Source organism: Microbacterium gilvum (assembly GCF_039543865.1).
Lineage (GTDB): Bacteria > Actinomycetota > Actinomycetes > Actinomycetales > Microbacteriaceae > Microbacterium > Microbacterium gilvum.
Map to the genome: position 1 here is coordinate 314,057 of NZ_BAABKO010000005.1, position 92,439 is coordinate 406,495.

Sequence of the window (92,439 nt, forward strand, 5' to 3'; positions counted from 1 at the left end):
CGTGCCGCCGTCGGACTTGCCGAAGACGATCGTGTCGCTGCGGTCTCCCGTCGTCGACGAGGGGGTCGGCGTGCAGGACGCGAGGGCGAGCGCCGCGGCCGCCGCGAGAGCGGCGACCGCGACCGGGTGGGAGCGAGGGCGCATTTCGGTCTCCTTCGACGGACGCGCGATTCGGGATCGGGTTCGGTGCTCATTCGTATGAGCACCGACGCGTAGAAGAAAATTGAGCTGCTTCTACGTATGACCGGAACGCTATCCCCTCGTCGGCGGGTTGTCAACGACGGTCTCGTCCGCGCCGTCCTCGCCCGCTCGTCCCGCACATGGCACGCGGACGCGGCATGGGCCATGATGTTCACCATGCGCATCGAAGAAGCTGTGCCCGCCATCCCCGGCGTCCCTCTCTACGACCTCCTGTTCGGCGACCTCTCCGTCGACGAGCGGGATCTCCCCGCCTTCGTCGACGGCCCGACGGGCGCCGTCACGACCTACGGGCAGCTCGTCGACGCGATCGACGCGTTCGCGGGCGCCCTGTCCGTTCGCGGCATCGGCGTCGGCGACGTCGTCGCCCTGCACGCCGTCAACTCGGCCGGGTTCGCGATCGCGTTCCACGGCATCCTCCGCGCCGGGGCGACGGCCACGACCGTCAACGCGCTGTTCACCCCGCGCGAGATCGAGAAGCAGCTGCGGATGTCGAGGGCCGTCGCGCACGTCACGGTCTCGCCGCTGGCACCCGGCTCCGTCCCGGCGGCGCAGGCCGCGGGGATCGCGGACGACCGCATCGTCGTGCTGGACGGGTGGAACGGCTTCCTCTCTCTCGCCCAGTTGCTCGCCGAGGGGAGTCCCGCCCTCGAGATCGCGGTGGACTCGGCCAGCGGCGTCGCCGTGATCCCGTTCTCGTCCGGCACGACGGGGGTGCCCAAGGGCGTCATGCTCTCGCACCGCAACCTCGTCGCGAACGTGCAGCAGTGCGTCGAACGCATCCACGTGGAACCGGGGGAGCGCGTGCTCGCCGTGCTCCCGTTCTTCCACATCTACGGGATGACGGTGCTGCTCGACCTCGCCGTCCGCGTCCGGGCGACGCTCGTGACGATGCCGAGGTTCGATCTCACGGAGTTCCTCAGGGTGATCCAGGACGAGAAGGTCTCGTACGCGTTCATCGCGCCGCCCATCGCGGTCGCGCTCGCGAAGCATCCGCTCGTCGACGAGTACGACCTCTCCTCGCTGCGCACGGTCTTCTCGGGTGCGGCGCCGCTCGACGAGCGCCTGGGGCACGCGGTCGCCGACCGGCTCGGCGTCGAGGTGCTGCAGGGCTACGGGATGACTGAGCTGAGCCCGGTCTCGCACGCCATGGAGCGGGGGAGGAGCTCCAGCGTGCCGCTGTCGTCGATCGGCCCGGCCGTGCCGGGGACCGAGGTGCGCATCGTCGACATCGACACGCTCGACGACATCGAGGCACCGTCGGAGGGACGGTCGGCGTCCGGGGAGCTCTGGGTGCGTGGACCGCAGGTGATGCTCGGCTATCTGGACAACCCTGAGGCGACCGCCGGTTGCGTGACCGACGATGGATGGCTGCGCACCGGGGACATCGCGGCCTACGACGCGGACGGGTTCGTCTTCATCGTCGACCGGCTGAAGGAGCTCATCAAGCACAAGGGATACCAGGTCGCCCCCGCCGAGCTCGAGGCGCTGCTGCTCGCGAGCGACCGCGTCGCCGACGCCGCCGTCGTGGGCGAGACGCTCGAGGACGGCGACGAGGCGCCCGTGGCGTTCATCGTGCCCGTCGGCGACGCCGACGAGGAGGCCATCCTGACTGAGCTCAACGGCCAGGTGGCGCCCTACAAGAAGGTCCGGCGGGCGGTCTTCGTCGACGCGATCCCAAAGTCGGCCTCGGGCAAGATCCTACGGAAAGACCTCAAGGCGACGCTCGTCGGCGGGGAGTGAGTCCGCTCACAGGTCGTCGAGCAGGCGGCGCTGCTCGTCGGTGAGGCCGTCCTTCAGCTCGCGGCGGCCGGGCTGCTCGGCGGCAGCCGGCGGCACGGTCGGCTTCTCCTTCCCCGAGCTCCGCCCGGCGATCCGCGCCCGGGTGCCGTCGTAGAGCCGCGTCGCGCGACGCTCGAGACGGTCGTCGACGAGGTCGTAGACGACCCATGCGACGAGCAGGTACAGCGGGGGCAGCACGTATCCCCAGAACCATCCGCGGACGGAGACGTCGGAGAGCCAGACGACGAGCAGCCAGATGACGAGCTGGACGGCGAACGACGCGAGGTACTGCACGAGCTTCTCGCCGATCTGCGCGCGTCGGGCGACCGACGACGCGGCACCGCGGAAGAGCCGCGCGAGCAGCGGCTTCAGCCAGATCGTGGCGAGGGCGAGCACGAGAGCCGCCCACCAGGCGGCCCAGCCGACGCGCACGGAGCCGACGAACCACCCGACGAGGGAGAGCACGAGCACGTCGAAGAGGTAGAGGCATGCGAACCGGATGAGCCACGTCTTCATGTGCTCAGCCTGTCACCCCCGGTCGGCCTCCGCGAGGTGCAGAGTGCTGATCGAGACGGTCGACTCCGTGCCGAGGAAGACGAGCGACCCGGCGGCGATCCGCAGCGCCGTGTAGGCGGGATCGGCGACGGCGGTGCGGCGATGCGACGGGCGCGGCGCGTCGGCGGGGACGGGCGTGGCGGGCATGGCTTCCTCCTGCGGTTCGGCGAGGCGATGACCTCACTCTCCGCCACGGGACGCCCTTCGCGCATCGGCCTCGGGGATGAACCAGGGAAGGGTCAGGGTCCCCCTCGGGGATGAGGTCCCCTTGAACCGCGGAATGTATGCGCATACACTCGCGGGAGTCGAACAAGGAGGTTCACGATGACCCGCAGGACACCGATCGGCCGACGGCGGCCGTGGAGACGCCCCGTCCTCGCGGCCGCGACGGCGGCCGCCCTCGTGCTGGCGGGCTCCGCGGCGGCGGCCGCAGAACCGCACGGGGAGTCCCCCGACGACACCCTGCTGCGCTACGCCGAGGACACCTGGACGTCGATGGCGGCGATGGCCGACGAACGCACGGGACTCGTCGCCGACCACATCGACGGCGACCTCAAGACGGCGAGCGGATATACCTCGCCGACGAACATCGGCGGCTACCTGTGGTCGGCCGTCGTCGCCGAGGAACTCGATCTCATGTCGCACCGCGAGGCCCGCGACCGGATCGCGACCACGCTCGACACGCTCGAGGAGCTCGAGCGGCACGAGCCGAGCGGCATGTTCTACAACTGGTACGCGCCGCAGACGGGTGAGAAGCTGACGACGTGGCCCGACAGCGGCGACGTCGTCCACCCGTTCCTCTCCACGGTCGACAACGGATGGCTCGCGGCCGCCCTGCGCGTCGTCGCCGATGCCGAGCCGTCGGTGCGGAAGCAGGCGCAGGCGCTCTACGACTCCATGGACTTCGGATGGTTCCACGACACCGAGGCTGCGGGCGGCGCCGGTCTCAACCGCGGCGGATTCTGGGTCGACCAGCCCGGCGACACCTGCACCGTCCCCGGCAACTACGCCGGCGAAGGCGCCGACGTGCTCTACACGTGCCACTGGTACGACACGTCGGTCAGCGAGGCGCGCATCGCGACGTACCTCGGCATCGCCAACGGGCAGATCCCGCCCGAGGCGTATTACGGAACGCTCCGCACGATGCCCGATCAGGGCTGCGACTACTCGTGGCAGGAGCAGAAGCCGGAGGGTGTCGTCCGCGAGTACGCGGGCGTGGAGGTGTTCGAGGGCACCTACGCGTACGCCGGCATGCGCATCGTGCCCGCGTGGGGCGGCAGCATGTTCGAGGCGCTCATGCCCGATCTCTTCGTCCCGGAGGCCGAATGGGGGCCGCGGTCGTGGGGGCTCAACCATCCCGCCACCGTCGCCGCCCAGGAGCATCACGGACTCGAGGAGGCCGGATTCGGGTACTGGGGGTTCAGCCCCGCGAGCGACCCATTCGGCGGCTACCGGGAGTACGGCGTCGAGGAGCTCGGCATGAGCGCCGACGGCTATGCGAGCGACGAGCCGGCGACCGACGTCGACCGCGGCTATGAAGGGTGCCGCGAGGGCGGGAACACCGATCCGGTCTTCGGCGAAGGCGTCGTGACGCCGCATGCCGCGTTCCTCGCGCTGCCGTACGACCGCGACGGCGTGCTCGAGAACCTCGCGGGCATCGAGCACGACCTCGGCGCCTACGGTCCCGGAGGCTTCTACGACGCCGTCGCGACGACATCGGGCACGGCAGCGGAGCGGTACCTCAGCCTCGACCAGTCGATGATCCTGGCGGCCATCGGCAACGAGCTGGCCGACGACGTGCTCAAGGAGCATTTCGTCGACGGCCGTTTCGAGCGCGTCGTGCGCCCCCTCGTCGCCGCGCAGGTGTTCGGGACCGACCTCGGCTGACCGCGGCGCCGTCTGAGCCGCGACGGCCGAGGCCGTCGCGGCTCAGCTGTCGGCGTGCCGCTCCAGGAACTCGAAGACCTCCAGGTCGTCGACGCCGGGGAACGCACCGCGGGGGAGGGGAGAGAAGATGTGCGTGTGCACGCGCGCGCTCGGCCACGCCTTGCCGCGCCACCGCGAGTCGGCCGCACCGGGGGGTCGCCGGCAGCACGACTCGTCGGGGCACGTGGACACCGCGCGCGCCGAGGTCTCCCGCCCTCGCCACCACTTCGCGTCGTCGAAGGGCACGCCCACCGTGATCGAGAACTCGCCCGTCGACCGCGAGCCGGTCTGCGTCGAGCACCAGAACGTCCCCGCGGGGGTGTCGGTGTACTGGTAGTGCTCTGTCGTGCGGTTCTGCTGCTCGAACGCGCTGCGCGCCGAGAACCGCCGGCACACGATCTGGCCCTCGATGGCTCCTGTGACGTCCTCCGGGAGCGGCAGCCCGTCGTTCTCGTAGACGCGCTCGACCTGGCCCTCGCCGCCCACCCGGAGGAAGTGCAGCCGCATGCCGAGATGCGCCGTGAGGAGGTTCGTCATCCGCATGCCTGCCGCCTCGTGCGTGACGCCGAACGCGTCGCGGAAGTCCTCGACCGCGAGGTTGCGGTCCTTGCGCGCCTGCTCGAGGAAGGCGACGGCGGCGGTCTGCGGGATGAGGCAGCACGCCGCGTAGTAGTTGATCTCGAGCCGCTGCTGCAGGAAGTCGGCGTAGTCGGTCGGCCGCTCGTGCCCGAGCAGCCGATGCGCCATGGCCTGTAGCGCCATCGACCGGAGGCCGTGACCCCCGGGGATGGACGCGGGCGGCAGGTAGATGCGCCCGTTCTCGATGTCGGTGATCGATCGCGTCGACGCGGGCAGGTCGTTGACGTACAGCAGCTCGAAGCCGAGCTGCTCGGCCATGATGCTCACCGTGCGGTGGGTGAGGGCACCCGACGTGTGGCCGGCCGCCTTCAGCTGCCTCTCGGCGAGCTCCTCGATCGCGGGGAGGTGGTTGTCGGCCGCACGCTGCCGCAGCCGCAGCTCGGTGTTGGCCCTCCGGGCCTCCTCCGGCGTCGCGATCGCCTCGCTCTCGCGCCGCTGCAGCTCGCGGTGCAGGCCGATGATCGACGCGATGGTCTCGTCGCTGAGGCCCTTCGACACCTTGACGGGGGCGATCCCGAGCTGGCGGAACAGCTGGCTCGACTGTGCGCGCTCGAGCTCGATCTCGAGCGCGGCCCGCTGGTTCGGGGGCTCGCCGGAGATGAGGTCGGTGACGTTCGTGCCGACGGCGTCGGCGATCGCCTGCAGCAGCGACAGCTTCGGCTCGCGCTTGCCGTTCTCGATGAGGCTCAGCTGGCTGCCGGCGACGCCCACGAGCGCGCCCAGCTCGTCGAGCGTGAGGTCCTTCTGGATCCGGTGGTGGCGGATGCGATGGCCGAGCGTCTTCAGCTCGAGCCCCGTCTTCTGATCGCTGGCGGGCGGCATTCCTTGATGATAGCGAAAGATCCGTCCTTCTTTCGAGGGTGGATGGCCGAAAGGTCGCCCGAAACCGCGTGAACCTGGTGAGACCACCCCCGACACCGAGGAGCTCTGATGGCGATCGCCGAACCTCTCGCACCCCGACGCGACGACCTCGCCGAGATCGGCGCCCGACCCGCCTACGACGGGGAGGGCATGACCGCGCTCGCCGCCTGGGTCGACGAGGTCGCGCGTCTCACCCGACCCGATCGCGTGCACTGGGTCTCCGGCTCGTCCGAGGAGAACGCCGCACTGACAGCGCAGATGGTCGCCGACGGCACGCTCATCCCGCTCGATCCGGAGAAGCGCCCGAACTCCTACCTCACGCGCTCGCACCCGGGCGACGTCGCGCGCCTCGAATCGCGCACCTACATCTGCTCGGAGCGCGAGGAGGACGCGGGCCCCACGAACAACTGGGCGGCGCCGGACGACATGCGCGCGACCATCCGCCCGCTGTTCGAGGGGTCGATGCGCGGCCGCACGATGTACGTCGTGCCGTTCTCGATGGGGAAGGTCGGCGGCCCGCTGTCGCAGCTGGGCGTGCAGCTCACAGACAGCCCGTACGCCGTCGTGTCGATCGAGATCATGACGCGCGTCGGCGACGACGTCACGCGCCTCATCGCCGATGGCGCGCCCTGGGTCCGCACGGTGCACTCCGTCGGCGCCCCTCTCGAGCCGGGGCAGGCCGACGCTGCCTGGCCGTGCAACGACGAGAAGTACATCGTCCACTTCCCCGACGACCTGGAGGTGTGGTCGTTCGGCTCCGGCTACGGCGGCAACGCGATCCTCGCGAAGAAGTGCTACGCCCTCCGCATCGCCTCCGTCCTGGGGCGCGACCAGGGCTGGATGGCCGAGCACATGCTGCTCATCCGCGTCATCGACCCGCAGGGCCGGGCGTACCACGTCGCGGCCGCGTTCCCCTCGGCGTGCGGCAAGACGAACCTCGCCATGCTGCGCCCGACCATCCCGGGATGGCGCGTGGAGACGCTGGGCGACGACATCACGTGGATCCGGCCAGGCGCCGACGGGCGGTTCCACGCCATCAACCCCGAGGCGGGCTTCTTCGGCGTCGCACCCGGAACGGGGGCCTCCACGAACGTCACGGCGGTCGAGACGCTGTGGGGCAACGTCCTCTTCACGAACGTCGCGCTCACGGACGACGGCGACGTGTGGTGGGAGGGGCTGACGGACGACCCGCCCGCGCACCTCGTCGACTGGCAGGGTGAGGACTGGACGCCGGATGCGGGGCGCCCCGCCGCCCACCCGAACTCGCGGTTCACGGTGAGCGCCGCGCAGGCGCCCTCCATCGCCGCCGACTGGGAGGAGGCGGTGCCGCTGGACGCCATCCTGTTCGGCGGGCGCCGCGCGACGAACGTGCCGCTCGTCGTCGAGGCGCTCGACTGGGAGCACGGCGTCTTCCTCGGGTCGACGATCTCGTCGGAGCGCACGGCGGCCGCCGAGGGTGTCGTCGGCGAGCTGCGGCGCGATCCCTTCGCGATGATGCCGTTCTGCGGCTACAACATGGCCGACTACTTCGGCCACTGGCTCGCGATGGGACGGCGGGCCCCGCAGCTGCCCCGTGTGTTCCAGGTGAACTGGTTCCGCAAGGGCGCCGACGGTCGCTTCCTGTGGCCGGGCTTCGGCGAGAACTCGCGCGTCATCGACTGGATCATCCGGCGCCTGCAGGGCGAGGCGGAGGCCGTGCCCTCGCCGATCGGCCTGCTGCCGCTCGTCGCCGATCTCGATCTCGACGGCATCGACGTGCCGCAGGCCGACCTCGACGAGCTCTTCGCCGTCGACCCGGCGTCGTGGCTCGCGGAGGCCGACCTCACCGAGAAGTTCTACGACACGTTCGGCGACCGCGTGCCGGCCGAGCTGCGCGCGCAGCTCGACGCGCTGCGCGAGCGCCTCCAGACCGCGGAGGCCTGACCCGCACAAGACGGCCCCGCCGCGTCGCCCGGACCGCACGCCGGACGCACGCACCCCAGCGGCCCGCCCCGTTCCGATCCGGGGCGGGCCGCTTCATCGTCAGGATCGCAGGATGTGCAGGGCGCGGTCGACCGCGCCCTGCACATCCTCCGGGGAGCCGTCCGCGCCCTCGAGGAGCTCGAAGGACGCCTCTCCCGTCGCACGCACGGCCATGGCGGGCGGCCGCCACAGGCCGACGATCTCGCCGTCGTGCACGATCACGGGGCGCACCATGCCGTTGGCGCCCGGCCCTGCGGCCGCGAGCACCTCCGACGTGCAGACGCGGCCCCGGTCGGCGTACGCGATGTAGTACTCCTCGAACGTCGGGAGCGCGATCGTGCGCGGGGCGTCCGCGCTCGCCCGGGGCGGCGACGCAGACGCGTACAGGGGATCGCCGCCCTCGTCCGCCACGGTGCGCACGCGGTCGGCCGCGCGCTCCGCAGCGGCGCGCGCGGGCGTGAGGGCGAGCCCCGCCCACCACGCGTAGTCGCGCACGGTGGCCGGCCCGTGGCCCGCGATGTAGCGGACGAAGAGCTCGGCCTCGGGGTCGGCGGGAGCCGTCGACGCGGTGATCCAGTCCTCCGCCAGCACGAGGTGCTGCTCGCGCGGCTCGACGCCCGCCCGATGCACGACGGGACCCCACACGAGGACGCCGACGACGGCGAGCGCCGCGATGAGGTGGTAGGTCCGCTGCCCCGCCGTCGCGACACCGCCGCTCTCCCACACCGCGGCGATCTCGGCGCGGGTGAGGCGTCCACCGCCGCGCAGCGCTCCGCGCGCGACCGCCTCGGCGCGGGCGACGTCGTCGCGCGAGAGGCCGAGGTCCGCCATCCGCCGCTCCTCGAGCACGAGCATGCGCGGCCCCGTGACCGACAGGATCCAGGCGAGGTCGTCCGCGGCCACGGTGTGCAGGGTGCCGCGCTGCGTCCACGCGCGCACGATCGCGCCGCGGTCGTAGGCGCGGTCGACGTGAGAGACGGCCGCGCCGCGGGTGCGGCTCGCGAGCGCGAGCCGGCCGCCCCAGAGGTCCTGCGACTGGGTCGCCGTCAGATGGCGGGCGGCATCCGCCACGGAGCTCGCCCGAGCGTTCAGCCGATGATGGCGCAGGCGCGCCCGCCGGAGTGCGAGGGGATCCATGCGGCCATCCTGCCCTCGACCGCCGACGACCGCATCAGACGAGCAGCTGGTGCTTCGCGAGATCGCGGTAGAGCGGCACGTCGCGGACGAGCTCGGAGTGCGTGCCGATGCCGATCACGCGCCCGCGCTCCAGGACGACGATGGCGTCGCTGTCGACGACGGTCGAGAGGCGGTGCGCGATCACGATGAGCGTGCGGCCGGCGGCGACGGCGTCGATCGCCTCCCGCATCCGCTGCTCGTTGGCGCCGTCGAGCGACGACGTCGACTCGTCGAGCAGGAGGATGGGCGCGGCGGCGAGGAGCGCACGGGCGATCGCGAGGCGCTGCCGCTCGCCGCCCGACAGCATGACGCCGTCCTCTCCGACCGGCGTGTCGATGCCGAGCGGGCCGCGGTCGACGACGTCCCCGAGGTTGACGGCCCGCAGGACGCGGTCGCAGTCGGCGTCGGAGGCGTCGGGCGACGCGAGGCGGAGGTTGTCGGCGAGGGTGCCCGCGAGCGTGGGCGCATCCTGCTCGACGTAGCCGAATGACGCGCGCAGCCGCTCGCGCGCGACATCGCGGATGTCCACGCCGTCGAGCAGGATGGCCCCTCCCGTCGGGTCGTAGAAGCGCTCGACGAGAGAGAGGATGGTCGACTTGCCCGCCCCCGAGGGGCCCACGAGGGCGATGCGGGCTCCGCGCGGCACGTCGAAGGAGACGCCGCGGAGCACCTCTCCGTCGCCCGCGGGCGCATCGGCGAGCTCGAGGTGCGCGACCTGGGCCCGCTGCGCGGCCTCCTCCCGGGCGGCGACCGCGGCCGCGGGATAGGAGAAGCGCACGTCGCGGAACGCGATCGCGGGGGCGCCCTCGACGGGCGACGCATCCGCCGCGACGCGGTCGTCGGCGTCCTCCGTCGGGAGGTCGAGCACCTCCTGGATGCGGCCGAGCGCGCCGAGCGCCTGTCCCACGCTCGCGATCGCGCCGAACGCCGAGGCGAGCGGCATGACGAGGAGGAAGAGGAACATGACGAACGTCACGAGGCTCGCGATCGAAAGGGCGCCCGAGGCGACGCGCATGCCGCCGACGCCCAGCACGACGAGGATCGACGCCTGCAGCGCGATGCCCGCCACGGGCACGACGAGCGCCGAGGCCTTCGCGACGCGGATGCCCGCGCGGTAGGCGTCGGTCGCCATGGCCCCCACCGCCTCCTCCTCACGGTCGGTCGCGCCCGCCGCGCGCACGGTGCGGATGGACCCGATCGCGCGCTCGACGCCGCTCGCGAGCGCGCCCACCGCCTCCTGCTGCGCCGCCGACGCCGCCCGGATGCGGCCGGAGAGGAGCCCCACCGACGCGGCCGAGACCGCGAGGACGCCGACGATCGCGAGCAGCAGCACGGGGTCGATGAACGCCATCGCGATGAGCGCGCCGACGAAGAGCAGGGCGTTGCCGACGCTGTCGGCGAGACCCTGCGTGAGCACGGCGTAGAGGAGCGTTGTGTCGGAGCCGACGCGTGAGACGAGGTCGCCCGTGCGCCGGGCGTCGAACTCGCGCACGGGCAGGTGGAGGATGCGCGAGATGAGGCGACGACGACTCGAGTAGACGACCGCGGTGCCCGTCTTCTGCAGGAGGAAGTGCTGGTACGCCCCGACGGCGCTCGAGAACAGGACGAACCCGACGAGACCCCACAGGAGCCATCCGAGGGCCGCGCCGGTCTCGACGCGGCCGATCACCTCGCCGATGAGGAGCGGCTGCACGAGCGTCGCGACCGCCTCGACGACGCTCAGCACCGCCACGGCGACGAGCACGCCGCGGTGCTCGAGGAGGAACGGGAGCAGCTGGCGGAACGACGCACGAGGCCCGTCCTCCGTGCGAGGGCGGGCGAACGGGGATCTGCGGGTGTCGCTCACGATGACTCTGCTTTCCTGCCGGCGGCGCGAACCAGCCTACTGTCAAGGTCTCCGCGTCCGGCGGGGCCGCGGGTACCGTCGGAGCATGACAGTGCGCGAGACGGATGTGGTGGTGATCGGCGCCGGCCCCGTGGGCGAGAACGTCGCCGATCGCGTGGTGCGAGGCGGCCTCGAGGCGGTGCTCGTCGAGTCGGAGCTCGTCGGCGGCGAGTGCTCCTACTGGGCGTGCATGCCCTCGAAGGCCCTGCTGCGCACCGGCGCGGCCCTCCGCGCTGCGCGGGCCGCCGGCGTCGAGGGCGGCGCGCTCGACCCCGCGGCGGTGCTGCGTCGCCGCGACGGCTTCACGAGCGGCTGGGACGACTCCGGCCAGGTCCGCTGGGTCGAGGGCGCGGGCATCGGCCTCGTCCGCGGCCATGGCCGGCTCGCGGGCGAGCGGCGCATCGTCGTGTCGGGCGCGGATGGCGACACCACGCTGATCGCTCGCCGCGCCGTCGTCGTCGCGACGGGATCGGCCGCGCTGCTGCCCGACATCGCAGGGCTCGCCGACGCCCGGCCGTGGACGAGCCGCGAGGCGACCTCGCTGCAGGAGGTTCCCGGTCGCGTCGCGATCATCGGCGGCGGCGTCGTCGCCGCGGAGGCCGCGACGTTCCTCTCCGACCTCGGGGCACGCGTCACGCTGCTCGCCCGATCGGGGCTGCTGTCCGCCTTCGAGCCGGTCGCGGGGGAGCGGGTGGCGCAGGCGCTGCGCGACCGCGGCGTCGAGGTGCGCCTCGGTGCGCATCCGTCGCGCGTGGACAGGGAGGGCGGCGCCGTGCGCATCGAGCTCGCGGGCGGCGAGGCCGTGGAAGTCGACGAGGTCGTCGTCGCGACGGGACGCGTGCCCCGCACGGCCGATCTCGGCCTCGACACGGTCGGCCTCGAGCCCGGCTCCTGGCTCGCGGTCGACGACACGCTCCGCGTCGCAGGCACCGACTGGCTCTACGCGACGGGCGATGTGAACCACCGCGCGCTCCTCACCCACCAGGGCAAGTACCAGGCGCGCGCGGCGGGCGACGTCATCGTCGCCCGCGCCCGCGGCGAGGAGGTGAGCGACCGCCCGTGGCAGGCGCACGCCGCGACCGCCGATCACGCGGCCGTGCCGCAGGTCGTCTTCACGGACCCCGAGGTCGCGTCGGTGGGGCTCACCGCGGCGCAGGCGGAGGATCAGGGCATCCCCATCCGCGTGGTCGACTACGATCTGGGATCGGTGGCGGGAGCGTCCCTCACGGCGGACGGCTACGCGGGGGCCGCGCGCGCCGTCGTCGACGAGGAGCGCGGCGTGCTCGTCGGCGTCACGTTCGTCGGGCCCGGTGTCGCCGAGCTGCTGCACGCCGCGACCGTGGCCGTCGTCGGCGAGGTCCCGCTCGAGCGGCTCTGGCACGCGGTGCCGTCGTATCCGACCATGAGCGAGGTGTGGCTGCGCCTTCTGGAGGCCTACGGGCTGTGAACGGCAGTGGCACCCCGTCCGGGAGGACGGGGTGCCACTGCCGTTCACATCGGGGTCAGCGGCGCGCCGTCGCGGCGACGGCCGCGTCGTCGTCGAGCTCGACGTCCTTCGTCTCCTTGCCGAGGAGGAGCGCGACGAGGGTGAGCACGCCGGCTGCGGCGAGGTACACGCCGACGAGCCACGGGTTGCCGTCGCCGAGGGCCCACAGGCCGAGGGCGATCGACGGCGCGACGGCGGCGCCCAGGATGGACGCGACGTTGTACGAGATCGCGGAGCCGGTATAGCGCACGTTCGTCGGGAACAGCTCGGGGAGCAGCGCGCCCATGGGCCCGAACGTCATGCCCATGAGCAGGAAGCCGAAGATGAGGAACGCCTGCACGAGCGCGCCCGTGAACTTCGCGTCGCCCTGCGGCAGGAGGAAGATCACGAACAGCAGGCCGAACGCGATGATCGCGGAGGTGACCCAGATGAGGAGCTTGCGGCGGCCGATGGAGTCGGCGAGCGGCCCGGACAGCAGCGTGCAGAGCCCGAAGAACACGACGCCGATGATCTGCATGAGCACGAAGTCGACGTAGGTGAATCCGAGGCCCGGCACGAACGCGGCCGCGTCGGTGCCCTCGGGTGCCGCCGTGGGCCGCGTGCCGTACGCGAGCGTGAAGCTCGTCATGAGGTAGAAGAGCACGTACGTCGCGAGCATGTAGAACGTGCCGAGGATGAGCGGTCGCCAGTGGCTGCGGACCGTCGCGCCGAGCGGGAACTTCTGGATGGCCCCGCGCTTCTCGGCCTTCACGAACGAGTCGGACTCGACGAGCTTCAGGCGCACCCACAGGCCGATGATGACCATGACGGCGGAGAACAGGAACGGGATCCGCCATCCCCAGGCGAGGAACGCCTCGGAGGCCGCGCCGCCCTCGGCGGGCATGAGGAAGTTGATGACGAGGAAGAGGCTGTTCGCGATGATGAAGCCGATGGGAGCGCCCAGCTGCGGGAACGTGCCGTAGAGGGCGCGCTTGCCGGCCGGGGCGTTCTCGGTCGCGACGAGCGCGGCGCCCGACCACTCGCCGCCGAGCGCGAAGCCCTGGGCGAGTCGGAGGATGAGCAGCAGGAGCGCCGCCCACGCGCCGATCTGGGCGTGCGTGGGGAGGACGCCGATGAGGAACGTCGCGATGCCCATGGTGAGGAGCGATGCGACGAGCGTCGCCTTGCGGCCGAGCTTGTCGCCGAAGTGGCCGAACACGATGGCGCCGACGGGGCGGGCGAGCATGGCGGCGCCGAAGGTCGCGAACGACGCCAGCAGCGCCGTGGTCTCGTTGCCCGTCGGGAAGAACAGCGCGGGGAAGACGAGCACGGCGGCGGTCGCGTACGCGTAGAAGTCGTAGAACTCGATCGTCGTGCCGACGAGGCTCGCCGTGATGACACGGCTGCGGGAGTTCGCGGGCTTCGAGGCGGGAGAGGCGGATGCGGTTTTCATGACGATCGTCCATCCTATGCCCGCATCACGCAGGAAGACGCGGACGGCCGCCCGTCGCGCACGCAGTGCGCAGCGGGCGGCCCGTTGCGATCGGAGGACTGAGCGGAGTGCTCAGTCCTCGCGTCTCACCAGATCGCCGCGATCGAGGCGTTCGCGAGGGTCAGGATGCCCACGGCCCAGAAGAGCGGAGCGGCGATCTGCGCACCGCGCTTCTGCCGCGCGGCGAGGATGCCGAGGAGGGCGCCGATCGCGAGGAGGATCGCGAACTTCACGCCGATCTTCGCGTAGTTCAGCGGATGGTCGATGCCCCACGGTGCGGCGAGGGCGAGGCCGGCGACGCCCGCGATCGCGAGGCCCCAGTGCATGAGGCGCGTCACCTGCGTGCGCTTGTTCACCGCCTCGACGAGCCAGGCCCCGAAGAGGGTGGCGAAGCCGACGAGGTGGACGACGAGGACGATGCTGCGCAGGATCTCCATGGCGCCACCCTAGGGGTTTTCTACGTGATGTAGAAGCAAGGCGAGCCTTAGTCTGTCAGCCTCGGCCGCGCAGCTCCCGCAGGGTCAGCGCGGTGCGGATGGCGGCATCCGCGGCCTCCGCGCCCTTGTCCTCCTTCGAGCCGGGGAGGCCGGCGCGGTCGATGCCCTGCTGCTCGTCGTCCAGGGTGAGCACGCCGAAGCCGACGGGCTTGCCGGTGTCGAGGGCGACGCGCGTGAGGCCGTCCGTCGCCGCGTTGGAGACGAAGTCGAAGTGCGGAGTGCCGCCGCGGATGATGACGCCGAGGGCGACGACGGCGTCGGCACCCCCGTCGAGCGCGGCCTTCGCGACGACGGGGAGCTCGAACGATCCCGGTACCCGCACGAGCGACCAGTCCGCTCCGGCCTCCTCGAGGATGCGGCGCGCTCCGGCGATGAGCCCGTCCGTGATCTGCTCGTGCCAGGTCCCGGCCACGACCGTGACCGTCAGGCCGTCTCCTGCGATGCCGCCCTGCTCGGGCGCTCCCTTGCCGCTCACTGCTGTGCTCCTTCGTGCATCCGGGCGACCGCCTGCGCGAGCGCCTCTTCCCCGATGATGTGACCCATGCGGTCGCGCTTCGTCTCGAGGTACTGGTGGTTGTTCGGTCCGACGCCGACGATGAGCGGCACCTGCTCGGCGACGTCGAGGCCGAGCGCGCGCAACTGGTCCACCTTGTCGGTGTTGTTCGTGAGCAGGCGGATGCGCTCGACGCCGAGGTCGGCGAGGATCCCGGCGGCCGCCGCGTAGTCGCGCGCGTCGGCGGGCAGGCCGAGCGCCGTGTTGGCGTCGACCGTGTCGTAGCCGCGCTCCTGCAGCGCGTAGGCGCGCAGCTTGTTGATGAGGCCGATGCCGCGGCCCTCGTGGCCGCGCATGTAGATGACGACTCCGCCGTCCTGCTCGATGGCGTCGAGCGCGGCGTCGAGCTGCGGGCCGCACTCGCACTTGAGCGAGCCGAACGCCTCGCCCGTGAGGCACTCCGAGTGCACGCGGACGAGCGGGGCGCCATCCTTCAGGTCGCCCTTGACGACCGCGAGGTGGTCGGTGCCCGTGACGCGGTCCTTGTACGCGAGGAAGCGGAAGACGCCGTGGGAGGTGGGCACCGTGGAGTCGGCGCGCAGGCTCACCTGGCGGCGGAACGGCACCGCGGGCGCCTCCGTCGGCTCGTTCTCGTGCAGATGCGCGATGAGCTGCTCGATCGTGATGACGGGGATGCCTTCGCGCGCACCCAGCTCGAGGAGCCCGGGGAGGCGCATCATGTCGCCGTCCTCCGCGACGATCTCGCCGATGACGCCGACGGGCTGCAGACCCGCGAGCTTCATGAGGTCGACCGCGGCCTCGGTGTGGCCGGCGCGCTCGCGCACGCCGCCGTCGACTGCCCGCAGCGGCAGGATGTGCCCGGGCCGGATGATGCTCGTCGGCGTCGACGAGGGATCGGCGAGCACGTTCACCGTGCGGGCGCGGTCGTGCGCGCTGATGCCGGTCGTCACGCCGTCGGCCGCGTCGACGCTCACGGTGTAGGCCGTGGAGCGGGCGTCCTCGTTGACCGCCACCATGGGCGGCAGGTCGAGCCGGTCGGCCCACTCCCGCGGCATGGGGGCGCAGAGGAATCCGGAGGAGTATCGAACGGCCCACGCGATCGCCTCGGGCGTCGCGAGCTGGGCCGAGAGGATGACGTCGCCCTCGTTCTCGCGGTTCTCATCGTCCGCGACGATGACGGGGCGCCCGGCGCGCAGCGCCTCGATCGCGTCGGAGAGGGGGGAGAGCTGACTCGCGAGGCTCATCGCGTGGGTCCTTCCGCGGGGGTCCGCAGCACGACGAAGTCGGCCGCGGGGACGTCGTAGGTGGCGAAGGAGGTCTCCTCGCCCGTCCCGGCCGCGCGCTGGGCGCGGAGGGCGCCCCGGCCGGGGCCCGGCTGCGGCGCCCCCGCTGAGGTCGCCGCGACCGGGGTACCGGCACCGGCCGCCGTCGTGCCCTGCGCCGCCGCTCCGAAGGAGAGCAGACGCTGCACGTGACGCGCGAGGATGTCGGTCTCGAGGTTCACGGCATCGCCGACGCGGCGGTCGCCGAGCGTCGTCGCGGCGAGGGTCTCGGGGATGAGCGACACCTCGAACCACGGAGACGGCTCGTAGGCGGGGCTGACGGCGCTCACCGTGAGCGAGACGCCGTCGACCGCGATCGAGCCCTTGTCGACGACGAGGGGCGCGAGATGCGCAGGGAGCGCGACGCGCACGACGCGCCACTGCTCGCCGGGTCGCACGTCGACGACCGCGCCGGTGCCGTCGATGTGCCCCTGCACGATGTGGCCGCCGAGCCGTCCGCCCGACGCCGTCGCGCGCTCGAGGTTGACCGAGGTTCCGACGACGGCCCCGTCGAGGGTCGACATGTCGAGCGTCTGCCGCATGACGTCCGCCGTGAAGCCGTCGGCGTCCCAGTCGACGACCGTGAGGCACACGCCGCTCACGGCGATGGAGTCGCCGTGATGGGCGTCGACCACGACGGCGGGAGCATGCAGGCTCAGCCGCACGCCGTCGCCGGACGGTTCGATCGCCGTGATTCGGCCGATCTCCTCGATGATGCCGGTGAACATGTCAGTGGCCTCCTTCTGGCCGTGCGCCGGGGCGCGCGATGATGAGCAGGTCTTCGCCGAGGCGTTCCACGGCGTCGATCGAGAGGCGCCGCTGGGCGTCGATCGAGTCGACCCCCAGATCGCCGATGGCGAGCCGCGGCCCGCCGATGAGGGTGGGGGCGAGGTAGACGAGGACCTCGTCGCCGAGGTCGGCGGCGAGGAAGGCGCTCGCGAGCGTGGGCCCGCCCTCGACGAACACGCGGTGCACGCCCCGGTCGAGCAGGTCGTCGAGCACGGCTCCGAGGTCGCGGGTCGCGTAGTGCAGCGGCTCGTGCGGATGACGGGTCACGGCGGCGCCGTTCGGGATGGCCGCCGACCCGATGACCACCGGAACGGGCTGGTGCGCGTGGAGCGCGTCGCCGTCGCGCGCCGTGAGCGCAGGGTCGTCGGCGAGCAGCGTCCCCGTCCCGACGACGATGGCGTCTGCCGCGGCTCGGCGCACGTGCACGTCGGCTCTCGCCTCGGGCCCCGTGATCCAGCGGCTCGTGCCGTCGGCGGCGGCGGCGCGGCCATCCAGGCTCTGCGCCCACTTCACGGTGACGCGGGGGCGGCCGAGCGCGCGCACGTCGAGCCACGAGGAGAGCAGCGCACGCGCGTCGTCCGCCTGCAGGCCGCTCTCGACCGACACTCCCGCGGCGCGCAGCCTGTCGGCGCCCCCGCTCTCGACGTCGCCCGGGTCGTCGAGGGCGTAGACGACGCGTGCGACGCCGGCCTCGATGAGCGCCTCGGCGCACGGCCCCGTGCGGCCGGTGTGATTGCACGGCTCCAGCGTGACGACGGCGGTCGCGCCGCGCGCGGCCCCCGGCGCCAGCTGCGACAGCGCGTCGACCTCGGCGTGCGGCGTCCCCGCCCCGTGGTGCCAGCCCTCCGCGAGCGTCTCGCCCTCCGGCGACAGCAGGACGGCGCCCACCTGTGGGTTGCGGCTGCGCGGCCCCCGCAGGGCGAGCTCGAGCGCGCGGGACATCGCCCGTCGCTCCGTCTCGCTGATCGCCATCCGAACCTCCGTCTCGACGCGTCGGGGTTCGCGAACGGCGCCCTCGCAAGGACGTCATCGCGTGCTTCCTTCCATCCGGACTCGCAGGCTGCGCCTGCATCACCGTCGGTTCCGGAATCCCACCGGATCGGCCCCTCCCGAGGAAGGGGTTCGCGGACTGTCACCGCCGGTTCGGATTCTCACCGACCCCGGAGCACGTATCTCTGCACTCAGCATAGCCAACCGCGGTCGGGGGTCGTTATTCCCCGGCGCGCATGAGTCGCCTCATTTCAGCAGCCGCGACAGCCGCCGGTCGGCGAGCACCTTCCCGCCCGTCTGGCAGGTGGGGCAGTACTGGAAGTCTGTGTCGGCGAAGTAGACGCTGCGGATGGTGTCGCCGCAGACGGGGCAGGCCTCTCCCGACCGGGCGTGCACCGCCATCCCGCGTCGCTTGGCGTCCTTCAGCTCGGCCGGAGGCTTGCCCGACGCCGTCTCGACCGCATCCGCGAGCGTCGTGCGCAGCGCGTCGAAGAGCCTGTCGACGTCGTCGTCGCCGAGGGTCGCGGCGAGCGCGTAGGGCGACATCCGGGCGGCGTGGAGGATCTCGTCGGAGTAGGCGTTGCCGATGCCCGCCACGATCGTCTGGTCGCGGAGCAGGCCCTTGACCTGCGTGCGGCGACCGCGGAGGAGAGCGGCGAGCGCGTCGCGGTCGAAGCCGGCGCCGAGCGGGTCGGGGCCGAGGCGCGCGATGCCGGGCACGTCGGCGGGGTCGCGCACGACGTACACCGCGAGCGACTTCTTCGTGCCGGCCTCCGTGAGGTCGAACCCCGAGCCGTCGTCGAACCCGACGCGCAGCGCGATCGGCGAGCGGCCCGGCTTCACGACCGTCGCGGGGAGCACGTCGCTCCAGCGCAGCCATCCGGCTCTCGCCAGATGGAAGACGAGATGGGCGCCGTCATCCAGGCGCAGGCCGACGAACTTGCCGTGCCGCTCCGCGCCGTCGACGCGCATGCCGACGAGGGCGTCGACGGGAGGGTCGTAGGTCTTCAGCGCGGCGATCGCGGCGACCTGCACGCGCGTGATCGCGAGCCCCGTCGCGCGTGCCCGCAGGAAGCGGACGAGTCCTTCCACCTCGGGCATCTCGGGCATGCCCCCATCCTCCGCGGCGCCGCCGGCATCCGCAACGGCTGGCAGACTGGCGGGATGATCGCCGATCTCGTCCTCCCGGTCGAACTCGAGGCGCGCATCGGCGCCGTCACGGTCCGCCCGGCGGATCCGTCCGACCTCGACGCGCTCATGGAGCTGCTCGCCGACGACCCCGTGAGCGCGGCGCGCGGCGACGTGGCAGCCCCCGGCGACCGCGCCCGCTACGCGGATGCGCTCGCGGCCATCCAGGCGGAGCCATCGAACGCGCTCCTCGTCGCGGTCGACGGCGAGGGGGCGCTCGTCGCGACGCTGCAGCTCACACGCATCCCCGGCATGGCCCGGCGCGGCGCGTCGCGTCTGCTCGTGGAGGCGGTGCGGGTGCGGAGCGATCTGCGTTCCACCGGCATCGGCACGGCGCTCATGCGGTGGGTCATGGAGGATGTGGCGCGCGTCCTCGACTGCGCGCTCGTGCAGCTCACGTCGGACGCCGCGCGCGTCGACGCCCACCGCTTCTACGAGCGCCTCGGCTTCACCGGCTCGCACCTCGGCTTCAAGTACGCCGTGCGGTGAGCCGCGTCGACGGCCTGCGGACACGACGCAGGAGATCCGGGGCGGACGACCGGTCGATCGCCGCGAATCGCGGCGATGCGCCGCGCGCAGCGGCAGGATCTCCTGCGGTGTGTTCGCCGAAACGGCCTGCACTCCGCGGATGGCAGAGGCCGACGCCCCGTGCACAGCCGCCCGACCGCGGGTGGAGCGTCCCCAGATGCCGCGGATGGCGATGCCGCATGTCCTCGACCCGAGACGATGCGGTCATGGTCACGAGCACGGAGCGCCGGGCGAAGGCGCGTCGCGTGCCGCGCGCCGAATCGTATGCCGATCTGCGGGCGCGGGGACTCGGGCGGCGCGGCATCCGGCGTGCCCTCGAGCACGGACTGCTCGTGCGCGCTCGCCGCGACGTCTACCTGTCGGGCGGCGAGTCGACCGCCGTCCAGCAGGCCGGGCGCATCGGAGGCCGCCTCGACTGCATCTCGGCGATGGTGGAGCGCGGCGTGTTCGTCCGCTGCGCCGGCCACCTCCACATCCAGGTGCCCGCGAACGGTGGCCGACTCGGCTCCCCCGACGAGCGTCGGCGTCCGCTCGCGTCAGACGGCGCCGTCGTCGTCCATTGGCGAGACGACGGCGCCGACGCCGCGGCGATGCTCTCCGATCCCGTCGCCGGCCTCGCGCAGGCGGTGCGGTGCCAGTCGCCGCGAGACGCCGTCGCGACGATCGACAGCGCGCTCTTCCTCGGCGTCGTCGACGAGTGCGACCTCGACGCCGTCTTCGCGCTCCTGCCCGATCGCTACGCCGTTCTCCGGCCCCTCGTCGACGGCCGCGCCGAGTCGGGGCCCGAGACCCTGGCGCGGCTCGCGCTGCGGGTGCTCGGCAGGCCGGTGGACGTGCAGGTCCGCATCTCCGGCGTGGGGCGCGTCGATCTCGTCGTGGACGGCTGGATCGTCGTGGAGTGCGACAGCCGCGAGTTCCACACCCGCTGGGAGGCGCAGGTCGAGGATCGCCGGCGCGATCTCGCCCTCGCCCGCTGCGGATACGCCTGCGTGCGCGTGACGGCTCGCATGCTCTTCGACGAGCCGTGGCGGCTCGTCGAAGCCGTCCGCGGGCTGCTCGAGTGCGGCGCGCTTCGCCAGGGCTGAGCGACGGCCCGGTTCGCGGCGCAGCCGGACATCCCTCCACCGGCGTCGGCGGACACAGCGCAGGAACTCCGGGGCTCGTCCCCGCCGCGTCGCCGCGAATCGCGGCGACCGTCCCGGCCCAGCGGTCGGATCTCCTGCGGTGTGTCCCGAGGCGGCGCTACCCCTGCAGCGCGATGGAGGCGGCGGTGCGCGGCGCGGAGGTCCGGGCGGGCCGGGGGCGACGGCGGCGCACCCGCAGCGGGGCCGTGCGCGGGGCGAGCACGGGCCACTCCACGGGCGAGCGGTCGTCCGTCGAGACGAGCCCGGCGATCCAGGCGTCCTCGCGGCGTCCGTCGGTGCGGAGGCCTTCGCGCCGCGTGCCCTCGAAGCGGAAGCCGAGCGACTGCGCGAGCCGCGCCGACGCCTCGTTGCCCGCGACGGCGTGCCACTCGATGCGCTCGAGTCGCATCGGGCCGAGCGCGAAGTCGACCACGGCGCACCCCGCCTCCGCGCCGTATCCGCGTCCGCGCGCCCCCGCGGACATCCAGTAGCCGATCTCGGCCGCACCGTCGGCGATGCGGTGGAGGCCGATCATCCCGACGAGCCCTTCCGCATCGTGCACGGCCCACGTGCACTCCTCGCCCGTCCGGCTCCGCTCGATCGAGCGGGCGACGAACGCCGCCGCGTCGTCGCGCGTGTACGGGGAGGGGATGGCCGTCCAGCGCTGCACGGCGGGGTCCTGGCAGGCGAGGTGGATGGCGTCGATGTCGTCGGCGATGGGCGGCGCGAGCTCGAGGCGCGCGGTGCGCAGAGCCAGCGTCTCACGCACGGCGCAGCAGCCCGACGCGATCGTAGACGTCCTGCAGCGTCGCGTCCGCGACGGACTCCGCCTTGCCCGCGTTGACGGCCAGCAGACGGTCGAGCTCCGCAGGGTCGTCCAGCAGCTCGAGCGCGCGCGTGCGCACCGGCTCGAACTCGGCCACGACGACGTCGCGGAGGCCCTTCTTGAAGTCGCCGTAGCCGCGGCCGGCGTACTCGTCCTCGATCGACGGGATCTGCCGCCCTGTGAGCGCCGCGTAGATCGTGAGGAGGTTCGACACCCCCGGCTTCGTCTCGCGGTCGTAGGCGACGACGCCCTCGTTGTCGGTGACGGCGCGCATGATCTTCTTCGCCGTCACGTCGACGTCGTCGAGCAGCCACAGCACGCCTGCGTGCGACTCGGCCGACTTCGACATCTTCGCGGTCGGGTTCTGCAGGTCGTAGATGCGCGCCGTCTCGCTCTGGATGACCGGCTGCGGCACGCGGAACGTCTCGCCGTAGCGGGCGTTGAAGCGCTCGGCGAGGTCGCGCGTGAGCTCGACGTGCTGCTTCTGGTCGTCGCCGACGGGCACGACGTGCGTCTGGTAGAGCAGGATGTCCGCTGCCATGAGGATCGGGTACGTGAACAGCCCGACGTTCGTCTGGTCGCTGCCGTACCGCTGCGACTTGTCCTTGAACTGCGTCATGCGCCCGGCCTCGCCGAAGCCCGTGATCGTGGAGAGGATCCAGGCGAGCTCGGCGTGGGCCCGGACGTGCGACTGCACGTAGAGGGTCGACTTCGAGGGCTCGATGCCCGCGGCGATGTACTGCGCGGCCGTGCGGCGGGTCTTCTCGCGGAGCTCGGCCGGGTCGTTCGGCTGCGTGAGGGCGTGCAGGTCGACGACGGAGAAGAACGCGTCGTACGTGTCCTGCATGTCGCGCCACTGCAGGAGGGCCCCGATGTAGTTTCCGATCTGGAGCGAATCGGCGGAGGGCTGCATTCCCGAGTAGAGGCGCGCTTTCTGAGTCACCCGTCGATTCTAGGCGCGGGCGCCGCGCCTCAGATCCCGGGGGAGTGGGTCTCGAACGCCACGATTCCCGAGCCCGGGTGCGATGCGGAGATGTGGGCGACGGAGAACGATCCCGGTTCGAGCGTCGACGCGGCGTCGAGGTGGCGGCCGCCGACCGTGCCCGTGGCGAGCGCGAGCTCGCGAGCGATCGTCGGCAGCACCGGCCGGTGGCTGCACAGCACCGCGGGCTTGCCCGACCGCACGCGGCGCCCGACGACGTCGCGCACGTCGGCGGTGCCCGCGGCGAACGCCTCCTCTCCCAGGGCGTCGGTCTCCACGATGCGGCGCCCGAGCGCCTTCGACAGCGGCGTCACCGTCTTCACGCAGCGCTCCGCCGAGCTCGAGACGATCTTCCGCACGCCGAACGCCGCGAGCGCCCCGACGACGGCCTTCGCCTGCTCACGGCCGCGCTCCTGGAGCGGGCGGTCGGCGTCGGCGCCGTCCCAGTCGTCCCGTGCGAGCGCCTTGCCGTGCCGCAGCAGGACGACGGGGAACGTGCGCAGACCGTCCGCGCGCCGCAGCCGGTCGAAGCCGTCGAGGATCTCCCGGTCGACCGGGTAGCTGAGGCGCTCCCGTGCCGCGGGCACCGTGACCCACTCGATGCCCGCGATCTCCTTGTTGGGAACGAACGTCGATGCCCGGATGGCCTCGGCGGTCGCCTCCGCCGCCCAGTACTGCACGATCTTCTCCCGCCCCGAGGGCTGGATGTACACGGAGCGGCCCACGGCCGGCCCGAGCGAGACGCGCAGGCCGGTCTCCTCGTGGATCTCGCGGACAGCGGTCTGCGCGAGCATCTCGCCGGGGTCGAGCTTGCCCTTGGGGAGGGAGATGTCGCGGTACTTGCCGCGGTGCACGAGCAGCACGAGCAGCTCGCCGTCGAGCTCGCGCCACACGACGCAGCCCGCGGCGTACACGGGGCGGGGGCGTGCGCTCATCGGGTCGCGCGCGGGCGCCGCCGTCGCTGGATCGTCGCCATCGTCCGATCCTGCACGTCGGCGAGGGCCCGACCCTCCGCGTCGACATGGTGGCGCGTCCACACGCCCTCCGCACCGAGGTGCCACGTCGCGGAGGAGTCGTCCATCGCGAGGTCGAAGAAGGCGCCCAGCTCGGCGATGTGCGCGGGCTTCACGACGCGGATGAGCGCCTCGACGCGGCGGTCCAGGTTGCGGTGCATCATGTCTGCGCTGCCGATGTACACCTCCTCGTCTCCGCCGTTGGCGAAGGCGAAGATGCGGGCGTGCTCGAGATAGCGGCCGAGCACGCTGCGCACGCGGATGTTGTCGCTCACGCCGGGCAGGTCGACGCGCAGGCTGCAGATGCCGCGCACCCACACGTCCACGTGCACGCCCGCGATGGACGCCCGGTAGAGCGCGTCGATGATCTGCTCGTCGACCATCGAGTTCACCTTGATGCGCACGCGTGCCGGCTTGCCGGCGAGCGCGTTGCGGCGTTCGCGCTCGATGAGCCGCAGCAGGCCCTTGCGCAGGTGGAGGGGCGCGACGAGCAGGCGCTTGAACTTCTTCTCGATCGCGTAGCCGCTCAGCTCGTTGAACAGGCGCGTGACGTCGCGGCCGACCTCGGGGTCGCACGTGAACAGGCCGAAGTCCTCGTAGATGCGGCTCGTCTTCGGGTTGTAGTTGCCCGTGCCGACGTGCGTGTAGTGCCGGAGCAGGCCCTTCTCCTCGCGGATGACGAGCGCCAGCTTGCAGTGGGTCTTGAGGCCGACGAGGCCGTAGACGACGTGCACGCCGGCCTTCTCGAGCTTGCGGGCCCACTCGATGTTGTTGGCCTCGTCGAAGCGCGCCTTCACCTCGACGAGGGCGAGCACCTGCTTGCCCGCTTCCGCGGCGTCGATGAGCGCCTGCACGATGGGGCTGTCTCCCGAGGTGCGGTAGAGCGTCTGCTTGATGGCGAGCACGTGGGGGTCGCGCGCCGCCTGTTCGAGGAACGCCTGCACGCTCGTCGCGAACGACTCGTACGGGTGGTGCACGAGCACGTCGCCCTTGCGGATGGCCGCGAACACGTCGGCGCGCGCGTGCTTCGAGTCGGCGTCAGCCGGCTGGAAGGCCAGCGGGGTGACGGGGAGGTGCGGGGTGTACTTCAGCTCGGGGCGGTCGATCCGCCCCATCCCGAACAGCGAGCGCAGGTCGAGCGGAGACGGGAGGCGGTAGACCTCCTGCTCGGAGATGTCGAGCTCGCGGACGAGGAGGTCGAGCGTGACGTCGTCCATGTCCTCGGTGATCTCGAGGCGGATGGGCGGGCCGAACCGTCGCCGCAGCAGCTCGGCTTCGAGCGCCTGGATGAGGTTCTCGGACTCGTCCTCCTCGATCGTCACGTCCTCGTTGCGGGTGAGGCGGAACGCGTGGTGGTCGAGGATCTCCATGCCGGGGAACAGGTCGTCCAGGTTCTCGGCGATGAGGTCCTCGAGGGCGAGGAAGCGGATGCTCTCGGGGGCGTCGGGCTTCGCCGGCACCGGAACGAGGCGCGGCAGCATGGGCGGCACCTTGAGGCGGGCGAACTCCTCGCGGCCCGTGCGGGCGTTCCGGATGCGGATGGCGAGGTTGAGCGAGAGCCCCGAGATGTAGGGGAAGGGGTGGGCCGGGTCCACGGCGAGGGGCATAAGGACGGGGAAGACCTGCGACTGAAAGTAGTCGTAGAAGTAGGCGCGCTCGCCGTCGTCCAGCTCGTCCCAGCGCACGAAGTCGATGCCCTCGGCCGAGAGCGCCGGCTTGACGTCCTCGTTCCAGACCTCGGCGTGGCGCGCCTGGAGGGTGTGGGCGAGGTCGGAGATGTTCGAGAGCACCTTCATGGGCGCCGTGCCGATGTTGGTCGGCAGGGCGAGGCCCGTCGCGATGCGGCGCTTGAGGCCCGCCACGCGCACCATGAAGAACTCGTCGAGGTTGCTCGCGAAGATGGCGAGGAAGTTCGCGCGCTCGAGGAGCGGCAGCGACGGATCCTCGGCGAGCTCGAGCACGCGGTTGTTGAACGCGAGCCAGCTGAGCTCCCGGTCCATGTAGCGGTGCTCTGGCAGCTCGGCGTCGGGCTTCTCGACGATCTCGTCGAAGTCGTCGTCCTCGGTGTCGAAGCCGGGATCGACCAGGGGCGCGTCCGTCATGCGCCTATCCTGGCACCGCTCGGTGACGGATGCGTGAACGCGCCGCGCGTCGGGTCAGTCGACCTCGGCGCGCGCCTTGGGCGCCGGGACCTGGTCGTCCTCGTAGACGTTGAATCGGTAGCCCACGTTGCGCACGGTGCCGATGAGCTGCTCGAGATCGCCGAGCTTCGCGCGCAGGCGCCGCACGTGCACGTCGACCGTGCGCGTGCCGCCGAAGTAGTCGTAGCCCCACACCTCGCTGAGCAGCTGCTCGCGGGTGAACACGCGGGAAGGATGCGTGGCGAAGAAGTGCAGGAGCTGGAACTCCTTGTACGTGAGGTCGAGGGGCTTCCCGTGCACCTTGGCCGAGTAGGAGGACTCGTCGATCGTGATGCCCGACGTCTGGATGCGGCTGGACACCTGCTCGGTCGTCTGGCGCCCGATCACGAGCCGGATGCGCGCGTCGACCTCCGCAGGCCCCGCCGTCGCGAGGATGACGTCGTCGACGCCCCAGTCGGGGGAGACCGCCGTGAGGCCGCCCTCCGTGATGATGAGGACGAGGGGCGCGTCCATGCCGGTCGTCGTGAGGATCTTGCACAGCGACTTCGCGCCGACGAGGTCGAAGCGCGCATCGATGAAGATCGCGTCGGCGTTGGGCGCGTTCACGAGCTGAGCGGGCTCCGCCGGGATCTGCCGCACGCGATGGCTGAGCAGCTCGAGCGCGGGCAGGGCGGGGCCTCCGCCGGGGGCGGAGCTGAGCACGAGGAGCTGAGCCAAGCGACATCCTTTCGGGCGGCGGGGGTCCGCACCGTGGTTCCGATGATAGGGCTTCCTGGGCGCGGGCTGAGACGCAGCGGGTCCGGCTCGTGCGACGCGCGCGTCCCGCTGCCCGGATGGGCGGGGTGTCGGGCGACAATGGACGCGTGACCGAACCCGTGCTCGTGCCGCGCCGCTCGCCGGCGCCGATCGTCGTCTCATGGCTGTTCGGCGCCATCGCCGCGATCGGCATCGGGCTGTTCGCGCCGTCGCCGGAGCGGGCAGGATGGCTCGGTGCCGGCGCGGGGCTCGCCCTGCTCGTCGCGTTCGCCGTCAACCTCGCGATGGGCGAGGCGCGCGGCTTCATCGTGCGCGTCGCGGCGTCGGCGGTCGGCGCGGTCGTCGTCATGGGGGCCGTCTCCCTCGTCTTCGCGCTCGCCGCGATCGCGCCCGCCTGACACTGCTCCGCGAGGGGCTAGAGTGGGGTCATGGACCTCGTCGCCCTCGAACTGTTCTTCGTCGGCCTGCTCGGCCTCGCGAGCCTCGCGATCGCCTTCTGCTCCGGCGCCGTCATCGTCAACCTCTTCCGCGGCCAGCGCTGAGCCCGGTCGGATCCTCGTGATCGAGATCCCGACGGACCTGCCAGCCGATCTCGTGCCGCTGTCGTGGCTCATCGGCGTCTGGGAGGGCACCGGCGTCGTCGACTACCGGGTCGGCGACGTGCACTACGAGGCGGAGTTCACGCACCGCGTGAGCTTCAGCCACGACGGAGGGTCCTTCCTCAACTACGCCGCGACGGCGCGGACGCTCCCCGGCGAGGGGCGCGACGCGCAGCAGCTCGTCGCGGAGACGGGTTTCTGGCGGCTCGCGCGGCCCGCCGACGACGCGTCTCCTGGCCCCGGCCTGCTCCCCGCTCTCGGAACGGCTCCCGCGCGCACGGCCGACGACGTCGAGCGTCTCCGCACGGCCGACGGCTTCGAGATCGAGGTCGGACTCGTGCACTCCGACGGGGTGAGCGAGCTCTACCTCGGTCGGGTGGCGGGCCCGCGCATCGACCTCGCGACGGACGCCGTGGTGCGCACGGCCTCGGCGAAGCCGTATGCCGCCGCCACCCGCCTGTACGGGCTCGTCGAGGACCACCTGCTGTGGGCGTGGGACATCGCGGCGCTCGGGCGCGAGCTCGGCTCGCACGCCTCAGCGCGCCTCGCCCGCGTCGCCTGACGCGCCCACCCCGCCCGTCGGGGCGGAGAATGGGTGCATGACCGACGTCTTCTCCTCGCTCCCCGGTGCCGTCGCCTCGGACGACGGGATCGCCCACTTCGGCGACCCCGTCCGCGAGCAGCGGCTGCTCGCCGGCGGCACGGCGGTCGTCCCGCGTGACGACCGTGCTGTCGTCTCCGTCTCGGGACCGGACCGTCTCACCTGGCTCGACTCGATCACGTCGCAGGCGCTCACGGGGCTCGCGCCCGGTGAGAGCACGGAGCTGCTCGTCCTGGACCCGCAGGGGCGCGTCGAGCATGCCGCAGCCGTCGTCGACGACGGTGCGACGACGTGGCTCGTGGTCGACAGGGGTGATGCGCCCGGCCTTGCGAAGTGGCTCGGGATGATGCGCTTCCGCGCGCAGGTGGAGGTCGCCGCGCGCCCCGAGCTGCGGGTCGCGGGCTTCGTCGCGGGAGGCGATGCGGCCGCGGCGGCCGTCGCGGCGGCCATCCGCCCCGCGGGTGCCGCCGTCGTCTGGGAGGACCCGTGGACGGGGGTCGCGCCGGGCGGATGGCAGTACGCCGACACGGCGGCGCATCCCGGCGCCGAGCTGGCGTGGGCGGAGGCCGTCGTCGACGAGGACGGATGGCGGCGCCTGGCCGAGCTGCCGCCCGCTGGCCTCCTCGCGGAGGAGGCGCTCCGCATCGCGGCGTGGCGGCCGAGATGGGCTGCCGAGGTCGACGAGCGCTCGATCCCGCACGAGACCGACTGGCTGAGGAGCGCCGTGCATCTCGCGAAGGGGTGCTACCGCGGTCAGGAGACGGTCGCCAAGGTGCACAACCTCGGCCATCCGCCGCGGCGGCTCGTGCTGCTGCACCTCGACGGCAGCGATTCCGTGCTGCCCGGGCACGGCGACGCCGTGCTCGCGGGCGAGGTCGAGGTGGGGCGCGTCACGTCCGCGGCGCGTCACCACGAGCTCGGGCCCATCGCGCTCGCCGTCGTGGCACGCCGTGTCGCGGCCGATGAGACGCTCGTCGTCGCGGTCGGCGAAGCCCGTGTCGCGGCCGCCCAGGAGGTCGTCGTCCCCGCCGACGCGGGGGCGACGGCCGAGGTGCCGCGGCTCACGCGCCTGTCGCGCCGCCCCGTGGCGCACGGGCGGGCGTAGCGTCGGCACGGTGACCGATCCCCGCGGCGAGACCTCGCCCCTCACGGCCGCCGTCCCCGTCACATGGCGCAAGCGGGTCTCACCGCGCCCCGGCCTGGAGCGCGTACGGGGCTCGGCCATCGCCATCGCCCAGATCGTCATCGCGGCGACGGGCGCGTTCCTTCTCGCGCACCTCGTCCTCGGTCACGAGTCGCCGCTCCTGGCGGCGACGGTCTCGATCTCGAGCCTCGGTCTCGCGCGCGACGCGCGACCGCGGAAGGTGCTCGAGACGGTGCTGGGGATGCTCACCGGCATCCTCATCGCCGAGGTGCTGAGGCTCCTCGTCGGCACGGGCCCGTGGCAGCTCGCCCTGACACTCGCCGTCACGATGGTCGTCGCGCGGTTCCTCATGCCGTCGCCGCAGTTCGCCGTGGCGGCCGCCATCCAGTCGGCGATCGCCCTCGTGCTGCCCCTCGGCCCGTTGCCCTTCATGCGGCTCGCCGACGGAGCGATCGGCGGCGCCCTCGCCGTCGCGGTGACGGCGCTGCTCCCTCGCAACCCCATGAGCGCCGAACTGCGCGACGCGCGCATCGTGCTCGCGGGGTTCGACGCGGCGGCCGAGCGCATCGTGCAGGGACTCCGCCGCGGCGATGCGCTGCGCGCCGACCGCGGGCTCGAGAAGGCCCGCGCGCTGCAGGCGCCCGTGGATGCGTGGCGCACCTCGCTGGAGTCCGCTCAGGCGGTCTCGGCGCTCTCGCCGTTCCTGCGCTCGCGTCGGATGGAGCTCGCGCGGCACGCGCGGGTCCTCCAGAACATGGACCTCGCGGCGCGCAACCTCCGCGTCGTCGCGCGGCGCGCCGCCTACGTCGTGCGAGACGGAGTCGCACGCGAGATCCCCGCCGACCTCCTCGCCGAGGTGCGTCGCGCGGCAGCGCTCGTGGGCGACGCCCTCGACGACGTCGCGGCGGAGCCGCCCGCACGCGAGGCGCTGCGGGCGATCGCGGCCCGCCTCGACCCTGCGGACGTCCTCCCGGACGCCCCGCAGGGCGACCTCGCGCTCGTCGCGTCGCTGCGGCCGCTCGTCGTCGACCTGCTCATCGCGGCGGGGATGCCGCGCGAGGACGCGTCCCGCGCCATCCCCCGCATCTGACCGACCCCGCATCCGCGCCGGACCTGGGTCCGCGGCCGTCACGCGGGTGCGACGGCCTCCCAGGGGACGGCGACCTCGCCGAGCCGCCAGCGGCCCCGCCGGCCGGCGACGGGCCATCCCGCCGCGCGGAGCGCGTCGACCGCCGCGATCCAGCGCTGCACGGGGCCGAAGGGGGAGAGCGCGGCCGCGCGCTCCCACTCCGCGTCGAGGGCGCGCAGGTAGGCGTGCACGCGCTCGCCAGGGACATTGCGGTGGATGAGCGCCTTCGGCAGCCGCTCCGCGACGACGCCGGGATGCTCGAGGCCCTCGAGCCGCAGCGAGATCGTGAGATGACGGGGAGCGCCCGAGGGATCGACGTCGACCCACGCGCACACGCGCCCGAGCTCGTCGCACGTGCCCTCGACGAGCACGCCGTCCGGCGCGAGCCGCGCGGCCATCCGCCGCCACGCCGCCGCCACCTCGTGCTCGTCGTACTGCCGCAGCACGTTGAACGCGCGGATGACGGCCGGACGCCTGCCACCGGGGAGCGGCACCTCGAAGCCGCCGCGTGCGAACGACACGTCGAGGTCGGCGGGGAACGGCGTCCCGCCCGCGCGCACCGAGACGAGCTGCGCCGTCGCGCGCGCGACGCGCTCTGGGTCGATCTCGAGCCCCCGCACCGCGACGTCCGGGCGCGAGCGACGCAGGCGGGCGGCGAGCTCGAACGCCGTCACGCCGCTCGCGCCGAAGCCCAGGTCGACCACGAGCGGATCGTCCGCGCTGGCCACGGCGGGATGCCGGGCGATCCAGCGGTCCACGCGCCGCAGGCGGTTGGTTCCGGTCGTGCCGCGGGTGGGGCGTCCCTCGGTCGTCGGCATGCCGTCCATTGTCGCGCGCCGGCGTCGCGCAGCGGCATCGCGGCGGTCGCGGGCGCGCCGCCTCGCTAGGCTGGGAGCATGACGCACACCCTGATCCTGCTCCGCCACGGGCAGAGCGAGTGGAACGAGAAGAACCTCTTCACCGGCTGGGTCGACGTGCGGCTCACCGAGCAGGGGAAGGCCGAGGCGCATCGCGGTGGCGAGCTGCTCGCCGAGCAGGGCGTGCTGCCCGACGTGCTGCACTCCTCCGTGCTGAGCCGCGCCATCCAGACCGCGAACATCGCGCTCGACGCCGCCGACCGCCTGTGGATCCCCGTGAAGCGCTCGTGGCGCCTCAACGAGCGCCACTACGGCGCGCTGCAGGGCAAGGACAAGGCGCAGACGCTCGCCGAGTTCGGCGAGGAGAAGTTCATGGAGTGGCGCCGCTCCTTCGACGTGCCGCCGCCCGTCATCGACCCCGAGGACGAGTTCGCGCAGACGCACGATCCGCGCTACGCCGGCATCGACGGCGAGATCCCCGGCACGGAGTCGCTCGCCATCGTCATCGACCGCCTGCTGCCCTACTGGGAAGCGGAGATCGTCCCCGACCTCACGGCCGGCAAGACGGTGCTCGTCGCGGCGCACGGTAACTCGCTGCGCGCCCTCGTGAAGCACCTCGACGGCATCGGCGACGACGAGATCGCGGGCCTCAACATCCCGACCGGCATCCCGCTCGTGTACGAGCTCGACGACGACCTGCGTCCCACGGGCCCCGGCCGCTACCTCGACCCGGAGGCCGCGGCCGCCGGCGCCGCCGCCGTCGCGGCGCAGGGCAAGAAGTAGCCCGGTACGACGAAGCGCCCCGCCGTCCGGCGGGGCGCTTCGTCGTACCGGGGCTCAGACCCCGGGGATGACGGTGCGGTCGACGACCTCGACCTCGGGCTCGCCGTCGGCGCGCCCCGTCCAGTCTCCCGTCGCGAGGTAGACGATCTTCTTGGCGATGGACACGGCGTGGTCGCCGAAGCGCTCGTGGTAGCGGCTCGCGAGGGCGGCGTCGATGACGTGCCCGACGTCGCCCGAGAAGGCCTCGCTGAGCACCTTCTCGTACACGCTCGCGTGCAGCTCGTCGATCTCGTCGTCGGAGTCGCGGATGGAGGCGGCGTAGGCGAGGTCCTGCGTGCGGAGCAGTTCGACGAGCGTGCGCGCGACCTCGACGTCGAGCTTGCCCATCTTCACGAACGTGCCCTTGAGCCCCTTCGGGATGGCGCGCTCGGGGAAGCGGGACCGCGCGAGCTGCGCGATGTGCTCCGCGAGGTCGCCCATCCGCTCGAGCGACGCGCTCGTTCGCAGGGCGCTGACGATGATGCGCAGGTCGCGCGCGACCGGCTGCTGCATCGCGAGGGTGTCGATCGCGAGCTCGTCGACCGAGAGGGCGAGCTCGTCGATGCGGGCGTCGTCCGCGATGACCTCCTCGGCCAGCGAGACGTCGCCGCTCTCGAAGGCCGTGGTGGCCTTGTCGATGGCGACGGTGACGAGCTCGGCGATCTCGACCAGGCGGTTCTGGATGTCCTCGAGTGCCTGGTGGAAGACTTCGCGCATCGTGCGGAACCTTTCGTCGGTTTCGGGTCGCGCCGCAAAGCGGCGCTCTCACACTGGCGTGCGGGCCCCGCGATTGTCGATCGCGAAGGTGAACAGCCGGTGCCGAGACGGTGAACAGTGGCCTGGGGGCGTCCCGGCGGGAGCTCTTTCGTCGGGAAGGCCTCCCGGCTGCACTCTACTCTGGAGCCATGGACTCCACGCAGCTCGGGCTGCTCGCCCTCGGCCTGGGGATCATCCTCGGCGGCGGGCTCGTGCTGATCGTGGCGCTGGCCGTGCGCGCCAGGGGCATGGCGGCGCGCGCGCAGAGCAGGGAGCTGCCGCCCGCGCTCACGGCGGCGCTCGACGCGATGGACGACGCCACCGCCGTGATCGACGCCTCGGGAGCCGTCGTGTCCGTGTCCGCATCCGGTGCATGGCTCGCCCTCACCCCCGGCCAGGGGCTGGACCAGCCGGAGCTGCACGCGCTGGTCAAGGCGGCCAGGCTGGGCGGCTCCACCGAGTCGCAGACGATGCGGATCCGGCGCGGCCGGATCTCCGACGAGACGCGGCTCATCGTCGCCCGGGCGACGGGCATCGCCGAGCGGCTCACGCTCCTCATCGTGCGCGACATCTCCGAGCAGGAGCGGCTGCAGCAGATGCGACAGGACTTCATCGCCAACACCAGTCACGAGCTGAAGACGCCCGTGGGAGCCATCGCGCTGCTCGCCGAGGCGATGGAGTCGGCATCGGACGATCCGGATCAGGTGCGCCGCTTCGCGTCGCGCATGTCGGCGGAGGCGCAGCGCCTGGGCGAGCTCACAGGCCGCATCATGAACCTGTCGAAGCTGCAGGCGGCGGACGAGCTCACCGAGTTCGGCGATGTCGCCGTCGACGAGGTCGTGGCCCACGCCCTCGAGCAGTACCAGGTGCAGGCCGAGTCGGCTGACGTGTCGCTCGTCCGCGGCGGAGACCGCGGCGTGCACGTGCGGGGCTCGGCGAACATCCTCATCGAGGCGCTCGGCAACCTCATCGCCAACGCGATCGCCTACTCGCCCCACGGGTCGCGCGTCGGCGTGGGGGTGCGGGCGACGGCCGACGCCGTCGAGATCGCCGTGACCGACCAGGGCATCGGCATCGCCGAGGCCGACCAGCAGCGCGTGTTCGAGCGCTTCTACCGCGCCGATCAGGCGCGGTCGCGGCGCACGGGCGGAACGGGCCTCGGGCTCTCGATCGTGAAGCACGCCGTCAGCCGCCATGGCGGCGAGGTGCGCCTGTGGTCGCAGCCCGACCGGGGCTCGACGTTCACCATCCGGCTCCCGCGCAGCGAGGCTCCGGACGCGGGCGCGACGCCCGCTCGACGCAAGAGGAAGGGCGCCGCCGCGGCCGACGCGGCGTGAGGGCGCCCCGGAAGGGAAGAAGGACGAATGACGCGTGTACTGCTCGTGGAGGACGAGCCCGACCTCTCGGAGCCGCTCGCCTATCTGCTGCGCCGCGAGGGGTACGAGGTCGAGATCGCCGAGGACGGCGACGCCGCGCTCGCCGCATTCCGCGGTCAGGAGCCCGACGTCGTGCTGCTCGACCTCATGCTGCCGGGGATGCCGGGCACGGAGGTGTGCCGGCAGATCCGCACGACGTCGACGACGCCCATCATCATGCTCACCGCGAAGGACTCCGAGGTCGACATCGTCGTCGGGCTCGAGCTCGGCGCGGACGACTACGTGACGAAGCCCTACTCGGCGCGCGAGCTGCTCGCGCGCATGCGCGCCGTCATGCGCCGCTCCGCCCCCGCGGACGCCGACCTCGACGAGCGCGTGCTGGAGGGCGGGCGCGTGACGCTCGACATCGACCGGCACACGGTCGCCGTCGACGGGGACCAGATCAACATGCCGCTCAAGGAGTTCGAGCTCCTCGAGGTCCTCATGCGCAACGCCGGGCGCGTGCTCACGCGCGGCCAGCTCATCGACCGGGTGTGGGGGAGCGACTACTTCGGCGACACCAAGACGCTCGACGTGCACATCAAGCGCATCCGCTCGCGGATCGAGCGCGTGCCGTCCGAGCCCGTCATGCTCGTCACCGTGCGCGGGCTGGGCTACCGCTTCGAGGGCTGAGGCCGCACGCGCAGAGGGGGCCGAGCGGGATCATCCGCTCGGCCCCCTCTACACAGGCGGGGAAGGGTCAGTGGCCCTCTTCCTCACCGCCTCCGGTCTCGGGCTTCTCGCAGTCGCTCGCCGCGCCGCCCGGCACGAGGTCGGCGAACTGCTCCAGGCACCCGTCGAGCACGGGCACCTCGCTCAGCACGCCCTCGGCGTCGCCGGACTGGAAGTAGATCGGGAGCGTGGAGCCGGCGGGCGAGTCGATGGCCTCCAGGAGCAGGGGGTCCTCGTCTGCCGTGCCGAGGCTCACGACGGCACCGGCGGGGACGCGCACGGTCGCCGACTCGTCGCCCCACTCGAGCGTGAGCGTCTCGGCGCTGTCGCTCGTGTTGACGACCGCCGCGGCGAGGTTGCCGTCGATGCCCTCGGCGTCGGCGATGACGACGGCGTTGCGGATCTGGAGAGGCGCGCCGTCGCTGTCGGGGATGTTGACGCCGTCGGAGGCGGAGTACTCGATGGTGGTCGCCTGCGGGGTGATGGCGCCGCAGCCGGCGGTCCCCAGGATGACGAGGCCGGCAAGGGCGGCGGACGCGAGTGCGCGCGAGTTCACGGATCCTCCAGATGGTGCGGCGCCGCCCTCCGGCGGAGCTTCCCGCCCATTCTAGAGGGATGCACAACGGGCCCCGGGTTAGGCCGACCTTGCCCGCGAGCGGCGGGTGCGCCGCGAACCTTACTGCATGTCGGGCTGTGATATCATAGAGATCGCCGAAAGGACACATTTCTATGCTTTTTGAGGTTGGCGAGACCGTCGTCTATCCGCACCACGGGGCTGCGACGATCACCGAAGTCAAGACTCGCGTCATCAAGGGCGAGGAGAAGATCTACCTCAAGCTGAACGTGACGCAGGGCGATCTCGTCATCGAGGTCCCCGCCGAGAACGTCGACCTCGTCGGCGTTCGCGACGTCATCGGCCAGGAGGGACTCGACAAGGTGTTCGAGGTGCTGCGCGCCCCGTTCACGGAGGAGCCGACGAACTGGTCGCGCCGGTACAAGGCGAACCTGGAGAAGCTCGCGTCGGGCGACGTCATCAAGGTCAGCGAGGTCGTGCGCGACCTGTGGCGCCGCGATCAGGACCGCGGCCTCTCCGCGGGGGAGAAGCGGATGCTCGCCAAGGCCCGCCAGATCCTCGTCTCCGAGCTCGCGCTCGCGGAGAAGGTCGAGGAGGAGAAGGCGGCCGAGATGCTCGACGAGGTGCTCGCGAGCTGACGCCGTCGCGTCGTCGAGGAAGGCCCGGCTCGGATGAGCCGGGCCCTCCTCCGTGCCGACGGTAGCGTGGGAGGGTGAGCACCCTCCTGCCGTCGCCCCATGTCGCCGTCGTCGTCGTCGCCGCGGGATCGGGAACGCGGCTGGGTGCCGGGGGACCGAAGGCCTTCGTCGGGATCGACGACCGCACGATCCTGCGCCACTGCCTCGACGGCGTGTTCGCCGCGCGCCCCGCGCAGGTCGTCGTCGTGGCGCCGGCCGATCGCGTCGGCGAGGCGCTCGTGGACGCGCACGAGGCGGCGGGGGAGCGCGCGCCGCTCACCAGCGTCGTGGCGGGCGGCGCCACCCGGCAGGCGTCGGTCGCCGCGGGGCTCGCCGCGCTGTGGCCCGGCATCCGGACCGTGCTCGTGCACGACGCGGCCAGGGCGCTCGCGCCGGGCGACCTCGTCGACCGCGTCGTCGACGCCGTCGAGCGAACGGGATGGGGAGTCGTCCCCGTCCTCCCCGTCGTCGACACGATCAAGCGTGTGGAGGGGGAGCGCATCACGGGAGTCGTCGACCGTGCGGAACTCGCCGCCGCGCAGACGCCGCAGGGCTTCCGCCGCGATGTCCTCGACGCCGCCTACCGTGTCGCGCAGGCGGAGTACACCGACGACTCCGCGCTCGTGGCGGCCGCCGGCCATCCGCTCGCGTCGGTGGAGGGGTCGCCGCTCGCCTTCAAGATCACCACCCCCGCCGATCTCGAGCGTGCGCGCTCCCTGATCTCCCGGGCTCCCGCCGGTGCGCCCGCCGGCGCGCTCCCGGTCGGTGCGCCCGCGGCCGTCGTGCTCTCGGGCATGCCCCGTGTGGGCATCGGCACGGACGTCCACGCGTTCGGCGGGGAGGGGCCGCTCTGGCTCGCCGGGCTGGAGTGGCCGGGGGAGCCCGCGCTCTCCGGGCATTCGGACGGCGACGCCGTGGCGCACGCCGTCGTCGACGCGCTCCTCTCCGCGGCCGGTCTCGGCGATATCGGCGGCCGCTTCGGCGTCGACCGGCCGGAGTTCGCCGGTGCGCATGCGGGGGCGTTCCTCGCCGACACCCTCGCGCATCTCGCCGAGAACGGGTGGGCGGTGGCGAGCGTCGCGGTCCAGGTGCAGTCGGTCCGCCCCAAGCTCGCGCCGCGGCGGCGCGAGGCCGAGACCGTGCTCTCGGAGGCGCTGGGCGGGGCGCCCGTGAGCGTGTCTGCGACGACGACCGACGGCCTCGGGTTCACGGGCGCCGGCGAGGGCGTGCAGGCCTTCGCCGTCGCGGTCGTGCACAGGGCCTGACCTCAGCGGCCCCCGCGCAGGTCGAGCGTCATGAACGTCGACAGCGGGTCGGGGCGGTACGAGCCGAACGGCTCGCACTCGACGAAGCCCGCCCCCGCGTAGAGGCGCCGGGCCGGGAGGAAGTCCTGCGAGCTGCCGGTCTCGAGCCACACGGCGTCGAGGCCGCGTCTGCGGGCCTCCGCGAGGACCGCCGCGAGGACGGCGCGCGCGACGCCCCTCCCGAGGTGCGCGTCCGCCGTCCGGAACGACTTCAGCTCGGCATTGCGGTCGTCGAGCGGCGCGAGCGCTCCGATGCCGGCGACGTCGCCGTCGATCCACGCCGACCACACCGTGACGGCGGGGTCGGAGAGGGCGCCGAGGTCGAGCGCGTGCACGCTCTCGGGCGGCGAGCCCGCGCGCATCCCGGCGAGGTGCGCGGCCGCGAGAGCGCGAGTGGCGGGATGGGCGAGGTCGTCGATGCGGACGTCGATCGTCATGCGTCAGCCTTCCAGGGCGTAGGGGCGGGGTGCGCGCGGTCGGCGCGACCCCGCGGCGAGGAGGAGGAGCCCGGCGGCGAGCACGGCGATGCCCGCGATGCCGAGGGGCGAGAGGCGTTCGCCGAGGACCGCGATGCCGAGCACGGCCGCGGTGAGCGGCTCTGCGAGCGTCAGCGTCGCGGCCGTCCCCGCGGTGAGACCGCCGAGACCCCACGTGAACGCCGTGTACGCGAGGGCCGTCGCGCCGAGCCCGAGCCACAGGGCGAGGCCGATGCCGTCGGGCCGGGCGAGCCAGTCGAGCTCCTGGGTGGGCAGCAGCGCGAGGGCGGGGACCGCCGAGACGAGGCCCGCTCCGCCCATGACCACGAGCGGGGGCCATCCGCCGTCGAGGAGCCGTCGCTGGACGACGGCGAAGACCGCGAACGACGCGCCGGCGCCGACAGACGCCGCGATCCCGACCGCGTCGGGTGCGGCGTCCGCGCCGCCGCCCGCGGCGAGGAGGGCGACGCCCGTCGTCGCGAGCGCCGTCGCCGCGAGCCACAGCGCCCCCGGGGGGCGCCGCGTGAGACCCCACTCCAGCAGTCCCGCGATGACGGGCGACGAGCCCAGCGCGATCACGGTGCCGACCGCGACGCCGTTCACGGCGGCGCCGAGGAAGAACAGCGGCTGGTAGGCGAACAGGCAGAGCCCTGCGACGACCATGAGGAGGACGGCGCGTCTCGACCACGGCGGCACGCCGGACCGGCGCGCACGCATCGCCGCGAGCGCGACGAGGGCGAGCGCGACGCCTCCCACGACGAGGCGCACCGCTCCCACGCCGAGCGGCGTGGTGTCGTCCGGTCCGAGCGCCTGGGTCGTCCCCGTCGTGCCGAAGAGCACCGCCGCGGCGAGCACGGCGAGCACGGGGAGCATCCTGCCTTTCTACCCGGTCGGATGTGTCGTGCGCATGTCGTCGTGCGCGGCTGCGGGGGAGACGGCGGCGGCACCGGGGCGGACGGGTCCGGGCCAGTAGTCTGGGACCGTGACCCTCCGGCTGTACGACACCCGCGCGCAGGCGCTGCGCGACTTCGCGCCTCTCGACCCGGAGAACGTGACGATGTACGTGTGCGGGCCGACCGTGCAGTCGGGCCCCCACATCGGGCACCTGCGCGGAGCGCTCGCGTTCGACGTGCTGCGGCGGTGGCTGGCGCATCGCCACGGGCGGGTGACGTTCGTCCGCAACGTGACGGACATCGACGACAAGGTGATCGCGAACGCGACGGCGGATGAGCCGTGGTGGGCGCTCGCGTACCGCATGGAGCAGGAGTTCACGGCGGCGTATGCCGCGATCGGCATCCTCCCGCCCACGTACGAGCCGCGCGCGACGGCGTCCATCCCGCAGATGCAGGAGATCATCTCCGAGCTCATCGAGCGCGGGCATGCGTACGCCGCGGAGGGCGACGTCTACTTCGACGTGCGCTCGTGGGAGGCGTACGGCGCCCTCACCCGCCAGTCCGTGGACGCCATGGAGGACGCCGCCGACGCCGACCCGCGCGGCAAGCGCGACCCGCACGACTTCGCCCTGTGGAAGGGCGCGAAGCCGGGCGAGCCCGCGGACGCCGTGTGGGCGTCGCCGTGGGGGGCGGGGCGCCCCGGATGGCACATCGAGTGCTCCGCGATGTCGCGGCGCTACCTCGGCGCCGAGTTCGACATCCACGGCGGCGGGCTCGACCTGCGGTTCCCGCATCACGAGAACGAGCTCGCCCAGTCGACGGCGGCAGGCGACGCCTTCGCCCGCTACTGGGTGCACAACGGCCTCGTCACGGTCGACGGGCAGAAGATGTCGAAGTCGCTCGGGAACTTCACGCTCGCCGCCGACTTCCTGGCTCGGTGGCCGGCGCAGACGGCGCGGTACGGGCTGCTCGCCGCGCACTACCGCTCCAGCCTCGACATCTCCGATCGGGCGATGGAGGAGGCGGGGGCGGCGCTCGACCGCATCCGCGGATTCCTCGTGCGCGCTCTCCGGGTCGCAGGCGGCGAGCGGACGACGGCGCCCCTGCCGGAGGCCTTCGTGCGCGCCATGGACGACGACCTCGGCGTCCCGCAGGCCCTCGCGGCGGTGCACGAGGCCGTGCGCGCCGGCAACACCGCGCTCGACGCGGGCGACGAGGCGGCGGTGCGGGGCGCGTTCACAGCCGTGTCCGCCATGATGGATGTGCTGGGGCTCGATCCGCTGGGCGCGGCCATCCCCGCAGGCGGCGCCGCGAGCGCCGCGCAGACCACCCTCGACACGCTCGTCGAGCAGCTTCTCGAGCAGCGCGCGGATGCGCGAGCCGCGAAGGACTGGGCGAGCGCCGACCGCATCCGCGACCTGTTCGCGCGCGCGGGAGTCGTGCTCGAGGACACCGCACACGGAACCACTTGGAGCATCGATGGTTAAGCCAGGACGACCCGGCGCCGCGAAGGGCAAGAAGGGCCCCACGAAGGGCACAGGCGGCAAGAACCGCCGTTCGCTCGAGGGGAAGGGCCCGACGCCGAAGGCGGAGGACCGCCCGTACCACGTCGCGCACAAGCGCAAGCAGGCGGCCGACCGCCTCGCCGCGAAGCGCGGAGGCGGCCAGAAGCCCGCGCAGCAGCGCTCGTCGCGCCCGAAGGACGACACCGAGAACGTCACCGGCCGCAACAGCGTGCTCGAGGCGCTGCGGGCGAAGATCCCCGCGACGGCGCTGTACGTCGCGCAGCGCGTCGAGATGGACGACCGCGTCAAGGAGATGCTCGCGATCGCCCGCAACCGGGAGATCCCCGTGCTCGAGGTGACGCGTCCCGAGCTCGACCGGATGGCCGGCTTCGACGGCGTCCACCAGGGCGTCGCCCTGAAGGTGCCCCCGTACGAGTACGCGCACCCGCAGGACCTCCTCGAGGAGGTCGTGGACCGCGGCGAGACCCCGCTGTTCGTGGCGCTCGACGGCATCACGGACCCCCGCAACCTGGGCGCGATCATCCGCTCGACGGGCGCGTTCGGCGGACACGGCGTCATCGTGCCGCAGCGCCGATCGGCCGGCGTGAACTCCGCGGCCTGGAAGACGAGCGCGGGCGCCGCGGCGCGCATCCCCGTCGCGATCGCCCCGAACCTCACGACGACGCTCAAGGAGTTCAAGAAGCAGGGCCTCTTCGTGCTCGGGCTCGACGGCGACGGCGACGTGTCGCTCCCCGCCATCGAGCTCGCCGACCGTCCCGTCGTGATCGTCGTCGGCAGCGAGGGGAAGGGCCTGTCGCGCCTCGTGACGGAGAACTGCGACCAGGTCGTGTCGATCCCGATCTCCGACGTGACCGAGTCGCTCAACGCCGGCATCGCCGCGTCGGTCGCGCTGTACCAGGTCGCGACGATCCGCGGCGCCTGAGCCGCGCCGCCCGGAGCGGACCGCTCCGGGCGGGCGCCGCCTCAGACGAGATCGCGCCAGTCGCGGCCCTCGGACGCGGTCTGGACGGGCACCGTCATCGTCTCGGTGAGCGGGCCCATGATCGTCGCCTCGTCGCGGCGATGGCGCAGCACGTCGCGGATGTAGCCAGACAGCGTCTCCGCGAGCGGCACCGAGCCGCCGCGCGCTCGGGAGAGGTGCCAGCGGTGCTCGAGCACCTGGTGGAACACCTCGGCCGGCTCGAGCTTCGCACGCAGCTCGTAGGGAATGGCCCGCACGACGGGCTCGAACACGCGCGTCACCCACTCGTGCGCGGCGACCTCCTCATCGCGCGAGCGCGCGATGCGCGAGCGGTACTCGTCGAGGTCGTTGAGGAGGCGGCGCGCCTGGTTCTCCTCGGCGTCGAGGCCCGTGAGGCGCAGCAGCCGACGGCGGTGGTGACCCGCGTCGACGACCTTCGGCTGGATCGACACCCGCGTTCCATCGGGATCGGTCTGGATGGTCATCTCGTCGATGTCGAACCCGAGGTCGTTGAGCCGGCGCACCCGCTCCGTGATGCGCCAGGTCTCGTCGAGCGCGAACGTCTCGGATGCGGTGAGCGCCGACCACAGCTCTCCGTAGGTCGCGACGAGCTGATCGGCGACCTCGACGGCGTCGACGCCGATCTCGACGCGCCCTCCCGCCTCCAGGTCCATGATCTCGCCGGCGATGTTCGTGCGCGCGATGTCGATGTCGTGCGCACGCTGGCCGTCCGTGAGGCCGCCCTCGTAGAGATCGCCCGTCTCGGCGTCCACGAGGTAGGCGGCGAACGCTCCGGCGTCCCTGCGGAAGAGCGTGTTGGAGAGCGAGACGTCGCCCCAGCGGAATCCGACCTTGTGGACGCGGACGAGGAGCAGGGCGAGCGCGTCGACGAGCCGCGTCGCGGTGTCGGGGCGCAGCGTCTGGGTGAACAGCGCCCGATACGGCATGGAGAACTTCAGGTGCGCCGTGACGAGCGCGGCGGGGAGGGGGGCGCCGGACGCGTCCGTCCGCCCGTCGATCACCGCGACCCGCCGCACGCACGGCACCTCGAGGCGCTGCAGGGCGCCGAGCAGCTCGTACTCGCGGTGCGCCATCTGCGCCGTCGTCTCCTTGACGGCGATGACCATCCCCGACAGCTCGCTGAAGCGGACGATGTGCCGCGAGATGCCCTTCGGGAGCTTCACGATCGCGCTGCTCGGCCAGTCGGCGAGCTTCGTGCGCCACGGCAGCGTGAGGAGCTGCGGATCGATCTCGGCGGCGGTGATGCGGAGCGAATCGGCCATGCGACGATCTTCCCTCGAAACGGCAGCGGCGCGGACGAGCCGGGTGGCTCGTCCGCGCCGCGGCCGGCAGACGATGCTTACGCCGAGGCGATCGCCTTGTCGAGGAGGCGGTCGCCGGTCTCGATGTCGAACACGTGGATGTGGTCGGGCGTCGGGACGAGCGACACCGTGTCGCCCGCGAAGGGGTGCACGCGGCCGTCGACGCGCGCGACGATCTGCGCGTCGGATCCCTCCACGTGGCCGTAGAGGTAGCCGTCGGCGCCGAGCTCCTCGACGAGGTCCACCTTGACCGCGAGACCGTCGCCGCCCGCAGGGCCGACGATGAAGTCCTCGGGGCGGACGCCCGCGGTGACCTTGGAGCCGTGCGCCTTGTTGAGCGCCGCGGCCTCGACGGGGATGACCTTGGTGCCGAAGCGCACGCCGCCCTCGACGATGTCGGCCGGGAACAGGTTCATGGCCGGCGAGCCGATGAAGCCGGCGACGAACACGTTGCGCGGCTTCTCGTACAGGTCGCGAGGCGTGCCGACCTGCTGGAGGAGGCCGTCCTTGAGGACCGCGATGCGGTCGCCCATCGTGAGCGCCTCGGTCTGGTCGTGCGTGACGTAGACCGTCGTGACGCCGAGGCGGCGCTGCAGCGACGCGATCTGCGTGCGGGTCTGCACGCGGAGCTTGGCGTCGAGGTTCGACAGCGGCTCGTCCATGAGGAACACCTGCGGCTCGCGGACGATCGCGCGGCCCATCGCGACGCGCTGGCGCTGACCGCCCGAGAGGGCCTTCGGCTTGCGGTTGAGGTACTGCTCGAGGTCGAGGAGCTTCGCCGCCTCGAGCACGCGCTTGGCGCGCTCGTCCTTGCTGACGCCGGCGATCTTGAGCGCGAAGCCCATGTTCTCGGCGACCGTCATGTGGGGGTAGAGGGCGTAGTTCTGGAACACCATCGCGATGTCGCGGTCCTTCGGCGGGACGTCCGTGACGTCGCGGTCGCCGATGAGGATGCGGCCGTCGTTGACCTCTTCCAGGCCCGCGAGCATGCGCAGCGAGGTCGACTTTCCGCAGCCGGAGGGGCCGACGAGGACGAGGAACTCGCCATCCGCGATCTCGAGGTTGAGCTTGTCGACCGCGGGACGCGTGCCGCCCGGGTAGAGGCGCGTCGCGTCGTCGAAAGTGACAGTAGCCATCTTCTGTTCTCCTTCACCGGCAGGTACGTGCCGGACGATCCGTTGTGAGGGAGCGACGGGGTGAGCCGCCGCTGAGCCCGTCATTGGGCCTCGGGCCAGTATGCCATCGAATCGGCCCGCGCGGGGAAATCGCTTGCTGATCCCGGTCGCCGGGTGCCAGCGGCGCGGTCCGGGTGGGTATTTCCCAGAGACGCGCTCTACCATCGACGGGTCGACCGCCGCGACACCATGGCGGCGAAGGGGAGTGCAGGCATTCGATGACGGACGAGAATCCGATCGTTCCCGCGGGCAGCGAGCGACGAGACGCGGTGCGCGAGAAGGCGCAGCAGGTGAAGGCGAAGCAGACGCGGGCGAAGGTGCTGCGGCGGGGGGCGGTGGTGCTCGCGATCGTCGCGGGCGTCGCGGCGATCGCGTTCGCCGTGACGAGCGTCGTCGTGCCCGCCGTCAACAGGCCCACGCTCAGCCCCGAGAACCTCGACGACGGCGGCATCGCCGTCGGCGACGGCGACGACCTGTCCTCGATGGCGGCCGGTGCGCTCGGGACGATGAGCGCGACGCCGACCTCCGCGCCGGAGGAGGAGACCTCGTCGGCCTCCGCCGTGAGCATCCGGATCTACGTCGACTACCTGTCGGAGGGTTCCGGCCAGTTCGAGGAGACGAACGCGGCGCAGCTCGCCGAGTGGGTCTCCGAGGGCGCCGCCGACCTGGCGTACCACCCGGTCGCGCTCCTCACCTCCAAGTCGAACGGCACGAAGTACTCGATCCGCGCCGCGGCCGCCGTCGCGTGCGTCCGCACGTACGCGCCCGAGGCCGCCGTCGCCTACAACCACGCGCTGCTCGTGGACCAGCCGGCCGCCGACGGCGACGGCTACACCGACGAGGAGCTCGCCGCGCGCGCGGCGGAGGCGGGAGCGGGCTCGGACGAGGTCGCCGACTGCATCGCGGAGGAGGACTTCGTCGCGTGGGCGAGCGACACGACGCAGCTCGCGCTCGAGGAGCCGCTCCCCGACACGGACGGCGTCGAGCTGTCAGGCGCCCCCATGGTGCTCGTCAACGGCCGCCTCTACGCGGGCGCCCTCGACGACCCCGCCGAGTTCGCGCAGTTCGTGCTCACGGTCTCGAGCGAGGCCTACTATTCGACGTCGACACCGACGCCCGAGGCCACGGACGCTCCCGCGGAGACCGAGGCTCCTGCCGAGACCGAGGCTCCTGCCGAGACCGAGGCTCCTGCGGAGACCGAGGCTCCTGCCGAGTAGCCGGACGGCCGCACGCCCGACGGTATGCTTTTCACGGCCCTGCGGGGTCACGCCGGCTTAGCTCAGTTGGTAGAGCACCTGTCTTGTAAACAGGGGGTCGTGGGTTCGAGCCCCGCAGCCGGCACCTTCGGACGTCAGCACATCCGTCCGCGAGTGTCAACGGATGGCGCAGCCCGCCTCGGCCGCGTGGGATGGAACCTCCCCGATCTGAGGAGGACCATGTCCGCGAACCCGTCCGAGCTCGACAAGCTCAACGAGCTCCTGAAGCGATTCCGCTTCGCCATGATCACGACGAGGAACGATGTCGGCTCCCTCGTCGCCCATCCGCTCACCGTGCAGGAGCACGAATCGGACGGCGACCTGTGGTTCATCGTCGGCGCGCACGCATCGGTCGTGGATCACGTCCGCCACGATCCCACGGTGGGGGTGTCGTTCAGCTCCGACGACGCATGGCTGTCGCTGTCGGGCGAGGCCGAGGTCGTCGACGACGTCGAACGGCTCCGAGACCTGTGGTCGCCCTCTGTCGACGCCTGGTTCCCCGACGGGCCGGAGGCGTCGGACGCGACGATCATCCGCGTGACCGCGTTCAGCGGCGAGTACTGGGACAGCCCGGGAGGCCGCATCGCCACCGCCATCGCGTTCCTCACCGCGAAGGTCACGGGCGAGCACCCGGGCGGCGGCAGCGAGAACGAGAAGTTCGACCTGTGAGGCACCGCCGCGGCGGTGCCTACGCCGCCGCGGCGACCGCCTCCGCGCACGCGCCCCACACGACGTAGGCGCCGAGCGCGACGAACACGGCCTGCTCGCGCCACGATCCGGTGTCGCCGACGAGCGGCACGGCGACGGCGCCGGAGCGCAGCCAGATGCGCCGGAGGACCGGCGCGCGCCGCGCCCACCGGGGAGCCCGCACGCGGACGGGCCAGAGCAGCGGCACGCCGCCCGTCGTGAGGAGGTCGCCGACGAGGTGCGCGAGGTAGCCGGCGCCGACGCACCACGGCAGCCAGGCCATCCGCTCGGGGGCGAGCACGCCGAGGACGATCCCGAAGGCCGCACCCGACGCCCACGCGGCGGGCCAGCGGCGCGCGATGCGCAGCACCTTGAGGCCGTACGCCGTGCACGCCGTCACGACGAGGGCGACGCCGAGGTGGAAGGAGCCGGCGTCGACCTGGGCGAGGGCCCGCGTCCCGAGCAGCACCGCGACGACCGCGAGGAGCGAGTGCATCCCCTTCCGGTGCCCGCCCGACACGGCGCCGAGCACGCCCGCGGCGACGCGCCCGGCGACGGGCACCGAGTGGGCGATCGTGGCGCTCGGATGGTCGGCGTCGGGGAGGAGCGCGGCTCCCGCGGCGACGGGGAGCCCGAGGAGGACGGCCTCGGGCGGGAGCGGATGGACGCCGAGCGACGGCAGGGCGGTCGCCGTGAGCGCCAGCCAGGCGGCGGCGCCGCCGACGGCGTGGGAGGTTCCCATCATGATGCGGTGGTCCTCGGGTGGTGCGGATGGTCGTCGCGGCGTCGGGACGGGGGAACCTCCACCGTACGGCGACCCTCCGACAGCGCCCCGTCCGGTCGGACCAGGTAGACTCGGGGAGCACTCGCGACGCGCGCCGCTCACGGCGCCGCCGAGAGCACCGCTCGGGGCCCGTTGCCGGCCCGGTCGCGCAGACGCGCCCGGATGCCGCCCCGAGCGCCGATCGCGGTCGATCCGCCGCGTCCTGAGACGAGAAGAGACACCCGTGCACACCGCACCCCTGGAAGACCATCACCATACCGGCGAGCCGCTCGCGTGGAAGCAGGCGGCAGACGACGTCTTCGTCGCGACGCACGGCGGCGAGTACGCGGGGTTCGTCGAGGTCGACGGCCGCCGTCACATCGCCCACGACCGCAGAGGGCGCCGCGTCGGCGATTTCGCGTCGCTCGCCTCGGCGCTCGCCGCGCTCGAGTCCCCCGGCTCGCGCCGACCTGCCCGCCGCGCCATCCGCCGCACCCGCGCCTGACGGCGTCGTCCCCGATCCGCGTCGCCCGGCGGCGCCCCGGCGCGACCGCGGGGCCCCGGCAGACGGCTCCCGCGTCGCGCAGACCGCCCCCGCATAGGATGGCGGAGGGCGAGCGGAGGGAGCGCATGGTGGGCTCCTCGGCGCGCACGACCCTGGGAGCCGCGGGCGCCGTCGCCGGCGCCGTCGCGGTGGGCGCGCTCACTGCGATCCAGGCGCGCGTCAACGGCCAGCTCGGTGCCGCCCTCGACGCGGGCCTCGTCGCGGCGTTCGTGTCGTTCGGCTCGGGGTTCGCGATCCTCCTCGTCCTCTCGCTCGCGCTGCCCGCCGGCCGGGCGGGGCTCCGCGCCCTGCGCACCGCGGTCTCCGAGGGGCGGCTGCCGTGGTGGCTCCTTGCGGGTGGCGCCGCCGGCGCCTTCAGCGTCGCGACGCAGAGCCTCACGGTCGCCGTCATCGGCGTCGCGATGTTCTCGGTGGGGATGATCGCGGGTCAGACGGTGCACGGGCTCGTCCTCGACCGGATCGGCTACAGCCCCGCGGGCGCGGCACCCGTCACGCTGCCGCGCGTGGGCGGGGCCGTCCTCGTGCTCGCGGCCGTCGCCGTGTCGCTCACGGGAGATGCTGTCGCGCGCACGCCCCTGTGGATGCTCGTCCTGCCGTTCCTGGTCGGCGCGGGCGTCGCGTGGCAGACCGCGACGAACGGTCGCCTGCGGCAGCGGATCGGGTCGGCGCTCACCGCGACGCTCGTCAACTTCGCGGGCGGCACCCTCCTGCTGGGCATCGCCGCGCTGGGCCACGTCATCCTCGTCGGGCCGCCCGCTCCGGCCCCCGCCGAGCCGTGGATCTACCTGGGCGGGGCGCTGGGCGTGTCGTACATCTTCATCTCGGCGGCGCTCACCCCGCGCACGGGCGTCCTGCTGATGACCCTGGGGTCGGTGCTCGGCCTGCTCTCGGCATCCGTGGTTCTCGACCTCGTGTGGCCGCCGGCAGCGCCGCCCGCCCTGTGGCAGCGCGGTCTGACCGTGCTGCTCGCGGCCGCGGGCGTGGTCGTCGCGGCGCTGCGCGTCCGTCGGCGCTAGCCCGCGGCGGGCATCTGCCCGAGCATGCGCTCGGGATCCACGCCGGCCCGGAAGCCGTCTCGGTCGCGCGGAGGGCGCCCGCCCACGTACAGCCAGCCGAGGAGCTTCTCCCGCCGCGTGAGCCCGTGCGCCCGCGCGACCTCGGGTGCGCGCACGAATGCGCCCGTGCGCCACATCACGCCCCAGCCCGCCTCGTCCAGGAGGAGGCTCAGGACGTGGGCCACGCCCGAGGCGACGGCCTCCTGCTCCCACTCGGGCACCTTGTCGGAAGGCCGGGGGCTCGACACGACGGCGATGAGCAGCGGCGCGCGCAGCGGCTTCGCGGAGGGACCATCGCCCGTCGCCGCGCCGATCGCGGCGCCGAGCGCCATCCGGTCCTCCCCGCGCAGCTCGATGAGGCGCCATGGCGTGAGGTTCGAATGGTCGGCGACGCGCCCCGCAGCGGCGACGAGCGGGAGCAGCTGCTCGCGTGTGGGGGCGGTGTCCGTCACCTTCGACCAGGAGCGCCGCGCCCGAGCGGCCTCGAGAGCGGAGCCCACGGGATCAGGCCTCGGGGGTGAAGTCCAGCGAGAGCGAGTTCATGCAGTAGCGGTCGCCCGTGGGGGTGCCGAAGCCGTCGGGGAAGACGTGGCCCAGGTGCGAGCCGCAGTTGGCGCAGCGCACCTCGGTGCGCACCATTCCGTGGCTCGTGTCGTCGAGCAGCTGCACGGCCTCGGGCCGGATCGACTCGTAGAAGCTCGGCCAGCCGCAGTGCGAGTCGAACTTGGTGCCGCTCCGGAAGAGCTCCGATCCGCACGCGGCGCACGTGTAGAGGCCCGCGCGCTCCTCGTCGAGCAGCTCGCCCGTCCACGGCCGCTCCGTGCCGGCCTCGCGCAGCACCGCGTACTGCTCCGGCGACAGCTGCTCACGCCATTCGGCCTCGGACTTCTCCACCTCGTACGACATGCCTCCAGGATAGTGCCGTGCGCGCACGCCGGCTCCGCTCCGGCCGCGCTGCGCGGGAGACGATACGCAGGAGACAATGGGCGGATGGACGATGTCGCGCGGGTGGTCGAGCGGTACGCCCGATTCGCCGCGGAGGAGGCGCCGGGCCGATCCGACGTGTACGGCGCCTGGGCTCGGGCGGTCGCCTCCGATCCAGAGCTCGCCGCCGTCGTCGCGCGCATCCCCGCACCGCACCGGCAGCCGCCGCTCGTCTTCGCCGTGACGCGGCTGCTGGGCGCGCGCCCCGGTCCCGCCGCGGACTGGGCGTCGTTCGTGCGCACCCGCGCCGACGAGGTGGTGGCCGAGTGCGGCCGGCGCAGCCTGCAGACCAACGAGCCGCTGCGATGTGCGGCGCTGCTGCCCGCCCTCTCGCGCATCGAGGGGCCGATCGCCCTCCTGGAGCTCGGGGCGTCGGCCGGCCTGTGCCTGTATCCCGACCGCTACGCGTACCGGTACGAGACGGCGGCGGGTCCGATCGAGTGCGGCGACAGCCCGGTCGTGCTGGAGGCGCGGCTCGACGGCGCCCCCGCGCTGCGGCTCCCCGACGTCGTCTGGCGCGCGGGGATCGACCTCGCCCCCCGCGACGCCCGCGACGCGTCGGACAGGGCGTGGCTGACGGGTCTCGTGTGGCCGGGCGAGCAGGGGAGGGCGGCGCGCATCGCGGCGGCCCTCGACATCGTGGCCGACGATCCGCCGCTTCTCATCGCGGGCGACGCGGGCGACGCCGATCTCCTGGCCGAGGTCGCGGACGGCGCTCCGCGCGACGCGACGCTCGTCGTGTCGACGCCCGGCGTCCTGCCGTATCTCCCGCGTGCGCGACGCTCCGCCCTCATCGCCGCCATCCGCTCGCTCGACGCCAGGTGGCTCACGATGGACCAGCCGGGCCTCCACGACGGATGGGATCGCCCCATCGACGAGGACGCGTGGCCGGGGGGCTTCGCGGTCGCGCTCGACGGCGAGGTGCTCGCCGCGGCGGATCCGCTCGGGGCGTGGGTGAGCTGGCGCGCCTGAACGGCGCGACCGCGCACGGGACGTACGCTCGATCCATGCCCGTCCCGGTCCTCACCGCCCGCGAGAGCGCGATCCTCGCGTTCGAGGCCGAGTGGCCCTGGCACGGCGGCGCCAAGGAGGAGGCGATCCGGTCGCGGCTCGGCCTCAGCCCTGCGCGCTACTACCAGCTGCTCGGCCGGATCATCGACACGGAGGCCGCGCTCGCCGCCGACCCGCTCCTCGTCCGCCGCCTCCGGCGCCTGCGCGACGAGCGGACGGCGCGGCGCCTGGGCGCCACCAGCTGATCCCGAAGTCCGCCGGATAGCATCGGGGGATGCCCACGACCCATCCTCGCGACCGCTTCGACGAGATCGCGCACGAGAGCGGCCGCGTCGGCGCGCACCGGGCCGAGCACCCCGGCATGCGGGCGGGAGTGGTGGTCGGATGGGCGGCCGTCGCGACGGCCGTGCTCGTCATCGCCGGCATACTCGGGTTCCTCGTGCTCTCGCAGCAGGGCGCCATCACCGTGCCCGAGAACACCGCGGCCGAGCCCGTGCCGACGGCCGATGCCGCGCTCGACACCTCGTACAGCGTGCTCGTCCTGAACGGGACGGCGACGGAGGGACTGGAGAACGAGGTCGCGCAGCAGATCGTCGACGCCGGCTTCGCCGAGGGCTCCGTGTCGGCGTCGGCGTCGTCGGCCACCGACTTCGAGACGACGACCGTCTACTACGCGTCCGACGACGACGAGGCGGCTGCGCGCGGCCTCGCCGACGCGATCGGCCAGGCCGAGGTCGTGCAGAGCACCGAGTACCAGGCTGAGGGCTCCAAGGAGCTCACCGTGGTCATCGGCCTCGACCGTGTTACCGCCGGGTAAACGTCCCGCGTCGCCCGTGTCAAAGGTGCCGGGATCCGCATCCTGACGCGGAATCGCGCGGATACGATCGCTCCAGTTCCATCCCCGCTACAGGAGTGATCGCCATGACCCAGGGCACCGTCAAGTGGTTCAACGCCGAGAAGGGCTACGGCTTCATCACCGTCGCCGACGGCAGCCAGGACGTGTTCGTGCACTACTCGAACATCGAGATGAGCGGCTTCCGAGTGCTCGAGGAGGGCCAGTCCGTCGAGTTCACCGTCGGCGCCGGCCAGAAGGGCCCCCAGGCCGAGACCGTGCGCCCCGTCTGAGCCGCGCGCACCCGTCGTCCCGAAGCGCCCCGCGACCCGATCGCGGGGCGCTTCGGCGTGTGTCGGCCGGTGACGCCGACCGGCTTGCACTCGATGGGGTCGAGTGCCAAAATGCTTGTTAGCACTCCCGTATGGCGAGTGCTAACCCCATACGCCTACGCCCGGGAGGGACGAGAAACCCATGGCAAAGATCATCGCTTTCGACGAGGAGGCCCGCCGCGGCCTCGAGCGCGGCCTCAACACGCTGGCCGACGCCGTCAAGGTGACGCTCGGCCCGCGCGGTCGCAACGTCGTGCTCGAGAAGAAGTGGGGCGCTCCCACGATCACGAACGACGGCGTCTCGATCGCGAAGGAGATCGAGCTCGACGACCCGTACGAGAAGATCGGCGCGGAGCTCGTCAAGGAGGTCGCGAAGAAGACCGACGACGTCGCCGGCGACGGCACGACGACGGCCACCGTGCTCGCGCAGGCCCTGGTCCGCGAGGGCCTCCGCAATGTCGCAGCCGGTGCCGACCCGATCAGCCTCAAGCGCGGCATCGAGAAGGCCGTCAAGGCCGTCACCGACCAGCTGCTCGCTTCGGCGAAGGAGATCGAGTCGAAGGAGCAGATCGCTGCGACGGCATCGATCTCCGCCGCCGACACGTCGATCGGCGAGCTCATCGCCGAGGCCATCGACAAGGTCGGCAAGGAGGGCGTCGTCACGGTCGAGGAGGCCCAGGCCTTCGGCACCGAGCTCGAGCTCACGGAGGGCATGCGCTTCGACAAGGGCTACCTCAACCCCTACTTCGTCACGGACCCGGAGCGCCAGGAGGCGGTCTTCGAGGACCCGTACATCCTCATCGCGAACCAGAAGATCTCGAACATCAAGGACCTTCTGCCCGTCGTCGACAAGGTGATCCAGTCGGGCAAGGAGCTCGTCATCATCGCCGAGGACGTCGAGGGCGAGGCGCTCGCGACGCTCGTGCTCAACAAGATCCGCGGCATCTTCAAGTCGGTCGCCGTCAAGGCCCCCGGCTTCGGCGACCGCCGCAAGGCGCAGCTCCAGGACATCGCCATCCTCACGGGCGGCCAGGTCATCACGGAGGAGGTCGGCCTCAAGCTCGAGAACACCGACCTCGACCTGCTCGGCCGTGCGCGCAAGGTCATCATCACCAAGGACGAGACCACCATCGTCGAGGGTGCGGGCGACGCCGCGCAGATCGAGGGTCGCGTCACGCAGATCCGTCGCGAGATCGAGAACACCGACAGCGACTACGACCGCGAGAAGCTCCAGGAGCGCCTCGCCAAGCTCGCCGGCGGCGTCGCCGTCATCAAGGCGGGCGCGGCCACCGAGGTCGAGCTGAAGGAGCGCAAGCACCGCATCGAGGACGCCGTCCGCAACGCGAAGGCGGCCGTCGAGGAGGGCGTCGTCCCCGGTGGCGGCGTCGCGCTCATCCAGGCCGGCAAGGTCGCGTTCGAGACCCTCGAGGTCTCGGGCGACGAGGCCACCGGTGCGAACATCGTCAAGGTCGCGATCGAGGCTCCGCTGAAGCAGATCGCCCTCAACGCCGGTCTCGAGCCGGGCGTCGTGGCGAACAAGGTCGCCGAGCTCCCCGTGGGCGAGGGCCTGAACGCCGCCACGGGCGAGTACGTCGACCTGTTCGCCGCGGGCATCATCGACCCGGCGAAGGTCACGCGCTCCGCGCTGCAGAACGCCGCGTCGATCGCCGGCCTCTTCCTCACGACCGAGGCCGTCGTCGCCGACAAGCCGGAGAAGGCCGCAGCCGCTCCCGCCGACCCGTCGGGCGGCATGGACTTCTGATCCGCTGACGTCCCACACGAAGGGCCCCTCCTCGGAGGGGCCCTTCGCCGTCCGCGTCAGCGGAACATCCCGACCGAGAACTGCTCGGCTTCGGCGTACTGGCCGCCCGCCAGGCCGAGGGCCTGGCCGATCGAGGCGAGGGCGTCGTGCATGTTCTGCTGTGCGGCGCGCCACTGCAGCAGCACGGACTGGAAGCCGGCGGACGCCGACCCCTGCCACACCGCCTCCAGCTGGGCGAGCTGCCCCGACATCGCGTCGGTGTCGGACTGGATGCGGGCGCGCGTGCTGTCGATGTTCGCGGCCTGCGTCATGAGGGCGTCGGAGTCGACGACGTATGCGGGCATGGGGGCTCCTTTCGCGGGGCGCCGGACGGCGCCCTCCCCACGCTAGGAACCGGACCGGGCGGCGCCTCAGGCGTCCACAGCCGGATCGTCCGACGCGCCGGGCGCCGCGCCCTGTGCACGGCCCGCCGGGTGCACGGGGTACGCGTCGGCCAACGGCAGGGAGACGCGGAACGTCGCGCCGCCCCCCGGTGTGTCGGTGACGTCGACGGAACCGCGCAGCGACTCGACGATCGACGCGACGATCGCGAGGCCGAGCCCGCTGCCTCCGGTCTCCCGTGCGCGCGACGTGTCGGCGCGCCAGAAGCGCTGGAACACCTTGTCGCGAATGGACTCGGGGACGCCCTCGCCGTGGTCGACGATCGCGATCCATCCGCGCCCGCGCTCGGAGTCGACTCCGACCTCGATGCGGATGGGGGCGTCGTGGGCGCTGTACCGCCGCGCGTTGCCGAGGAGGTTCGCCACCACCTGGCGGATCTTGTCCTCCTCGCCGAGCACGACGGGAGGGAGGGCGACCGGCTTCGACGGCGCGAGGACGGGGATGTCCAGCTGCTCGACCTCGTCCGCGTCGCCCGGCTGCTCCGGGCGGCGCCGTCGCAGCACGGAACGCGTCGCCGCCGACGCCCGTGCGATCGCCGATCCGCTGGGTGCGCGACGCCGCCTCTGCGCGGCGGGCGGGGACTCCTCCGTCGATCGCGACGGCGTCGGGTCGGCATCGAGAGGCAGCTCGATGGGCGCCGTGAGCGCCTCGTACGTGTGGTCGAGGACGGCCACCTCGCGACCGGGCTCCGCGGCGCGCACGTCGAGCGCGGCGTCGTGCGCGATCGGCCGCAGGTCGACGGGGCGGATGTGCAGGGCCTCGCGGCGATCGTCGAGGCGGGTGAGGGCGAGGAGGTCCTCGACGAGGACGCCCATGCGCTTCGCCTCCGCCTCGATCCGCTCCATCGCCTTCGCCGTCGCCTCCTCGTCCTGGAGCGCGCCCATCCGGTAGAGCTCGGCATAGCCCCGTACGCTCACGAGCGGCGTGCGAAGCTCGTGGCTGGCGTCGCCGACGAAGCGCCGCATCTGCTGCACGGTGGCGTCGCGTTCGTCGATGGCGCCGTCGATGCGATCGAGCATCGTGTTGATCGCGATCTTGAGACGGCCGATCTCGGTGCGCGGCTCGATATCGGTCATGCGCTGGCTGAAGTCGCCTGCCGCGATCTCCATCGCGGTCGCCTCGACCTGGCCGAACCTCCGGAAGGTCAGGGTGACGAGCCCGCGCGTGAGGAACGCCGCGATGAGCACCGTCGCGATCGAGGTGATCGTGAAGACCGCGATGTACGTGCGGAGGAAGCCGTCGACTGTCGACAGCGGGAGGGCCACGACCTGGGAGTAGGGGATCTCGCCCCGGTCGGTCGTCACGCTCTCCACCGACACCGCGCCGCGGAAGCCGTGCCCGTCGGCGCTCTCCAGCACCTGGGCGTGGTTCGTCGCGGTGAACGCCTTGTCGAGCGGCAGCTCCTCGGGGAAGACAGGCGGTTCGTCGTCTCCGTCGCCCCCCGCGACAGCCAGCAGCTGGCCGTCACGGTCGTAGATCGCGACGAAGAACTCCGTGACGACCGCCGGCTCCACGGCCCGCACCATCAGCTCGCCGTCGGCGGCGCGCCAGATCGGCTCGAACAGCCGGTCGGTCACGCTCGACCCGCTCTCCGCGTACTGCAGCACGGTCGTCTCGACGTTCTGCACGAGGTTCGAATGCAGGATGGGCACCGTGACGATGCCGGTCGTGAGCAGACCCGAGGCGAGCACGAACACGGTGACGCCCGTGACCTTCGCGCGGAGGCTCACGCGCCGCCACCAGCGGGTGAGCGCATCGGGCCGGCGTGCCACCGTCACCGCCCTTCCCGCGCCCCGTCGGCGCGTCCGCGGGTCAGGAGACCTTGTCGACCTTCAGCATGTACCCGAAGCCGCGCTTCGTCTGGATCAGCGACTCCGAGGCATGCGGGTCGATCTTGCGGCGCAGGTAGGAGATGTAGCTCTCCACGATGCCCGCGTCGCCGTTGAAGTCGTACTCCCACACGTGATCGAGGATCTGCGCCTTCGACAGGACGCGGTTCGGATTGAGCATGAGGTAGCGGAGGAGCTTGAACTCCGTGGGGCTGAGGTCGATCTGCTCGTCGCCCACGTAGACGTCGTGCGTGTCCTGGTCCATCGTCAGCTCGCCGGCGCGGATGACCGACTCCTCCTCGTCGTTCTGCATCGTGCGGCGCAGCACCGCCTGGATGCGCGCGACGATCTCGTCGAGGCTGAACGGCTTCGTGACGTAGTCGTCGCCGCCGACGTTGAGGCCCTTGATCTTGTCCTCGGTCTCGTCCTTCGCCGTGAGGAAGATGATGGGCGCGGTGTACCCCGCGTCGCGCAGCCGCTTCGTGACGCTGAAGCCGTTCATGTCGGGGAGCATCACGTCGAGCACGATGAGGTCGGGTTCCTCCTCGAGCACGGCCGAGATGGTCTGAGCCCCGTTGGCGACGGTCCGGACCTGGAATCCGGCGAATCGCAGGCTCTGCGAGAGCAGGTCGCGGATGTTCGGCTCGTCGTCGACGACCAGGATGCGCGGTGCGGTCATGACCCCATTATGTCTGCGCGGGGTATGCGCCGGCTGGAAATACGCGCGCGGCCCCGTGATTTCGCTCGCGGCGGACTCCCGAACGGATGCGCCGGGCCCTCTCAGGAGGAGGCGGGCCGCCCGCGTCGGCGCAGGACGACAGCCGCGAGGACGCCCCCGATCGCGCCGAAGAGGTGCGCCTGCCACGACACGCCGTCGCGCAGGGGGAGCACGCCGGTCAGCACGGAGCCGCCGTACACCGCGACGACGAGGACCGCGACGATCGCGTAGGCGAAGCGGTGCGCCATCCGCCCCGTCGTGAAGACGCGCGCGACGATGTAGCCGACGTAGCCGAACACGAGGCCGGAGGCACCGACCGTCACCGTGCCCGGCGCGTTGACCACCCAGGTGCCGGCGCCTGCGACGAGAGCGACGACGGCGGTGACCGTCCAGAAGCGGGCGGCGCCCTCGACGGCGACGAGCCATCCCAGGATGAGGAAGGGCGCGCTGTTCGCGAGCAGGTGCGGCCATCCGCTGTGGACGAGAGGGCCGACGACGACGCCGACGAGCCCGGCGGCATCCCACGAGCGGAGCCCGAAGGCCGTGAACGAACCGGGGAGAACATCATCGGCGATGCGGATCAGCCACATCGCCGCCAGCAGGGCGAGCGGCGAGGCGAAGCGGACGAGGCGAGACGGTGCCGCGCGCTCGGAAGGGGGGCGCATGCGGGGTGGTCAGTCCGCCCGCGAGGCGCGGCCCCTCCGGATGAAGCTCATGATGAGGAGCGCGAGGAGGAGCGCGAAGGCGATGATCGGACCGATCATCTGCACGACGAAGACGATCGGCCAGGCCCCCGTGCTGAAGTCCTCCACCCCCGACGACGTGCCGATGATGACGGCGAGGAAGCAGCCGATCGACAGCACCACGATCCCCAGCGACATGAACGCGAGGACGCGGTCGATGCGGCGGACGGCTGGCTGGTCGCGGGGCGGAGTGCTCATCCCGACCAGGATAGTGCCCCCGGCCGCGCGGTACGCTGGGACGGAGGGATCGGACGATCCCTCTCTCTACGTTTCGAGCGGTCTCAGCGAGGTTCACGATGCCCACCGGCAAGGTCAGGTTCTACGACGAGGACAAGGGATTTGGCTTCATCACCCCCGACGAGGCGGGCGAGGACGTGTTCCTCCACGCGAGCGCCGTGCCCGCCGGCACGGTCGTGAAGGCGGGATCGCGGCTCGAGTACGGCATCGCGGACGGGCGCAAGGGCCCGCAGGCGCTCTCCGTGCGCGTGCTCGAGACGCCGCCGAGCCTCGTCAAGAGCTCGCGTCGCAAGGCGGACGACATGGCCGTGCTCGTCGAGGATCTCGTGAAGCTCCTCGACGGCATCGGAGGGGACCTCCGTCGCGGGCGCTACCCGTCGTCGTCGCACGGGCGGAAGATCGCGGCCGTGCTCCGCAAGGTCGCGGACGAGCTCGATGACTGAGCCGGCCGACCCGGGCGACGTCGCGATCACTCCCGACGCGCGGCTGCTCGCGGCCCACGGCCTGGCGCTGGCGGCGCTCGCCGAGGTGACGCCCGCCGACACGGTGGGCCCCGCCGCGGGGTACGCCGTGGAGCCCGACGGCGTCGTGTCTCTGCGCTTCGAGAACCGGCTCGCGGGCTATCCCGGCTGGTACTGGACGGTCTCCCTCGCCGTCGTCGAGGGATCCGACCCCACCGTGCTCGAGGTGGAGCTGCTTCCGGGCGAGGCCGCCCTCCTCGCTCCCGAGTGGGTGCCCTGGTCGGTGCGCCTCGAGGAGTACAAGGCCGCGCAGGCGGCGGCCCTGCAGGACGACGACGAGGACGAGGACGAGTCCGAGGACGACCTCGCCGACGAGTCCTATGAGGACGAGGACGAGGACGAGGACGACGAGAACGACGACGACCTCTCCGGGCAGGCGTCGCGTCCTCTCCACGCCGGCGACGTCGACGGCGTCGACATCGACGAGCTCGACGCCGACGAGCTCGAGGCGGACGAGCTCGACGCCGACGAGCTCGAGGCCGACGGCGAGGAACGCGACGGCGAGGAGCGCGACGACGAGGAGTGATCCCGTGTCCTGCGAACGCAGAGAGCCCCGGCCGACGGCCGGGGCTCTCTGCGTTCGCGCAGGTCAGCTGTGGGCGAGGACGTAGTCGACGGCGCGCGTGAGCTGGCGGACGTCGTCGGGATCGATGGAGACGAAGGTCGCCACGCGGAGCTGGTTGCGTCCGAGCTTGCGGTAGGGCTCGGTGTCGACGATGCCGTTGGCGCGGAGCGTCTTCGCCACCGCGGCGGCGTCGACGGACGCGTCGAAGTCGATCGTCACGACCACGGGCGAGCGGTGCGCGGGGTCCGCGACGAACGGGGCCGCGACCTCGGAGGCCTCCGCCCACCTGTAGAGCACCTGCGACGACTCCGCGGTCCGCGCTCCCGCCCAGGCGAGGCCCCCGTTGTCGAGGATCCAGCCGAGCTGGCTGTCGAGCAGGTGGAGCGTCGCGACGGCGGGGGTGTTGAGCGTCTGGTTCTTGCGCGAGTTGTCGACCGCGTTCCACAGGCTGAGGAACTCCGGGATGTAGCGGTCGGACGCGTGCAGGCGCTCGATGCGCTCGATCGCGGCCGGCGACATCGCCGCGAACCACAGGCCGCCGTCCGACCCGAGGTTCTTCTGCGGTGCGAAGTAGTAGACGTCGGTCTCCGCCACGTCGAAGTCGATGCCGCCTGCGGCGCTCGTCGCATCGATCACCGTGAGAGCTCCGTCGTCGCCCGTCACGCGGCGGATGGGGGCAGCGACACCCGTGGACGTCTCGTTGTGCGGCCATGCGTATACGTCGACCCCGTCGACGGGAGCGGCCTGCGCGAGCGATCCCGCGTCCGCGGAGCGGACGTCGGGGGCCTCGAGCCACGGTGCCGCCGCCGCCTTGGCGAACTTCCCGCCGAACTCGCCGAACGTGAGGTTCTGGCTGCGGCGTTCGATGAGACCGAAGGCGGCGGCATCCCAGAAGGCGGTCGATCCGCCGTTTCCGGTGACGATCTCGTAGCCGTCGGGGAGCCGCAGCAGCTGTCCGAGGCGCTCCCGGACGCTGCCGACGAGGTTCTTCACGGGCGCCTGGCGATGCGATGTCCCGAGCAGCTCCGCACCCGCTCCGGCGAGGGCGGCGACCTGCTCCGGGCGCACCTTCGAGGGGCCGCAGCCGAACCGTCCGTCTGCGGGCAGGAGGTCGGCGGGGATCGTGAGGGTCATGAGGTCATCCTACGGCGAGCCGCCTGCGGGCCCCGCCCCGTTAGGATTGCCTCAGGCCGACCCGGAGGATCCGATGACCGACTTGATCGACACCACGGAGATGTACCTCCGCACCATCCTCGACCTCGAGGAAGAGGAGATCATCCCCCTGCGCGCGCGCATCTCGGAGCGCCTCGGCCACTCGGGGCCGACCGTCTCGCAGACCATCGCGCGGATGGAGCGCGACGGGCTCGTCGTCGTCGCCGAGGACCGCCGGCTGCAGCTGACGGAGGACGGGCGCGGCAAGGCCGTCGAGGTGATGCGCAAGCACAGGCTCGCCGAGCGCCTGCTGTCCGACGTCATCGGCCTCGACTGGGCATACGTGCACGACGAGGCCTGCCGGTGGGAGCACGTCATGAGCGAGCAGGTCGAGCGCCGTCTCGTCGAGCTGCTCGGCTATCCGACCGAGTCGCCGTACGGCAACCCGATCCCCGGGCTCGAGCAGCTCGGGGAGGTCCCCGTGGAACGCGTCGAGGAAGGGGTCGTGAGCCTCGTCCGCCGTCTCGACGAGCAGGGCGGTCCGATCTCGGGGACGGTGCGACGTCTCGCCGAGTCGGCGCAGGTCGACCCCGAGCTGCTGCAGCAGCTGCGCGACGCGGGCGTCGTCCCCGGGGCGCAGGGCGACTTCCGCTACAGCGAGGGGTACGTGCTCGTGCAGATCCACGGCGCCGCGGACGCCCTCGAGCTCCCGGTGGAGATCGCGTCGCACATCTTCCTCGTCGCCTGAGAACGTGGGAGCGCTCTCCCGCTGGAGCGTGACTTTTTCGTTATCTTCCGTTACCGTGGTGCGATACCCGCGGCGAAGCTCGCGGGCGCTCCATCGGGAATCGCCTCTCCGGCTCGTCGTCCCGACGGTGTGAGACTGTGCCCCGACCAGTTCTGACGAGCCGGCGCTCCCTGGCGCGAGGCGACGGAGGAGAACACTTGGCCGAGAACGCACCGTCCGCAGGCGCCCCCGACGCCGGCCAGACGTCCGCAGACACCGCCGTCCACACCATCCGCCCCGCAGCCACGATGGCCCGCGCGGACGTCCGCCGTATGGAGCGCGCCGCCCGACGCGCGGGCCGGACGAAGATCAGGCCGCTCCGCACGGCCGGCACCCTCGCCGCCGTGCTCGCGCTGCTGGCGGGCGTCGCCATCCCCGCGTACGCGGCGACCCAGCCCGAAGCCGAGACGGTGTCGATGCAGGACGCCGCGGAGAGCGAGGCGCAGTCGATCGCGGCCGACGCGTCGATCGAGACCGCGCCGCTCGCCGGCTCCGCGTACTCGGCGACCACGCCGGAGGAGATCGAGACGGCGAAGGCGGAGGCCGCGGCGGCCGCCGCCGCAGCCGAGGCCGCGGAACGCGCGCGCGAGCAGGCGGAGCAGATCGCCGCCCAGCAGTCGGAGGGCGGCGGCTCCACCCCCGCCGAGGCGCAGACCTACGATCCCCCGGTCGTGACCGACGGCGGGATCTGCCCGCTTCCGGCCGGCACCTACTACGTGAGCCGCTCGGTCGGCTCGGGTCACGAGGGCGCCGACATGGTCGCACCGGCCATGACGCCCATCTACGCCGTGAAGTCCGGCACCGTCATCACCTCCCAGGAGTCGCTCGGCGGCTGGGGCGTCACGGTCGCCATCGATCACGGCGACGGCACCACCACGCTCTACGGGCACATGACGTACGGCACGCGGCAGGTCGAGGTCGGGCAGACGGTGGAGGCCGGCACGATCATCGGGTACGTCGGCTCGACGGGCCGCTCGACGGCGAACCACCTGCACATCGAGTACCGCGTGAACGGGGCCATCGTCGATCCCCTGAGCTATCTGCCGATCTGAGCGGACCCGTTTCGACGAGGGGCTCGGCGCGATGCGCCGGGCCCCTCGTCGTCGTCCGGTGCCGACGCTCGCCGCGCGTTCACCCCCGGTTCGCCCGCGACACGCCCGGCGTGCGCTAGCCTGACCGTGTCGCCGAGACCGGGCGGGAGGAAGCCGATGGACCGGATACCGCGCATCCGCACCATGGATGCCCTGGGTCGTCATGTCCTCCGGCATCGCGTGCACGGGGGCCGCGGCATCGCTGCGGCCGGAGAAGGGCGCCGTCCTGAAGGACGGTGCCCTTTCTCGTCTCCGGGCGCGTCTCCCGCCCCTCGACGCGGCGCCGGTTCGAATGCCCGGAAGCCGTCCGGGTCGTATCGAAGGGACTGCACATGCGAACTCTCGTGCTGAACGCGGGATACGAGCCTCTCGCCATCGTCTCGTTCAAGCGGGCCCTCGTGCTCGTCATGAACGACAAGGCGACCGTCATCGAGCACGTGGAGGGAGAACCCGTGTGGGGGACGAGATCGTCCTACGACCGCCCTGCCGTCATCATCCTGACCCGGTACGTGCGGGTGCCGTCCACGCGCCGGACACCGGTGACGCGGCGGGGCGTGCTGCGCAGGGACGGGTTCCGATGCGGGTACTGCGGGGCATCCGCCACGACGATCGACCACGTGCTGCCCCGTTCGCGCGGGGGAGCGGACAGCTGGGAGAACCTCGTCGCCTGCTGCCTGACGTGCAACAACGTCAAGAGCGACCGCACGCCGCAGGAGATGGGATGGTCGCTGCGCTTCGCCCTCGGCGCCCCGCGCGGCGGGTCCTGGGCGGTGCGCGGCTCCGAGCGGGGCGACCCGCGGTGGGAGCCCTACCTCGCCCTCGCAGCGTGATGGTCAGGTGCCCCCGACTGGACTCGAACCAGCGACGCACGGTTTAGGAAACCGACGCTCTATCCACTGAGCTACGGGGGCTCGACGACAAGCCTATCGGTCGTCGCACACGGATCGGCCCCGCCCGGATCACCGGGCGGGGCCGATCCGCGAGGCGTCAGGCCTGGACGGCGAGGGCGAAGCGGACGCCGTCCGGCGTCACCTGCGCATCCAGGATCTTGTCGTCGAGCTCGGCGGCCGCGTCCGCCGGCAGGAAGACGCGGGCCTCGCCGCTCTCCACGACCGCGTCGGCGGTCTGCGGCTCCGGCGCCAGCGTGAGGGTGTAGCCCTCGGACGATGCGCTCGTGCCGGCGATGCGCAACCCTGCCGTGGCGGGGTCGGGCGTCTGATCGACGATCGAGCGGACGGCGGTCTGGGCGTTCTCGGTCAATGTGAGCACGGTGCTCTCCTTCCGTCGGGCCAGCCACGATTCCGAGATCCGGCTCCCGATGCAACCCCGGAACGCGAAACGGCGCCCATTCACACGGGATGCACATGTGCTCCGTGGAAAGGGCGCCGTCATCGAGGCCCGCGGTCAGTGGGCCGCGTCGTACGCCTCGAGGATGGTCGCGGGAATGCGGCCGCGCTCGGAGACGGCGTAGCCGTTCTCCTTCGCCCATGCACGGATCGGCCCGAAATCGGTCTGCCCCGAGCGGCGTCGCGGCGATCGCCCGGAATTCGACGCGGTCTGCGTCGATCCGACACGGCGCGCGGCCGAGATGTACGTCTCGAGCGCGGCGCGCAATTCCGCCGCATTCTCGTTCTTCAGGTCGATCTCGTAGCTCTTGCCGTCGAGCGAGAAGAGAACCGTCTCGCCTTCGCCGGGCTCGAGGAGCGTGTCGTCGAGATCGTCGACGAGCTGGTGGATGATCTTTCGTGCCATGGCATGAATCTATCGCACCGTCGTCATCATCCGGAAAGGGAATTGCGGTGTTTCACGGAAGAATTCCCCGGCGCCGTGCTTTTGCCACGGCCGCCCATCTCGTCGCCGCGTCGAGTTTCGACATCGCGCTGCCGAGATACGCCTTGACGGTCGCCTCCCGCAGCCCCAGCTGCGCGGCGATGCCGGCATTGGTGGCGCCGAGTCCCGCGCACGCGAGGACGTCGATCTCGCGCGGCGACAGGTGCACGGGGGCGCCGTCGTCCGTCTCGACGGGAGCGGAGGCCTCTCCCGCGATGCTCGCCAGGCGCCGCTCGACCTCCTCCAGCCGCGCGCGGAGTGCGGCGTCGTCCACGTCCGCCGCGATGCGGCGGAGCTCGGCGTAGCTCTCCCTGAGCTGCTCCCGCTGGGCGGCGGGGATGGCAGCGGCCGGCGCGGGGGGATCGACCTCGGCGGGCGCCGACCGGAGGGCGCGCAGCTGCGCCGCGAGCGCATCGGCGACCTGGACGGCTGGCGCCGCCGCGACCCCGCCCACGCTCCAGCGTCCCCACGCGCCGCCGTACAGCACGCCGCGGGCCGTGCCGTCGACGACGACGGGGACCGCGAGCAGGGTGCCGATGCCCTCGCCGAGGATGTACCGGTCGTAGTCGTGCGTGATCTGCTCGGCCGTGCGGTAGTCGCCGGCCATGCGCGGTCTGAGCTCGGCGATCGCCCGTCCGCCGAGACCGCGCTCGGGCTGCACCGCGAGGCCGTCCAGCGCGCGGGTGCGTGCGCCGTGGAACGCCGTCATCGCGACCCGGCCGTCTTCGAGCAGTCCTCCGAACGCGACGGGGAAGCGCGTACGGCGGGCGAGCTCGGCCACCGCGCCCGCCACGAGGCGCTGCGGGTCGCGGACGGACTCGATCGTCGAGGTCACTCCGGATACCTACTTTCGGGGGTGACGACCGCTGCGTCGTCTTCCGTAGCGTCGAAGATATCACCCGGCCTCCGGCCGGATCCGGCGTCGCGACGATGCGCCGTCGACCTCATCTGCGGCAAGGAGGCCCTATGAGCGATCCATCCCGAGACGGCGCGCCCGCGACGTCGATCGATTACATCGCGGTGGAGGAATCCCCGCGATTCCAGACACTCAAGCGCACGCAGCGGAGTTTCGTCTTCCCGCTCGCGGTGTTCTTCCTGCTCTGGTACTTCCTGTACGTCGTGCTGGCCGGATTCTTCCCGGACCTCATGGGTCAGCGCGTCGGCGGGCACATCACGGTCGGCCTCCTTCTCGGGCTCGGCCAGTTCGTCACGACATTCGCGATCACGATGGGATATGTCGCCTTCGCGAACCGTCGTCTCGACCCCCTTTCGGCGGAGATCCGGGCTGATCTCGAGAAGCAGGAGCCGAGCGCGTGAACGACAGCAATCCGATTCTCAACATCGGCGTCTTCGGCGCGTTCGTCGCCGTCACGCTGTTCATCGTCATCCGGGCGTCGCGCAACAACAGATCAGCGGCCGATTTCTACGCGGGCGGCCGGTCCTTCAGCGGGCCGCAGAACGGATTCGCGATCGCGGGCGACTACCTCTCCGCGGCATCCTTCCTCGGGATCGTCGGGGCGATCGCCCTCAACGGCTACGACGGCTTCCTCTATTCCATCGGCTTCCTCGTCGCATGGCTCGTCGCCCTCCTGCTCGTCGCCGAGCTCATGCGCAACACGGGCAAGTTCACGATGGCCGACGTGCTCTCCTTCCGACTGCGGCAGCGCCCCGTCCGGATGGCCGCTGCCCTCACGACCCTCGCCGTGTGCTTCTTCTACCTGCTGGCGCAGATGGCGGGGGCCGGAGGGCTCGTGTCGCTCCTCCTGGGGGTCACGGACGAACTGGGGCAGTCGGTCGTCATCGCCGTCGTCGGCGTCCTCATGGTCGTCTACGTGCTCATCGGCGGAATGAAGGGGACGACGTGGGTGCAGATCGTCAAGGCCTTCCTCCTCATCGGCGGGGCCATCGCGATGGCGATCTGGGTGCTCGCGCAGCACGGCTTCGACTTCGACGGGCTGCTGGGCGCCGCCGTCGCGAACTCCGCCGCGGGGGAGGCCATCCTCGCGCCCGGGCTGCAGTACGGCGCCAAGCCGCTCGACTTCCTCTCTCTCGGCATGGCGCTCGTGCTCGGCACGGCGGGTCTCCCGCACGTACTCATGCGCTTCTACACCGTGCCGACGGCGAAGGAGGCGCGACGGTCCGTCGTGTGGGCGATCTGGCTGATCGGGCTGTTCTATCTGCTCACCCTCGTGCTGGGATACGGCGCGGGAGCTCTCGTCGGCGCCGAGACGATCGCGGCCGCGCCGGGCGGTGTGAACTCCGCCGCGCCTCTTCTCGCCCAGGCGCTCGGCGGCCCCGTTCTGATGGGCTTCATCTCGGCCGTCGCGTTCGCGACCATCCTCGCGGTGGTCGCGGGCCTCACCATCACGGCTGCGACGTCGTTCGCGCACGACATCTACGCGAACGTCATCAAGCGGGGCAAGGTCGAGGGCGACGGTGAGGTGCGGGTGGCCCGGATCACCGTGCTCGTCATCGGCGCGCTCGCGATCGTCGGCGGGATCGGCGTGCAGGGGCAGAACGTCGCCTTCCTCGTGGCGCTCGCCTTCGCGGTCGCCGCGTCGGCGAACCTGCCGACCATCCTGTACTCGCTGTTCTGGCGGGGGTTCACGACGCGGGGCGCCGTGTGGAGCATGTACGGCGGGCTCGCCACGGCGCTCGTCCTCATCGTGCTCTCGCCCGTCTTCTCGGGGACGGAGACGAGCGTCTTCCCCGCGGTCGACTTCGCCGTCTGGCCGCTCAGCAACCCGGGCATCGTCTCGATCCCGGTCGGCTTCCTGCTGGGATGGATCGGCTCGCTCACGAGCACACGTACCGAGGACAGGCGGCTTGCCGCCGAGATGGAGGTGCGCTCGCTCACGGGCTACGGAGCGGAGAAGGCCGTCGACCACTGACGGCGTCCCACGCGCCCCGCGGAACGCATCCGCGGGGCGCGTGCGCGTGCGTGGGGCGTGGGCCCGGCGACAGAATCTTGACACGCCCGAAACATGCTGGGAATGATGATTCTGGACCCTGGAAGGGCGCGGGATGCAAGGTACGGAACGGTGAGCATCCGACTGCGTCATTTTGCGTCAATCAATCCGCAGGAGCCTGCCCATGAGAGTCCTCGCCGTAGACCCGACTTCGACCGACATCGGCGCCATCGCGCTCGGCCCCGTGCTGTGGGCGTGCGCCGCCGGGGTCTTCCTCGTCATCATCGTGCAGTCGGCCGTGTACCTGCGGGCCATCCGCCGTGCCGCGCACTCGGCCGACCTCACGCACGCGCAGGTGAACTCGGCCGTCCGCACGGGCGCCGTCGCCGCGATCGGCCCGTCGCTCGCCGTCGCCCTCGTCGCGATCTCCCTGCTGCCGCTGTTCGGCACCCCCGCCGTGCTCACGCGGATCGGCCTGGTCGGATCCGCGGCGTTCGACGTCGCCGCGGCCGGGATCGCGGCGGGCACGCAAGGCGCCGAGCTCGGCGGTGTCGGCTACACCCAGAAGGTGTTCGCCATCGGCTTCGCCGCGATGACGATCGGCGGGCTCGTGTGGATGCTGACGACCCTCGTCCTCACGCCGATCCTGTCGCGCGGAGACGTCACGCTGCGCCGAGTCAACCCGGCGATCATGACCATCGTCCCTGGCGCAGCGCTGCTCGGGGCGTTCGTCACCCTGACGCTGCAGGAGACGCTCAAGTCGCCCGTGCACGTCATCACCCTGCTGACGTCGGCGGCCGTCATGGGCCTGTGCCTGCTCCTCGCGCGCGTCCTGCGCCGGCCATGGCTGCGGGAGTGGGGCCTGGGCATCTCGATCGCCGTCGCGCTCGCCGCCGCCTTCGCGGCGTCGGGGCCCCTGGCCTGAACCGGACCGGAAGACAAGGAATCCTCATGACCTCGACGCACACCCGCGCGGACGGACTCCGCGCCTTCGACCGGACGACGGCGGTGTGGGGCCCCGTCACGATGGGCCTCGGCCTGCTGATCTCGCTCTTCGCCGCCCTCTACGTCGCCTTCTGGTCGGGCCTGGGGATCCAGGGCGCCGAGCTGTGGACGGCCGTCGGCGCCGTGCTCGCCACCTTCGCGATCGTCGCCGTGATCGAGCCGATCTCGTACTACCCGATCCTCGGGCGCTCGGCGATGTACCAGGCGTTCATGATCGGCAACATCAGCAACAAGCTGCTTCCCGCGGCGATCGTCGCGCAGGCCAACCTGGGTGAGAAGCCGGGCACCCGCCGCGCCGAGCTCATCGCGGGATCCGCGATCATCGGGGCCGTGCTCGTCCACATCGTCACGCTCATCGCCCTCGTCGGAGCGCTCGGCACGTGGCTCGTCTCCATCCTGCCGGCCGAGCTCATCGCCGTCGCCCGGCTCTACATCCTGCCGGCGATCTTCGGAGCCGTGCTCCTGCAGGTGATCGTCTCGATGAAGGCGGTCCGCACGACCGTCATCGCCGTCGTCGTGGCGTGCCTCGTCGTGTACGTGCTCGTCCCGGCGGTTCCGGCGACGGCCTACTTCGGCACGGCGATCGCCGTCGTCGTCACGATCGTCCTCGCCTGGGCGCTGCGCGACCGCGCCAGCGCGAGCGGCACGACGAGCGCGGACGAGGAGGCGGCCCGATGACCGCTGCGGAGGTCGCGCTGCTCCCTGGCCTGTCGGTGAGCGAGGAGCTCGTCGCCGAGCAGCTCGCGCTGTACCGGCACCTGCACGCCCATCCCGAGCTGTCGTCGCAGGAGCACGCGACCGCAGCCCTCATCGAGGAGCGCCTCGCGGCGCTCGGGATCGCCTCCTTCCGCTCCGGCGGCACGGGTGTGGTCGGGGTGCTGTCGAACGGCGAGGGGCCGGTCATCGCGTTCCGCGCCGACACCGACGGCCTGCCCATCGCGGAAGAGACAGGGCTGTCCTATGCGAGCACGGACGCCGGCGTCCTGTCGAACGGAGACACGGTGCCCGTCATGCACGGCTGCGGACACGACACGCACATCGCCGCGCTGCTCGGCGTGGCGCGCGTGCTCGTCGAGCGGCCCGCGATCTGGCGGGGCACCCTCGTCCTCCTCTTCCAGCCGGCGGAGGAGACGGCGGCGGGCGCGAAGGCGATGATCGCGGACGACCTGTGGGAGCGCGCCCCGCGCCCCGAGCTCGTGCTGGCGCAGCACGTCATGCCGGCGCCCGCGGGCACCGTGATGCTGCGCTCGGGGGCGATGGCGAGCCTCGCCGACTCGTGGCGCATCACCGTCCACGGCGAGCAGGCGCACGGATCGCAGCCCGAGCGGTCGATCGACCCCATCGTCCTCGCGGCCGCGATCGTGATCCGGCTGCAGACGATCGTCTCGCGCGAGCTCGCGCCGTCGACGCCGGCCGTCGTCACGGTCGGCACGTTCCATGCCGGGCTGAAGGAGAACATCATCCCCGACCGCGCGGAGTTCACGGTCAACGTCCGTACGCCCGACGAAGACGTGCGCGCCGTCGTGCTCGCCGCCATCCGCCGCATCGTCTCCGCCGAGGCCGCGGCCTCCCGCGCGCCGGAGCCCGACATCGAGGAGCTGAACTCCTTCCCCCGCCTCGTCAACGACGCCGCGCACACCGAGCGCCTGACGCGCGTCTTCGCGGCGGCGCTGGGCGAGGGGTCCGTCTCGGTCGCCCCGCTCGGGATGGGATCTGAGGACGCCGGCTGGCTCGCCGACGCGATCGGCGTGCCCGGCGTCTTCTGGGGGTTCGGCGCGTTCGACGCCGAGCTCTTCGCCGACGGCGCCGTGCCCGCGGGCAACCATTCGCCCTTCTTCGCCCCCGACGACCGCTCGGCCGTCGTCACGGGGCTGTCGGCCGCGCTCGCCGCCGTGCTCGCCTCGCTCGGCGCGGACTGACGCAGGACGATTGCGGATGGGCCGGCGGGGATCCCCGCCGGCCCATCCGCATCCGCCGTCCCGGTGAGAGGGGGCTCGTCCGGGCGCGCGGGGGTCAGATGCGCGGGGGCGCCCCGGCACGCAGGACGGCAGGCGTCTCGCACCACGCCGGCACGCGCTCCTCGAACGCCGCCGCGATGCGCAGGAGCCGCGCCTCCGAGCGTGGCGGGCCGACGAGCTGCAGGCCCACGGGGAGCCCCTCGGGCGTGAACCCGCAGGGCACGCTGAGCGATGCGCCGCCGAGCGGCGTGAACCGCCACGCGGCGCGCATCCAGTCGAGGTAGTCGCCCTGGCGGCTCCCCTCGATCTCGTCGACCCAGCGCCGCTCGGCGGGGAAGGGCGCTGCCGCCGCGGCCGGGGCGGCGATGACGTCGCAGCGGTCGAACAGGTCGGCGAAGCGGGCGAAGAGGGCGCCGCGCAGCTCCTGTGCGCGCCACAGGTCGGCAGGGGTGATCGTCAGGCCCCAGCGGGCGTTCGCCACGAGCTCGGGCGACATCGCGTCGGCGTGCTCGTCGAGGAGGGAGCCGAACTGCATGGCGTAGGCGAAGGCCCGCGGGATGCGGAAGGCGTCGTCCGCGCCCGCGAACTCGGCGACGAGCTCGTCCTCGACGACGACTGCCCCCGCCGCCTCGAGGGTGCGGCGGCCGCGTTCGTCGAGCACGCCGCGCACGCGCTGCTCGACGTCGAGGCCGCCGACCGTGGGGCACCAGAGCACGCGCAGCCCGTCGAGGGCGTCGGCACGCGGGGTCTCGTACGCGATGCGCGCGAACTCGGAGACGTCGCCCGGCTGCGAGAGGGGGCTGCGCCCGGATGCGCCGGCCAGCACGGACAGCAGCAGGGCGGCGTCGCCCGTCGTGCGCGCCATCGGGCCCTTCACGGGCAGCGTGGCCCACGGATCAGCCGCCGGCGCCATCGATACGAGCCCCGGGGTGGGCCGCACGCCGACGACGTTGCAGAACGAGGCCGGGTTGCGCAGCGACCCGCCCATGTCGGAGCCGTCGGCGACCGAGACCAGCCCCGCCGCGAGGGCCGCGGCGGCCCCGCCCGACGAACCGCCGGCCGACCGGTCGGGAGCGTACGGGTTGCGGGTCGTCCCGAACACGGCGTTGAGGGTGTGCGATCCGGTCCCGAACTCCGGGGTGTTCGTCTTGCCGTACGGCACCGCGCCCGCGGCCCTGATGCGCCCGACGACCTCGCTGTCCCGGTGCGAGATGTGATCGCGGAAGCGCGTCGACCCCCACGTCGTGCGGAAGCCCGCCGCCTCCTCGAGGTCCTTGAACGCCGTCGGGAGGCCGTCGAGCGCACCCAGGGGAGCGCCGCTCGCGCGGCGCGCATCGGAAGCGGCCGCAGCCGCCTCGGCGATGTCGACGTCGACCGAGACGACGGCGTTCACCTCCCGGCCGACCGACGCCTGGCGCTCCAGCGCGGCGGCGAGCAGATCGCGGGCAGAGACCTCGCCCCGCGCGAGCAGCGCGAGCTGCGTGCGGGCGGTGCTTCGGAGGATGTCGTCCATGCGGGTTCCGATCCAGTGAAAGAGACGAAAGAGCGATGCTGAACGCAAGAAACAGCCATTGAGATGTAATGAGTGAACATCATCGTCAGATGCCGCGACGAGAATGTCATCTGCCCGTAACCCGGCGGTGCCGCGTGAGACGATGGCCCGATGCAGCCGCTCGGTGACCTGGACCGCCGTATCGCCGCCGCGCTCCTCCGCGACGGGCGCGCGCCCTGGCGGCGTGTCGCCGAGGCGATCGGAGAGCAGGAGCGCACCGTCTCGCGTCGCGGCAGCCGCCTGCTGGCGGACGGCGTCGTCCGCATCCACGCCCTGCCAGGGCCGTGGCGCCTCGCAGGGAGGGCGGCGACGCTGGTGCGCGTACGCGGGGGCCTGCGCGTCGTGGAGGCGGTCGCGGAGCATCTCGCCGACCATCCCCTCTCGACGTGGGTGAGCGTGCTCGCGAACCCCGTCGAGTGCGTCGCCGAGCTCTTCCACGGTCCGCAGGATCTGCGCGAGACGCTCAGCGGGATCGAGCGCTCGGCGGGCGATGCCCGCGCAGAGGTGCGCGCGACCCTCCTCCCTGCCTACCACCGCACGGTGAGCGGGTGGAGCCCCGAGATCCTGTCGGCGGGCGAGTACGACGCCGTCGGGGCCCGCGAGGATGCCGCTCTCGCGACGACGAACGGGGCGCGCGCCGCCGTCGACGAGCTGACGGCCCGGCTCGTCGACCTGCTGCAGGAGGAGGGGCGGGCGACCGTCGACGAGCTGGCGTCATCGCTCGGGGTATCGGCGTCGACCGTGAGCAGACGCATCGACTCCGCGGTCCGCGACGGCCTCGTCTTCATCCGCGCCGTCGTGGACCCCGCGCTGCTCGGCTACCCGTGCGAGGCGGTGATCGAGGTCCGCGCGCGCCCCGGAGCGCTTCCGCGCATCGCGGGCGCCGTCGCCGACGCGCCGGAGGTGCGCTGGGCGGCCGACGACGGCTCATCCGTGCTCGCCCAGGCGGCGTGCGCCGATGCGGGGCACCTGGGGGATCTCCTGCACCGACTGGGTGCGCTCGACGACGTGGTGGAGATCTCGGCGTCGCCCGTCGTCGCGGTGACGAAGCGCAGCACGGTGCGATACCGCGACGGGGTCCCCTCGCCTCGCTGAGGGCGATCGCGGGCCGGCATCCGCCGCCGCCCCGCGGCCTACACGCGGGGCGGCGCGGCTCAGACGAGCGCGTCGCGCTCGAGGTCGATGAGGTGGCGCTTGAGCTCCTCGTCGCCCCCGTAGCCGCCGATCGTCCCATCCGAGCGGATGACGCGGTGCACCGGGACGACGAGGGAGAACGGTGTCGTGCGACACGCCGTGCCGACGGCGCGCGCGGCGCGCGGCCGACCCGCCATCGCCGCCACCTCGCCGTAGCTCGCCGTCGTGCCGTAGGGGATCTCGCGCACCGCTTCGAGCGCGTCGCGCGCGAACCCCGTCGCCAGGCGCCAGTCGAGGCGCGTCTCGAAGGCGCGCAGCTCCCCCTCGAAGTACGCCTCGAGCTCGCCCGCGAGAGCGTCGGCTGCGGCGGAGCCGCGGTCGGCGACGAGCGCTCCCCTCAGCTCGCGCGACACCGCCTCGATCGCCCACTCCGGGTCGGAGCCGACCCGGAGGGCGACGAGCCCGTCGTCCGAGAAGGCGCAGACGGCGTCGCCGATCGGCGTGGGAAGGAGAGCGAACCGGAACGTCATTCCCCCATCCTTCCGGGACGCCGGCCGCGGCGTGGGCGCCCGCGCGGATCCGGGAACCGACACGCGGGTCTCCGAGAGCTGTGCACGGGGCGTCTCCGAGGCCGGGATTCCGCGAAACTCCGCGGCGCGCGGCCGAGTTCGCATCCTCCGCGCCTACCCTGGCACGTGTGCTGCCCGCTGAAGACGACGCCGTGGAGACCACGGGGCTCCCGCCCGTGACGCCCGCCGACCTGCGCGTCGCCGACCCCGACGCGGCCGTCGCCCACATCGCCTCGTCGGATCGCGACCGGCTGCGCGCCTCGGCGTCGGCGCTCGGCGGCCGATCGCCGCTGCTGCGGTACCGCGCGTCGTCCGACACGGGCATCGAGATCACCAAGGCGCATCCGGGCAGCCTGCCGCAGTTCATCACGGGTCGCTCGACGCTGCTGTCGAACCTGTTCCGCGACGAGGTGGCGCTGCGCACCGCCCGCATCGCCGCCGAGCGCATCACGGCCAAGAACCTCGAGCTGCGCACGGTGCGGGGCATCGACGCCGTCCGCCTCGCCGTCGGTCTCGCCGCCTGGCGCGTGGGGGACGAGGACTTCGTCGCGCCCGTGCTGCTGCGGCCCCTCGCCATCCGACGCCACCACTCCGACTTCGAGCTCAAGCTCCACGGCGCGTTCCGCGTCAACCCGGAGCTCGTCCGCATCGCGCAGGACCACTTCGGCGTCGACGTCGACGGAGAGGCGCTCGCGGCGCTCGCCTACGAGGACGGCGTCTTCAAGCCGCAGCCCGTCATCGACCGGTTGCGGGCGATGCTCGCGCACGTCGAGACGTTCAGCGTGAAACCTCGGCTCGTCGTGTCGACCTTCGCCGAGGTCGGCGAGCGGATGGCGCGCGACCTGCGCACGCTCGACCATCCCGTGCTGAACGCCCTCGCGGGCCATGACGACGACCTCTCGCGCCTGGGCGGCGCGTCGGCGCCCGTCGTCGCGCACCCCGATGAGCGGGCTCCCGCATCGGACACGCTCCTCCTCGACGCCGATGCCGAGCAGGAGCGGGTGCTCGCCCGCATCGCGGCCGGCCAGTCGATCACGGTGCACACCCTGCCGGGAACGGGCGGCACGCAGACGATCATCAACGCCGTGGGCGCCCTCGTGCGCGACGGCAAGCGGGTGCTCGTCGTGAGCGCCCGCCGCTCCACGGTCGACGGCATCCGGCACCGGCTCGCCGGGATCGGGCTCGACGGCCTCGCGGTGTCGCCGTCCGACCTGCGCCGCGACCTCATCCGCGCCATCGGGCGCAACGAGAAGGCGACGCAGCCCAAGGTCTCCGACATCGACGACGCCCTCGTCCGACTGCGCTCGGTGCTGCGCGACTACCGTCGCGCGCTCACGCGCCGCCACGACGACCTCGGCATCTCGGTGCTCGACGCGACCCGCACCCTCACGCGGCTCGCCGCGCTCCCCGCGCCGCCCTCCACGAGCGCCCGGCTGGGCTACCGCGCGCTCACGCAGCTCGCGGGCGACCGCACGAGCGCGGCCGAGACGCTCGCGCTCGCCGCCCGACTCGGCGAGTTCCGCATCGGACCGGACGAGTCGCCGTGGTATGGGGTCTCGTTCTCGACGACCGACGCCGCCCGCGGCGCGCACCGGATGGCCGGCCGACTGCACCGCACCACCGTGCCCGAGCTGCTCGAGCGCGGCTACGAGCTCATCTCGCAGACGCGGATGCGGCCGTTCACGACGATCGACGAGCTGGGGGAGTACCTCCGGCTGCTGCACGGCATCCGCGACTCGCTCGACCGCTTCACCCCCGCCGTGTTCGACCGCCCGCTCGGCGAGATCCTCACGGCGTTCGCACCGCGTCGCGAGGCGGCGATGCCGGGCGCGCAGCGCCGCCGGTTGAAGCGGCTCGCGAAGGAGTACGTGCGCCCCGGCGTGCACGTGGCCGACATGCACGAGGCGCTCACGCGCATCCAGAGCCAGCGCACCCAGTGGCAGGAGCTCGTCGGCCAGGGCGCGATGCCGGAGCTGCCGCTCGGCCTCGCCGACGTGCAGGTCGAGTGGCAGCGGGTCGAGGCCGAGCTGACCGACCTCGACACCGCCCTCGGGCGCGGCACCCGTCTCGCCTCGATGCCCGTCGAGCGGCTCGTGCGCACCCTCGCGGGACTCGCTGCCGACTCCGACGTGTTCGAGAACATCGTCGAGCGCGCCGAGCTGCGCGCCGAGCTCTCGCGCCTCGGCCTCGAGCCGCTGCTGACGGAGCTGTCGGTGCGCCACGTCGACGAGGCGCGCGTGGGGGAGGAGCTCGAGTTCGCCTGGTGGCAGTCCGCTCTCGAGCACCTGCTGCAGACCGACCGCGCCCTGCTCGGGGCCAACACGTCGGTCGTCGACCGCCTCGAGCGCGACTTCCGCCTCGTCGACGAGGCGCACGCCGCGGCATCCGGGCCGCTCCTCGGATGGCAGCTGGCGACGCAGTGGCGCATCGGGATCGTGGACGAGCCGGAGGAGGCAGCGTCGCTCAAGCGCGCCCTCACGCGCGGCGAGGTCACGGCGCATGCGCTGGGGCAGCTCGCTCCGACGCTCTCGCGCACCCTCGCGCCGGTGTGGATCGCGTCGCCGTACGACGTCCCGCTCCTTCCCGAGCACCCCGGCTTCGACGTCGTCCTCCTCGCGGACGCCGGCGCGATCGGCATCGCCGAGGCGGCCCCCGCCATCCGGCGTGCGAGCCAGATCGTCGCGTTCGGCGACCCCGTGACGCAGCGGCCGATGCCGTTCGCGGTCGGCGTGCTCGAGACGCCGGACGGACCCGTCGAACCGGCGAGCGCATTCGAGCGCCTCGCCGATGTGCTGCCGGTCGAGACGCTGACCCGCAGCTACCGCGCAGGCGGCGAGGACCTCGCCGAGCTCGTCAACGACGCGTTCTACGGGGGCGAGATCGTGTCGCTGCCGTGGGCGGGGTCGTACCTGGGGCGCGGCAGCCTGTCGGTCGACTACGTCGAGGGGGGCTACGGCGCCCCGGATCCGGAGTCGGGCGCCGTCGAGAGCCCCGACGCCGAGGTGCAGCGCGTCGTGACGCTCGTCGTCGAGCACGCCGTGAACCGCCCCAACGAGTCGCTCATGGTCGTGACCGCCAGCCGCCGTCACGCCGAGCGCATCCGCGCCGCCGTCACGGGGGCGTTCGCCGGCCGCAGCGATGTCGCCGACTTCGTCTCGCGCGAGACGGCCGAGCCGCTCGCCGTCCTCACGCTCGAGGAGTCGGTCGCGGAGAGCCGCGACCGGGTCATCTTCTCGCTCGGGTTCGGCGTGACGAGGCACGGCCGCGTGCTGAGCGACTTCGGCGACCTCTCCACGCCCGACGGCGAGCGGCTGCTGACGGTCGGCATGACGCGTGCGCGGCGCTCCATGGTGATCGTCTCGTCCATCCGGCCCGAGGCCGACGACGGGCGCCTGCAGCACGGCGCGGCCATCCTGATGGGAATCCTCGCCGGCATCGACGGCAAGGGGCGCGAGGCGCGGCGGGAGGACGACGCCGATCCGCTCACGCGCGTGCTCGCGCGCGAGCTGCGCAAGCTCGGCGTCGCGGTGGACGTCGACTACCACGGCGTGCTGCCGCTCGTCGCGCAGCGGGCGGGCAAGGCGGTCGTCGTCGAGAGCGATCCCGAGACGCAGGAGGGCTCGCTCCGGGAGGCGCTTCGCCTGCGTCCGCACGCGCTGCGACGGCTCGGATGGCACTACGTGCGCGTGCACGCGTTCGACCTGTACAGCGATCCCGCCGCCGTGGCCGGGCGCATCGCCGCGGTGCTCGGCGTCACGGCCGACACGCCGCGCATCGACCCCGACACCGAGCCGCTCGCGTTCTGATGCCCGACGACGAGCCGCGGCAGCGCGTCGAGCGGGTCGCCGGGGCTCGGCGCGCTCGGCTGACCCGCGTGGAGGGGACGCTCGGCGATGCGGATGCCGAGTCGACCCTGCGCGACGACGGCGTCTCGGGAGGTGCGGCGCCCTCGGGCGAGCGCGGCGCGAACGACGACCGGCTGAAGAGGGACCGCCCGCCGCACTGGTGACGCGGCGCCGGCCGGACACGTCACTGCCGGACACGGTGCAGGAGTTCCGGACGCCGCGGCCCGCTGCGACCGCGGAACGCCGCGCGTCGAGGACGCAGCGGCCGGCGGATGTCCTGCAGCGTGTACGCCGAAGGGCGCCGTCCGAGACGGGACGGCGCCCTTCGGCTGCGGCGACTACTTCGCGGACTGCGACGCGAGCAGGTCGCGGATCTCGGCGAGCAGCTCCTCCTGTGTGGGAGCCGCCGGGGCCTCCTCCGCGACGCCGAGCTTCGCCTGACGGCGCTCGTTGAGCTTGTTCATCGGGAGCACGAGAGCGAAGTACACGACGGCTGCGACGGCGAGGAAGTTGATGATGGCGGAGATGATCGCGCCGATGCCGAGTTGGGCGGTCGCGAACAGCCCCGGGATCTCGATGGTCCAGGTCGCGAGATCGCCCGATGGCACGAACGCGCCGATGAGCGGGTTGACGAGGTTGTCGACCGCCGCGGTGACGATCGCTCCGAACGCGGCGCCGATGACCACGGCGACCGCGAGGTCGATCACGTTGCCGCGCGAGATGAAGTCCTTGAATCCCTGGATCACGGTGGTTCCCCCAACTGCCGGCTGCGCCGGCGAGATGATGTGCCGCGGCGCGTCAGGATCCGGTCGCGGCGGGAGCGGCGGGCGCTCCCGAACCCGATGATGGCGCAGGAGCCGGCGCAGCGCCAGCGCCCGCGCCGGAGGTCGACGCGGTATTCCGCGAGTCGGTGCGGTAGAAGCCGGAGCCGTTGAACGTGACCCCGATCGAGCCGTACTGCTTGCGCACGGTGCCGCCGCACTCGGGGCACTCGGTGAGCGACGGCTCGCTGAAGGACTGCACGGCATCGAATCGGTGGCCGCAGGAGGTGCAGGCGTAGGCGTAGGTGGGCATGGGACCTCGTTCGGGCGTGGGTGGCGGGGCGTCAGTCGCGACGGCCCGCGAAGCGGACGGTGCGCGTCGGCGTGACGACCCCGTCGACGGGCTGGTCGTGCAGATCGCGCGGCACGCGATCGACCAACTCGGAATCATAGATCACCGCGAACACGGGAGGCCTGTGCGCCATCGAGCCGAGCGTCTTGTCGTAGAAGCCGCGGCCCCATCCCATCCGCATGCCGTCGCGGTCGACGGCGGAAGCGGGCACGATCAGGAGGTCGACGTCGTTCACGGCGATCGGGCCGAGCACCTCGCCGACGGCCTCGGGGATGCCGTACGCGCTGTCGATCTCGGCGCCGCCGGGCTCCGCGACCGTCCAGTCGAGCAGCCCGTCGGCGCGTGTGATGGGGAGGAGTACCCGGATGCCCCGGGCGAGTGCCGCGTCGAGGAACGGTCGCGTGCCGGGCTCGGCCGGCGCGGAGAGGTAGCACGAGAGCGACCCTGCGCCGAGCTCGGAGACGAGGGCGTCGAGCTGGACGCGGATGCCCTCGGAGGCGTTCTCGCGCCAGGGATCGGTGGTGCGCTGCCGCTGCTCGCGGATCTCCGCACGAAGCGCCTTCTTGGCGTGGTCGAGGTCGTCCGGCATACCCCGATCCTAGGGAGCGGCGCAAGCACGGGCAGCGCGATCGGGCCCGGCGCGCCCCATCACCTAGGCTGATCGCATGGACTCCCCGAAGATCAAGGCGGTCATCCCCGCCGCCGGCCTCGGCACCCGCTTCCTCCCCGCAACCAAGGCGACGCCCAAGGAGATGCTCCCGGTCGTCGACAAGCCCGCGATCCAGTACGTCGTGGAGGAAGCCGTCGCCGCCGGCATCCGCGACGTCCTCATGATCATCGGGCGCAACAAGAACGCGCTCGCCAACCACTTCGACTCCGTTCCGGAGCTCGAGCGCAACCTCGAGAAGAAGGGCGACACGGGGCGTCTCGAGCGCGTGCAGGCCTCGAGCGACCTCGCCGACATCCACTTCGTCCGCCAGGGAGACCCCAAGGGGCTCGGCCATGCCGTGCTGCGCGCCCAGGCGCACGTCGGCGATGCGCCGTTCGCCGTCATGCTCGGCGACGACCTCATCGACGAGCGCGACGAGCTGCTCACGACGATGATCGACGAGCAGGCCAAGCGCGGCGCGCAGGTGATCGCGCTCATGGAGGTCGACCCCGACCACATCCACATGTACGGGTGCGCCGACGTCGAGCCCACCGACACCGAGGGCGTCGTCAAGGTGAAGGGCCTCGTCGAGAAGCCCGCCAAGGAGGACGCGCCCTCCAACCTCGCGATCATCGGCCGCTACGTCCTCACGCCCGCGATCTTCGACGTGCTCGAGCGCACCGAGCCCGGCAAGGGCGGCGAGATCCAGCTGACCGACGCGCTGCAGGAGGTCGCGGCCGACGCGTCGGGCCCCGGCGTCTACGGCGTCGTCTTCCGCGGACGCCGCTATGACACGGGCGACCGCGTCGACTACATCAAGGCGATCATGCAGCTCGCGGCCGACCGCCCCGACCTGGGCCCGGATCTGCGACCCTGGTTCAAGGAGTTCGCGGCCTCCCTCTGAGCCGCCGTCCACGGAGGTCGATGAGCCGGATGGATACCCAGCCCTGGCGTGAGCACGGCGCGGTGTCCATCCGGCTCGTCCGTTCCCGGGATGCGCGCCCCCTGCAGCAGGAGCTGCTCGGCAACCGCTCCTGGCTGCGGCCGTGGGAGGCCACCAATCCCGACGGCGCCGTGTCGTTCGATATGCGCACCGGGGTCCGCCGCCTGCTGCAGCAGTACCGTGACGGCGCGGGCGTCCCCATGGTGATGGAGTACGAGGGCGTCGTGTGCGGTCAGCTCAATGTCTGGGGCATCGCGCGCGGATCGCTGTCGTCGGCGACGATCGGCTACTGGGTGAGCGAGCGGTTCGCGGGCCGTGGGATCACGCCGACCGCCGTCGCGCTGGCGACCGACCTCTGCTTCACCGACTTGCGTCTGCACCGCATGGAGATCTGCATCCGGCCCGAGAACGCCCCGAGCCTCCGGGTCGTGCAGAAGCTCGGGTTCCGTTACGAGGGGCTGCGCCGCAAGTACATCCACATCGACGGCGACTGGCGCGACCACTATGTCTTCGCCCTCGTGCGCGAGGAGGTGCCGGAGGGCGTCCTCGCGCGCTGGATCAGCGGACGCGCGCCGTCGGAGGCGGCCGCCGTGCCCCCGACCGACACGCTCACGACCTGAGCCGTCATCCGCCCGCAACACGCGCCTGGTAGCTGTGGGGTGTGAGCCTCACCCTGCGCAACGCCCTGTCGGTCTGGTCGGAGGACGAGGAGGGGCCGGGAGACGTGCACGTCGTCGGGAGCGCGATCGCCTCCGCCTCGGCCGACGGGGCGGAGGAGCTCGACGTCACCGGGTGCGTCGTCACGCCGGGCCTCGTGAACGCCCACCACCACCTGCTGCAGACGGCGTTCCGCACCCTGCCCGGCACGCGCGGCGTCGCCATGCGCGACTGGCTCCCCACAATGGCGGCCGCGTATCGCGACGCAGGGATCGACGGCGCGCTCGCGTACGCCGCGGCGCGCGCGGGGATGGCCGAGGCCCTGTTGAGCGGCGTGACGACGGTCGCCGACCACCACCTCACATGGCCCGACGCCGACGCCGACGACGGCGTCGCCATCGCGCAGGGCGCGGCGACGGCGGCACGCGAGCTGGGCGGGCGCATCGCGTTCGTGCGGGGGTCGGCGGGCGACCGTCCCGACGCCGCGGCGCGCAGCGCGTCCGCGATCGCGGAGGCGCTGGCGCCCCGCGGCGTGTCCGACGACGGCCGCGTCCAGGTCGCCGTCGGTCCCGCCGGCGTGCACAGCGACGGCCGGGAGACCTTCGAGGCGCTCGGCGAGGTCGCGGCGCGCTTCGGCCTGCGTCGCCGCACGCAGGCGAACGAGCAGGTCGACACCGTCATCGCGCGGGAACGCTACGGGCGCCGCCCGCTCGACCTCCTCGACGAGTGGGGATGGCTGGCGCCGGATGTCACGATCGCGCACCTGTGCGACGTCACGGGCGACGAGATCGGGCTGCTTGCCGAACGGGGTGCCACCGCGACGCACGCGCCGGGATGCGACGTCCCGATGGGGTGGGGCATCGCGCCGGTCGCGCGCATGCGCGCCGCCGGGCTCCGCGTCGGGCTCGGGACGAGCGGGGGAGGGAGCAACGACGCCGGCCACCTCCTCGCCGACGCGCGCCTCGCGCTGCAGGTGTCGGCGCTCGTCGGCCCCCCGCTCACGGCGAGGGAGGTGCTCTCCGCGGCGACGGCGGGAAGCGCCGACGGCCTCGGCCGGCCGGAGCTCGGGCGCATGGCGGCGGGCGCTGCGGCGGACCTGTGCGTCTGGGACGTCTCCGGGGTCGCCGACGCGGGCGTCGCCGACCCCGTCGCGGGGCTGCTGTGGGCGGCTCCGGGGCGGCGTCCGCGCCATGTGGTCGTCGCAGGCGAGATCGTCGTGCGGGACGGGCGCCTCGTGCGCGCGGAGGAGCGCGAGATCGTCTCCGCCCTGGCGGCGCGCGTCGGGCGCTGAGCCGGCGTCGGATGGGCGCTGAGACGCCGTCAGACGTCGAGCACGAGGCGGTCGCACGCCGCCCGGGAGACGCACACCATCATGACGGGGCTCGTCTCGCGCTCGTGAGGCGTGAGCACCCGGTCGCGATGGTCGACCTCGCCCTCCACGACGACCGTCTCGCACGTACCGCACGTCCCCTCGCGGCACGACGACACCGCGAGGACGCCGTGTCCCTCCAACACCTCGAGGATGGAACGGTCCGGCGGGACCTCCAGCACCTCTCCCGTGGAGAGCAGCTCGACCTCGAACGGCTCGGCCCGCACGGGCTCGGCGAGCTCGCCCGCGACGAACGGCTCGACGTGGAGCCGCGTGGCGGGGCCCGCGGCGGAGGCGAGCGCGTCGAGCAGACGTGCGGGGCCGCACGCCCAGACGGGGGATGCGCCGGCGTCCGCGACGACGGCGGCGACGTCGAGTCGCCCGCCCTCGTCGGAGACGTGCAGACGCACGCGGTCGCCGTGCCTGCGGAGCTCGTCGGCGAACGGCAGCGCCGTGCGCGTGCGCACCGCGTAGTCGAGCGACCAGTCCACGCCGGCGGCTGCGGCGGAGCGGACCATCGGGAGGATGGGGGTGATGCCGATCCCGCCGGCGACGAAGACGACGCGCCCGCGGGCGTCCTCCGGGAAGGAGAAGGTCGAGCGGGGTCCCCTGGCGCGCACGACCTCGCCTTCGGCGAGTGCGTGCGCGGCGAGGGATCCGCCGCGGCCGGCGTCGTCGCGCAGCACGGCGACGCGCCACGTCGTCGTGTCCGACGGATCCGAGCACAGCGAGTACGGACGTTCGAGCCCCGGGCCGAGGACGAGATCGATGTGGCTCCCCGGCGTCCACCGCGGCAGCGGGCGGCCGTTCGACGGCGCGAGGTCGATCGCCACGATGCCGTCGGCGATCTCTGCCCGGCCGCGCACCACGAGCTCGCGCTCGACGTCGCTGAAGAAGCTCATGACCCGCTCCCATCGTGGGCGCGCACACCGCGGCCGAGGCGCTCCTTGACGACGAGCATGCGGTACGGCGCGCCGTCGTGGCTGCCCCAGCGGTGCGGAACCCCTCCCGGGATGTAGAGCGACTCGTCGGCGCGGAGCGTGATGACGCCCTCGGGGCCGAGGTCGACGTCGACCTCGCCCACGATCACCGTCGCGAACTCCGCCTCCGCGTGCCGGTAGTGATCGCCCTCGACCGGGCGCGCGCCGCGCACGTCGATGGGGGTGAACGGCGTGTCGCCGTGCACGAGGATGCGGGCCTCGTTGCGTCCATAGGTGCCGGCCTGCGGGGAGGTCCCGGTGAGCTGCACGCCGGGCGCCTCGACGTCGAGCGGCGTGCCGGAAAGCAGCTCGATCTGGCTCGAGCCGAGCGCATGCGCGATGCGTCCGAGCGAGTCGAAGCTCGGCCGCGCGAGCCCGCGCTCCAGCTGGCTCACGAAGGGGTGCGACAGCCGTGCGCTCTCGGCGAGCTGGACGATCGTCATGCCCAAGAGCTTCCTCCGCGCGCGGATGCTCGCCCCCAGCCGCTCGGCCTCGTCGCTGTCCATCCCGCTCCGTCCTGATCGAAACCGGTCCGTCACACCCGTGAAACGTCCGAATCGTACCGTCCTAGATGTTGATCACATCAACATTCGGATTCTCGCACAGGTGGAGAGCATGGACACGACGACACCCTCCGCGCTCCGCGGCGCGACGCTCGCCGACGGCCGGATCGTCGACGTCGACCTCGCCGACGGGAACGTCGCCGCGGTGCGCGCCGCGGCCCCCGACCCCGTCGGCGCCGACGAGCTCGACCTGCGCGGCCACCTCCTCCTGGGGGCGGCGGCCGATCCGCACGCACACCTCGACAAGGCGCTGTCGTGGGACGCCATCCGGCCGCCGTCGGGCGATCTCCGCACCGCGATCGCCGCATGGCGCGCGTACGTCGCCGTCATCGACAGCGCCGAGATCGAGCAGCGCGCGCTGCGCGCCGTCGAGGAGTACCTCGCGAACGGCACCACGGCCATCCGCACGCATGCCGACGTCCCGGCCGAGGGCGACCCCGTCCGCGCCGTCGCGGCGCTCTCGCGGGTGCGCGACCGGTTCGCCGGCCGCGTCGACATCGAGATCGTCGCCCTCGCGGGCCCGGACACCTCGGACGACCGCGTCCGCGCGGCGCTCGACGCGGGCGCCGACCTCGTGGGCGGGGCTCCGCATCTCGCCGACGACGAGCTCGCCGACCTCCACCGTCTGCTGGACATCGCCGAGGAGCGCGGCGTCGGGGTCGACCTCCACGTCGACGAGGACCTGCACAGGGGAGCCACCCTGGGCGCCTATGCGGCGCGCACGCGCGAGTGGACCGTCGTGCGCTCGGCCGGCCACTGCGTGCGGCTCTCCACGATGCCGAGGCAGCGGTTCGACGACGTGGCCGCGGCCGTCGCCGAGGCGGGGATCGGCGTCATCGCCAACCCCATGACGAACCTGTGGCTGCAGGGCTGGGACGACCCCGTCGGCATGCCGCGCGGCATCGCCCCGCTCGACCGCCTGCGCGAGGCGGGCGTGCGCACGGCCGCGGGCGGCGACAACGTGCGCGATCCCTTCAATCCGCTCGGGCGCGCCGACGCCTTCGAGACCGCCATGCTGCTCGTCGTCGCGGGCCATCTCGCGATCGACGAGGCATGGCTTGCCGTGAGCGCGGGGGCGCGCGCCGTCCTCGGACGCCCTGCTGCGGCACCCGTGCGCGGCGCCGAGGCCTCGCTGCTCGCCGTCCGCGCGGCGACCCTGCCCGAGGCGATCGCGACAGCGCCCGCCGATCGGATCGTCCTCTCCCATGGGCGCGTCGTCGCCCGCACGACCACGACGCGCTGGGTCGATACGGCCCGCGGCAAGGAGCTGATCGCATGACCACCGGCACTCTTGAGAGCACGGCGCTCGTCGACTTCCGCGGCGTCGGCATGACGTACGCGAGCGGCACGACCGCCCTGGAGGACGTCGACCTGACCGTCGGCCGCGGCGAGTTCGTCACGGTCGTCGGGCCGTCCGGATGCGGCAAGTCGACGCTGCTGCGCATCGCCGCGGGGCTCGAGCACCAGACGGCGGGGGAGTGCGAGACGCGCACCTCGCGCGTGGGCTTCGTCTTCCAGGACGCGACGCTCCTGCCGTGGCGCACGGTGCAGAGCAACGTCGAGCTGCTCGCGGAGCTGAACGGGCTGCCGGCGGCGGAGCGACGCGCCGCGGCCCGGGAGGCGATCGAGCTCGTCGGCCTGACGGGGTTCGAGTCGTCGCTGCCGCGGCAGCTGTCCGGCGGGATGAGGATGCGGACCTCGCTCGCCCGCTCGCTCACCCTCGACCCCGACCTGTTCCTCTTCGACGAGCCGTTCGGCGCCCTCGACGAGATCACGAGGCAGCGCCTCAACGACGAGCTCCTGCGCCTGTTCGCGGAGCGCGGATTCGGCGGGCTCTTCATCACGCACTCGGTCGCGGAGGCGGTCTACCTCTCGACCAGGGTCGTCGTCATGTCGGGGCGGCCCGGCCGCATCGTCGACGTCGTCGACGTGCCGTTCGACATGCCCCGCGACCCCGACATCCGCTACACCCCCGAGTTCGGCGCCCTGGTGGGGCGCGTCTCGCACGCGCTCAAGGAGGCCCACGCATGACCGCGCAGACGACCATCGCGCCGCCCACGACGGCGGCACCGCGGACGAGGAGGGCCCCGTCGCGTCTCGGAGCGGTGTGGCCGCCGCTCGCCGTGTTCGCCGTCATCCTCGCGGTCTGGACGGCGGCCAGCGCCCTCCTCGGCGACCAGAGCTTCCTGCTGCCCGCGCCGCATCGCATCTTCACGGAGGGCCTGCTCGATCCGATCGTGCTCCCCGAGATCCTGGAGGCGCTGGGACAGACCGTGCTCGTCGCGCTCATCGGGCTCTCGATCGCGATCGTGCTCGGCGTCGGATGGGCCGTCGTCATGCTGCAGGCGAAGTGGGCGGAGCGCTCCCTCTACCCGTACGCCGTCATCCTCCAGTGCATCCCGATCCTCGCGCTCGTGCCCCTCATCGGGTTCTGGTTCGGGTACGGCCTGCCCGCGCGCGTCATCGTCTGCGTGCTCATCTCGCTCTTCCCGCTCGTGTCGAACACGCTGTTCGGCCTCCAGTCGGCCGATCGTTCGCAGCGCGAGCTCTTCCAGCTGCAGCGCGCCGGCCGGTGGACGACGCTCTGGAAGCTGCAGCTGCCGGCGGCGCTGCCCGCCATGTTCGTCGGCCTGCGCACGTCGGCCGGCCTCTCGATCGTCGGCGCGATCGTCGGCGACTACTTCTTCCGACGCGGCGCGCCGGGCCTCGGATCGCTCATGAGCACGTACACCTCGCGTCTGCTCGCCCCCGAGCTCTACGCCTCCGTCGTCGTCGCCGCGCTCCTCGGCGTCGCGATCTTCGTCGGCTTCGGCCTCCTCTCCCGACTCGTCGTCGGCCGCTGGTACGACGACGCCACCGGCTGACCCCCTCCCGCACCCTCCAGAGAAGAGCGAACATGTCCACAGCCATCCGCCGCCGCGCGCTCGCCGCGGCCTCCCTCGCCGGCGTCTCGGTGCTCGCGCTCGCCGCCTGCTCCCCCGGGGCGGAGCCGGCGGCCGATGCCGCCGCCGACCTCGAGATCGGCTCCGTCGACCTCTCGGGCGTCTGCCCCGCGACGGTCGTCGTCCAGACCGACTGGAACCCCGAGGCCGAGCACGGCCACCTGTACGAGATGTTCGGCGACGACTACACGATCGACGCCGACGCGAAGTCGGTGGCGGGCCCCCTCTACGCCTCGGGGGAGTACACCGGCGTGAGCCTCGAGGTGCGCTCGGGCGGACCCGCCGTCGGCTACAGCACGGTGCAGTCGCTCATGTACCAGGACGAGGCGATCACGCTCGGGTACGTGCACTCCGACGCCGCCATCTCGAGCTCCGCGACGACGCCCGTCGTCGGCGTCATGGCGCAGCTCGACGTCAACCCGCAGATGGTCATGTGGGATCCCGCGACGTACCCCGACGTCGACGACATCCCGAGCCTCGTGGCCGCGCTCGAGGAGTCCGGCGGCGTGTGGCGCTACTTCGGCGGTGCCGCCTACATGGAGTACCTCATCGCCGCGGGGATCGTCCCGGAGGAGATCACCGACGGCGGGTACGACGGCACGCCGGCCTCGTTCGTCGCCGACGGCGGCGTCTCGGCCCAGCAGGGCTTCGCCTCCGCCGAGCCGTACATCTACGAGAACGAGGTCGCGGAGTGGGACGCGCCGGTCGCGAACGCGCTCATCGCGTCGACCGGATGGGACATCTACGGGTCGGCGCTGTCGGTGCGCGCCGACCGCCTCGACGAGCTCTCCCCCTGCCTCGAGGAGCTCGTGCCCGTCCTGCAGCAGGCCGAGGTCGACTTCTTCTCCGCGCCGGAGGAGGCCATCGACCTCGTCCTCGAGCTCGTCGACGTGTACGACAACGGGTGGACCTACTCGCAGGGCGTGGCCGACTACGCCGTGGAGACGCTCATCGCCGACGGCATCGTGTCGAACGGCGACAACGCGTACATCGGCGACTTCGACCCCGAGCGCGTCGAGGACTTCTTCGGCATCGGCGTCGAGCTCTTCCGCGAGATCGCGGCCGACGTCGATCCCGACCTGCAGGCGGAGGACATCTACACGAACGAGTTCCTCGACTCCTCGATCGGCCTCTGACGACGCCGGTGCGGGGGCGCGTGCCCCCGCACCACCCCCTCGAAAGGACCCGCCATGGCCGAACCGGCCCTCATCTCCGCCCTGCACGAGCGCCTCTCCGCGCTGCTCGGACCCCGCGGCGTCTCCGCCGACGCGCGCATGCTCGAACGCGCCTCCGTCGACGGCGCGCGCATGTCGCCCGTGCTCAGCGAGCTGCTGCCGCTCGGCGTCGCGCAGCTCGTCGCGTACCCCTCCAACGCCGATCAGGCGGCCGCCGCGATCGCCGCGGCCGTCGAGCTCGGGGTCCCCGTGACGCCCCGGGGCAAGGGCACCGGCAACTACGGCCAGGCCATCCCGCACGCGGGCGGACTCGTGCTCGACCTCTCGCGGGCCCGCAGGATCGTCGAGGTGGGCGGCGGATGGATCACGGCCGAGGCCGGCGCGACGATGCTCGCCCTCGAGCAGGCGGCGCAGGCGACGGGCCAGGAGCTGTGGATGTACCCCTCGACGATGAACTCGTCGATCGGGGGCTTCCTCGCCGGCGGCTCGGGCGGCACGGGGACCATCGCGCACGGCGCCAACCACATGGGCTTCGTCGTCGCGCTCGACGTCGTCCACGCCGATGGGACGGGCATCCGGCGCGTGGAAGGCGAGGAGGCGCAGCGCTACGTGCACAACTACGGCACCGCCGGCATCATCGTGCGCGCCACCGTGCGCCTCGACCCCCTCGTCGACTGGCGTGCACTGTACGCGTCCTTCCCGTCCTTCGGCGGCGCTCTGAGCGTCATCCGCGAGATCGGACGCCTCGATCCCTCGCCGCGACTCGTGTCGGCGGACCCGCCGGAGATCTCCGCCGCGCTGCCGGAGGACCCCGCCGTCCCCGTCGGGCGGGCGAGCCTGCGGGCCATCCTCGCGCCAGACGCCGTGGCGGCGGCGACGGAGCTCATCGTCGCCGCCGGCGGCCGCGTCGAAGAGGTGCGCACGGGACCGCAGGCCTCGGCACGGCTGTCGACCCTGAGCTACAACCACCCGATCGAGTGGCTGCAGAAGACCCGGCCCGGGTACTACTACCACCTCGAGGTGGGCGGCGACGTCCTCGCCGACGACATCGAGCTCGTGCAGGGCACGATCGGCGACGGCCGCCTGCACATCGAGGCGGGGCACACCGTGCCGATCGGGATGCTCGCCGCCCCCTACCGCGGCCCGGAGGAGGTCGAGGCCGCCATCGCGCGGCTCGAGGCCATCGGCGTCGGCGTGCACAATCCGCACCAGTGGAACGTCGACTTCGAGCTCGCCCGCACGGTCGAGCTCGCCCGCACCACCGACCCTGGCGGCCTGCTCAACCCCGGCAAGCTCAACGCCGACTACGCAGGGCCGGTGAAGGGGTCCATCCGATGATCCGCCCCTTCACGCTGACGGGTGCGCTCCTCCTGCCGGTCACGGCCGAGCCCTTCGCCGGCTGGATGGCCGTCGGCGCCGACGGGCGCATCGCCGGCCTCGGCGAGGGCGAGCCGGCCGTCGTACTCGGCGATCGCGTCGACGTGTCGGGCTGCCTCGTCGCGCCAGGGTTCGTCTCGGCGCACAGCCACCTCTTCACGGCGGGCATGCGCGGCATGACGCCCGACAGCACGCTGTACCCGTGGGTCGCCGCGCAGACCGACTTCATGGCCGGCGCCGACGAGGACGACGTGTACTGGGCGACGCTGCACGGCGCGATCGACGCGATGAGGGCGGGCGTCACGAGCGCCTACAACTTCCTGTCGGCGCCGTTCGTGACGAGATACGACCCCGGCAGCGACTCCCGCACGCTGCTCGCGCACCGCGGCCGCGCGTTCACGCACCGCCAGATCGCCGCGGCGCGCGACGCCGGGCTTCGCATGCAGAACGCGATGCGGCTCGATCCGATCCTCGTCGACCGGGCCGAGAGCGACGCCGCGTTCGACGCCGCGGTCGCGTACCTCGACTCGGAGGTGCCCGACGACCTGTCGCTCGGGGCATCCGTCTTCGGCGCCGTGCAGTGGGCGGAGCACGCCGTGCAGGCCGAGGTCGAGGTCTCGGCCATGGACAGGCACGGGATCGGCAACCAGGCGCACCTGCTCGAGACGGCCGAGGCCCTCCACCAGCAGCGCGCGAAGCTCGACTGGTATCGAGACGCGGGCGCCCTGCGCCCCGGATTCCTCGCAGGGCACTTCATCCATCCCGACGACGCGATCGTCGACCTGCTCGCCGATGCGGGAGCGGGCATGGTCTGGCAGCCGATGTCGAACGGCCGCCTCGGGTCGGGGATCGCCGACATCCCCGCCTATCTCGCCCGAGGGATGAGCGTGGGGATGGGCGTCGACGACCAGTCGTGCACCGACCTCATCGACCCGTTCGAGAACATGCGCACGGGTCTCGGCATGCAGCGCGCCGCCGCACGGGACGCCGCCGTGCTGAGCGCCCGCGACGTCCTGCGGCTGCACACCCTCGGCGGCGCCGAGGCGATGGGCGTCGCCGGGCGCGTCGGCAGCCTCGACGTGGGCAAGCACGCCGACTTCCTCGTCGTCGACCCCGCGCGTCCCGACACGGGGCCGGTGTGGGATGCGACGGCGCACTACGTGCTCGCATGCGGCCAGCAGAACGTCGCCGCCGTGTACTCGGGCGGCGTGCGCGTCGCGGCCGACGGCCGGTCGCTGCATCCGCTCGCGGGCGATGCCGCCGCCGCGCTGCACGAGCGCTCCGTGCGGCTCGGCACCGCCATCGGCCTGCCGGCCCCCGCCATCCGCCCCGCCGACGAAAGGCCCAGACTCCCGTGACCAGACTCCTCTCCGACCTCCCCCAGCCGCGCGCCATGGCCGCGCTCTCGGAGGACTCGATCATCGTCCAGCCGGTCGGCGCGATCGAGCAGCACGGGCCGCACCTGCCGCTGAGCACCGACCTCGTCATCCCCGAGGCGATCGCGTCGGCGGCGGTCGAGCGCGCCGTCGCGGCAGGGGTCGACGCGTGGCTCCTGCCGCCCCTCGCGGTGAGCAAGAGCGACGAGCACCACTGGGCCCCCGGGAGCCTGTGGCTGGAGGCTTCGACCCTGTGGGACACCCTCGTCGACCTCGGACGGTCGGTCGCCGCGACGCCGGCGAAGACGCTCGTGTTCGTCAACGGCCACGGCGGCAACACGGCGCTCCTGCAGGTCGTGAACCGCGAGATCCGGCGCCGCTTCGGGCTGCGCACGTTCAGCATGGGCTCCGGCATCCAGCGCGCGGGCGACGGACGCGAGGGACCGGACGAACTCGGGATGGGCATCCACGCGGGGCACTCGGAGACGAGCGTCATGCTCGCCCTTCGCCCCGACCTCGTCGACATGGCGGCGGCCGTGCGCAGCGTCCCCTCCCACATCGCCGGGTTCCGCACGATCGGGTTCAACGCCTTCCCCGTCAGCTTCGGGTGGACGTCCGACGACTTCGGCCCGAGCGGCGTCATCGGCGACGCGACGGGGGCGACGGCGGAGTATGGGGCGCGACTCGTGGAGGAGGGGACCGCGTTCGTCGCCGAGGCGCTCGGCGAGATCTCCCGCTTCCGGCACACGGCATGAGCGGCGCTCCCGGCAACGTGCCGCCGGCCGGCATCGGCCGCCCCGTGCAGGACGGCACCGCTCCGGCCGATCCCCTCGCGCTGCTGCGCGACTGGCTGCCTGCCGACGACGACCCGGCGCGACCGCTCGCCGTGCTCGCCACCGTCGACGCCCACGGCGCGCCAGACGCGCGCACCGTGCTCGTCTCGGGGCTGCTCGCGGAGGGTCCGACGTTCCACACCGACATCCGCAGCAGGAAGGCCCTGCAGCTCGCCGCGCATCCCGAGGCGGTGCTCGTCGTCCGCTGGGAGGCGGAGGCGCGGCAGGTCGTCGTCCGGGGGAGCGCCGAGCGGACCGGCCGCGCGGAGGAGTCCGTCGCGTTCGCGCGCCGCGTGCCGTACCTCCGGCGTCTCGCGCGGCTCAACGACGACGCGTTCGCGGCGCTGCCCCGGGCGCAGCGGCAGCGCAGGTGGTCGGCGTCCGCGCAGGACGACCCGACGCCCCCGGCGACGTGGGCGGGATACGTGCTGCGGCCATCCGAGCTCGCATTCTGGGAGGGGGCCGCGGACGCGGCGAGCCGGCGCGTCCGGTACACGCGATCGGATCGCGGATGGTCGGCCAGGTACGAGGCGGGATGACCCTGCGCGCGACACGCTCGCGGGCATCCGGGCGTGCGCGTCGCGTTCCCCTACCGTGGAACCCATGGGCGGGCAGATGCTGGGCGGCGGCGTGATCGTCGCCGTCGCCGTGCTCCTCTGGATCGTCTACCTGCTGCCGACCTGGCAGAGCCGGATGCGGTACGACGCCGCCGAGCGCAACGCCGTTCGCCTGAACCAGGCCCTCCGCGTGCTCGCGGAGACGAGCGAGACGCCCGACGAGATCCGGCTCGAGCTCAGCGCCCGGGAGGCGCGGGCGCAGCAGCGGCTCGTGAAGCGCCTGCGCGCCGAGGACGCACGCCTGCAGGCCGAGTACGAGAAGCTCGAGGTCGACCGCAAGCGCCTCGAGGTGCAGGCGCAGGTCGACCGCACACGCGCGGAGACGGAGCTGGCGCTCGAGAACCGGCGACGCGAGCTCGTCGCGGAGGCGGAGCGCCGTCGCCGGGAGATCGAGGCGGCTCGCAACGCGCCGGAGGTCGTCCGCGTGCGGCAGGCGCGTGCTCGCCGTGCGGTCCGCCTCATCGCCACGCTCGTCGTCGCCGCGGGGCTCGCCTTCACGGGCTTCGGCAGCTGGGCGCTCATGTCGGGCGGCAGCGGATGGCTGCTCGCCGGCGGCATCGCGGCGCTCGCCGTGGGCGTGCGCACGCTGCAGCGGATGGCGACGGTCGCCCGGCGTGCGCGTCGTCGCGTCGTCCGCGCGGCCGAGCCTGCGCGGGTCGTCCTCCCGCCGGTGCGCGAGCGCCGCGAGGCGCCCGCGCTCCTGAACCCCGAGGACCGCGGATGGAAGCCGCGCACCCTGCCCGCGCCGCTCACGACGGTGGCGGGCTCCCGCGCAGCCGTCGCGCTCGACGGCGCGGCCGCGCAGGAGGCCCTGCGTCAGGCAGCGCGCGAGGAGGCCATCCGCGAGGAGGCCGCGCGCCGCGCGCCGGTGCCGATCACGACGGCGCGTCCCGCCGCCGCTGCCTCCGCGTTCGCGGGCATGGGATACATCGACGACGCCGAGATCGAGGACCACGTCCGTCGTCTGCTCGCGCGTCGCGCGGCCGGCTGACCGAGGATGTCCGTTCTCGCACGGACGAGGCGGAACGGCATCTAGGGTGGGGCCATCCCGCCCGTTCGAAGGAGAACCATGACCCCGTTGCCGCGTATCGTCCTCACCGGCGACTCGATCACCGACGCCGGACGGGACCGTTCAGATCGGAGCTCGCTGGGCACGGGGTATGCAGCGCTCGTCGCCGACGCGCTCGCGGGAGAGGCGGAGGTCGTGAACAGGGGGGTCTCGGGCGACAGGGCGGTCGACCTGGAGGCGCGGTGGGCGGACGACGTCGACGCCCTCGAGCCCGCGGTGCTCTCGGTGTACGTGGGCGTCAACGACACGTGGCGGCGTTTCGACCGGGGAGATGCGACCTCCGCGGAGGACTTCGAGGCGACGTACCGCCGACTGCTGTCGTCGGATGCGGCGCGGAGCGCGCGGCTCGTGCTCGTCGAGCCCTTCCTGCTGCCCGTGCGCGCGGAGCAGGAGGAGTGGCGGGGCGACCTCGACGCCAAGCGCGACGTCGTCGCGAGGCTCGCGGGGGAGGAGGGTGCCGCATTCGTCCCGCTGCAGGCCATCCTCTCGGCGGAGGCAGCGGCCGTCGGGCCGGCGGCGCTCGCCGCGGACGGCGTCCACCCGACGCCCGCCGGCGCGGCGCTCATCGCGCGGGCCTGGCTCGAGGCATACCGACGCGCCGGGTGACCGGCCGATTCGGATGGCGAAGCGAGGTCTGGTAACGTATCTCGGGTTGCAAGGGCCCATGGCGCAGTTGGTAGCGCGCTTCGTTCGCAATGAAGAGGTCGGGGGTTCGAATCCCCCTGGGTCCACACTGTGTTGAGACAGTGCGGAAGGCCCCGTCCATCGGACGGGGCCTTTCTCGTACCCGGGCGGAGCGGCGCGGGGTGCGGATGCCCGTCATGCGCCGCGGTGCGGGCGCTGCCTCTCGATGCGCGGGGCGCTCAGCGGTGCGTGTGGTGCAGAGCGGTGCGTGGCGTGCTCAGCGGTGCGCGCGGTGCACGGTGCGTGGCGTGCGCAGCGGTGCGCGTGGCGGTCGGGGCGGTCGGCGGCATCCGGTGCGTGTGGTGCAGAGCGGTGCGCGTGGTGCAGAGCGGTGCGTGTGTGCGGTGCACTGGCGTGCGTGTTGGGCATCGTCGTGCGTGTCGTGGACCGGTGCGGGTCGCAGGCGCGGTGGGGTTGGTGGGGTGCGACACGCCCGGGGGTGGGT

At 72.6% G+C, this 92,439-nt stretch carries 95 protein-coding genes, 3 tRNA genes, 1 pseudogene and 1 riboswitch (1 of these 100 running past the window's edge); of the genes and pseudogenes, 54 read left to right on the forward strand and 45 right to left on the reverse strand.

Features of this window, described 5'->3' with window-relative positions; all coding sequences use genetic code 11:
- Positions 1 to 144, reverse strand: the 5' end (the start) of a protein-coding gene (locus tag ABD998_RS14525; protein WP_345440567.1) for an ABC transporter substrate-binding protein. Its footprint begins 1,506 nt before the window's first position; only the first 144 of its 1,650 coding nucleotides appear in the window; it begins with the start codon at positions 142 to 144; its stop codon lies off the left edge, out of view.
- 213 nt (positions 145 to 357) lie between these two features.
- Here ABD998_RS14525 and ABD998_RS14530 point away from each other — a divergent pair, with 213 nt between their 5' ends.
- The gene (locus tag ABD998_RS14530; RefSeq protein WP_345440570.1) at positions 358 to 1,941 is read left to right on the forward strand and encodes an AMP-binding protein; all 1,584 of its coding nucleotides are present in this window, start codon (positions 358 to 360) and stop codon (positions 1,939 to 1,941) included.
- Between the two features lie 6 nt (positions 1,942 to 1,947).
- On the opposite strand, the gene ABD998_RS14535 is transcribed toward ABD998_RS14530, so the two are convergent.
- Positions 1,948 to 2,496 (reverse strand): hypothetical protein, encoded by a 549-nt coding sequence (locus tag ABD998_RS14535; protein ID WP_345440573.1) that lies wholly within the window; start codon positions 2,494 to 2,496, stop codon positions 1,948 to 1,950.
- A 12-nt stretch (positions 2,497 to 2,508) separates the two neighbouring features.
- The gene (locus ABD998_RS14540) at positions 2,509 to 2,682 is read right to left on the reverse strand and encodes a hypothetical protein (RefSeq protein ID WP_345440576.1); all 174 of its coding nucleotides are present in this window, start codon (positions 2,680 to 2,682) and stop codon (positions 2,509 to 2,511) included.
- A 177-nt stretch (positions 2,683 to 2,859) separates the two neighbouring features.
- Between ABD998_RS14540 and ABD998_RS14545 the strand changes: the two genes are divergently transcribed.
- Positions 2,860 to 4,422 carry a glucoamylase family protein gene (locus ABD998_RS14545; RefSeq protein ID WP_345440579.1) on the forward strand — a complete coding sequence of 521 codons (1,563 nt, stop codon included), beginning with the start codon at positions 2,860 to 2,862 and terminating at the stop codon, positions 4,420 to 4,422.
- 42 nt (positions 4,423 to 4,464) lie between these two features.
- Here the strand turns inward: ABD998_RS14545 and ABD998_RS14550 are convergent, their stop codons facing one another.
- Positions 4,465 to 5,922 (reverse strand): helix-turn-helix domain-containing protein, encoded by a 1,458-nt coding sequence (locus ABD998_RS14550; RefSeq protein ID WP_345440582.1) that lies wholly within the window; start codon positions 5,920 to 5,922, stop codon positions 4,465 to 4,467.
- Between the two features lie 108 nt (positions 5,923 to 6,030).
- On the opposite strand from ABD998_RS14550, the gene ABD998_RS14555 reads away from it, so the two are divergent.
- Complete coding sequence (locus ABD998_RS14555; protein WP_345440585.1) at positions 6,031 to 7,884, forward strand: phosphoenolpyruvate carboxykinase (GTP); 1,854 nt, start codon at positions 6,031 to 6,033, stop codon at positions 7,882 to 7,884.
- Between the two features lie 99 nt (positions 7,885 to 7,983).
- On the opposite strand, the gene ABD998_RS14560 is transcribed toward ABD998_RS14555, so the two are convergent.
- Together ABD998_RS14560 and ABD998_RS14565 are read right to left on the reverse strand one after the other, a co-directional pair.
- Positions 7,984 to 9,060 (reverse strand): winged helix DNA-binding domain-containing protein, encoded by a 1,077-nt coding sequence (locus ABD998_RS14560; protein ID WP_345440588.1) that lies wholly within the window; start codon positions 9,058 to 9,060, stop codon positions 7,984 to 7,986.
- 34 nt (positions 9,061 to 9,094) lie between these two features.
- A complete protein-coding gene (locus ABD998_RS14565) occupies positions 9,095 to 10,948 on the reverse strand; it encodes an ABC transporter ATP-binding protein (protein ID WP_425562993.1) in 1,854 nt (617 codons plus the stop codon).
- An 82-nt stretch (positions 10,949 to 11,030) separates the two neighbouring features.
- On the opposite strand from ABD998_RS14565, the gene ABD998_RS14570 reads away from it, so the two are divergent.
- Positions 11,031 to 12,431, forward strand: coding sequence for a dihydrolipoyl dehydrogenase family protein (locus ABD998_RS14570; protein ID WP_345440593.1), 1,401 nt, complete (start codon positions 11,031 to 11,033; stop codon positions 12,429 to 12,431).
- A 55-nt stretch (positions 12,432 to 12,486) separates the two neighbouring features.
- Here the strand turns inward: ABD998_RS14570 and ABD998_RS14575 are convergent, their stop codons facing one another.
- The 7 genes and pseudogenes from ABD998_RS14575 to ABD998_RS14605 form a co-directional block, all read right to left on the reverse strand.
- Complete coding sequence (locus tag ABD998_RS14575) at positions 12,487 to 13,902, reverse strand: MFS transporter (protein WP_345440596.1); 1,416 nt, start codon at positions 13,900 to 13,902, stop codon at positions 12,487 to 12,489.
- Positions 13,903 to 14,027: 125 nt separating this feature from the next.
- Positions 14,028 to 14,378 (reverse strand): Fe-S protein, encoded by a 351-nt coding sequence (locus ABD998_RS14580; RefSeq protein ID WP_345440599.1) that lies wholly within the window; start codon positions 14,376 to 14,378, stop codon positions 14,028 to 14,030.
- A 55-nt stretch (positions 14,379 to 14,433) separates the two neighbouring features.
- Positions 14,434 to 14,913: a 6,7-dimethyl-8-ribityllumazine synthase gene (ribH, locus tag ABD998_RS14585; protein ID WP_345440602.1), complete on the reverse strand. Its 480-nt coding sequence runs from the start codon at positions 14,911 to 14,913 to the stop codon at positions 14,434 to 14,436.
- Positions 14,910 to 16,196: a GTP cyclohydrolase II gene (ribA, locus tag ABD998_RS14590; RefSeq protein ID WP_345440605.1), complete on the reverse strand. Its 1,287-nt coding sequence runs from the start codon at positions 16,194 to 16,196 to the stop codon at positions 14,910 to 14,912. The genes ribH and ribA overlap by 4 nt, the downstream gene beginning before the upstream one ends.
- Positions 16,197 to 16,396: 200 nt before the next feature.
- Positions 16,397 to 17,002 (reverse strand): annotated as a pseudogene (locus ABD998_RS14595) (riboflavin synthase); the annotation flags it as partial.
- 1 nt (position 17,003) lies between these two features.
- Positions 17,004 to 18,035, reverse strand: coding sequence for a bifunctional diaminohydroxyphosphoribosylaminopyrimidine deaminase/5-amino-6-(5-phosphoribosylamino)uracil reductase RibD (gene ribD / locus ABD998_RS14600; protein WP_345440608.1), 1,032 nt, complete (start codon positions 18,033 to 18,035; stop codon positions 17,004 to 17,006).
- 58 nt (positions 18,036 to 18,093) lie between these two features.
- A riboswitch (FMN riboswitch) is annotated at positions 18,094 to 18,235 on the reverse strand.
- 64 nt (positions 18,236 to 18,299) lie between these two features.
- A complete protein-coding gene (locus tag ABD998_RS14605) occupies positions 18,300 to 19,163 on the reverse strand; it encodes an Fpg/Nei family DNA glycosylase (protein ID WP_345440611.1) in 864 nt (287 codons plus the stop codon).
- Positions 19,164 to 19,217: 54 nt separating this feature from the next.
- Between ABD998_RS14605 and ABD998_RS14610 the strand changes: the two genes are divergently transcribed.
- Both ABD998_RS14610 and ABD998_RS14615 read left to right on the forward strand, forming a co-directional pair.
- A complete protein-coding gene (locus ABD998_RS14610; RefSeq protein ID WP_345440614.1) occupies positions 19,218 to 19,730 on the forward strand; it encodes a GNAT family N-acetyltransferase in 513 nt (170 codons plus the stop codon).
- Positions 19,731 to 19,975: 245 nt separating this feature from the next.
- Positions 19,976 to 20,854 (forward strand): endonuclease domain-containing protein, encoded by an 879-nt coding sequence (locus tag ABD998_RS14615; RefSeq protein ID WP_345440617.1) that lies wholly within the window; start codon positions 19,976 to 19,978, stop codon positions 20,852 to 20,854.
- Between the two features lie 157 nt (positions 20,855 to 21,011).
- Here the strand turns inward: ABD998_RS14615 and ABD998_RS14620 are convergent, their stop codons facing one another.
- Genes ABD998_RS14620 through ABD998_RS14640 form a run of 5 tightly spaced genes read right to left on the reverse strand, consistent with a single transcriptional unit; the run spans position 21,012 to position 26,572 of the window.
- Positions 21,012 to 21,662 carry a GNAT family N-acetyltransferase gene (locus ABD998_RS14620; RefSeq protein WP_345440620.1) on the reverse strand — a complete coding sequence of 217 codons (651 nt, stop codon included), beginning with the start codon at positions 21,660 to 21,662 and terminating at the stop codon, positions 21,012 to 21,014.
- A complete protein-coding gene (gene trpS, locus ABD998_RS14625; RefSeq protein WP_345440623.1) occupies positions 21,655 to 22,662 on the reverse strand; it encodes a tryptophan--tRNA ligase in 1,008 nt (335 codons plus the stop codon). The genes ABD998_RS14620 and trpS overlap by 8 nt, the downstream gene beginning before the upstream one ends.
- Positions 22,663 to 22,691: 29 nt before the next feature.
- Positions 22,692 to 23,636: an NUDIX hydrolase gene (locus ABD998_RS14630; protein WP_345440626.1), complete on the reverse strand. Its 945-nt coding sequence runs from the start codon at positions 23,634 to 23,636 to the stop codon at positions 22,692 to 22,694.
- A complete protein-coding gene (locus ABD998_RS14635; RefSeq protein WP_345440629.1) occupies positions 23,633 to 25,816 on the reverse strand; it encodes an RNA degradosome polyphosphate kinase in 2,184 nt (727 codons plus the stop codon). The genes ABD998_RS14630 and ABD998_RS14635 overlap by 4 nt, the downstream gene beginning before the upstream one ends.
- A gap of 54 nt (positions 25,817 to 25,870) precedes the next feature.
- Positions 25,871 to 26,572, reverse strand: coding sequence for a response regulator transcription factor (locus ABD998_RS14640; RefSeq protein ID WP_345440632.1), 702 nt, complete (start codon positions 26,570 to 26,572; stop codon positions 25,871 to 25,873).
- Positions 26,573 to 26,718: 146 nt separating this feature from the next.
- Between ABD998_RS14640 and ABD998_RS14645 the strand changes: the two genes are divergently transcribed.
- The 4 genes from ABD998_RS14645 to ABD998_RS14660 all read left to right on the forward strand — a co-directional run bounded on the left by ABD998_RS14645 (position 26,719) and on the right by ABD998_RS14660 (position 30,045).
- Positions 26,719 to 27,009: a hypothetical protein gene (locus tag ABD998_RS14645; RefSeq protein ID WP_345440635.1), complete on the forward strand. Its 291-nt coding sequence runs from the start codon at positions 26,719 to 26,721 to the stop codon at positions 27,007 to 27,009.
- Between the two features lie 160 nt (positions 27,010 to 27,169).
- Positions 27,170 to 27,772, forward strand: a complete 603-nt coding sequence (locus ABD998_RS14650; protein WP_345440638.1) for a nitrobindin family protein — start codon at positions 27,170 to 27,172, stop codon at positions 27,770 to 27,772.
- A gap of 37 nt (positions 27,773 to 27,809) precedes the next feature.
- On the forward strand, positions 27,810 to 28,916 hold the full coding sequence (gene ygfZ, locus ABD998_RS14655; protein WP_345440641.1) for a CAF17-like 4Fe-4S cluster assembly/insertion protein YgfZ: 1,107 nt from the start codon (positions 27,810 to 27,812) through the stop codon (positions 28,914 to 28,916).
- A 10-nt stretch (positions 28,917 to 28,926) separates the two neighbouring features.
- On the forward strand, positions 28,927 to 30,045 hold the full coding sequence (locus tag ABD998_RS14660) for an FUSC family protein (RefSeq protein ID WP_345440644.1): 1,119 nt from the start codon (positions 28,927 to 28,929) through the stop codon (positions 30,043 to 30,045).
- A 38-nt stretch (positions 30,046 to 30,083) separates the two neighbouring features.
- On the opposite strand, the gene ABD998_RS14665 is transcribed toward ABD998_RS14660, so the two are convergent.
- Complete coding sequence (locus tag ABD998_RS14665; RefSeq protein ID WP_345440647.1) at positions 30,084 to 30,911, reverse strand: class I SAM-dependent methyltransferase; 828 nt, start codon at positions 30,909 to 30,911, stop codon at positions 30,084 to 30,086.
- Positions 30,912 to 30,980: 69 nt separating this feature from the next.
- Between ABD998_RS14665 and ABD998_RS14670 the strand changes: the two genes are divergently transcribed.
- The gene (locus ABD998_RS14670) at positions 30,981 to 31,724 is read left to right on the forward strand and encodes a phosphoglyceromutase (protein ID WP_345440650.1); all 744 of its coding nucleotides are present in this window, start codon (positions 30,981 to 30,983) and stop codon (positions 31,722 to 31,724) included.
- Between the two features lie 54 nt (positions 31,725 to 31,778).
- Here the strand turns inward: ABD998_RS14670 and phoU are convergent, their stop codons facing one another.
- A complete protein-coding gene (gene phoU / locus ABD998_RS14675; protein ID WP_345440653.1) occupies positions 31,779 to 32,480 on the reverse strand; it encodes a phosphate signaling complex protein PhoU in 702 nt (233 codons plus the stop codon).
- Positions 32,481 to 32,668: 188 nt separating this feature from the next.
- Here phoU and ABD998_RS14680 point away from each other — a divergent pair, with 188 nt between their 5' ends.
- Together ABD998_RS14680 and ABD998_RS14685 are read left to right on the forward strand one after the other, a co-directional pair.
- A complete protein-coding gene (locus ABD998_RS14680) occupies positions 32,669 to 33,856 on the forward strand; it encodes a sensor histidine kinase (protein ID WP_345440656.1) in 1,188 nt (395 codons plus the stop codon).
- A 27-nt stretch (positions 33,857 to 33,883) separates the two neighbouring features.
- A complete protein-coding gene (locus ABD998_RS14685; RefSeq protein WP_345440659.1) occupies positions 33,884 to 34,567 on the forward strand; it encodes a response regulator transcription factor in 684 nt (227 codons plus the stop codon).
- A 67-nt stretch (positions 34,568 to 34,634) separates the two neighbouring features.
- Here ABD998_RS14685 and ABD998_RS14690 read toward each other — a convergent pair whose 3' ends face one another.
- Positions 34,635 to 35,162 carry a DNA modification methylase gene (locus ABD998_RS14690; RefSeq protein ID WP_345440662.1) on the reverse strand — a complete coding sequence of 176 codons (528 nt, stop codon included), beginning with the start codon at positions 35,160 to 35,162 and terminating at the stop codon, positions 34,635 to 34,637.
- 173 nt (positions 35,163 to 35,335) lie between these two features.
- Between ABD998_RS14690 and ABD998_RS14695 the strand changes: the two genes are divergently transcribed.
- Together ABD998_RS14695 and ispD are read left to right on the forward strand one after the other, a co-directional pair.
- Complete coding sequence (locus ABD998_RS14695; protein ID WP_345440665.1) at positions 35,336 to 35,818, forward strand: CarD family transcriptional regulator; 483 nt, start codon at positions 35,336 to 35,338, stop codon at positions 35,816 to 35,818.
- Between the two features lie 74 nt (positions 35,819 to 35,892).
- Positions 35,893 to 37,122 carry a 2-C-methyl-D-erythritol 4-phosphate cytidylyltransferase gene (ispD, locus tag ABD998_RS14700; protein ID WP_345440668.1) on the forward strand — a complete coding sequence of 410 codons (1,230 nt, stop codon included), beginning with the start codon at positions 35,893 to 35,895 and terminating at the stop codon, positions 37,120 to 37,122.
- Between the two features lie 2 nt (positions 37,123 to 37,124).
- Here the strand turns inward: ispD and ABD998_RS14705 are convergent, their stop codons facing one another.
- Together ABD998_RS14705 and ABD998_RS14710 are read right to left on the reverse strand one after the other, a co-directional pair.
- On the reverse strand, positions 37,125 to 37,598 hold the full coding sequence (locus tag ABD998_RS14705) for a GNAT family N-acetyltransferase (RefSeq protein ID WP_345440672.1): 474 nt from the start codon (positions 37,596 to 37,598) through the stop codon (positions 37,125 to 37,127).
- Positions 37,599 to 37,601: 3 nt separating this feature from the next.
- Positions 37,602 to 38,510 carry a DMT family transporter gene (locus tag ABD998_RS14710; RefSeq protein ID WP_345440675.1) on the reverse strand — a complete coding sequence of 303 codons (909 nt, stop codon included), beginning with the start codon at positions 38,508 to 38,510 and terminating at the stop codon, positions 37,602 to 37,604.
- A gap of 109 nt (positions 38,511 to 38,619) precedes the next feature.
- On the opposite strand from ABD998_RS14710, the gene cysS reads away from it, so the two are divergent.
- Positions 38,620 to 40,017 carry a cysteine--tRNA ligase gene (gene cysS, locus ABD998_RS14715; RefSeq protein ID WP_345440678.1) on the forward strand — a complete coding sequence of 466 codons (1,398 nt, stop codon included), beginning with the start codon at positions 38,620 to 38,622 and terminating at the stop codon, positions 40,015 to 40,017.
- Positions 40,010 to 40,978 (forward strand): 23S rRNA (guanosine(2251)-2'-O)-methyltransferase RlmB, encoded by a 969-nt coding sequence (gene rlmB, locus ABD998_RS14720; RefSeq protein WP_345440681.1) that lies wholly within the window; start codon positions 40,010 to 40,012, stop codon positions 40,976 to 40,978. Before cysS ends, rlmB begins: the two co-directional genes overlap by 8 nt.
- Before the next feature lie 41 nt (positions 40,979 to 41,019).
- Here the strand turns inward: rlmB and ABD998_RS14725 are convergent, their stop codons facing one another.
- Both ABD998_RS14725 and ABD998_RS14730 read right to left on the reverse strand, forming a co-directional pair.
- A complete protein-coding gene (locus ABD998_RS14725) occupies positions 41,020 to 42,300 on the reverse strand; it encodes a DUF4032 domain-containing protein (RefSeq protein WP_345440684.1) in 1,281 nt (426 codons plus the stop codon).
- Positions 42,301 to 42,377: 77 nt separating this feature from the next.
- Complete coding sequence (locus ABD998_RS14730) at positions 42,378 to 43,475, reverse strand: ABC transporter ATP-binding protein (RefSeq protein ID WP_345440687.1); 1,098 nt, start codon at positions 43,473 to 43,475, stop codon at positions 42,378 to 42,380.
- Positions 43,476 to 43,732: 257 nt separating this feature from the next.
- On the opposite strand from ABD998_RS14730, the gene ABD998_RS14735 reads away from it, so the two are divergent.
- From ABD998_RS14735 to ABD998_RS14745, 3 genes are all read left to right on the forward strand, one after another.
- Entirely contained in the window at positions 43,733 to 44,731 is a 999-nt protein-coding gene (locus ABD998_RS14735) for a DsbA family protein (protein ID WP_345440690.1), read from the forward strand.
- 51 nt (positions 44,732 to 44,782) lie between these two features.
- A tRNA-Thr gene (locus ABD998_RS14740) sits at positions 44,783 to 44,855 on the forward strand.
- Between the two features lie 95 nt (positions 44,856 to 44,950).
- Complete coding sequence (locus ABD998_RS14745; protein WP_345440693.1) at positions 44,951 to 45,439, forward strand: pyridoxamine 5'-phosphate oxidase family protein; 489 nt, start codon at positions 44,951 to 44,953, stop codon at positions 45,437 to 45,439.
- Between the two features lie 19 nt (positions 45,440 to 45,458).
- On the opposite strand, the gene ABD998_RS14750 is transcribed toward ABD998_RS14745, so the two are convergent.
- Entirely contained in the window at positions 45,459 to 46,202 is a 744-nt protein-coding gene (locus ABD998_RS14750) for a metal-dependent hydrolase (RefSeq protein WP_345440696.1), read from the reverse strand.
- Between the two features lie 262 nt (positions 46,203 to 46,464).
- On the opposite strand from ABD998_RS14750, the gene ABD998_RS14755 reads away from it, so the two are divergent.
- Positions 46,465 to 46,725: a hypothetical protein gene (locus ABD998_RS14755; protein WP_345440699.1), complete on the forward strand. Its 261-nt coding sequence runs from the start codon at positions 46,465 to 46,467 to the stop codon at positions 46,723 to 46,725.
- 125 nt (positions 46,726 to 46,850) lie between these two features.
- Entirely contained in the window at positions 46,851 to 47,801 is a 951-nt protein-coding gene (locus tag ABD998_RS14760; RefSeq protein WP_345440702.1) for a DMT family transporter, read from the forward strand.
- Here ABD998_RS14760 and ABD998_RS14765 read toward each other — a convergent pair.
- Positions 47,798 to 48,340, reverse strand: a complete 543-nt coding sequence (locus ABD998_RS14765; RefSeq protein WP_345440705.1) for a nitroreductase family protein — start codon at positions 48,338 to 48,340, stop codon at positions 47,798 to 47,800. The genes ABD998_RS14760 and ABD998_RS14765 overlap by 4 nt on opposite strands.
- A 4-nt stretch (positions 48,341 to 48,344) precedes the next feature.
- Positions 48,345 to 48,746, reverse strand: coding sequence for a peptide-methionine (R)-S-oxide reductase MsrB (msrB, locus tag ABD998_RS14770; RefSeq protein ID WP_345440708.1), 402 nt, complete (start codon positions 48,744 to 48,746; stop codon positions 48,345 to 48,347).
- Between the two features lie 84 nt (positions 48,747 to 48,830).
- Between msrB and ABD998_RS14775 the strand changes: the two genes are divergently transcribed.
- The 5 genes from ABD998_RS14775 to groL all read left to right on the forward strand — a co-directional run bounded on the left by ABD998_RS14775 (position 48,831) and on the right by groL (position 52,761).
- Positions 48,831 to 49,796 (forward strand): DUF2332 domain-containing protein, encoded by a 966-nt coding sequence (locus tag ABD998_RS14775; RefSeq protein WP_345440711.1) that lies wholly within the window; start codon positions 48,831 to 48,833, stop codon positions 49,794 to 49,796.
- Positions 49,797 to 49,831: 35 nt separating this feature from the next.
- Positions 49,832 to 50,080: a DUF3263 domain-containing protein gene (locus ABD998_RS14780; protein ID WP_345440713.1), complete on the forward strand. Its 249-nt coding sequence runs from the start codon at positions 49,832 to 49,834 to the stop codon at positions 50,078 to 50,080.
- A gap of 29 nt (positions 50,081 to 50,109) precedes the next feature.
- Positions 50,110 to 50,652 (forward strand): LytR C-terminal domain-containing protein, encoded by a 543-nt coding sequence (locus tag ABD998_RS14785; protein WP_345440716.1) that lies wholly within the window; start codon positions 50,110 to 50,112, stop codon positions 50,650 to 50,652.
- Positions 50,653 to 50,756: 104 nt separating this feature from the next.
- Positions 50,757 to 50,960 carry a cold-shock protein gene (locus tag ABD998_RS14790; RefSeq protein ID WP_345440719.1) on the forward strand — a complete coding sequence of 68 codons (204 nt, stop codon included), beginning with the start codon at positions 50,757 to 50,759 and terminating at the stop codon, positions 50,958 to 50,960.
- 181 nt (positions 50,961 to 51,141) lie between these two features.
- The gene (groL, locus tag ABD998_RS14795; protein WP_345440721.1) at positions 51,142 to 52,761 is read left to right on the forward strand and encodes a chaperonin GroEL; all 1,620 of its coding nucleotides are present in this window, start codon (positions 51,142 to 51,144) and stop codon (positions 52,759 to 52,761) included.
- A gap of 56 nt (positions 52,762 to 52,817) precedes the next feature.
- On the opposite strand, the gene ABD998_RS14800 is transcribed toward groL, so the two are convergent.
- The 5 genes from ABD998_RS14800 to ABD998_RS14820 all read right to left on the reverse strand — a co-directional run bounded on the left by ABD998_RS14800 (position 52,818) and on the right by ABD998_RS14820 (position 56,690).
- Positions 52,818 to 53,105 (reverse strand): WXG100 family type VII secretion target, encoded by a 288-nt coding sequence (locus tag ABD998_RS14800; RefSeq protein ID WP_345440724.1) that lies wholly within the window; start codon positions 53,103 to 53,105, stop codon positions 52,818 to 52,820.
- Positions 53,106 to 53,171: 66 nt separating this feature from the next.
- Positions 53,172 to 54,974: a sensor histidine kinase gene (locus tag ABD998_RS14805; RefSeq protein WP_345440727.1), complete on the reverse strand. Its 1,803-nt coding sequence runs from the start codon at positions 54,972 to 54,974 to the stop codon at positions 53,172 to 53,174.
- A 40-nt stretch (positions 54,975 to 55,014) separates the two neighbouring features.
- Positions 55,015 to 55,710: a response regulator transcription factor gene (locus ABD998_RS14810; protein WP_345440730.1), complete on the reverse strand. Its 696-nt coding sequence runs from the start codon at positions 55,708 to 55,710 to the stop codon at positions 55,015 to 55,017.
- A gap of 101 nt (positions 55,711 to 55,811) precedes the next feature.
- Positions 55,812 to 56,414, reverse strand: a complete 603-nt coding sequence (locus ABD998_RS14815; RefSeq protein ID WP_345440733.1) for a rhomboid family intramembrane serine protease — start codon at positions 56,412 to 56,414, stop codon at positions 55,812 to 55,814.
- Positions 56,415 to 56,423: 9 nt separating this feature from the next.
- On the reverse strand, positions 56,424 to 56,690 hold the full coding sequence (locus ABD998_RS14820) for a multidrug ABC transporter ATPase (RefSeq protein ID WP_345440736.1): 267 nt from the start codon (positions 56,688 to 56,690) through the stop codon (positions 56,424 to 56,426).
- A gap of 98 nt (positions 56,691 to 56,788) precedes the next feature.
- On the opposite strand from ABD998_RS14820, the gene ABD998_RS14825 reads away from it, so the two are divergent.
- Positions 56,789 to 57,172: a cold-shock protein gene (locus ABD998_RS14825; protein WP_345440739.1), complete on the forward strand. Its 384-nt coding sequence runs from the start codon at positions 56,789 to 56,791 to the stop codon at positions 57,170 to 57,172.
- Positions 57,165 to 57,776, forward strand: a complete 612-nt coding sequence (locus tag ABD998_RS14830; RefSeq protein WP_345440742.1) for a DUF3027 domain-containing protein — start codon at positions 57,165 to 57,167, stop codon at positions 57,774 to 57,776. Before ABD998_RS14825 ends, ABD998_RS14830 begins: the two co-directional genes overlap by 8 nt.
- Before the next feature lie 63 nt (positions 57,777 to 57,839).
- Here the strand turns inward: ABD998_RS14830 and serC are convergent, their stop codons facing one another.
- The gene (gene serC / locus ABD998_RS14835) at positions 57,840 to 58,949 is read right to left on the reverse strand and encodes a phosphoserine transaminase (RefSeq protein ID WP_345440744.1); all 1,110 of its coding nucleotides are present in this window, start codon (positions 58,947 to 58,949) and stop codon (positions 57,840 to 57,842) included.
- Positions 58,950 to 59,022: 73 nt separating this feature from the next.
- Between serC and ABD998_RS14840 the strand changes: the two genes are divergently transcribed.
- The 3 genes from ABD998_RS14840 (at position 59,023) to ABD998_RS14850 (ending at position 61,675) form a co-directional block, all read left to right on the forward strand.
- The gene (locus ABD998_RS14840) at positions 59,023 to 59,715 is read left to right on the forward strand and encodes a metal-dependent transcriptional regulator (RefSeq protein ID WP_345440746.1); all 693 of its coding nucleotides are present in this window, start codon (positions 59,023 to 59,025) and stop codon (positions 59,713 to 59,715) included.
- Between the two features lie 197 nt (positions 59,716 to 59,912).
- Complete coding sequence (locus ABD998_RS14845; RefSeq protein WP_345440748.1) at positions 59,913 to 60,806, forward strand: M23 family metallopeptidase; 894 nt, start codon at positions 59,913 to 59,915, stop codon at positions 60,804 to 60,806.
- 371 nt (positions 60,807 to 61,177) lie between these two features.
- Positions 61,178 to 61,675, forward strand: a complete 498-nt coding sequence (locus tag ABD998_RS14850) for an HNH endonuclease (protein ID WP_345440750.1) — start codon at positions 61,178 to 61,180, stop codon at positions 61,673 to 61,675.
- 8 nt (positions 61,676 to 61,683) lie between these two features.
- Here ABD998_RS14850 and ABD998_RS14855 read toward each other — a convergent pair.
- The 4 genes from ABD998_RS14855 to ABD998_RS14870 form a co-directional block, all read right to left on the reverse strand.
- Positions 61,684 to 61,756, reverse strand: a tRNA-Arg gene (locus ABD998_RS14855).
- A 76-nt stretch (positions 61,757 to 61,832) separates the two neighbouring features.
- Positions 61,833 to 62,114 (reverse strand): Fe-S cluster assembly protein HesB, encoded by a 282-nt coding sequence (locus ABD998_RS14860; RefSeq protein WP_345440753.1) that lies wholly within the window; start codon positions 62,112 to 62,114, stop codon positions 61,833 to 61,835.
- 135 nt (positions 62,115 to 62,249) lie between these two features.
- Positions 62,250 to 62,597, reverse strand: a complete 348-nt coding sequence (locus tag ABD998_RS14865; protein ID WP_345440756.1) for a histone-like nucleoid-structuring protein Lsr2 — start codon at positions 62,595 to 62,597, stop codon at positions 62,250 to 62,252.
- 52 nt (positions 62,598 to 62,649) lie between these two features.
- Entirely contained in the window at positions 62,650 to 63,510 is an 861-nt protein-coding gene (locus tag ABD998_RS14870) for a LuxR C-terminal-related transcriptional regulator (RefSeq protein WP_345440759.1), read from the reverse strand.
- A 131-nt stretch (positions 63,511 to 63,641) separates the two neighbouring features.
- Between ABD998_RS14870 and ABD998_RS14875 the strand changes: the two genes are divergently transcribed.
- From ABD998_RS14875 to ABD998_RS14895, 5 genes are all read left to right on the forward strand, one after another.
- Positions 63,642 to 63,992, forward strand: a complete 351-nt coding sequence (locus tag ABD998_RS14875; RefSeq protein WP_345440762.1) for a DUF485 domain-containing protein — start codon at positions 63,642 to 63,644, stop codon at positions 63,990 to 63,992.
- A complete protein-coding gene (locus tag ABD998_RS14880) occupies positions 63,989 to 65,566 on the forward strand; it encodes a solute symporter family protein (RefSeq protein WP_345440765.1) in 1,578 nt (525 codons plus the stop codon). Before ABD998_RS14875 ends, ABD998_RS14880 begins: the two co-directional genes overlap by 4 nt.
- A 202-nt stretch (positions 65,567 to 65,768) precedes the next feature.
- Positions 65,769 to 66,509, forward strand: a complete 741-nt coding sequence (locus tag ABD998_RS14885; RefSeq protein ID WP_345440768.1) for a DUF5058 family protein — start codon at positions 65,769 to 65,771, stop codon at positions 66,507 to 66,509.
- Between the two features lie 26 nt (positions 66,510 to 66,535).
- A complete protein-coding gene (locus ABD998_RS14890; RefSeq protein ID WP_345440771.1) occupies positions 66,536 to 67,267 on the forward strand; it encodes a hypothetical protein in 732 nt (243 codons plus the stop codon).
- Entirely contained in the window at positions 67,264 to 68,508 is a 1,245-nt protein-coding gene (locus ABD998_RS14895) for an amidohydrolase (RefSeq protein ID WP_345440774.1), read from the forward strand. The genes ABD998_RS14890 and ABD998_RS14895 overlap by 4 nt, the downstream gene beginning before the upstream one ends.
- A gap of 94 nt (positions 68,509 to 68,602) precedes the next feature.
- Here the strand turns inward: ABD998_RS14895 and ABD998_RS14900 are convergent, their stop codons facing one another.
- The gene (locus tag ABD998_RS14900) at positions 68,603 to 70,060 is read right to left on the reverse strand and encodes an amidase (protein WP_345440777.1); all 1,458 of its coding nucleotides are present in this window, start codon (positions 70,058 to 70,060) and stop codon (positions 68,603 to 68,605) included.
- Between the two features lie 150 nt (positions 70,061 to 70,210).
- Here ABD998_RS14900 and ABD998_RS14905 point away from each other — a divergent pair, with 150 nt between their 5' ends.
- Positions 70,211 to 71,194, forward strand: coding sequence for an Lrp/AsnC family transcriptional regulator (locus ABD998_RS14905; protein WP_345440779.1), 984 nt, complete (start codon positions 70,211 to 70,213; stop codon positions 71,192 to 71,194).
- A 59-nt stretch (positions 71,195 to 71,253) separates the two neighbouring features.
- On the opposite strand, the gene ABD998_RS14910 is transcribed toward ABD998_RS14905, so the two are convergent.
- Complete coding sequence (locus ABD998_RS14910) at positions 71,254 to 71,763, reverse strand: methylated-DNA--[protein]-cysteine S-methyltransferase (RefSeq protein WP_345440781.1); 510 nt, start codon at positions 71,761 to 71,763, stop codon at positions 71,254 to 71,256.
- 158 nt (positions 71,764 to 71,921) lie between these two features.
- On the opposite strand from ABD998_RS14910, the gene ABD998_RS14915 reads away from it, so the two are divergent.
- Together ABD998_RS14915 and ABD998_RS14920 are read left to right on the forward strand one after the other, a co-directional pair.
- Complete coding sequence (locus ABD998_RS14915; RefSeq protein WP_425562994.1) at positions 71,922 to 75,608, forward strand: AAA family ATPase; 3,687 nt, start codon at positions 71,922 to 71,924, stop codon at positions 75,606 to 75,608.
- Positions 75,608 to 75,811, forward strand: coding sequence for a hypothetical protein (locus tag ABD998_RS14920; protein ID WP_345440787.1), 204 nt, complete (start codon positions 75,608 to 75,610; stop codon positions 75,809 to 75,811). Before ABD998_RS14915 ends, ABD998_RS14920 begins: the two co-directional genes overlap by 1 nt.
- 174 nt (positions 75,812 to 75,985) lie before the next feature.
- Here ABD998_RS14920 and mscL read toward each other — a convergent pair whose 3' ends face one another.
- The 3 genes from mscL to ABD998_RS14935 are packed head-to-tail and all read right to left on the reverse strand — an operon-like array spanning position 75,986 to position 77,349.
- Positions 75,986 to 76,393: a large conductance mechanosensitive channel protein MscL gene (gene mscL / locus ABD998_RS14925; RefSeq protein WP_345440790.1), complete on the reverse strand. Its 408-nt coding sequence runs from the start codon at positions 76,391 to 76,393 to the stop codon at positions 75,986 to 75,988.
- 52 nt (positions 76,394 to 76,445) lie between these two features.
- Positions 76,446 to 76,721 (reverse strand): FmdB family zinc ribbon protein, encoded by a 276-nt coding sequence (locus ABD998_RS14930; RefSeq protein ID WP_345440793.1) that lies wholly within the window; start codon positions 76,719 to 76,721, stop codon positions 76,446 to 76,448.
- 31 nt (positions 76,722 to 76,752) lie between these two features.
- Positions 76,753 to 77,349 (reverse strand): 5-formyltetrahydrofolate cyclo-ligase, encoded by a 597-nt coding sequence (locus tag ABD998_RS14935; RefSeq protein ID WP_345440796.1) that lies wholly within the window; start codon positions 77,347 to 77,349, stop codon positions 76,753 to 76,755.
- 76 nt (positions 77,350 to 77,425) lie between these two features.
- Between ABD998_RS14935 and galU the strand changes: the two genes are divergently transcribed.
- The 3 genes from galU to ABD998_RS14950 are packed head-to-tail and all read left to right on the forward strand — an operon-like array spanning position 77,426 to position 80,300.
- A complete protein-coding gene (gene galU, locus ABD998_RS14940) occupies positions 77,426 to 78,313 on the forward strand; it encodes a UTP--glucose-1-phosphate uridylyltransferase GalU (RefSeq protein WP_345440799.1) in 888 nt (295 codons plus the stop codon).
- Between the two features lie 29 nt (positions 78,314 to 78,342).
- Entirely contained in the window at positions 78,343 to 78,972 is a 630-nt protein-coding gene (locus tag ABD998_RS14945) for a GNAT family N-acetyltransferase (RefSeq protein WP_345440802.1), read from the forward strand.
- A gap of 41 nt (positions 78,973 to 79,013) precedes the next feature.
- A complete protein-coding gene (locus ABD998_RS14950) occupies positions 79,014 to 80,300 on the forward strand; it encodes an amidohydrolase family protein (protein WP_345440805.1) in 1,287 nt (428 codons plus the stop codon).
- A 29-nt stretch (positions 80,301 to 80,329) separates the two neighbouring features.
- Here the strand turns inward: ABD998_RS14950 and ABD998_RS14955 are convergent, their stop codons facing one another.
- Both ABD998_RS14955 and ABD998_RS14960 read right to left on the reverse strand, forming a co-directional pair.
- Entirely contained in the window at positions 80,330 to 81,280 is a 951-nt protein-coding gene (locus ABD998_RS14955; protein ID WP_345440808.1) for a PDR/VanB family oxidoreductase, read from the reverse strand.
- Positions 81,277 to 81,864, reverse strand: a complete 588-nt coding sequence (locus ABD998_RS14960) for a helix-turn-helix domain-containing protein (RefSeq protein WP_345440810.1) — start codon at positions 81,862 to 81,864, stop codon at positions 81,277 to 81,279. Before ABD998_RS14960 ends, ABD998_RS14955 begins: the two co-directional genes overlap by 4 nt.
- 109 nt (positions 81,865 to 81,973) lie before the next feature.
- On the opposite strand from ABD998_RS14960, the gene ABD998_RS14965 reads away from it, so the two are divergent.
- The 11 genes from ABD998_RS14965 (at position 81,974) to ABD998_RS15015 (ending at position 92,041) form a co-directional block, all read left to right on the forward strand.
- The gene (locus ABD998_RS14965; RefSeq protein ID WP_345440813.1) at positions 81,974 to 83,200 is read left to right on the forward strand and encodes an amidohydrolase family protein; all 1,227 of its coding nucleotides are present in this window, start codon (positions 81,974 to 81,976) and stop codon (positions 83,198 to 83,200) included.
- Complete coding sequence (locus ABD998_RS14970) at positions 83,197 to 83,952, forward strand: ABC transporter ATP-binding protein (protein ID WP_345440816.1); 756 nt, start codon at positions 83,197 to 83,199, stop codon at positions 83,950 to 83,952. The genes ABD998_RS14965 and ABD998_RS14970 overlap by 4 nt, the downstream gene beginning before the upstream one ends.
- Entirely contained in the window at positions 83,949 to 84,785 is an 837-nt protein-coding gene (locus ABD998_RS14975) for an ABC transporter permease (protein ID WP_345440819.1), read from the forward strand. The genes ABD998_RS14970 and ABD998_RS14975 overlap by 4 nt, the downstream gene beginning before the upstream one ends.
- Positions 84,786 to 84,817: 32 nt before the next feature.
- Positions 84,818 to 85,999 (forward strand): ABC transporter substrate-binding protein, encoded by a 1,182-nt coding sequence (locus ABD998_RS14980; protein WP_345440822.1) that lies wholly within the window; start codon positions 84,818 to 84,820, stop codon positions 85,997 to 85,999.
- 54 nt (positions 86,000 to 86,053) lie between these two features.
- The gene (locus tag ABD998_RS14985) at positions 86,054 to 87,376 is read left to right on the forward strand and encodes an FAD-binding oxidoreductase (RefSeq protein ID WP_345440825.1); all 1,323 of its coding nucleotides are present in this window, start codon (positions 86,054 to 86,056) and stop codon (positions 87,374 to 87,376) included.
- Positions 87,373 to 88,773 carry an amidohydrolase family protein gene (locus ABD998_RS14990; RefSeq protein ID WP_345440828.1) on the forward strand — a complete coding sequence of 467 codons (1,401 nt, stop codon included), beginning with the start codon at positions 87,373 to 87,375 and terminating at the stop codon, positions 88,771 to 88,773. The genes ABD998_RS14985 and ABD998_RS14990 overlap by 4 nt, the downstream gene beginning before the upstream one ends.
- On the forward strand, positions 88,770 to 89,546 hold the full coding sequence (locus ABD998_RS14995; protein ID WP_345440831.1) for a creatininase family protein: 777 nt from the start codon (positions 88,770 to 88,772) through the stop codon (positions 89,544 to 89,546). Before ABD998_RS14990 ends, ABD998_RS14995 begins: the two co-directional genes overlap by 4 nt.
- Positions 89,543 to 90,163, forward strand: a complete 621-nt coding sequence (locus tag ABD998_RS15000) for a pyridoxamine 5'-phosphate oxidase family protein (protein ID WP_345440834.1) — start codon at positions 89,543 to 89,545, stop codon at positions 90,161 to 90,163. Before ABD998_RS14995 ends, ABD998_RS15000 begins: the two co-directional genes overlap by 4 nt.
- A 64-nt stretch (positions 90,164 to 90,227) precedes the next feature.
- Positions 90,228 to 91,232, forward strand: a complete 1,005-nt coding sequence (locus tag ABD998_RS15005; protein ID WP_345440837.1) for a large exoprotein — start codon at positions 90,228 to 90,230, stop codon at positions 91,230 to 91,232.
- A 78-nt stretch (positions 91,233 to 91,310) separates the two neighbouring features.
- Positions 91,311 to 91,916 (forward strand): SGNH/GDSL hydrolase family protein, encoded by a 606-nt coding sequence (locus ABD998_RS15010; protein WP_345440839.1) that lies wholly within the window; start codon positions 91,311 to 91,313, stop codon positions 91,914 to 91,916.
- Positions 91,917 to 91,968: 52 nt separating this feature from the next.
- A tRNA-Ala gene (locus ABD998_RS15015) sits at positions 91,969 to 92,041 on the forward strand.
- Positions 92,042 to 92,439 lie beyond the last annotated feature (398 nt).

Excerpts from the sequence above, each read along its gene's own strand:
- ABD998_RS14905 (WP_345440779.1), top strand. The coding sequence starts at position 70,211 with ATGCAGCCGCTCGGTGACCTGGACCGCCGTATCGCCGCCGCGCTCCTC.
- ABD998_RS14705 (WP_345440672.1), bottom strand. The coding sequence starts at position 37,598 with ATGACGATCGACGTCCGCATCGACGACCTCGCCCATCCCGCCACTCGC.
- ABD998_RS14560 (WP_345440588.1), bottom strand. The coding sequence starts at position 9,060 with ATGGATCCCCTCGCACTCCGGCGGGCGCGCCTGCGCCATCATCGGCTG.
- ABD998_RS14575 (WP_345440596.1), bottom strand. The coding sequence starts at position 13,902 with ATGAAAACCGCATCCGCCTCTCCCGCCTCGAAGCCCGCGAACTCCCGC.
- ABD998_RS14815 (WP_345440733.1), bottom strand. The coding sequence starts at position 56,414 with ATGCGCCCCCCTTCCGAGCGCGCGGCACCGTCTCGCCTCGTCCGCTTC.
- ABD998_RS14850 (WP_345440750.1), top strand. The coding sequence starts at position 61,178 with ATGCGAACTCTCGTGCTGAACGCGGGATACGAGCCTCTCGCCATCGTC.
- ABD998_RS14710 (WP_345440675.1), bottom strand. The coding sequence starts at position 38,510 with ATGCTCCCCGTGCTCGCCGTGCTCGCCGCGGCGGTGCTCTTCGGCACG.
- ABD998_RS14535 (WP_345440573.1), bottom strand. The coding sequence starts at position 2,496 with ATGAAGACGTGGCTCATCCGGTTCGCATGCCTCTACCTCTTCGACGTG.
- ABD998_RS14975 (WP_345440819.1), top strand. The coding sequence starts at position 83,949 with ATGACCGCGCAGACGACCATCGCGCCGCCCACGACGGCGGCACCGCGG.
- ABD998_RS14695 (WP_345440665.1), top strand. The coding sequence starts at position 35,336 with ATGCTTTTTGAGGTTGGCGAGACCGTCGTCTATCCGCACCACGGGGCT.
- ABD998_RS14570 (WP_345440593.1), top strand. The coding sequence starts at position 11,031 with ATGACAGTGCGCGAGACGGATGTGGTGGTGATCGGCGCCGGCCCCGTG.
- ribD (WP_345440608.1), bottom strand. The coding sequence starts at position 18,035 with ATGGCGATCAGCGAGACGGAGCGACGGGCGATGTCCCGCGCGCTCGAG.
- ABD998_RS14725 (WP_345440684.1), bottom strand. The coding sequence starts at position 42,300 with ATGGCCGATTCGCTCCGCATCACCGCCGCCGAGATCGATCCGCAGCTC.
- ABD998_RS14900 (WP_345440777.1), bottom strand. The coding sequence starts at position 70,060 with ATGGACGACATCCTCCGAAGCACCGCCCGCACGCAGCTCGCGCTGCTC.
- ABD998_RS14840 (WP_345440746.1), top strand. The coding sequence starts at position 59,023 with ATGACCGACTTGATCGACACCACGGAGATGTACCTCCGCACCATCCTC.
- rlmB (WP_345440681.1), top strand. The coding sequence starts at position 40,010 with ATGGTTAAGCCAGGACGACCCGGCGCCGCGAAGGGCAAGAAGGGCCCC.
- ABD998_RS14730 (WP_345440687.1), bottom strand. The coding sequence starts at position 43,475 with ATGGCTACTGTCACTTTCGACGACGCGACGCGCCTCTACCCGGGCGGC.
- ABD998_RS14945 (WP_345440802.1), top strand. The coding sequence starts at position 78,343 with ATGGATACCCAGCCCTGGCGTGAGCACGGCGCGGTGTCCATCCGGCTC.
- ABD998_RS14930 (WP_345440793.1), bottom strand. The coding sequence starts at position 76,721 with ATGCCCACCTACGCCTACGCCTGCACCTCCTGCGGCCACCGATTCGAT.
- serC (WP_345440744.1), bottom strand. The coding sequence starts at position 58,949 with ATGACCCTCACGATCCCCGCCGACCTCCTGCCCGCAGACGGACGGTTC.
- ABD998_RS14745 (WP_345440693.1), top strand. The coding sequence starts at position 44,951 with ATGTCCGCGAACCCGTCCGAGCTCGACAAGCTCAACGAGCTCCTGAAG.
- ABD998_RS14615 (WP_345440617.1), top strand. The coding sequence starts at position 19,976 with ATGGTCACGAGCACGGAGCGCCGGGCGAAGGCGCGTCGCGTGCCGCGC.
- ABD998_RS14545 (WP_345440579.1), top strand. The coding sequence starts at position 2,860 with ATGACCCGCAGGACACCGATCGGCCGACGGCGGCCGTGGAGACGCCCC.
- ABD998_RS14790 (WP_345440719.1), top strand. The coding sequence starts at position 50,757 with ATGACCCAGGGCACCGTCAAGTGGTTCAACGCCGAGAAGGGCTACGGC.
- ABD998_RS14780 (WP_345440713.1), top strand. The coding sequence starts at position 49,832 with ATGCCCGTCCCGGTCCTCACCGCCCGCGAGAGCGCGATCCTCGCGTTC.
- ABD998_RS14670 (WP_345440650.1), top strand. The coding sequence starts at position 30,981 with ATGACGCACACCCTGATCCTGCTCCGCCACGGGCAGAGCGAGTGGAAC.
- ABD998_RS15010 (WP_345440839.1), top strand. The coding sequence starts at position 91,311 with ATGACCCCGTTGCCGCGTATCGTCCTCACCGGCGACTCGATCACCGAC.
- ABD998_RS14785 (WP_345440716.1), top strand. The coding sequence starts at position 50,110 with ATGCCCACGACCCATCCTCGCGACCGCTTCGACGAGATCGCGCACGAG.
- ABD998_RS14635 (WP_345440629.1), bottom strand. The coding sequence starts at position 25,816 with ATGACGGACGCGCCCCTGGTCGATCCCGGCTTCGACACCGAGGACGAC.
- ABD998_RS14965 (WP_345440813.1), top strand. The coding sequence starts at position 81,974 with ATGGACACGACGACACCCTCCGCGCTCCGCGGCGCGACGCTCGCCGAC.
- ABD998_RS14885 (WP_345440768.1), top strand. The coding sequence starts at position 65,769 with ATGAGAGTCCTCGCCGTAGACCCGACTTCGACCGACATCGGCGCCATC.
- ABD998_RS14735 (WP_345440690.1), top strand. The coding sequence starts at position 43,733 with ATGACGGACGAGAATCCGATCGTTCCCGCGGGCAGCGAGCGACGAGAC.
- ABD998_RS14665 (WP_345440647.1), bottom strand. The coding sequence starts at position 30,911 with ATGGACGGCATGCCGACGACCGAGGGACGCCCCACCCGCGGCACGACC.
- ABD998_RS15000 (WP_345440834.1), top strand. The coding sequence starts at position 89,543 with ATGAGCGGCGCTCCCGGCAACGTGCCGCCGGCCGGCATCGGCCGCCCC.
- ABD998_RS14830 (WP_345440742.1), top strand. The coding sequence starts at position 57,165 with ATGACTGAGCCGGCCGACCCGGGCGACGTCGCGATCACTCCCGACGCG.
- msrB (WP_345440708.1), bottom strand. The coding sequence starts at position 48,746 with ATGTCGTACGAGGTGGAGAAGTCCGAGGCCGAATGGCGTGAGCAGCTG.
- ABD998_RS14610 (WP_345440614.1), top strand. The coding sequence starts at position 19,218 with ATGATCGCCGATCTCGTCCTCCCGGTCGAACTCGAGGCGCGCATCGGC.
- ABD998_RS14820 (WP_345440736.1), bottom strand. The coding sequence starts at position 56,690 with ATGAGCACTCCGCCCCGCGACCAGCCAGCCGTCCGCCGCATCGACCGC.
- ABD998_RS14760 (WP_345440702.1), top strand. The coding sequence starts at position 46,851 with ATGGTGGGCTCCTCGGCGCGCACGACCCTGGGAGCCGCGGGCGCCGTC.
- ABD998_RS14890 (WP_345440771.1), top strand. The coding sequence starts at position 66,536 with ATGACCTCGACGCACACCCGCGCGGACGGACTCCGCGCCTTCGACCGG.
- ABD998_RS14935 (WP_345440796.1), bottom strand. The coding sequence starts at position 77,349 with ATGCCGGACGACCTCGACCACGCCAAGAAGGCGCTTCGTGCGGAGATC.
- ABD998_RS14680 (WP_345440656.1), top strand. The coding sequence starts at position 32,669 with ATGGACTCCACGCAGCTCGGGCTGCTCGCCCTCGGCCTGGGGATCATC.
- ABD998_RS14985 (WP_345440825.1), top strand. The coding sequence starts at position 86,054 with ATGGCCGAACCGGCCCTCATCTCCGCCCTGCACGAGCGCCTCTCCGCG.
- ABD998_RS14920 (WP_345440787.1), top strand. The coding sequence starts at position 75,608 with ATGCCCGACGACGAGCCGCGGCAGCGCGTCGAGCGGGTCGCCGGGGCT.
- ABD998_RS14875 (WP_345440762.1), top strand. The coding sequence starts at position 63,642 with ATGAGCGATCCATCCCGAGACGGCGCGCCCGCGACGTCGATCGATTAC.
- ABD998_RS15005 (WP_345440837.1), top strand. The coding sequence starts at position 90,228 with ATGGGCGGGCAGATGCTGGGCGGCGGCGTGATCGTCGCCGTCGCCGTG.
- ABD998_RS14910 (WP_345440781.1), bottom strand. The coding sequence starts at position 71,763 with ATGACGTTCCGGTTCGCTCTCCTTCCCACGCCGATCGGCGACGCCGTC.
- ABD998_RS14540 (WP_345440576.1), bottom strand. The coding sequence starts at position 2,682 with ATGCCCGCCACGCCCGTCCCCGCCGACGCGCCGCGCCCGTCGCATCGC.
- ABD998_RS14530 (WP_345440570.1), top strand. The coding sequence starts at position 358 with ATGCGCATCGAAGAAGCTGTGCCCGCCATCCCCGGCGTCCCTCTCTAC.
- ABD998_RS14630 (WP_345440626.1), bottom strand. The coding sequence starts at position 23,636 with ATGAGCGCACGCCCCCGCCCCGTGTACGCCGCGGGCTGCGTCGTGTGG.
- ABD998_RS14555 (WP_345440585.1), top strand. The coding sequence starts at position 6,031 with ATGGCGATCGCCGAACCTCTCGCACCCCGACGCGACGACCTCGCCGAG.
- ABD998_RS14970 (WP_345440816.1), top strand. The coding sequence starts at position 83,197 with ATGACCACCGGCACTCTTGAGAGCACGGCGCTCGTCGACTTCCGCGGC.
- ABD998_RS14865 (WP_345440756.1), bottom strand. The coding sequence starts at position 62,597 with ATGGCACGAAAGATCATCCACCAGCTCGTCGACGATCTCGACGACACG.
- ABD998_RS14895 (WP_345440774.1), top strand. The coding sequence starts at position 67,264 with ATGACCGCTGCGGAGGTCGCGCTGCTCCCTGGCCTGTCGGTGAGCGAG.
- ABD998_RS14990 (WP_345440828.1), top strand. The coding sequence starts at position 87,373 with ATGATCCGCCCCTTCACGCTGACGGGTGCGCTCCTCCTGCCGGTCACG.
- ABD998_RS14800 (WP_345440724.1), bottom strand. The coding sequence starts at position 53,105 with ATGCCCGCATACGTCGTCGACTCCGACGCCCTCATGACGCAGGCCGCG.
- ABD998_RS14580 (WP_345440599.1), bottom strand. The coding sequence starts at position 14,378 with ATGGAGATCCTGCGCAGCATCGTCCTCGTCGTCCACCTCGTCGGCTTC.
- ABD998_RS14980 (WP_345440822.1), top strand. The coding sequence starts at position 84,818 with ATGTCCACAGCCATCCGCCGCCGCGCGCTCGCCGCGGCCTCCCTCGCC.
- ribA (WP_345440605.1), bottom strand. The coding sequence starts at position 16,196 with ATGAGCCTCGCGAGTCAGCTCTCCCCCCTCTCCGACGCGATCGAGGCG.
- ABD998_RS14825 (WP_345440739.1), top strand. The coding sequence starts at position 56,789 with ATGCCCACCGGCAAGGTCAGGTTCTACGACGAGGACAAGGGATTTGGC.
- ygfZ (WP_345440641.1), top strand. The coding sequence starts at position 27,810 with ATGACCGACGTCTTCTCCTCGCTCCCCGGTGCCGTCGCCTCGGACGAC.
- galU (WP_345440799.1), top strand. The coding sequence starts at position 77,426 with ATGGACTCCCCGAAGATCAAGGCGGTCATCCCCGCCGCCGGCCTCGGC.
- ABD998_RS14810 (WP_345440730.1), bottom strand. The coding sequence starts at position 55,710 with ATGACCGCACCGCGCATCCTGGTCGTCGACGACGAGCCGAACATCCGC.
- ABD998_RS14960 (WP_345440810.1), bottom strand. The coding sequence starts at position 81,864 with ATGGACAGCGACGAGGCCGAGCGGCTGGGGGCGAGCATCCGCGCGCGG.
- ABD998_RS14750 (WP_345440696.1), bottom strand. The coding sequence starts at position 46,202 with ATGATGGGAACCTCCCACGCCGTCGGCGGCGCCGCCGCCTGGCTGGCG.
- phoU (WP_345440653.1), bottom strand. The coding sequence starts at position 32,480 with ATGCGCGAAGTCTTCCACCAGGCACTCGAGGACATCCAGAACCGCCTG.
- ABD998_RS14550 (WP_345440582.1), bottom strand. The coding sequence starts at position 5,922 with ATGCCGCCCGCCAGCGATCAGAAGACGGGGCTCGAGCTGAAGACGCTC.
- groL (WP_345440721.1), top strand. The coding sequence starts at position 51,142 with ATGGCAAAGATCATCGCTTTCGACGAGGAGGCCCGCCGCGGCCTCGAG.
- ABD998_RS14685 (WP_345440659.1), top strand. The coding sequence starts at position 33,884 with ATGACGCGTGTACTGCTCGTGGAGGACGAGCCCGACCTCTCGGAGCCG.
- ABD998_RS14775 (WP_345440711.1), top strand. The coding sequence starts at position 48,831 with ATGGACGATGTCGCGCGGGTGGTCGAGCGGTACGCCCGATTCGCCGCG.
- ABD998_RS14955 (WP_345440808.1), bottom strand. The coding sequence starts at position 81,280 with ATGAGCTTCTTCAGCGACGTCGAGCGCGAGCTCGTGGTGCGCGGCCGG.
- ABD998_RS14605 (WP_345440611.1), bottom strand. The coding sequence starts at position 19,163 with ATGCCCGAGATGCCCGAGGTGGAAGGACTCGTCCGCTTCCTGCGGGCA.